Source organism: Pedobacter sp. AC402, from assembly GCF_979252805.1.
Map to the genome: position 1 here is coordinate 173,015 of NZ_CEEDAI010000009.1, position 115,343 is coordinate 288,357.

A 115,343-nucleotide genomic window follows, 5' to 3' on the forward strand; every position below is an offset into this window, starting at 1 on the left:
GTGCATCAATAGCTTACCTGGCCAATTTACAAGGCGATGCCATTGGCTTATACGTGCTTAAAAATTCAGGAATTTTTTCGATGACGCCAAGGCAGGATTATCAACACTTAGCAAGGTTATTTTACCAATTGGAGCAGATTAATCCTGATGGGAAATTTACAAAACCTATTTATTATAAAGAGTTGTTTACAGGGGCGCAAAAGCGCGAACTGCTAATTTTTGTAACCGACCTCTATCAATCTGATGATGAAATTATAAAACTTTTAGATACGCTCAACACGCTCAGGCATGAGATTGTAGTGTTCCATGTTCTATCAAAAAACGAACTTGAACTCGATTTTAAGGGATACAGCACTTTTGAGGATCTTGAAACAGGCGAAACGATCCAGATCGACCAGGCAAAAGCCAGGGTAACTTATAAAAATAAACTAAGTGCTTATTTGGAAGAAACCAGGATTAAGATGCTAGATAGGAGGATTTTTTACAGAACCATTAGTACTGACGAACCGCTGGATCAGGCTTTGAGAGATTTTTTAAAACAAAGAAGTAAACTTAGAATTTAAACTGTGCAATTTTTATATCCAATAGGTTTAATGGCGTTTGCAGGATTAATAATCCCGTTTGTAATACACCTGTGGAATGTAAAACAGGGCAAAACGCTTAAAATTGGTAGCATAGCATTATTGGGTGAAAGCTCGAGGGCAAGTGCCAAAAGTTTCAAACTTAACGATTGGCTGCTCTTTGTACTGCGTTGTATACTTTTAATTTTACTGGCATTTTTACTCGCGCAGCCCTATTTTAAAGAAATTACCTCAATTAGCAATAAAACGGGATGGATTTTGGTCGATAAATCAATATTTCCACAGGTTTTTAAAGCGCACAATACAACAATAGATTCATTATTAAAGAAAGGCTATGAAATTCATGATTTTAACCCTGGTTTTGTACAATTATCAATAAAAGATACTGCAACAAACACCGCAAAGCCTGTAGATACCTTAAGTTACAGCAGTTTATTAATGGCGGCCAATCAAAATATTCCTTCGGGTGCATCTGTTTATCTTTTCGCCAACCGCCGCTTAAACCGTGTTGGAAACGAATTGCCTGCAATTCATTATAAATTAAACTGGATTCCATTTAACCAGGCAGATACCCTGAGCAGCTGGATTACGACATATGCCGAAAAAAAATACGAAGCAAAATCAAATCCATCCAACACCACTTACCAGGCTTTAAATTCGACAGATGAAAGCCCAATAAACATCGCCATACACGAAGCCGCAGGGATTACCGATGGAAAATATCTTATCGCCGCCATACAGGCAATAAGTGGTTTTACCAAACGCAAGCTGATTATTACCCCCCAGGGCGAAAAGGTTGATATTGGTTTTTGGCTTTCTGACGAGGCTGTTGCACCTAGTTTTAAAGCTGCTATTGTTCCAGGTGGGGCATTATTGAAGTATGAAAAGGGCAAAGTAGTTGCCGAACCTTCATTTATGGTTATTGATGGCCGCAATATTAAATTAAGCAGAAGGATAACCTCTGCCAATCAAGCTGAAAAAATATGGACAGATGGCTTCGGAAACGCAATTCTGGCCAAGCAAAAGAGCCAAATGCTAAATATCTACCATTTTTATAGTCGCTTTAATCCCCAATGGAATGATTTAGTTTGGAATGGCGTATTTGTAAAAAGCTTAATGCCGATCGTGATCAGGGATCAAAATCAGCCAGATTTCGGTTTTGAAAACAATATTGCAGATCAACGCAGTTTATCAAACAATCAAAAAGTGGTTAATGAAATTAATAAAATAGAGGCTTCAACAAAAAACACTCAAAATAAACCCCTGAGGAAACTCTTTTGGATAGCCGCTTTATTGATTTTTACCACAGAACGCATTTTATCATTCAGAAAAAAAACAGATTATGTTAAAAACTGAAGGACAAAACTGGATTAGAAACTTAAGGATAAGGTGGATTAGCTTAAACCTGATCAGCACTTTGGTAACTGCATTGGCCATATCATTGGTAATAACAACAATCGGCAGCCATTTGATGCTTCTTCCTTACTGGCTTTTTGCAATTCTGTTTCCTATTATATTATGTACATTACTATTAAATAAACCAGTTTGGAAAACTACCGATCGTGATGTTTCGCGTTATGTAAACCACCAATACCCTGAACTGGAAGAAAGTGCCGATTTACTACTTCAAAACGAAGCCGATTTATCGATGTTGCAGCAACTGCAACGCCATAAAATTGAGAATATAATTCCGAACCTTTCCAAACCGAAAGAACCTTTTAAAAAATTATATATGGGCTTAGCGGTACTTGCCTTAGCCTTAATTATCAGTTTTGGATTTAGCAAAATCCATTTGATTAAAAATATTAATGCGGCCGATCCTGCAATTAAACCCATAATACCTGTAATTGAAGAGCATATTCCACCAGAAATTGCTGACTTTACAGCCACCATTACACCACCTGCTTGCACAGGTAAAGCCGGGCGAAAACAAAAGCAGTTTACCATTTCTGCTGAAACCGGTGCGCAAATAAACTGGAAAATTGAAACCAACATTGGCATCAAAAAGCTGAAGCTTATTTTTAACGATAAAGAAATGGTGCTGCTTAAACCTGCAAACACAGCCCACACGCTATGGAACAATAGTAAAACCATTACTAAATCTGGCTTTTACCAATTGGAGCTTGATGGTAAAAAATCAGATCTGTACCAAATTGAAGTCATTCCTGATTTGCCTGTGAATATTAAAATTACGCAACCAAAACAGCATACCACTATCGATATCGGTCAGCCGCAAAAATTTAATTTAAATGTATCTCTTACCGACGATTATGGTGTTCATGATGCCTTTATATCGGCAACAATGGCCAGTGGTAAGGGCGAAGGTGTCAGTTTTACAGAGAAAAAACTGTCTTTTAACACCAGTTTTGATAACAGGAAAAATCTTTCGCTCCATAAATTGATCGATTTAAAAAGTCTTGGTATGAAACCTGGTGATGAGCTTTATTTCTTTATCAAAGCAATGGATAATCATGGCCAATCGAGCCGCTCTGATGTATATTTTGTATCGATAGTAGATACTACGGAGTTAATGAGTTTAGCTGGCATGACGAATGGTGTTAACCTCGTTCCAGAATATTTTAGGAGTGAAAGGCAGATTATTATTGATACGGAGAAGCTGTTAAAAGAGCAATCGGCTTTGCCTGTAACAACTTTTAAAACCCGAAGCAACGATTTAGGGATAGACCAGAAGTTGCTGAGATTGCGTTACGGACAGTTTTTAGGTGAGGAAAATGAAACTGAGATTGGCGGTGATCACGACGACCATGATGAGCATGCAGCGCATAAAGGTGAAGGCGAGAAATTTGGCGATGTTACTGCAATAATGGATAAATATGCGCACAAGCACGATATTGCAGAAGATGCAACTTTTTTTGAACCAGAAATGAAGGCGCAGTTAAAGGCCGTTTTAACCGAAATGTGGAATGCTGAACTCCGTTTAAGAACTTATAAACCGCAGGAAGCTTTACCCTACGAATATAAAGCATTAAGATTATTGAAAGATCTGCAACAGAAATCGCGGGCTTATATGGCCAAAACCACCGTAAAAACAGCTGCACTGAAACCCGAGAAACGTTTGAGCGGTGAGCTCGACAAAATTATGCAACCGGTGCAAAAACTAACATTTGAGCAGAAAGAAAAAAGGACTGCCAATTTAAAAATAGCACTCGCGCTATTGGAAAGCAGAAAAACAGGAAAAAACTTTGCTGAAAAAGATCGTTACTTGCTGAGCGAAACAGAAAAATATATGATCGGCGCAGCGGCAGATAACCCTAATACCTATTTAAATGCGCTAAGCAGTTTAAGAAAGTTAGCTACAGGCAATAAACTGATCGTTAAAGACATTGATCTTGTTGAAAAAGCCATAGTTAACATGATTAATATTGAGGGTGCAAAACCGCAAACACAGGGGGCCGGAACAGCATCGGCATTGTATCAAAACTATTTTAATAACCTTAATAAAGTTAACAGATAGATATGGAGTTTAAATACATCGCTATTATTGCTGGGTTATTGTTATTGGCTTTTTTGCTTTACAAAGAGTTGCGTAGAACTAATAAAGCAAGAATTATCTGGCGGATTTTAGCAAGTATTATCGCTGTTGGCTGTTTTGTGCTGTTAATTGTGCCCATCAAATATGAATCACACGTGCAGCAAAATGCAGATGAAATTATTTTACTCACTTCAGGTACAAACCCTGATTCGGTGGCAAAACTCAAAGAAAAAAAATACGCGCTTCCTTTTGTAGATGTAAAAAACATTAAGACCACCACCATTAACGACCTTTCTTATTTCTTAAAATCGAATCCTACTATCCACAAACTGAAAATATACGGTTATGGCTTAAATGCAATTGAATTAAAAAACCTTGAAGGATACCAGATTGGGTTTCATCCTTCGGCAAAGCCAACCGGAATAATTGCCGCCAACTGGTTAACAAAGTTAAAAAGCAGCGAAACTTTAATCGTTCAGGGAACTTACCAGAATATGGGTAATGAAACGGTTAAACTTTTACTTAAAGGCTTTGGTAAAGCGGTTGATTCTATCGTTATTGGTGCTAAAACAAATAAATCTTTCTCATTCAAAACCAGCCCAAAGCATATAGGAAAAGCGGTTTATGAGTTAATTGCTTTGCAAAATAAGGATACACTTTCCAAAGAACCTCTTCCGGTGCAAGTGGGCGACCAGGAACCAATGAAGGTTTTAATCCTGGCTTCTTTCCCGGATTTTGAATATAAATTTTTAAAAAACTGGCTGTACGAAAACCATTATCCATTGGCATTCCGAAGTCAGATCAGTAAAAATAAGTATGCTTCAGATTTTCTGAATATGGATAGTTTGAATCTCAATCAGATCAATACTTCATCGTTGAAAAAATTCGACATGCTGATTATTGATGAGGACGAGCTGACGGCATTAAATTCAAACGAAAGGGCTTCGATAGATATAATGGTTAAAAATGGAATGGGATTACTGATCAGGGTGACAAGTACCAAACCATCTACCCCACTTAGTGCATTATTTGCCCGATATGAATCTCCTGTTTTAAAAGGAAAAACACTGAATTTAATGCTTACAGAAGATCTTCTTAAGTTTAATCCTTTGCCCCTTGAGCAAACATTGTTTTTAAAAACCAATCAAAATGACCTGCCGCTTATTACGGATGCTACAGGTAAAACATTGGTGAACAGCAGCATTAAGGGTTACGGCAAAGTACTCATCTCAACTGTTTCATCTACCTACAATTGGTTGCTTTCTGGAAAAAAAACCGATTATGCAACTTACTGGTCTAAACTTTTAGCCAATGCAGCCAGGAAAAAAAATGATAGCCAATCGGTTAACATCATTCCTCAATTCCCTGCTGTTCATCAAAAAACAAGAATCATTGCTGATTTGGCTGCTTCTGAAAAATTGCCCATCTTAAAAATAGACCAGGTTAAGTTAAGCCCACGCCAGAATATGGAATTGCCTTTTCAATGGGATGCGTTTTACTGGCCTCAAAAAACAGGCTGGGTAGATTTACAGGTAAACCAAAATATTGAGCCGCTGTATATTTACCATAAAACCGATTGGCAGGCGCTTAAAAATCAGCAAATGTTAAATGATACTCAACAGTTTATTAAAAATTCTGCCAATGTTAACAATAAATCACAGGTAAATAATGTTGTTATCGAAGAAGAAATATCCATTTGGTGGTTTTTTGCAGGATTTTTAATCTCAGCCGCTTTTTTATGGTACGAATCGAGGATATTGGCAACTTAGTGCAGTAAAGCTTGTTACAGAACTTATTGGTAGGAAAAATAATCCTTCGACTCTGTTGCTATTGACAGGCTTCAGTAAAGCGGTCGTCATTGCTGAGGTACTAAGCAATCTTTCATGTTAGTGAGCCTTGTCATAAAGATTGCTTCGTCGCCTGAAAAAGCCTTCTCGCAATGGCGATAATCATAGGGTATTCATTTCCTTAAAATCATGTCACTTATATTGATTTGGATAAAATAAATTATCCTTTAGGGTGACAATTAAATAAATATTTCATGCATCCCGCTAACAATAGCTCCCTAAAAATTGCAAGCATAAATCTAATCTCCCTCAACGCAGCGGAGAAATTTTTTAATCAAAATTAATACACTAACACCAGAAATCACCCCCCAAGCACACATGACAAAACGATCCTTATACTTCTCCGTATGACAATTAAATAAATATTCCGTGCTTTCTGTGTTTTCCATGGCAAAAGAACCAATAAAACACTTAAAATCGTGGTTCTATCAACCTAAAAACACCTTTTTATAAAAAAACATCCCTTATTCAGCATTGAAACTAAAATGTTATAATCAATTTGCCTTTTTAGGGTCGCAAATGGCTATCTTGAGATCGTAAACCTACTAAACTAAACCAATTGAAAAGAAAAGATTTCCTCTACTTATCCGGAATGGGTATGGGTGCATTACTCCTGCCCGATCTAGCTGCATTCGGAACTCCGATAGACCCGCTACAAGCACTTGATGGAGTGGATGTAAAAATTAAAAAAGAACTGGCTGATGTTGCCCTAAATGCAGCCAAATCTAAAGGCGCAACTTATGCCGATATCCGTATCGGCCGTTATTTAAACCAGTTTGTAGCCACCCGCGAAAAACGAGTTCAAGGCGTAGCCAATACTGAATCTTTTGGTGTCGGCATCCGCGTTTTAGCCAACGGATGCTGGGGCTTTGCCGCAACAAACAACGTAACTAAAGATGCCATTGCCAAAGCAGCAGAGCAGGCAGTAGCCGTTGCAAAAGCCAATGCCAAAATACAAGGCGAACCCGTTCAGCTTGCTCCACAAAAAGGTTATGGCGAGGTAAGCTGGAAAACACCAATTGAAATTAATGCCTTCGAGGTTCCTGTAAAAGAAAAGGTAGACCTGCTTCTAAATGTGAACGATGTGGCCATGCAAAATGGTGCCAACTTTGTAAACTCCGTTATTTTTGCGGTTAACGAACAAAAATACTTTGCTTCTACTGATGGTTCTTATATCGATCAGGATGTTCACCGCATTTATCCAACCTTTAATGTAACCAAAGTTGATCGCGAATCGGGTAAATTTAAAACCCGTAATTCCCTTAGTTCGCCAATGGGTAAAGGTTATGAATACATGCATGCCCGCCCTGAGGATAAAGTTACCGGTATTGTAACCCGGTATAAGGGCAGGTATGATATGCTTGAGGATGTAAAGGAAGCTGCACGTGTAGCCAACGAAAAAGTAAAAGCCAAATCGGTTGAGCCAGGAAAATACGACCTGGTATTAGATCCTTCTCACCTTTGGTTAACCATCCACGAATCTGTTGGGCACCCTACCGAATTAGACCGCGTTTTAGGTTACGAGGCCAATTATGCCGGAACAAGTTTCCTTACGTTAGACAAATGGGAATCGAAAAAATTTAAATTCGGCAGTGATAAAGTGAATATCCTTGCAGATAAAACACAGGTGGGATCATTGGGTGCTGTGGGTTATGATGATGAAGGTGTAAAATGTAAAAACTGGGATTTAATTAAAGATGGCGTATTGGTTAGTTATCAGGCCATCCGCGATCAGGCACATATTATTGGCTTAAAAGAATCAAATGGCTGCTGTTATTCTCAAGGTTGGGATGATGTACAATTTCAACGTATGCCGAATGTATCCTTACAGCCGGGCAAAGAAAAATTAAGCGTGGATGATATGATCAAGAATGTAGAAAAAGGCATTTATATCATCGGTGACGGCAGTTTTTCTATCGATCAGCAACGTTATAATTTCCAGTTTGGCGGACAGATTTTTTACGAAATTAAAGAAGGTAAAATTGTAGGTATGCTTAACGATGTTGCTTACCAGGCCAATACACAAGAATTTTGGAACTCATGTAATGCCATTTGCGATGAAAGCGATTACCGTTTAGGAGGATCGTTCAATGATGGAAAGGGTCAGCCCTCACAAAGCAGTGCCGTTTCACATGGCAGTTCTACAACACGTTTCAATGGAGTTAATGTTATCAATACAGCAAGAAAAATATAATTATGGCCATATTAAGTAAAGAAGAAGCCCAAGCGATATTAAAAAAAGTAATTGGTTTTTCGAAAGCCGATTTCTGTGAAGTAGGTTTAAATGGTTCGGATGGCGGAAATATCCGTTATGCTCGCAATGCAGTTTCTACCGCCGGACAGATTAGTACCATGAGTTTAGGTGTAAGCTCAACCTTTGGTAAAAAAACAGGCTCCGCAACAATAAATGAATTTGACGATGCCTCTTTGCAAAAAGTGGTAAAGCGGGCAGAAGAACTGGCCATGCTGGCTCCCGAAAACCCGGAGTTTATGCCCTTTTAGGTCCGCAAACCTTTGCAGAATCGAATACTTTCAATCCTAAAACTGCAGCCATGACGCCCGATACCAGAGCCGAAATGGTGGGGAAAAGTTTAAGTGTATCAAAAGCAGCAGGTTTGGATGCAGCAGGCTTTTTAGAAAACTCGACCCGTTTTAATGCGATTATGAATTCTAAAGGTTTGTTCGCCTACAATAAAGGAACAGATGTTTCATTTTCGGTAACTGTACGCAACAAACAGGGAACAGGTTCAGGCTATGTTGAGCAAAGCTTTAACGACCTTGATAAAATGGATACACTTGCCCTAAGCAAAATTGCGGCAGGTAAAGCCAATGGTTCAGCTGGTGCAAAAGCAATTGAACCCGGAAAATATACCGTTATTTTAGAGCCTCTTGCAGCCAGCGATATATTAAGCAATATGTTTAGAGGCTTCGATGCCAGAAGTGCAGATGAAGGCAGAAGTTTCATGAGCAAAAAAGGTGGCGGTACGCGTTTAGGTGAGCAGTTATTTTCAGAAAATGTAAACATCTATTCCGATCCGATGAATAGCGAAATCCCTTCTGCAACCTGGAGTGGCGATGGTTTACCGGTAAAAAGAACACAGTGGGTAGAAAAAGGAATTGTTAAAAACCTCTCCTACTCAAGATATTGGGCTGCACAAAAAAATGTTCAACCCGTTCCGTTTAGCCGCAGCGTAATCATTGAAGGCGGCACGCAATCGTTGGAAGATTTAATCAAAAGCACCGAAAAAGGAATCTTGGTTACCCGTTTCTGGTACATCCGTTCGGTAGATCCGCAAACATTATTACTAACAGGGTTAACGCGTGATGGTACTTTTTACATCGAAAATGGCGAGATTAAATTTCCGATCAAGAATTTCAGGTTTAATGAAAGTCCGGTAATTATGCTTAACAATGTAGAAGCTTTGGGTAAACCAGTGAGAACTGGCAGCGGATTGATCCCACCAATGAAAATACGGGATTTTACATTTACCTCATTATCAGATGCGATTTAATTGAATCGTCATCTCAACCGAAGTACAGACATAGGCGATTCGTCATTCCCGCGCAGGCTGAAATCCTAAAGCTTTTGCATTACGATTCCCAATCAAGTTGGGAATGACGACCCACTTAAGAATTTAAAAATATTAAAAATTGAGAAGAAGAGATTTCTTATATATGACAGGTGTTGGCCTTGGTGCCAGCATAATACCCAACATCCCTGCCTTTGGCAAAATCATTTCTGTTGAAGAATCTTTAACACCTGTAGATGTTGCGCTGAAGAAAAAAATGGCCGATGTTGCACTTAATGCCGCTAAAAGCAAAGGTGCCACTTATGCCGATGTACGCATAGGCAGGTACCTGAACCAGGTTGTGGCCACCAAGGAAACCCGGGTAGAAAACATCTCTAATTCCGAATCGTATGGTTTAGGTGTACGTGTAATTGCCAACGGAAGCTGGGGCTTTGCCGCAACCAACAATATGGATGATGCCAGCATTGCAAAAGCTGCGGAAGCAGCCGTAGCCATTGCAAAAGGGAACTCCAAATTAATGGAAGAGCCTGTGCAGTTGGCCCCGCAAAAAGGATATGGAGATGTAAGCTGGAAAACACCCATAGAAATTAATGCTTTTGAAGTACCCATTGCAGATAAAGTTGATCTTCTTTTAAAGGTAAACAGCGAAGCCATGAAGGGTGGTGCAAAATACATCAGCTCCAATCTTTTTATGATTAATGAGCAGAAATATTTTGCCTCAACTGATGGTTCTTATATCGATCAGGATATCCACAGAATCTGGCCAACTTTTACCCTTACAAAAACAGATGCAGCCAGTGGTAAGTTTGAAACCAGAAATGCTTTAAGCGCACCAATGGGGATGGGTTTTGAATACCTGAAACCAAAAGAGGAAGAAAAAATTAAAGGTGGCCCGGTTACCATGTACAAAAAGCGTTACGATATTTTGGAAGATGTACGCGAAGCAGCTGTACATGTGGATGAAAAACTGAAAGCCAAGCCCATTGCCCCAGGTAAATACGACCTCGTTTTAGATCCCTCTCACCTTTTCCTAACCATACACGAGTCTGTTGGTCACCCAACCGAATTAGACCGCGTTTTAGGTTACGAAGCCAATTATGCAGGTACGAGTTTCTTAACGCTGGATAAATGGGAGAGTAAAAAATTCAACTTTGGCAGTAAAGAGGTAAACATTCTTGCCGATAAGCTGGAAACAGGGTCTTTAGGTGCTGTAGGTTATGATGATGAAGGTGTTAAATGTGGCAAATGGGATATTATTAAAGATGGAATTTTAGTAAACTATCAAACTATTCGCGATCAGGCACATATTTTAGGATTAAAAGAATCGCAAGGCTGCTGCTATGCCGATAGTTGGGACAGCATTCAATTTCAAAGAATGCCAAATGTTTCATTGGCACCAGGAAATGCAGCCTTAAGTGCTGCCGATATGGTTAAAAATGTTGAGAAAGGGATTTATATGTTCGGCCGCAATTCATATTCTATTGATCAGCAACGTTATAATTTCCAGTTCAGCGCACAGCTGGCTTATGAAATTAAGGAAGGCAAGATAGTAGGCATGTTTAAAGATGCTGCCTACCAGGCCAATACACAAGAATTCTGGAACTCATGCGTACAACGTTGCGATAAAAATGATTATAGATTGGGTGGAACATTTTCTGATGGGAAAGGCCAGCCAGGGCAGGCAAGTGCAGTATCTCATGGCAGTGCCACCACTCGTTTTAATGGCGTAAATGTGATCAATACCGGAAGGAAATTGGGATAAACTTATCTCTAATGAAGTGCAACACAATGGAGAAATCTATCAAGTAAATATCGTGTCGATTTGCAATCGGGATTCATAAGTAAGGCGATTGTATCGCCATATGTAACTATGATTCTGCATTGAAAATGCAGCACTCATTGATCCTCGTTGCAAACGAGGATCACATACGCAACTATTTTTATTCGCATGGACTAATATTTTCTTGCTTTCACTAACGCGATCGTCATGCTGAATTTATTTCAGTCTCTTTTTGCAAAAATACACCCTGATCCTGAAAGTTTAGGACAGCATGACGATTCTCATAAAACGCTTCTAACGCAGAGATAAACTATAGATTTTTCGACCTAAAATCGGCCCGATTTGCAATTTGGATGCCCGAGAAAGGCGATTGTATCGCAATATGTAACTATAACCCTGCATTGAAAATGCAGCACTCATCGATCCTCGTTGCAAACGAGGATCGCATACGCAACTATTTTTATTCGCATGGACTAATATTTTCTTGCTTTCCCTAACGCGATCGTCATGCTGAATTTATTTCAGTATCTTTTTGCAAAAATATACCTGATCCTGAAAGTTTAGGACAGCATGACGATTCTCCTAAAACGCTTCTAACGGAGAAATTAACTATAGATCTTTCGACCTAAAATCATCCCAATTTGCAATTTGGATGCCCTAGAGAGGCGATTATATCGCCAATATGTAACTATAACCCTGCATTGAAAATGCAGCACTCATCGATCCTCGTTGCAAACGAGGAGTCGCATACGCAACTATTTTTATTCGCATGGACTAATATTTTCTTGCTTTCCCTAACGCGATCGTCATGCTGAATTTATTTCAGTATCTTTTTGCAAAAATATACCCTGATCCTGAAAGTTTAGGACAGCATGACGATTCTCCTAAAACGCTTCGAACGGAGAGATAAATTATTGATTTTTCGACCTAAAATCATCCCAATTTGCAATTTGGATGCCCGATAAAGGCGATTATATCGCCATATGTAACTATAACCCTGCATTGAAAATGCAGCACTCATCGATCCTCGTTGCAAACGAGGATCATGTTTAAAGTAATTAAAATTGCTAATACAACTTGCGGGCAGCTTTATTATACGATAATTTCAACAAGAACAGGGCATAGTCAACATCTTCAACATGCTGAATATAAAAACTTATCCATCCTGACTTTTTAAATACATGATGTTGTTCTACCCTTCCATCAAGCATCAATTCAGCCTTAATTTTTTGTGTAAAAAGAATATCTAGCAGTCCGTTGCTGTGAATATGAGCAAATTCTAACTGTTTGTAATTAAACTGAGAACCACCAAACTTATGTAGACTAACAGAGGTATCTTCCCATGTTAGAACTGTGTTTTCTATACCATCAATCTGATCTAGCCTCTGAGGATTACTAAGCAGGATCCACATTTTTATTAAGCTATCAAATATCAGAGCAAACAAGGGGATAGATTTAACAAAACTTAACCACCTGACTATAAATGAAAACATATTTAATTCTTTTCGCTAAGTACTTTAATATGATCCATTACGCGTAAATGAACATTTCTAGTGATACTTTCTGCCCATAAATCGTAATACCAAATCGGAAACACCTTTAAACTATACCAGCTATTACCAACAAGTGTGGTGGTTCCATCGCCATTATCTTTTAATAAAAACTGCCCCCTTTCAATATCAATATGCCCCATAATTTCAGGATCTTGCGGCTGCCCGATAATATCAAATGTTAAATCTTTATTGATATCAAAAGTTACGATCTTTTCATCAAATACATACCCATTGCTAAAAATACATTTTCTTCCCGCTCCTTTTTATAAGTAGTAACTGTAGTCTGCATTGGGCTAGGCATTCCTGCTTTAAAAAGCCAGTAGCTATTTGCCTGTTTGATTTTTTCGAACGCCACTACATTTTTCCAAATTTTCTCCGGCCTAGCTTTAATAACTATCTCGTCACTTACCATATTTCTATAATGGTGATCAGAAATGGAATCAGCTATAAAAACCAAAAGCAATAAAGAAACAATACTTACATTTAAGGTTTGATTACGCTTCTTAAACATTGCTTTACCAATAAATGCACCTGTAATTACAAAAGCAAAAATAAGTGGGGAAACAATAATTAAACAAATTGTTCCCTCTTTTAAAAAAATGTAACTCAATAAAATAGCAAGTAAGCCATTTAGGATAGAATACCAGATCAATATTCTGCTTTTCAGATTAAGATCTCTCCAAAACCAGGCGCTAATTATACCCATTAAAAGTGGTAAAATTACAAATTCTGAAAATACTAAAATACCATCTTTCTCACTATGGAGCAGATTATTTAACCAGATAATAAATAAGGTTACCACATTTGAGATAAATATTCCCAGCAGCAATTTTGATTGGAGAAACGTTTTCATATTATACTGATATTTGATCAAAAGTATAATATATTTTTAAACTTTCAAAAATTATTGAAAATAAAAATATCAAGTTTATTGAATTGATATAGAAATAAAACTTATGTAAGAAATTAAATTATCTACTAATCCTATAGAATATATAGTAATTAATTATTACTTTTGCTCAATATTCTTTAAAAGCTGGTTAAACGGCTTCTAAAAAAGATCATATAGTCATGTGGCCGAGTGGTTAGGTAAAGGTCTGCAAAACCTAGTACGGCGGTTCGATTCCGTCCATGACGTCTAAACATTAAATTGTTTACATACATACTTATCAAGAAAGACGTAGGGAATGGCCCTTTGATGTCTTAGCAATCTGTTGATTAACAAGGCGCTAATTCCTTTTGCAATTGCAGAAAAGATGAGTTTGAAAGCAGATTAATTTTCTGCGTTCAGCAAATAATCAAAAAGCTATTCCCGACCGAAAACTGGTAATTTAAATTTTATGATATGTCGGTATATTTTGATTATCCATCAATAAGGGATTTTTTTGAGATTCAGAGGGAACAATTCCTGCGAAAAATTAGATGATTATGAACATTGTAGGGCAGAATCGGATCGGCTTTATAATGCACAGCGAAATGAAAATGAGGAAACAATTTCGGCAGAAGATCAACATCAAAAAACACCTAATTCATACTACCGCTCTTCTACATAAAAAAATTAAAATGTACCAAACACCTTTAAGAATATCAAAAACACTATTTACAATTGTTTTAAGCCTTGTAATTTTTTCAACTCAAAGCCATGCACAAGGTAAAGATCCATCCCCTATCAATTTTCCGACACCAAAAAATATAGATCATTTGCTATTTTATATTCAACGTGATCCAAATACGAATACCCTCATTTATGCGCAAAACCTTAAAGAAAATGGCACTATCAATGCTGAAAATCCTATTCAGGTGTATTGGATCAGGTATGGCGAGAAAGGGCAAAAAAAAGACCTGGGGTACATCCAAAGGAAGTTTGCTTATGGCATTGATACAAAAGCATTGGGGAAGGATAAATATGAATTTAGATTTGTATCACACAAAAAACTGCCATTTTATTTACAAAGATATAATGATAAAAGCTACCATGTTTCGGTAACAATAAACAACCGGACAATAAGGGTTACGCGATTATTTGTGAGGATACAAGGTGGCAGTTTCTGGCTCCCAAATGTGAAATATGCAGAAATTGAAGGCACTGAAGAATCAACTGGTAAACCTACAGTGGAGCGGATAAACGTGAAGTAAAATAACGGTCAATAGTTTAGACAACTGTTTTTTACTACAAAACACTGATGTCAACGCCATAGACATTCATTATTACTTAAGCTTCAATGTACTTATATTACTTATAGGATAAAAGAGAGAAATGGTCTGTGGAGACACAGACCATGGATTCAGGTAACAGTAAAATTCATTATTACCTAAGCTTCAATGAACTTATAGGATAAAAGAAAGAAATGATCTGTGGAGACACAGACCATGGATTCATACTCAGCAACCACCTTTTTTAGGAATGCGTTTAAAAATAACCTGATGATCTCGCTCCACATATTCGCAGGATATTATTGGATACGAGTACTTGGGTGCATGTGATATATTGTGGCTTTTAATCATTATTTTGTCGTTAACTTTCAGGCTATGCAATTGTTCAAGTTGTGACTTTTCCGGCTCAAATTGTAAAATATAATCGTCGCTATTAACCCTAACCATCACAGCAAAACCTAACCTTGATCCTGGTGGAAGCGAAAGAGAAGTTACAACAGCTTCCATATTGGTAAAAGCAGTTGTATGCTTCCTTATTTTAGCCGCACTTGTAAACACTCTTTTACCTTCAGGAGAAGCCTCCCATTTTTTGTACTTAATGCCATCGGGTGTAGACTCCCACTTTTTTCTTTCGGCATTCCTTTCAGCAATAGAACGCGGCTTTGAAGACGGCTTCTTAGTCGTATCATTCCCAATTTCAGGATTAGCAAATACTAATCCGCCCACCACAACCAGTGGTAACATCAGCGCATAAATCAATTTTTTCATAATTTTTGTGTTTTACTAAATAATCAATGATTCTATTGGTTATTCAAAATGGATAGATATATTTTATTTTTCCATATGCTATCCTAGTTGATGCAGCAAAACTACCTTGATATTTTTCCTCTTGAGAAATTTGGATTGTAAATAAAAATGTAATCTTTGTAAATAAAAACTTGACGTATGCAATTCAGCCGAAATCTGCTTACCCGAAAACCTAAATACCTGGTTGTATTGATATTGCTTTCATTAATTGCTGTAATTTATGTGGCTTTCAGTGTAAGCGATAAAAATACTTTTGATTTCGCCAGAAGGGAAATTTTGCTTCGTCAAATCGGGCACGAACTGCTTTTACAGTCGGGCGATAGCACATCAAGAGTGCTTCCGATAAAAAAGATTTCTGAAAATGAATATCAAATCAGCTTTGAGAAGGAACTTACTTTTAAAACCGATTCTTTATTGAACACCACAGTGCATGTGTTGGCTAAAGATCCAATGGCAACTGATTATGTTGTAAACGTGGTGAACAGTGCTAACCAAAGTGTAACCTATGGCTTTGCAGTGGCTAAAAACAAACGAGATGATATTGTGGCTTGCAAAGGAAGGAAGCAACCAAAAGCGAGTTACATGATTGATCTTAAATTTAAACCGACAGGTACAATTACGGCAAAGAAACACTTTTTATTGGGCAGCATTCCATTTTTAGCGTTTGTTGGATTTATTTTTCTCAGATACTGTTAAGCCAAACAGCACTTCAGTTCAAGAAAGTATGGATTTGAGTATAATCACTTTAGGTTCAGTTTTATTCGACGCAAAGAAAAGAAAGCTGATTATAAACGAAAAAACGATAGATTTAACCGGAACGGAAACCCGCTTACTTTCAATTTTCGCATCATCACCAAACGAAATGATTGCACGAAACCGGCTGCAGAAAGAGATATGGGAAGATGAAGGCGTTATTGTAGGTCGCAGCCTGGATATGTTTATCTCTAAACTTAGAAAAAAATTGGAAATTGACCCTAATATCAATATCGTTGTTGTTCGTGGAAAAGGATACAGACTTGAAATTAATGCTTAAAAACAAATTGTAACCATTATAAATTTTTATAAAAGGCATTTGATTGAGGTTGCAGCTTTATTTAAGATGTTTTTAGCATAAAACTTTAAAAACGTTATATGTCACCCTGAATTATATCAACATAATATCGATCGCCACCAGGCCACTACTGCTTAAATCAATTTCAAACAGCACTTCATCGCTAACATCAACCTTGGTGTTTAAGCTTTCCAAATTAAAAATAATTTCCTGCTCATTTTCATCTTCAATGAGGCCGTGTCCACGAGCTTCATCTACGCTTAGTATTTTTCCTTTTCGCATTTAAATAATTGTAATTTATTAGGTATTAAATCAATTCACAAACCTCCGGTTGGTAACCACAGGTTTATCTTATCATATCATTCAGGTCATAAGATGCCGTTCTGAAATTTTTAATCTTCAGTACAAGTCCTACACCATCAATCCTTTCATTGGTATATAAATTTCCTTTCGGAAAGACCTGCGATCGCGGCAGGCGTTGTTTGTTTAAAAATGTGCTGAAAGTTTTAAAGTAATCTTTCAGGTTAATGTCTGTATCTATCATCGACCATAAATCTGATATATTTTTCAACGCTAAAGATTTATTTTTCACAGCATAGCTAATTACAGCTTTGGTTACATCTTTTTGTCGCTCAACCCTTGCATGATCGTCGTAACAAGTTCCAGCCACCCTAACGCGGGCATAAGCCAGGGCCTGGTCGCCAGTCATTTTAATAGTTCCGGTGCGGGTAAGCGGCAAAAGCGGCACACCCTTTAAATAGGCCTGTTCTCCTATATAATTATTTACATAATGGTGGATGCCTTTATTTATTGTTAAAGTTATTCCTCCAAAAGAGTCGATCACCCTTGCCGTATTGCTAAAATCGGTAACGATGGAAGAAACCAGTTTTGTTTTAAAATTTGCATTAATGGTAGAAATCAATAACTCCTTCCCTCCTAACCGGTAAGCAGCATTTAATTTCTGGTTGCCATATCCCTTTATATATACATACGTATCACGTAAGATAGAAGTTAACCTTACTTCCTTTTTTTTCACCGTAATAACCATTATTAAATCGGCATTGCCTCTTTTATTCTCTTCCCTTGAATCTGATCCGATCAGTAAAATCTGCTGAGCATAAAGCGAATGTGCAAACAGCATGAGTAATACGGTAATTAAGAATGTGGATTTGATTTTCATAGTTGTAGATAACATTGGTTTATAAATGAATTTTGAGGTTTTTAGTTGCGTGCAAAGCTACCATGAGGCTTTTGCCTCCCATATAGCCTTTTCTCACTAATTGGATCGGCTGCTGACTTATGTAAACGATACAGAGCGGCTTATAATTAACATTTTACAAGCAAATTGTACCGGTTGCGCATCATAAACCACCCAAAAAGGCTATAGATTTGTACCAGTGCTTTAGGTAGTTTTGCAGAAATGGCATTAACCTCAATCATTACCGTAAACTATAATCAGCCCGGAGTTACCCTTGATCTGTTGAACTCAATTCAAAATAATTGTGCTTTGGATGAGATCGAAGTAATCTTGGTTGATAACGCCAGTGATATCGATTATGAAACTCAGTTTAAAGCCAGTTATCCAACACTAAAATACATCCGTTCGGAGGTAAATCTTGGTTTTGCGGGAGGCAACAACCTGGGTATACAACAAGCCACCGGACAGCATATTTTAATGATCAATAATGATACTGAACTCATACCAGGATTTGTTGAGCAGCTTAATGCAGAAATGCTTGCCCACCCTGAAATAGGTATTCTCTCTCCCCTAATACTTTATTACGATGATCCGGATATTATTCAATACGCAGGTTACACACCAATAAACTTAATCACCGGGAGAAATAAAACCATTGGTTTAGGCCAGTTAAATAAAGGCCAGTATGCCAATGCCAATTATGAAACATCGTTTTGCCATGGTGCTGCAATGATGTTAAGGAAAGCAGATATCGATCAGATTGGAATGATGCCTGAGCAATATTTCCTGTATTATGAGGAATTGGATTGGTGTGAAATGTTTAAGCGTGCGGGCAAAAAAATCTGGTTTACGGGTAAAACACATATTCTCCACAAAGAATCGATGAGTGTAGGGAAAGAAAGTACCATTAAAACATACTTTCTTACCCGCAATCGCCTGTTGTTTATGCGGCGCAATAGCAGTATGATCAACGTAATGCTTTTTAGCCTGTATTACCTCTTAATAGCTGTTCCGAAACAATTATTCGGCTATCTTCTTAAAGGAAGAACCGACCTGATACCCTTTGTTTTCAAAGGACTGCTCTGGAATTTATTTCATTCGAAAAACCACCTTACAAGCCAACTGGCCAATAATTTAATAATTGCGCCCACTGTAAGTAGCTCGAAATAGAATGGTATTAAAGGACTATTGAGCAACTATGCTGTTTAGGCTACCTTCGTGCCAATCGGCAATAGGGATATAATAAACCTGCCTACTGCTGTTAACGACTTAATTCAAAGCTGATAAACAATGATTATTTTCCTCTGGACCTGCCTTTTTATTGTAACCTATACTTTTGTTGGTTACGGATTGGTACTTTATGTACTTATAAAAATTAAACGGTCATTTTCTAAACCTAAAAATTTCCTGGCAGATGCCGCACTCCCTTCGGTAACGTTGCTTGTAGCCGCCTGGAATGAGGAAACAATAATTGTAGATAAAATAAAAAATACGCTCCAGCTTGATTATCCAAAGGAGCTGTTACAGATCATTTTCATTACGGATGGATCTACAGATCATACCCCTGATTTGATTAGCCCGTACAAAGAGGTTATTTTAATGCACAATAACGACCGCCACGGCAAAATGGCGGCCATTAAGCGGGCGATGCCAAGTGTAGATGGTGAAATTATTGTATTTTCTGACGCGAATACCTTTTTAAACCGGGAAGCACTGCGTGAACTTGTAAAACATTACCAGGATAAAAAAGTTGGTGCTGTTGCAGGTGAGAAACGGATACTGGTAAACGAGCATGCAGATGCGAGTTCGGCAGGAGAAGGTTTTTACTGGAAATACGAATCAAGACTAAAAAAATGGGATTACGAATTATACTCAAATGTAGGGGCCGCAGGCGAGCTTTTTAGCATCCGTACCTCTTTATATGAACCGATTGAATCGGATACGATTATCGACGATCACATGATTGCGATGAGAATTGCCGAAAAAGGTTACCTGATTGCGTATGAACCTGCAGCATATGCCAGTGAAACTGCATCAGAAAATACAGGTGAAGAACTTAAGCGAAAGATCAGAATTGCCGCTGGTGGAATTCAATCAATCCTCCGGTTAAAAATTGCAGCAAATCCTTTCCGATATCCTGTTTTAACCTTTCAATATCTTTCGCATAGGGTATTAAGGTGGACCATTACACCTTTCTTACTGGTTATGGCCCTTTTAACAAACATTTGGATTGTTTACAACCATGGTGCTCCATTTTATACGGTTTTGCTTACCGCGCAATGTATTTTTTATGTGCTGGCAATCCTTGGATTTTTAATGGAACGCAAAAGTATCAGAATCAAACCCCTATTTATTCCATATTACTTCTGTATGATGAATTATGCAGTGGCAGCAGGGATTGTGAGGTATATTAATAAAAGCCAAAGTGCGGCCTGGGAAAGATCGTTAAGGAAATAGCTTTCAAATATTGTAAAATTTGCAATTTCCCTTCATAGATGGAGGGAAATTCAACAGAAATCAATTAAAAATCTCCCGTATTTGTATTCTTTTGCCTACTTCGCATATCATTATGCGCAATCTCCTTATTCACAATAACAGGTTGTTACAGTGTCTATTTATCATTCTGGTAACCTGATAATCTCAATTCCTAATAGCCCTTTCGCACTATTTCAATCTACATCTATATAAGGTACTTTAGTAAAAAAAATTAAACAGTAATAACACGTCACAAAACTCTTAAAAACAGCAATTTACGTTATTATATATTAAAATGCGGCGCTATCAATCTTAATCTCGTATGCTTAATAATACTTTATCTGCCCTTATCACTGCCCAATGTAATGTATCCCCAAATAACATTGCTCTCGAATATAATGATCATTCGCTTGCCTATGGCGAACTTGATACCAGATCTAATCAGTTAGCTAATTTCCTGATTGAAAAAGGTGTAAAAAAGGATTCGAGAGTTCCTATATTGCTTAACAGATCATTTGAAATGATTATTGCTATTTTGGCGATAATGAAATGTGGTGCAAGCTACGTCCCGATTGATCCATCATATCCTATGGAAAGGATTAGTTATATAATTGATGACATTGACGCAAATTTTCTCATCACTGCATTAAAAACCCCTCCAGGTTTCAATGGTACAACTATACTGCTGGATGGGACCCCATCTCCTGTTGATAAGGTTCCAAAAACACCATTAATAGCAATTACAGATGAGGAAGCAGTAAGTTATATTATTTATACTTCCGGCTCTACAGGCAAACCAAAAGGTGTGGTTGTACAAAATAAGGCGGTGAGCAGCTTCATCATCAATCAAAGCAGCTATTATGGTATAACAGCAGCAGATAGAATTTTGCTATTTTCCAGCATATCATTTGATGCTTCCGTTGAACAAATATTTATAGCCTTAACCACCGGCGCATGTTTGGTTTTGTTGCCCGAAGAGCTATTGGCAGATGTAGAAAGGTTTACAAAATATGTTTCCGATAAGGAAATCACACATCTTGATGTAACTCCGGGTTTTTTAGAAAACCTTAACCCCGAAAAATATACAGCACTGAAAAGAATCGTTGTAGGTGGAGATGTTTGTCCGAAAGCCTTATTTTTAAAATGGCAGTTTAAAGGCGATTTTTATAACGTTTATGGTCCAACCGAAGCAACGGTAACCACTACTGCCTTTAAATGCAATGCTGATCAGATTTCGCTTTCCGAATCTTTACCCATTGGTAAACCTCTGGCCGGAACAACCATTTACATCCTTGATGAAACAAAACAAGAAGTAGCAGCAGGAAAAGTAGGTGAAATTTACATCACTGGCCCACAACTGGCTAAGGGCTATTTAAACAATGATGCACTTACGGCACAAAATTTTATAAGCATAAATTCACTTGGCAACCAACTGTTTTACAAAACCGGTGATATGGGAAGATGGCTGGCAGATGGCAATATTGAATACATAGGTAGAGGTGATGAACAGGTAAAAATAAGAGGTTACAGAATTGAAATCGGCGAAATTGAAAATGCGCTAAATGCAAGTCCGATGATTAGCCAAAGCGTTGTGTTGGTTAAAAGTAACACTGAAAGTGATAAGCAATTGGTTGCATTTGTGGTTTCTGATGCATCCTTCAACAAAACCGATACCGAAGCCTATTTAAGCAATAGATTACCCGAATACATGATACCCAGAATTTGGGTTCCGCTTGAACAAATGCCGCTTACCCTTAGTGGTAAGATTGATAGAAAGCAACTCGTTATTCCAGACTATTCCGATCTGCTGGCTACCCCGTATGTAGCACCACGATCAGCGTTAGAAACAAAAATTGCTGCCGTATGGAAAGAAGTATTAGCAGTAAAACGCATCGGTGTAAATGATAATTTTTTCGATCTTGGCGGCAATTCACTTTTATCGCAGCGTTTAATTATTGCCATGGATGCCCAGGATATTAAAATCCCTGTGGTAAAGCTTTATCAGTATCCAACTGTTTCGGGGCTTGCAAATTACCTTACCAAGGCATTGGAATCCACCCGGTTTAAACGTCATTCGAATGGCAATAAATCAAGGGATATTGCTGTAATTGGCATGGCAGGCAGATTTCCGGGAGCAGAAACTATTGCCGAACTTTGGGATATACTGGCGCAGGGAAGAGAAACAACAACTTTTTTTAGTGATTCAGAACTGGATGTTAATATACCCGAACAGGTAAAACAAGATCCCCTGTATATCAAAGCCCGTGGCATTATTAAAAACCCAAAAATGTTTGATCCGGATTTCTTCGGTATTAACAGAAAACTGGCCGAATTAATGGATCCGCAGCACAGGATATTCCTCGAAATTGCTTTTGAAGTGTTAGAGAAAACAGCGCATCTTCCTGCTAAAGTAAATTACAAAACAGGAGTTTTTGCAGGCTGTGGCCCTAATTTCTATTACGAAACCAATGTATTGGCGCATCCCGATAAAATCGAAACAATGGGTAAGCTTCAGGTTACCACAGTTAACGATAAAGATTATATTGCCTCAAGAACAGCTTATCATTTAAACCTTAAAGGCCCCGCAATTAACATTAACTCGGCCTGCTCAACCTCTTTACTAGCCATCTTAGAAGCGGTAAACAGCCTAAGGGCCATGCAGTGCGATATTGCACTTGCAGGTGGAGCAAGTATAAATGCATCCATCAATAGCGGCCATATTTACCAGGAAGGAAGTATTTTAAGTAAAGATGGCCATTGCCGCCCTTTTGATGATGAATCAACAGGTACAGTTTTTAGTGATGGTGCAGGAGTAGTTTTATTAAAAAGACTCGAAGATGCTGAGGCAGATGGAGACACAATATATGCGGTAATAAAGGGTGTTGGGGTAAGCAATGATGGCTATGAGAAAGCCAGTTTTACTGCTCCAAGCACTGACGGACAGGCAGATGCAGTACTTTCTGCCATTGTAGATGCCGATATTGAAACCACAGAAATAACCTACATTGAAACACATGGTACCGGAACACCAATTGGCGATCCGATTGAATTTGAAGGCCTCCTTCAGGCATTTGGAAACCATGTAAATAATCAATACTGCGCCATAGGCTCGATAAAAAGCAATTTCGGCCACCTTACAGAGGCGGCCGGCGTGGCCAGTTTTATAAAAACCTGTTTATCTATCTATCATAAAAAATTAGTACCCTCAATCGGCTTCAATACTCCAAATAAGAATATTAATTTCGACAATAGCCCATTTTTTGTAAATAACCGCCTGCAAGATTGGAATGATCAAAAGCGAATTGCTGGCGTGAGTTCGTTCGGAGTAGGTGGCACAAATGTGCACGTTATTTTGGAAGGTTATGAAAATAGCATCAATGCCACAACTACCAGCCGTGAGTTTGAACTCATTCCTATTTCGGCAAAATCAGCCGAGAGCTTAATCAGCTACAAATCGCAGTTAAAAAACTTTGCATCACTACATACCGAAACGCTTGCCGAAGACCTTGGTTTTTCCCTGCAAAACTCACGTGGCGTTTTTAACCACCGTGGTTTCGTAGTTGTTGATACTAAAAAAAACCTGGCAGAACAGCTGGCAACCAACAATCAGGATTTATTTTTGAATAAACAGTTGACAAAAAAATCGAACGACCTCGTTTTTATGTTTCCTGGGCAAGGCTCACAATACCATAATATGGGCTTTGGTCTTTATCAACAAGAAGCCACTTACCGCCAGGCTATTGATGAGTGTGCAGAAATTTTAAAAGATTTAATGGATATTGACCTCATAAATCTTTTATTTTCTGCTGATCAAAGTAAAGATGTATTGCAGAACACTCAATATGTTCAGCCGGCAATTTTCGCTACAGAATATGCTATGGCCAAATTATGGATGAGTTTTGGATGTAATCCTGATGTATTTTGTGGCCACAGCGTTGGCGAATATGTAGCCGCACATTTAGCAGGTATTTTTTCGCTTGCAGATGCACTGAAACTGGTTGCCCTGAGGGGGAGAATGATAAGCGAATTGCCCGCAGGCGGAATGTTATCTGCCAGGGTAAAAAATATTGATCTCCTTAGTATTTTACCGGCAGATCTTTCTGTTGCAGCAGAAAACACCAAAAACTTATATGTTATTGCCGGTCCGGTTGAATCACTTTCCAACTTTCAAAAAAAACTTGAAGGTATTGGCATTCCAAGTAAATTTCTTTCATCCAAACATGCGTTTCACTCTTCTATGATGGATCCGGTGATACCAGCTTTCCGTAAGCTTGTATCTACAATTGCCCTTTCTACTCCAAAAACACCTATAATATCAACAGTAACAGGCAGTTTACTTACCGATAAGGATGCGCTAAGTGTAGATTACTGGACAGATCATTTAAGAAAAACGGTAAAGTTCGAGGCCGCTGTAACGCATATTACTTCCACATACGACCCAATATTTCTGGAGGTTGGCCCTGGTGATACCTTAAGTATTTTTACCAAGCAGATCATAATGGAGCAGCCTGTTGCAAGCACAGTAATTGCGGGCATAAAACAAGGTGAGGCAGACACCAAACAGATTATTTATGCTCTTGGAAAACTTTTTTTAGAAGGCCGAGAAATAAACTGGAAGGAATATTATAAAAATCAACAACGGAAGTTTCTCGAACTTCCATCGTATTGTTTCGAAAGAAAAAAATACTGGGTAGAGCCAGCCACAAACCATTTGCCCAATCCGCTAAAAACTAAATTTAACGATATTACTATGGATACTGATCAGAAAGAGACGCAAAAGAAGATGCTTATTACAAAGGTGAAAACGGTACTGGAAAATTCTTCCGGAATTGAGTTTGAAGGAGTAGATATCAGTAAAAACTTTTTGGAGATTGGTTTTGATTCACTATTGCTTACCCAGGTAGCGAGTTCGCTCAAAAAAGAGTTTAATGTGCCAATTACTTTCAGACAGTTAAATGAAGAATGCTCTTCCATACAAACGTTAACCGATTATATAAGTAAATTTATTACGCCAGAACAGCCTATAGCAGAACCTCAACCCAATTTTTCAGTTCAAAGCACTCAACCTCAAACTCAGGATCATACTGCGTTATCACTACTTTCGGCCCAGCTTGAGCTTATTGCCAAACAGATTCAGTTGTTAACCAACCTTCCGCAGCCTGCGCAACCAATTAGCTCAAATATTCCTGTAGCAGCACCCCAGAAAGTAAACAAACCAATAAAAACCGCACTGGGTGAATTATCAAATGAAGAACGAAAAGAAATAAGCAAACCCTTTGGTGCCACTCCAAAAATTGAATTTACCAAAACAGAACTTGATGGAAAGCAACGCCTTTTCTTGACGGAACTTACTCAACGTTACAATTTAAAAACTTCGAAAAGTAAAAACTATACGGTAGAAAGCAGACCTTATATGGCCGATCCACGGGTAGTAAACGGCTTTAAGCCAGCACTTAAAGATTTAATTTACCCGGTAGTTGTAAAAAAATCAGAAGGCAGCAAACTTTGGGATCTGGATGATAACGAATACATTGATGCATTGAATGGATTTGGATCCAACATGCTGGGCTACCAACCTCCATTTATTAAAGAAGCACTCCATAACCAGATTGAAAAAGGTTTTGAGGTGGGTCCGCAGCACGAATTGGCAGCTGAGGTAAGCAAACTGATTTGCGAATTTACCGGATTTGACCGGACAGGTTTATGCAGTACCGGTTCAGAAGCGGTAATGGGCTGTATCCGCCTGGCTAGAACCGTAACTGCCCGCTCAATAATTGTAGCATTTTCTGGCTCTTACCACGGTATTTTTGATGAGGTATTGGTAAGGGGAACGAAAAAGTTAAAATCTTTCCCGGCAGCAGCAGGCATTATGCCCGAAGCCGTAGAAAACATACTCATCCTTGATTATGGAACAGATGAAACACTATCGATAATTAAGCAAAGGGCAAACGAAATTGCGGGGGTTTTGGTAGAACCTGTACAAAGCAGACGGCCGGAATTTGTACCGGTTGCGTTTTTGACCGAACTCCGTAAAATTACCCACAATCATGACATCGCGTTAATTTTTGATGAGGTAATAACAGGATTCAGGATGCATCCAGGTGGCGCACAAGCCCAATTTGGCATAAAAGCCGATCTGGCCGCTTACGGAAAAGTAGTAGGCTCAGGTATTCCGATAGGTGTAATTGCTGGTGAAAGAAAATTTATGGATGCGCTTGATGGTGGCTCATGGAATTATGGCGATAGTTCGATACCTGAAGTAGGCATTACTTATTTCGCCGGTACCTTTGTTCGTCATCCACTTGCACTTGCCGCAGCCAAGGCATCACTTCTTTATATGAAAGAACAAGGACCTGCCTTGCAACAGCGGTTAAATGATAAAGGAAATTTTATCGCTCATGCCCTAACAAAAGAAATTGCGGCAAGGCAGCTGCCAATTAATATCGTTAACTACGGTTCGCTATGGAAAATAAAGTTAGAACAGGATATTCCCTACAGCGAACTGCTTTTTGTACTCATGAGAGAAAAAGGGATTCATATTCTTGATGGCTTTCCTTGCTTTATGACGGAGGCTACCACTTATGATGACATCAATAAAATAATCAGTGTTTTTACCTCCTCCATCGATGGACTTATAGAAGCAGGCTTTTTGCCGGATCACCGGGGTGAAAAAGCGGATGCAATACATCAAAATACGGCCATTGTAATTGACAATAATACTCCTCCAATTGCTGGAGCAAGATTAGGGAAAGATCGTTTTGGTAACCCGGCCTGGTTTTTAGAAGATCCGCAAAACGACAAGAAATTCTTACAGATTCAATTATAAGTTACCTAAGATGATGCCTTTAGAATTAGAAATTGAGCCGTTAACAGTTGATTTTAATCCCTTCGAAGATGAGCGGGCCATAAACAAAGTGATCTCCATAAACAAAGCACAGCAGGAAATTTTTATATCCTGTTTATTGGGTGGAGATGAAGCTAACCTCGCCTACAATGAATCGGTTACAATTAACCTGGCTGGTAATTTCGAAATTGAATACTTTAAAGCAGCTTTTGCCCAAGTGATAAACAGGCATGAAGCCCTGCGAAGCGTAATAAGTGGAGATGGAGAAAAACTCATCATTTACAATGAAATGCCTTTCGAAATTGCGGTGCAAAACCTTTCTCATTTACCCCAAAAAGGCAGAGAACTTGAGTTTAGCACTTTTTTAAAATCGCAGATGGCCATACCTTTCGATTTAAACGAGGGGCCACTTTTCAGGGCATTTGTACATCGCAACGAAGTAAAACAACATCTAATTACCTTAATTTTTCACCATATTATCTGCGACGGATGGTCATTTGGCATTATTCTCGAAGAACTTAGTAAACTATATAGTGCATATGCCAGTGGATCAGCGCATTCCCTTCCTGAACCTTTCCAGATCAGCGATTTTGCAGTTGTAAAAGAAACATACCGCAAAAGCCCCGATTTTAGGAACACAGAAGAATTTTGGTTAAATGAATGCGCCGGAGATTTACCTACAGTAAACCTGACTACAGATTTTTCTAGGGGTACTCAACGAAGTTATCAATCAAACAGAATCGATCAACACTTAAGTGGCAGTGTAATTAAAGACTTAAGAAGCCAGGGTGCCAAAATAGGATGCAGTTTGGTAACCACCATGTTATCTTTATTTGAAATCCTTATTTTCAAAAAAACAGGTCAGGCCAATCTGATTATTGGTTTACCCTCGGCAGAGCAGGCAGTAGGTGAATTTTACGATCTGGTGGGCCATTGCGTTAACATATTACCGGTAAAAAGTTATGTTGATGCCGAAATGCCGCTAAATGATTACCTCAAAGGGCGTAGAGAACACCTGATGAATGTTTATGAACACCAGCAGTATAGTTTTGGTGAACTTTTAGAAAAACTTAAAACCAAGAGAGACCACTCCAGAGTGCCGCTTGTACCCATTGTGTTTAACATCGACATGGGTATGGACAGTGATGTGAGATTTGATGGACTTGAGCACCAGAATTAACTCCAATACAAGATGCTGCGAAACTTTCGAACTTTTTGTTAATGCCACCGATTCACCAGATGGACTTATTTTAGAGTGGAATTACAACGCACAACTCTTTTCTCAGGCCCGTATTGAGGCCATGATGCAGGATTATGAGCTCTTGATCAACAGTATGATCAAAACTCCATCCATTTCGATATATGATGCGATAATGGATGGAAAGCTTAAATCAGTAACAATTGGCAAAGCATTGGCTAACAATCAATCTTTCGTTGAACTTTTTAGCAACAGCGTATCACAGTTTCAAAACCGCCGGGCAGTAAGTTTTGAGCAAAATACACTTACCTTTTTATCGCTCGATAAAAAATCAGATGCATTAGCTTCCGTTTTAAAAAGTAAAGGAATAAGAAAAGGCCATATTGTAGCCATTTCAATCAGCCGTTCCATTGAAATGCTAACCGGAATAATTGCCATTTTAAAAACTGGTGCTTCATACCTCCCGATAGACCCTACATTGCCCGCTGAGCGGATAAATTATATGCTCACCGATTCGGGTGCAACATTTTTATTTTCAAATTTACTGGCTCATGTTCCCGTAAAACTGGAAGTACTCAATCCTGAAGAAATTTTCACCTCACTGGATGCACATGTAAACAACTTGCAAACTCCCACCATCAGCTTAAACGATACCGCTTATTTACTATATACCTCAGGCTCTACCGGACGACCGAAAGGGGTTAAAATAAGTCATGGCAACCTCGCAAATCTTTTACTGAGTACAAAGGAAATGCCTGGCATAAACTATGAAGACCGTTTGCTGGCAACAACAACCATTTCTTTTGATATTGCTGCGCTCGAACTCCTTTTACCGCTTATTACCGGTGCAGAAACAGTAATTGCTAGTGATGCTGCATGTAAAGACGGAAGGTTAATCAACAATATAATTTTAAGCCAAAAAATTTCGATTATTCAAGGTACGCCATCCACCTTGAAGATGATTTTAAATTCTGGTCTTAAAACAAACAGCCTCAAGGTTTTTGCAGGTGGTGAGCAGCTGGATCTTAATCTGGCTAAATCGATTATGGCTACAGGAGCCAGTTTATGGAACATGTATGGCCCTACTGAAACCACCATATATTCGATAGGTAAACAAATATCGGTTAGCGATGAGTTGATTACGATTGGCAAGCCCCTTCATAATACGGTAATTTACATTAACGATGCCGCAGGCCGGCCCGTGCAAATGGGCGATGTAGGAGAAATTTGTATCGGTGGAGATGGTGTTGGTTTAGGATATGTAAATAATAATTCGCTCATGAGCGAGAAATTTATTTTTGCAAACGACGGCTCCAATATCATTCTTTATAAAACGGGCGATCTTGGCATTATGCTCAACAATGGAGAAATACAATGTCTTGGAAGAATAGATCATCAAATCAAAGTGCGTGGGCATAGGGTAGAATCGGGTGAAATTGAGAGCATTATAAACGCTCAACCAGAAATAAGCGATTCATTAATTATTCAGCGCAATGATACCGGGGCAGATGATTGCCTCGTGGCTTACCTCACAATTTGCGAAACCCAACTGGCCAATAAGGAAATTGTTCTCTCTAAAGAAACAGATAACACTGAAAATCAACTCCTTTTGAACAGAAATTACAGCAAGTTATTGAAGAACAGACTTAAAACCCTTTTGCCAGATTATATGGTGCCGGATTTTTTTGTTGCAATGCGTGTTTTCCCACTTTCTGCAAGTGGAAAGGTAGATCGTGATTTATTGCCTAAACCTGAAAGAGCGCAATATCCTGTAAATAAGGATATCACTAAACCGATAAACGCAACCGAACAGCTGCTCATAAACCTTTGGAAAGATGCCCTGGGTGTTGAAAAACTGGGAATTGAAGACGATTTTTTCGAAATGGGCGGCAATTCGCTAATGGCAGTAAGGGTAATGGTGGCTTTGGAAAAAAAGACAGGTATCCGCCTGCCACTAAACGTACTCCTTACCCATTCTACCATAGAAAAACTTGCCACACAGTTTGTTACCACAGATAGTGAGCGTTCCAAAACGATTATTCCGATCAGAACAGGAGGCTCAAAAGCGCCCGTTTATCTAATTCACGGCAGTGGACTTAACGTATTATTATTTAAATCGATAATTCCCGCCCTGGATGATGACCAACCAATTTATGGAGTGCAGGCAATTGGTTTAGACCGTTATGAAGATCTTCCGGATACCCTTGAGGAGATTGCGACGAGATACCTTGACGAAATCCTCGAAATCAATCAAGATGGGCCATATAACATCGTTGGTTATTCATTAGGAGGCTTTATTGCCTTCGAAATGGCCAAACAACTTAAAGAAATGGGTAAAACTGTTAACCTTTTGGGTGTAATTGATACTGATACAGGCCAAAATGCACCAATTGGACAATTAGACAATAATTTTGGTCATTTTGTAAAACGACAGTTCAAAAAAATTCCTTTTATAGCCGATTCTTTTAAAAAGAGACCTGTTAACACGGTTAAATACCAGCTTAATGCTACAAAAAAACGGCTTTTCAAAAACTTTGTAAACCAACACGACAGCGATTGGGGTTTATTCACCGATCGTGAGAAAGAGTTGTATAATCAATACGATCAGGCATTGGAAAAATATTATCTACAACCAAGCGATTTAAAGGTAACCTTGTTTAGAGTAAGTGAAAGGTTATATTTCCTTGATGACCTTACTTATCTTGGATGGGACCGCTTTGCACTTCAAGGCGTTGAGGTTTGCGAAATCCCCGGCGACCATAAAACTTTTATATCCGCCCCACACAACGAGGTATTTGCCAATATTTTACAAACAAACCTCAACAAGCATCAATATGCTAGCTAACATACTGCCCGTTATTTTAAATGTAGATTGGCGAAACCTCGATGATCCTGAAGATATTGACCGGAGGAAAAACAACATTTTCAAGATCAATTTTGAGTTTTATTATCAAAAATTCTGCAACCAGATTAATGAAATACTTTCGCCAGAGGAGATAAAAAGATCCGGGTATTTTTTGAAAGCACAAGATACGCGGCGTTTTATTGCTACAAGGCTCGCCATCAGGAAAATAGTTTCACAATATACTGGCACCGTGCCTCAATCGGTAATTTTTAACCAAACGGCAAACAAAAAGCCATCTACAGCTGGTATCGAATTTAACATCAGTCATAGTGCGCAATACATTATGATTGCCATGAGCGAAAATCCGATCGGGATAGATGTTGAACATATAGACCACCCTGTTGATGTGGGCCAGCTAATCCCCTACTGCTTTTGCACAGCCGAGGAAGAATTTATAATGCTATCGGAAGATCAGAAAGAATCCTTTTTTTCCTTATGGACGAGAAAAGAAGCACTGCTGAAAGCTACAGGAGAAGGACTTATAGATAATCTACTGGAAATTAACTGTTTGGAAAATATACAAACCAGATCATGCAAACCTTACCGCCTGGTAACGATGCGTGCAGCTCCCGACTATATCTTTACCCTTGCTACAAGTGAAGATCTGGAAACCGTTTTTTGGAATTTAAATTAAACACAATCAATCAATGCAAACCGTAAATAAAGTAGATCACATCTCCTATACAGAATTTATAGCAGAACATGTAAATAAAAGAAATCCTGTTGTTTTTAAAAATGCTTCAAAAGTTTGGGGTCAGCATACCTTCGGACCTGATTTTTTTAGTGCACATTTCGGTAATTACAAAAAAGAATTTGAGGGAAAAATGTATACCATCAACGAAATTTTGGAACTCACCCTAAAAAGCACCCCAAAAAACCCTGCACCTTACCCAATTACTTTTGAACTTCCTTACGATATACCAGGCTTTATGGAGCATATTAATCCAATCCATATGAATTATGCTACGCCAAACTGGTTCGATTCGAAGATTTTTCCTTATGGCAGATTTGGTAAAAACATTAACCTTTTTTTTGGTGGCCAGGGCAACCAATATTCGCTGCACAAAGATTTTTATCATACCAACGCCTGGATTACACAGCTTTATGGCGAGAAAAAATTTATTCTTTTTCCTGGTGAGCAGGATGAGTTTTTATACGCAGGCAAAAAAGGATATTCCAATTTTCTTTCCCCTGTAAATATCTTAGATCCGGATCTGCAAAAGTACCCCCTCTATAAAAATGCCAGATCGGTAGAAGTTACACTCCAACCCGGAGAAACCATTTTTGTACCAAATGGGGTATGGCACACAACTGTAGCTCCTGGACAAAATATCTCCCTTATTTTTGATCAGATGAACGCCACAAATTATAGTGCATGGCGTACAGATATGTATAACATCAAAAAGCAAAAAAGCCAAACCGGGGCTATTGTAAATTACGGCTTTGCCCTAGCTGCAGGCATGATCTGCAAATTGAAAGGTTTAGTTAAAACATCATCATAAGCTGTTTTAGCATACATCAAAATCATAATGCTGTAACCAATACAATTGCCAAACTAAAACCCATTGATTATAATGGTATTAAAGGGCTATTGGCTTAAAATTAGGCAAAGTTTACCTTCGCATTGATCAAAAATCAGATCAGAAAAAAAATTATAGCCCTTAAAAAGAAATATGAAAATAGCAGTAATTGGCACTGGTTATGTTGGCTTGGTAACAGGCACTTGTTTGGCAGAAACGGGTAATCACGTAACCTGCGTGGATATCAATACCGATAAAATCGAAAAGATGCAAAGCGGTATATTACCGATATATGAACCAGGGCTGGAATTACTTTTCCACCGCAACATCAGCCAAAACCGACTAATCTTTACAACCGATCTTGCATCTGCCATTAAAGAGGCACAAATTATTTTCATGGCTTTACCAACGCCTCCGGGTGGAGATGGGGCAGCCGATCTTTCTTTTATTTTAGGTGCCGCCAAAGATATTGCTGCGTTAATTACTGATTATAAGGTTATTGTAAACAAATCTACTGTTCCTGTAGGTACTGCAGATAAGGTTAAAGCAATTTTTGAGCAATACAGTACGGTTGAAGTGGATGTAGTTTCTAACCCCGAGTTTTTACGGGAAGGGGTTGCCGTAGAGGATTTTATGAAGCCAGACCGTGTAGTATTGGGAACGACCAGCGAAAAGGCAACAAAAATAATGAGCGATTTATATTCACCATACGTGCGCCAAGGGAATCCTATCCTGTTTATGGATGAAAAATCTTCAGAACTTACTAAATATGCAGCCAATTCATTTTTGGCCACAAAAATTACTTTCATGAACGAAATTGCCAACCTGTGCGAATTGGTTGGAGCAGATGTGGATTCAGTTAGAAGAGGAATTGGTGCCGACGAAAGAATAGGAAAACGCTTTCTTTTTCCTGGCATTGGTTACGGAGGTTCATGCTTTCCGAAAGATGTGCAGGCATTGGTAAAGGCTTCGGATGATTATGCATATGATTTTAAAATATTAAAATCGGTAATCGAGGTTAACGACAGTCAAAAAACAGTACTTGTTGATAAAGTACTTAAATACTATGGTGATGATGTGAACGGAAAACACTTTGCTTTATGGGGACTGGCTTTTAAACCGGAAACCGATGACATTAGAGAAGCACCATCACTATACATTATAAAAGCATTACTTTCTAAAGGTGCTACCATAACAGTTTTTGATCCTGAGGGAAGCGAAAATACCAAAGCCTTTTTTGGAGATAAAATTTCTTATGCCACAAACCAATACCAGGCGATTAAGGGAGCAGATGCGCTTTTAATTGCTACAGAATGGTCGGTATTTCGCAATCCGGATTTCGATCAGATGAGTGTTTTAATGAACGAAAGGGTAATTTTTGATGGCAGGAACTTATTCAATCTTGAAAAAATGATCGATCTGGGCTATTATTACAATAGTATAGGTAGAAAGTTAGTTTCTCAGCGTCAAACCATTCAACAATCTTTACGATAACCACTTAAGAATATTCACCACCCATGATGCAACAATCTGAAAGTATAACCATTGTAACCATTTGCGACAACCAATTTGTTGTTTTGATGGCTGCTATGCTAAGGTCCTTAGAAGAAAATCACCATTCAGGAGAAGCAATTAACCTGTATATTGTATCGGATCACATTAGTGAGAAAAACAGGTTGAAAGTAATTGCCAGCCTGTCGACAGATAAGCTTACCTTAAATTGGATTCCAATAGAAGAAGCTTTACCAAAGCAGTTTAAATTGCCAAGAGATAAGTCATCTTTTCCCGCCAATGTTTATATGCGTCTGTGTATTCCTTATTTTATTCCACAGGAAGCTACGAAAGCAATTTACCTGGATGTTGACATGATTGTGCTGGATGACATTTCCAAATTATGGCATACCGATATAGGCGAATATGACTTGGGTGCGGTACCAGATCTTTCGGGAGTAGTGAGTTCTCCATGGGGAGGAATTAATAATTATAAAGAACTTGGTCTTAATCCAAACAGTAAATACCTTAATGCGGGCATGATGTTGCTCAAACCGCAGCGCTGGCGTGAGCGTAACATTACTGCAAGGGCTTTTGCTTGTGCTGCAGAAAACGCCGAATATCTTAATTTCGCAGAACAGTACACACTTAACGTTATTTTTAATGAAGACTGGTTTGAACTTGACCCTTTATGGAACTGGTTTGCAAAAAACCACACTGCTAGTCCCTATCTCATCCACTTCACAGGCATGAAACCGATATATAAGGGTTACTCCGGTCAGGAACAATATAAAACCCAGTTTTTTCATTACCTGAACCAAACGAAATGGGCAAACTACGGCACTAGAAGTGATGCGATGAGTAATCTGAAAAAGATCTATAACAAAATAGAGAAAAAGCTCGTTCTGGCTTTCAGGTAATTAACTATTACGGAAAATCCTTGCTGGATTCCTTCCCAGCAACAGCTGTAGGATAGATATTTATAATGGTTACTCCTATAAATAAAGATATATACCCAGTTTTTTCATTACCAGAATATAATGAAATGGGCAAAATACTGCATCAAATTGATGCGGTGAGTAATGTCTGAAAAAAGCTATCGTTTAACGGAGAAAAGCTCATTTTAGCTTTCAGGCAATTTACTACCAAAGAGAATTCTTTCCTGATTCAAAATATCCATAACACTGTCGGAAACTTAATATACTATGTTTTTTCTTCAGGTAAATATAAACCCGGTTTTACATTTACCTGAGCCATAAGAAATCAGCAAACTACGGCTACAGATTGATGCGGCGATAATCTCTGAAAAATTTACAATAAGATAGAGAATAACCTTAGTCTGGCTTTAAGGCAATTAACTACTTCGGAGGATCCTTGCTGGATTTCCGGCGGCCACAGCACCTGCCGGAATGGATTTTACCACTACCGAACCCGCGCCAATAGTAACTCCCTTTCCGATAACGATATCACCAATAATCACAGTATTGCAGCCAATGTCTACACCATCACCAATTACTGGTGCTTTAATGATGCCTGATGCACTGAAATCCTGTTTTACCCCGATTGTTGTGCACTGCCGTACTGAACAATTTTCACCGATCACTGTATCGGGGTGAATAACCACACCACTGCCATGCCAAAGCTGGAAGCCACTCCCAACTGATGTTTTCCAGTTAAGTTCTACACACATAAACCATTCGATAAAAACCCTGTAAAACAAGAGATACCAAAAAAAGAGAATCTTGGTAAGTTTACGTTTAACGATAAGCTGCGCGATCCTAAAAAGTACCACGATATATTTACCCTTTGTGGGGTTGGCCAGATTGGCTACCCTATCTTGAAAGATATACTTTCTTATACCCATATTAAAAGATCCCGACCACAGGGCCGGCATTGATATTATTGTGTGTTAATATTAAAAAATTCCTGGCTAGGCCACTAAAATGCATTAACTGATTTTTGCTGGAAACATTCAAAATTAACACCTTAAAACGATGCTTCTATTAGTATTTAAGGGCTATTTATATAGCACCCCGGGATGAGTATTTTTGAACAACATTAAGATATAGCACCAATATAATGTAGGCTGCTAAATAAGCAAGATAAATACTTTCTCATTGAATGAAATTAATTTCTAAATTAAAAAATATACACTTCCTGTCTTTAATGGGTACGGGGGGAATGTCACTGCTCACCTTCCTTTTTACAGCCATTTTGTATCGGTCGTTAAGCATCAAAGAAATCGGTATCTGGTTTTTCTTTCAATCCATGTTATCTTTTCTTGATACCTTCAGGCAGGGTTTCCTATCTACGGCATTTGTAAAGTTTTATGCAGGTACTTCACCTTCGAGAGGTCAGGAAGTTATCGGATCTACCTGGTTTATTGCCACCGCAACAACAATTATTCTCCTACTGCTCAACATTCCCCTTATTTTTATTGCTTATCTGATCAAAGATGAAAGCCTGATCTATTTTGCGAAATTTTATTCCATCAATATACTGGCATCTCTTCCTATGATCGTAACAATGTGCATTGCACAGGGCGATCTGCGTTTTGGTCGTTTAATGTATATCAGGGTTTTTCAGGTTACTTTCCTTATCGTTTGCCTTGGTTTCTTAATATTAACAAAACAGAACAACCTATATAACCTAATGTATATCAATATTATTGCAGTAGCAATAACCAGTACATTATGCATCATTTTAGGCTGGTCTGGTATAGGTTTTCTTGGCAAACGCACTAAAGCCTGTACAAAAGAGATTTTCGATTTCGGAAAATATACCGTTGGCACTTCAATAAGCTCAAGCTTGTTTGGGGTTACCGATACCTTTGTGATCAATTTTATGTTGGGTCCATCGGCACTGGCTGTTTATAATCTGGGCCGAAGGCTAATGGAAGTGGTGGAAATTCCGTTGAGAAGTTTCGTTGCAACCGCTATGCCAGCCTTATCAAGCGCTTTTAATCAGAATAATAAGGCAAAACTCATATCAACCATGAGCAAATATATCGGCATTATCACCATTGGCCTTATCCCTTTTTTACTGGGCACCTATATATTTGCCGGTTATGCCCTTGCCATTATAGGTGGTGGAAAGTATGATGGCACCCAAGCAGGTGAAATTGCAGTAAACATTTTTAGAATTAGCGCAACAATTGCTTTGCTATACCCTGCCGACCGCTTTATGAGCGTTACCCTTGATGCAATACACAGGCCTCAAATCAATTTATACAAGGTAATTGTAATGGTTATCGTTAATGTAATATCAGATTTTGGCGGAATATACCTTTTTGGAAACATATACGGACTTGTTGCCGGCACCTTCTTCCCTACCTTAATAGGCATTATTATCTCTTATTATTACATCAATAAGGGCTACCAGAACTTCTCTATTTTTCACAGTTATATCCTAAGTTTTAGAGAGATTAAAAAATTTATATCCAATGGATTCAAAACTTCCACTACAATTTCAAATTAAAAAAACTGTTAACCCATGAAAACGTTATTTTCAGTACCCAAATGGGTAAACCAATACGAATTTGCTTTTAAAAGCGTTAACGACGTGCCTCCATCTTTTTATCAGGGAATTAACACTAAACTAAGTAAACTGCAAAGTCCTAAGCCTGCAGTAACAATTTTAATCGCAGCCTGGAACGAAGAACTCAATATACTCCGTAACATTTCAAGCCTGGCCAATATGGTTACAGCTTATCCACTGGAGATTATTGTGGTTAACAACAACTCTACTGACAGAACACAGCAAACCCTTGACAACCTTAATATTACCAGCTATTTTCAGGAAATTCAGGGTTGCGGCCCGGCAAGGCAAATGGGAATGGAACGTGCAAACGGCGAATACATTTTGCTTGCAGATGCAGATTGTGTTTATCCTGCCAACTGGGTTAACGATATGATGGAGAAACTTACCATACCTGGTACTGCTTGCGTATACGGCCGTTATTCGTTTTTACCCGAACCAGGTTTTTCGCGTTGGAAACTTTTTCTTCTTGAAAAAATGAAAGATTTAGCTGCAGAACTCAGGCAGGTAAAACGGCCTTATTTAAATGCCTTTGGCATTAGCATGGGTTATGTTAAAGCATTTGGTTTAGAAGCTGGATACGTAATGCACAATATTAGGGGTGAAGATGGCAGATTATGCTTTGACTTGATGAAATTCGGAAAAATTGTGCCGGTACGTACCGACCGTGCCGAAGCATGGACAGCCCCACGTACTTTGCAACGAGATGGTGATTTTGCGGCTGCGCTGCTTTCGAGGATTAAAATACAATTTAGCAACCTTACCAGCCTATTGCGTGCGCACCCTGCGCATGATACGAAGACAAGTAAAAATGAATAATCCCATTATGAAAACATTTAATTTTCCAGAAATATCATTACTGATCACCCATTATAACAGGCCGGATTCCTTGGAAAACCTTTTAGGCAAATTAAAAGAAATTGGCTGTAATTTTGGCGAAATTGTGGTATCTGATGATGGCAGCAGCCAGATCATCCGCAACCGGTTAGCAGAACTTAGTAAGCTTTATGATTTCAGATTAATTGGAACGGAAAAAAACCGTGGCTTGGGCAATAACCTGAACAAAGGTCAGGATGCAGTTTTAAAGCCCTATACCTTATATCTGCAGGAAGATTTTGAGCCTAGTGCTCTTTTTAACGAAAAGCTAAGCTCAGCACTGGCTGCTATGGCCAACGATGCGGAAATGGATATTGTAAGATTTTACGCCTATTCTGCCTATCCTTATCGTAAACCTTTTGATGATGATTTCGATGAAATGTTTATGCCAGCAATGGCCCTTGATTATTCTAAAATTTACTTTTATTCAGACCACCCCCACTTAAGAAGATCCAATTTTTTCGACAAGTTCGGCAGGTATCCAGAAGGCATAAAAGGCGATTTGACGGAATATAAAATGTGTATTTCATTTATCCAGAACAAAGGAAAAGGCTTGTTTTATAAAGATTTTGCAAATTTGCTTTTACAACGCAATTCAGTTAACGAGCCAAGCACTATGCAAAGAGCAAATTGGAAACACAGCCATAATATATTGATTAAGGTAGTGCGCGATAGTTACCGCCAGGTAAAATACAACCTCGATATACTTACCATGAAAAGGTTAAAGTAATTAATCTACAATAACCTTTTTCTTCGATTTATACTGAAATCTCATTTCGATGTGTTTATAGGTAAACCTTGCAGTATAATAAATCACAATACAATTTGGGATAAACAAGTAGGCATACGCTTCTTCAGGCAATTTAAAGAGCCTAATAAAAATCACATTGAACACACTGATAAACAGCGTATGTACCATGTAAATGGAGTAGGAATACTTACCAATTTTTTTGAGTAGATCGATTTTGATGATGGATTTTGAAACCAGTCCTTTTTCGAATGCAAATATCATTATCGATATAAAAAAGACAATTTCGTAAATGAAACCGTAATGTTTTAGTACCTGGCCACAAACAATTACAACGCCAATTAAAATCAGTACCCCAACTTCCAGCACGCTAAATAGCGATTGCCCGAGTTGAGCATATTTCTGATGCAGGTATTGAAAGCAATATAAACAACACGCACCGGCGAAAAACCCTATTAATCCTCTTAAAAAACCATAATCATAGGTATAATCTAGCTTAAATGAGCCTGTAATGGCATACAGTAAAACTGCAGCTAAAATGGCTATTAACAAATAAACTATTGGTTTTGAGATTTTTATCTTCCGTACACTTATAAAATAGCAACTGATAGCAAATAATAAATAACTGATTACCTCGGCACTTATAGACCAGCTTACAATATTCCAACTCACATCGTGTACATGAGGGAGTTTGATTGAGTTGATGAGAAATAAGGAAGAAAAAAATGTGATTGCTGAGTTATCAAGAAAGTTGTTGATTTTGATGTGGTTAACCAAACCGAGTTTAATTCCTTCTATCGCGAGGAAAATTAACATCATTAATAAATGCAGAGGATATAATCTCCTGATTCTTTTGGTTAAAAATAATTTTAATTCTTCAACATCATCAATCTGCTGATAGGAATAGCAAATAACAAATCCACTAAGTACAAAGAAAAAATCTACAAACATATCAGCATTCATTACAAAGCTGTTGTTTAATATTGGGGTAGCAGAAAAAGCGCTCATGTGATAGAGTACAACAAGGGATGCAAATAATCCCCTGAACATATCCAACACTAAAAATCTATGTTTCATCATGATTGATCGAATATTTGATCTAAAACGCCATATTCCGTAAAGGCTGTTTTTATTTTTTTATTGAACATTTGTACAGATTTTTTCATCAATCTGCGAGAGCATTTCCGCATCGATATCGATATCAAACTTGAGTGCAAAAAATTTTTCAGAATTACTGATACTTACAAAAATCTGCTGCTCAGGTATATTTTATAAAACGTATTAGCTTGTACTGAAATTTGATTTAGTGGTTAGATGCCGTACAAAATGAGAATATTTACCATGCTGCAAATACTGAAAGTTGGCTATGGCAATTTTCTTATCCAGGTGGATATAAAAATCAAATTCAGGATGCGCCATGTCTTCAATCATCAAACCCAATTGCATTGGGTTTTTTATATGCCATTATTATATTTGCAACTCTCATGTGCCAACAGGATTAACTTTATTGATATATCCATACATCATCCCAACTGAGTTTTTCCAGGTATGCGACCGGGCAAAAGCTTTCCGCTCATCTATCAAAACCGGATCTTTTTCATTTAAAAGTTTTTCTATACCATTACAATAACCTTTAGCATCATTTGCCAAAAGCACATGATCGCGGAATGGCTCCATCGCATCCGTTTTAGTGGCTATTGTAGGTTTTCCAAATGCAAGATATTCATCAATTTTTCTTGGATAATTGCCAATAGTAAGTGCATTAATCAGCTGAGGATTAATACAGATATCAAATTCATCAATAAAACCAGGCAGTTCAGTTACTGGCCGGGCACCTAAAAAATGAACATTAGGTAACTGGTGTAAAGTACTTTGCTGAAAGCTGGTATCTTCAGGCCCAACCAATACAATATTCCAGTCAGGTTTAGCATTTGCTATATTTGCAATAAGCGAAATATCTAACCGGGCAGCAGTTAAAACGCCAACATAGCCAATTCTTGGGTATGCAATATGCGCCAATTTTTTTTCTTCCTTACCCGGAACAAATTCATCGAAAGCTGTAAAATCACATCCTTGCCCTACATTGTACGAATTGGGGTTATATTTTTGGCAATAACTCGCTAAATAGGCAGAATTTGCGAAACATAAATCACTTTGGGCAATTATTTTGGGTTCCATATAGACCCCGTGTTTTTTATAATAATCTGTAGCGAGCATATTGTCGCGTGAGTAATAAATGCTCAATTTTGGCTTTAGAAGCGTTTTTAGAAAGAAACTTCTAAACATGTCGCTATCATTAAACAGCACATCGTTTTTAAAGGATAAACTATCGGTTACTTTTTTTATGGCCTTAAACAGCCTTTTATTATTAAGCCTGTTGAGGTAGTTGTAAATTTGCCCTGGAGGTAAAAAGTTGATGGATTCTAACAGGCAATCACAATTTAAAACATATAAATTGTCATTAATTTTTTCGAGGCCGTTTTTTTTGCCAGCAATAACATCAAGCTTTTCAATAACCTCCTTATCTTTTCCGTTACGCCATTTTGTAATCCGATCAAGCGATGGGTTAACATATAAAACACGGTTAGCGGCAGAAAATTGTACAGCAATATCTTTGCAATTACTCCCTATTTTGGTATCCCAGCCCTGCTGCCCTACGATGATAATATCTAAGTTTTCCAAATTGCTGTATTTAGGGTTGAATGATGTGTTTAGTTGCTACTGATCGCTTATTTGCAGTTCTGGCATAGATAAGGGAAACTACCTGATAATAAATAAATTTTGGAATACCTGCCAGCGATTTGTAAATGCGGGCATCAGTTGGCTGCCTCAACAAAGCAATTAAAAAGCTGATTAAGAAGCAAAAAATTGCAACAATCCAGTAAACCGCGGCTACACTTCCTGTTAACAAATTGATCATGAGGAAAAAAACCGATAGAATAAGAAAAATAAACAAAGGTGGCCTAAGCAGAATAATACCAAAAAGCATCTGGTTTAAATTCATTCTCTTTATTCCTTTGCCTATTATACTTATGCCATAACCGCAGAAACGGAACCAGGTATTGATCCACCTGGCGCGTTGATTAACAAGTTGAGCAGAATTGACGGTTTTTTCATCGTATACAATTGCATTTTTGGCAAAAGCTATTCTTTTACCCGAAAGTAGAATGCCCGCCTGAACCACCTTATCAAATCCAGCACCATGAAAATCAAGTTTTGCGATAGCCTCGCGGTATAAATCAGCTTTAAATGCCATCCCCGAGCCTGCCAGGGTTGCAGATGAGCCAAGCTTAAAAAGCAACTCCCCATCGTAAAAGTGATAATATAAATCTCTGGCCGCATCCAGGCAAGCGTAAGTGCTGTTTAAGTTTTTAGCTGCCCTAAGCCCTTGTACGGCTTCAAATCCCTGGTCGAAATAGTTGTTCAGTTCATTGATATATTCAGGATGCACCAAATTATCACTATCTATAATGGTAATGATATCATGGGCTCTGGTAAAGTTTTTAATCGCATAATCATGAGATTTAACGTTACTGGCAAGCGTATGTGGAGGCCTTAAAACCAAAACACGGTCTGAATTAAATGTTAATACAGCTGCCGAACAATTATCTGCAACGATATAAATCATGTAATTACTATAATTCAAATCAAGCAAAGATTTCACAACCTGTTGCAAATAATCTGTTTGTTCGTAAGCAGTTACAATAATTGCATAATCGGGTGTTTGCTTTACCAAAGTTTTTTTCATTCGGCTACGCACAAAAACGGAGAGTACAACCATTAACAATGGAAGTACCAGGTTGTAGCCTATCAAAACCTGGATAAGCAGCCAAAAAAGATTAAGGAAGTTATTGATCATGGCGGGTATGTGTTTTTTTAGCATTTCCCAATGCTTTATAAAAAGCATAGGTAAAGCATATCAATCCTGGTACAACAAAAAATTCGAATGGCATATTAAGCAGCTAAATTGTTTAATTCTTTTGGTTCGTCAATCGGTTTATCCATTTGGCGGGCATTATATATGAAAGCCCACGAAAGGTAGATCACAATGGCAGTGGGCATGGTATTAAGCACTTCGTTTCCGTAACTGCAAAACAGTACGCCGCCAAAGCCTGAGGTTAGTGCAACGAGCTTGATCCGTAAATCTTTATCACGGATTGACCAGGTGATACCACAGCATTTCCCCAAAATAAACATCATAATGGAGAACCATACCGTAAGACCTACAACCCCATACATGGCCCATATTTTCACAAATAAGCTATCTGGCGGGAAGGTAGAAAGATACGTACCACCATTATATAACATGCCGTTATAGCCCAAACTGCCTAGTCCACCACCAAAAGGGCGGCTTTCCATATAACTTTTTAAATTATTTTGATTGATCAGCCTAACATTTAGAGAGGCATCTTCGGGATTTAGTGCCGTGCGTAATCTGTATATCTGATAATTATTATCACCAAGGTGTGTAAACATTAAAATACATAACAATGAAACTACTGTAGCGAAACCAAGAAATATTGCTTTTAGGTTTTTACTCAGTACAATTGCCATTACACCACCCACCAACAGCGCAAAAAGTGCTCCGCGAGTACCCGAAATAAGCATGCCATAAATACAAAAAGCCGAGCTGGCCAATAGTGCCAGGCGTTTCCATAATTTCATTTTACCAAAAGATAAAATCAATGCGATTAAGCCTATATGAGCCTGCGACGCCCCAAACTGACCTGCATCGGTATAAAATGAAAAAACCCGTAACCTTCCCCAAAGCAGGTGAGTACCAGCATTTGCTTGTAAAAACGCATTTTCTCCTGGCGATAAACCGATAAATAGTTGCTTAATGCCATTTAAAGTTGCCAGTACCGAAAGCGAAATAATAATGATTAAAAAAAGATTCAGGTCTTTTCGTTCTTTAAAAATAACAAGTCCTAGCCAGGTCATTATAAAAGGATAAAGTGCTATACTGCGTAATTCTGCAAGCCAACCCAATAAGCTTCCTTCAGGGTTAAATGCTTCAAGTAAACTCAACACAAACCATATCAGCAGCGAATAGAAAAGATCGTTATTGCTACTTTTGGCATCAAAGCCCGGCTTACAAACAAGGGTTGCAATAATGGTGAGCACCAGAAAACCCTCAACAAAAACTCCAAAAGGCAGCCCTGTTATTTCATGGGAAAGTATTCCAAAAGTGAAACAATAAACCAGAAGAACTATAAATATGCTTCTTTGCATTAAATATTATAGATTAGTTTATCGGATGATCATAAAAAACCCAACCGGCAAAACCTTGCTGCTGTTTAATGTATTCAATATGTTTCCGTTGATCATCAGAAATGGTGTTGCCAGATCTGAAAACCATTACACTCATATCTACAAACAGCAGCCATTCTTTTGTTAGATTAAGATCTTGAAGGCTACTGATATCGATCACAATATTATCGAACTCTTTTCTAAGCTCCTCAAAAGCACTGCGCAGGTTTTTAAGACTTTGCGTTTCTAAAAGCGACTTTTTAACAGCATTTTTTGTCATTACCGTAATCAGATCTTCTGTTTGCAGTTTACGTTTAACGATAAAATTCTGGAAACTTTGGCTCGATTCTATCTTTTTTTGCTCAGTATTTTCAAGTGGAAGTTCTTCAGCAATAAGTAAGGTTTTTCTGCCTACCATTGCAAAAGAATACGCCAGGTTATAGGCTAGCTGAGTTTTTCCTTCCTTAGGCAACAAACTTGAAATGCCGAGCACCTGTTCTTTGTTCTGATCCATTTTTTTCAGCAACTCAAACCTCAGTGATCTGATTTCATTTTTATAATTATCATGCGTAACGCCACTGTTATCATTCCAGATAAAACTTGGATTGCGCTCGCCCGTGGTAATTTTACTGAAACTCCCGATCACTTCAGATCCGGTTGCAAGTTTAAGCCTATCTACATCTTTTATTTTCTGATCAAATACAAGTACGAGCAGCAAAACACCAAAGCATAAACCAAAACCAACAAAGCCTGATCCTATTACATATAACACCTTTTTAGAGCGCAATGCTTTACCAGGCAAACCTGCCTGTTCAATTTTAAGGTGCATCCCTAAACTTTTGCTCGTTTTACTTTGATTAGATTGATCGAGCGCAGCCATATATTCTTTTGTGGCTAAATCAGCATCGCGTTGATAGTTCTGAATATCAGCATCATAAGGCACCATACTGGCGTATCTTCCTCTTAAGGTAGATAGCTCATGATCAACCGTTTGCATACTGCTTTTAGCTTGTTGAAGCTTAATTTCCAAATCGAGTTTCTGCTGTACCAGTGCCTGTTTCGAAGTACGCGGATCCAAAACGTCGTCATCCGAATTCATATTGCTTCTGGCTGCAAGTAACCTGTTTAAAGAATCGATCTTTCTTTGACCCGAAACTTTAAATCCGCCATCTATGTAGGCATTATTTGCCAATTCCAACTGCCTTTTTAAATTTACTATAGCTTTATTATCGCTAGAACTGCTTCCGTTTACAAAAGCATCTCCACCTCTTAATTTGCTTATTATTGTACGTATTGCGGCCTGATTGGATGCAATGGTACGAAGCATTTCTGCACGCTGACTTTCGTATTTGGATATTTCATTGTAAACCGTTGCCGATTGCTCATTTAGGTTTAATACCCCTTTTGTTTTTTTGAATGATGATAAAGAAGAATTCTTATTGTTCATATCCAGTTCTTTTACCTTAAGTAATGAATCCAAAACGGCTGCTGCATTGTTCTGGTTGGTAGAAACATCAGAGCTGTAGATATTGATACATTCCTGGCTCAAGCTGTTTACTACAAATGCCGAAAGATTGGGATCTTCAGAGGTAAAGCCAACTGTAATAAGATCACTGTTGCCTGCATGAGCAATTTCAAGCTTGTTTCTTAATGCATCTTCTCCATAGCCCATATTTTCAGCCAGGTCATAAATTGCATATGCTCTATCATTATCCTGCAAAGTAAGCAGCGATTTTGTAGCAAGTTTTACTTTTAACAAGCTGAGAATTTTAGCCCTCGAAGCTGCATCGATCGATTTTAAATACTTTGAGTGATCTCTAAAAGCATGTTTGGCATCGCTCAAATCATGAATCATCAGGTTATAGCTAAGGATGCTTAACATCCTTTTCATGCCAAATTTTTCAATAATGTTAGAAAATTGCTGATTAATTGCAAAAAAATCTACAGACTGACTGCTTATTGCTTTTTTAGATGGATCTAGTAATCCGGTAGATATCTGTGTTTCGGAATAATACTGTTTCGGAATTCGCTTAACTAAAAAGTACGCAACTATCCCCACAATCAGCGGAGATAAAATGAGTACCCATTTATAGCGCTTAATGAGTTTTAAAAATATTTTGATATCCATTACGATTTTTTTATTTATTTAACCTCTGATAATGGCTGTCCGATCACCTCTTCCAGTAAATCTTTTGCTTTCAAATAATCAGATTCGGCTTGCACCTGTAACGAAATGGCAGTTGTTTGTGCAATACGCATTTGGTTGTATACATCAAGTGTTACCTGGCCTTTTTCAAATTTGTACCTCGAACTTTCAGCCACACCTTTACTGTCTTGAGCACTTTGAGTATAAACCTTTAGCAGGCTGGTTTGCAGTAAAAGATCATAATATCTCTTCTTCACTTCAACAATTAACCCGTTGTCGAAATCAAGTTCCTGGTATTTGGCAATCATATAGTTTGCCTTTGCCTTTTTTACATTATAGGGTTTTTGCAAAAATGTTCCAAGGTTGAAATTAATTCCAAGTTGAAAACCATTCACATTATAAGGATTAACCGGATCTACAACTGTTTTGCCCTGCGGACGGTAAATATAAGAGGCACCAAAAAGATCTAAATAAGACATTTTTGCTACATTGATATCCTGTTTAAGGCTTTCAGTTGTGGCCTGTTGCACTTTTCGCTTTGCATAATTCTTTTTTGCAAGTTCGATGTATTTTGTAAGCTCGGTGTTATCAACTGCACCGATTACTGCTTGCTGGGCTTGAGATTGTAAGCCGATAACACTACAGGCTATAATAAGTAAGAATGAAATTTTCATGGAAATAAATTGTATAATTTTATAGAACGTTTGTTACACATCTTCTTTTTGAATCAGTGCGGGTAATGTTTTTAGAATAATTTTAAAATCGAGAAAAATAGAATAGTGGTTGGCGTAATAATTATCCAGTTCTTTACGCTCACTCTCAGACATATCCTTTTTTCCCCGCCGGCTTATCTGCCAAAGGCCTGTTAACCCTGCAGGGCCGTTAAATCTCGTCGACCATTTATTTGTGGTAAGCTGCTCGGCCTCGTAAAGTGGCAAAGGCCTGTTTCCTACTAACGACATGTCTCCGATGAATACATTAATCAATTGAGGAAGTTCATCAACACTGGTTTTTCTCAGTATTTTCCCTATTTTAGTAATCCTTGGATCGTTAGAAAATTTAACAAATGCTGATTTTCCCTTTGGGTTGCCCTCGTTGGCATATTGGTTAAGGTTGGCAAGCTGGCCAATCATCTGATCTGCATCACTTCGCATGGATCTGAATTTATAAAAATCAAAAATCCTGTATCCTGCGCCAACCCTCTTGCTTTTATATACAATAGCACCTTTGGATTCGAGCCTGATCATAATCGCAATGATGATAAACAAAGGCATTAATAATAGTAGTGCTATGCCCGAAGCAACAATATCGAAAACCCGCTTGCTTAGCGGTATCTGATAGCGCTCTTGCATATCTGCAGAAATTTCGAGTACGTTAGGTTTTATGGCTTTAAATTTTACCAAAAAAGCAATTCTGGCAATAAAATCATCCTGCGGAAATGGATGCAGGTAATAATCGTTGGCCCTAACCTGTAGTGCTTTTTTGCGCCAATCTGCATTTTCTGTTGTACCAATCAATACAACAATTAAATGACTGAGGATAGGATGTTGCCTGATGTAAGAAACCTGATTAAACCAATCGGGGTTTTCATCCACTTCAATCATTACCAAATCCGGCAGACTTAAAAAAGTTTGCTGTTGGATATAAGATTGAAAATCATCAATAAAAATAAGTTCTTTTGTGCAGCCGCCCAGGCTCTCAAAAATCGTGTCTCTCAACAATTTACCAAAATACACCGACCGTACATTGGCCACAGCACTATCTTTGTTCGGAGTATTCATTATGCGATTAGCCTGCTGATCTGAGTCTTCAAAATCGTTGGATCGAAAGGTTTTTCCATATAACTATCGATTCTAAAAGCCATGCTTTTAACTTTTTCTTCGAGGTTTTCCTCTCCTGAAAGTACCATTATTGGTGTGTTACGGTAAAAACCACTACATTTAAGGTTCTGAATAAAAGCGTTCCCGTCAAAATATGGCATTCTTAAACTAGAAATGATCAGATCAGGGTCGTTACCCTCTTCCAACCAGCTCAGTGCGTCAATACCACTGGTTTTAATGGTTAGCCTATATTCTGGTGCCAAAATGAAGTTCAATAACTTTCCGAGGTTTAATCCTCCATCTACAAGAAGAATTTGTTTCTTGGTAAAGCTTTTGATGTTGTTCTTTAAAATAAGATTTTTCATTGAGTTTTTTCTATTGCTGACGTTAATATTCTTCAGTATAATTAGCAGGATTTATAGGTTTCATAGATCGACGTAAAGGTCATATATCCACCAGCCTTAATCAATAGCCCGATAGGGCTAATCCCCCTATATGGGGTACTAAAAGCACTAAAGCATTATTTTTCATCAAAAATTTATGGATAAATAAGAAGTATTAAATAGGGATGGTATCATTATGTATTTTCAACTGAAATAATATATTTCTTCTTTAACACAGTGGCGGTATTACCTACCATTACGCTATTATCTTCAACATCTTTGGTAATTACCGAGCCGGCACCTATTATTACATTGTTGCCTATTTTTACATCACCAAGTATTACCACATTAATTCCTATATCCACATTATTACCAATTCTGGGTGCTTTACTGTAGCTTCCATTTTCTTTTATTTTCGAACTGATGTTGGTAAGCTGCCTGATATTACAGTTTTCACCGATTATGGTATTGCTGCCAATCACCGTTCCGAAGCCATATTGAATTTTAAGGCCCTTACCAATAATAGCACTTGAATTGATACCAACATTCATTAACCAGCCGATAGCAAACTTGTAAAGCAGTAAATACCAGAAAAAAATAAACCGTAAAATTTTGTACCGATATATTATTGAAGATATTCTGTAGAAGAGCATGATCATACGAGACTTAAAATTTCCTTTATTGTTCTTCCAATCTTGAAAGATATAAAGTGATTGTTTCTGTCCCTCAGAAATCATTATTAATCGTATTTATATTCATATAAATTAAGGCTCATTCAAAGTTAAATCCACACGCCAAATCGTGTTTAGATCCTAAGCCTTAGCTCTTACAAAGCTATCTGGTTACATCCCCTGTGCTCAATAGCCCTTAAGTATCAATAAAAAAAACAGCAATAAACATTGTAAGAATACTCAATACTGGCTAGTTAGATATTTGGCTGAGATATCCTGTTGTAGTTGAAAAAATGAATAGTCAGAATCAGTTATTGGGCTAGGTAATTTGATGTGAAAAAGGCTTTTCTAACGAAATACTTAAGTCTTCGGCTCCGCTCAAACTAATAAGCAAAAACTCAAACTTTATAAATTTCAACTCAGATAATCGTACGGTATTAAGTAAACAAACCTAAGGGACCGGAGTGAGCATCCCGATTTTTCATCGGGATAAAGCGGATGGCAGGACTACCGAAACCGAAAAGTTAGCAGATGTAGCAACTCCAGTACCCAAAGCGAAAAAAGAAATATAATATTAAATGAATCTACTTGAATAGTAGAAACCTTGAAGGAAGCAGTTTAAAAAAAAATGGACGATAGTTTATTGCTATCATCCATTTAAAAAATCTATTTAAATTTCTATTTATTTTGCCTGTACAAAAATCGGGGTTTCTGTTACTAAAATCTGTAAAGTGCCATTTTTGGTTGCTACTGTTTTAGCATCCATTTGATCTTTACCGATAGCGAAACTATAAACAATGGCTTCTTTACTCGATCCAAGATCAAGATCATAAGTTTTCGTTCTTCCTACCTGATCAGGTATGGTTAGTACAAAAGTTTTTTTACCGTTAAGCATGTATACATCAACCAATGGATCTTTACTAATTGTTGATGAATAATGATATTCACCTATCAATTTATTTGCCTGGAGTACATAATCGGCAGAAGGCCTGCGTGAGAAATCTGGATTGATAAAGCCCGATGAACTATATTGCGTCCAACTGTTCACATCAACATTATCGAGCATGTAAAACATACATTTCGAAATGCCTGATCTTGCATATAAAAGTGCAGTACGCATGTTCCAATCTGCCTGGCTAACCATCGAACTTTTGCTGCCAATTTTTATTGCTCTTTGTGGCGTATGTTCGCCAACATCATAACCAGTTTCGGTTACCCATACCGGGATGCCACCGTTTACTGATTTTGCAAACTCTTTAAAAAGCGATGCTACCCTACCTAAATCTGAAAGTTCGGGTGCCAAACCTACTGTAGCATTTCCGTTATTTTTAAAAGCATCATTGGCATATTGATGGTAATTAATAACATCAAAGCATAAATCTATCTGGCCGTTAGACCTGGTTCCCCTGTTGTTTTTACACCATTGCACCATTTTGCGCACAAACTCAGGGTCTGGATCAGCAATACCGCCCATTACAACAATCATATTCGGATCGGCATTTTTTACACCTATTCCTTTACCAAGCGTGCCTTTATGCCCATCGTAAAAAGCAGAAAGATTGGCTGCATATTCTTCTGCAGATTGCTGTGCAAGCGGACCTTTCCACCATTTATCGCGCTCATTATCGCATTCAATATAAGTGATAAGCCCCAAACCAGCTTTTGGCACATTTTGTGGATCATCTCTCCATCTTACCGTTGGATCGGCCAGAAGTAAACTTTTATCAACATTTTTGTTCGAACCATAACGGGCTGCAAGCTGAAAACCCACACGTGCCTGTTTAATATAGCTAGCAGGTTCAGACCGGTTTAAACCATAAGGCGCAGGAACGTTTTCAGCATCACGCTTACCAACAGGATAAGTGGCTAAAAGCCAATCCGGACAACCTTTTAAATCTATAAGAACATCTTTACCAGCATCCTTCATGCGTTGATAAATCTGATCATAATCCCAATCCCCATAGTGTGATGGGCTGTAAGTAAACGATCCATCCTTATTTTCTATCCGCTGCCAATCTAAATAGTGTCTTATTCCTGAAAAGGATTTAATAATCTGAAACCTCGCTTCATCCACTTGCCCATGGTTTGCATCTGTGGTATAATCCCACTCGAAGGCATTTACGCCAAGGAAAGCTTTAAAAGGTTCGGCACTTAATGGAGGGGTTACTCCAACAGTTTCGGGAGGAACAACATTTTCCGGAGCGGCCAAAATGGCCTTTTTACAATTTGAAAACGTAATAGCAATAATAAAAGTAATAGCAACACCTACTTTAGCAAAATAACGTTTCTTCATGACGATCGGATTTGGCTACAATATAGCAATTTTCTCCACTCAATGAATATAAACGAATGTTTTGTACCAATAAATTAATATTGCTGTAACAATGGATGCTAAATTACAGTCAACCCGAAGTGCAAAGAATAAAAATGGTTTGTCTGCTGTCTAACAGAAATATAAATTCGGTAAACTTATCTTTAATATTTTTGGTTATCTGAGTAACCCTACCGGTAGACTGATATTCATCAGTAATTTCATCACCAACCTTAATCTTATCAAGTCTGGAAATTGGAGTGCTATACGCTAATTTAATCATATGGAAAATAAACTTTAAAATTGGTTACTGCCTATTAAGGCTAATTAAAATCGATTAGATCAATAAGGATGACCTCACAATAATAGGGATTGACAACAACACAACAACAGGGTGTACTTTTAAAGGTTTTCATATAATTTCATTCTGTTTACATACAATGCGCTAAACGAAATCGGAACTATAAAATCGCCAGTCTGAGTTCATACGAATATTAGAATGGCTTGGTTTTTTGGTTATGTTGAAACGAGCGTACTAGGGAATACGCATACAATGGTTAATAATGCTTTAGTTATAACTGTAATCTTTAAATTTATTCAGTGCTTCTATCTTATTTTGTACGTGAAGCCTTTTATAGATGTTTTTACAATGATTTTTCACAGTATTCGGACTTATAAAAAGCATTTCTGAAATTTCTTTATATAATAAACCTTTACTTAAAAGTGATAAAACCTCAAGCTCACGTTCGCTTAAGCCTCAATCGAGACTTTTCTGCTTGGTAGGCTTGCTTCCCTGGATAAGGCTAATCACTTTTCTGGCAATGTAAGGGAGCTCATTGGCGAACCTCCGTTGTAAAGCTCAATCAGTGCATCGTGAATTTCTGTCGAAGTAGAACCTTTAATGATGTATCCGGATGCTCCAGCTTGTAAAGCACTGAAAATCTTTTCATCATTCTGGAAACCCGTGCACATTAAAAAAAGTGTTTTATTTAAGCCTTCTTTACTCTGCATCACAAGATCAATACCCGACATGTTGGACAACTTGATATCTACTATAGCGATATCCGGAGATTCGTTCGGCAATTTTTCTAATGCTTCTTCCGCCGAGGAATAAACACCTTTTTAATTCAAAAGACTTGTTTTCGAGGATGGAACTTGCCAAAATGTTCCTGTAAAGACTGTGATCCTCAATAATTGACACCGAAATCATAATAATGCGTTATTTTTAGGTAATATTGTTATATGCCTTACCCCTTTTTTATTTTATCTTCACAGTTTTTTCGGTAAACCACTCTAAAACATGTTGATGCTAGTGTGGCTTAAGAAATTTATTAAGAAGGGATGACAACCTTTTTATTCATTTTACTGAACGGTACAAACCTATAAAAAAGAAAAGTTTTATCTATGCCCTTTGATATCACATAGTTACAACGTATGATTTGTACTTATTTAACCTATGGCAAATACATATAAAGGGCGAAATAGTAATACACATTAACGCAAAAATAGGTAAATTTAGTAGTATAAATAATACAAAAAGTTACCATAATGAACAAATAGGCACATCCATCTAATAAAGACCAACAAATATGCAGCTCAATTTTCATCAAAAACCTTTCGATTTTTTACACATTTTATTAGCCGTTCTCATTCTGTTCACATTGTTCATTCTGCTTAAATATTATAGAACTTCAGTAAAATTTAAAAGAAAGTATAAAAACCAGGCTTTACTGATCAAGGCAGAACGCGACAGAATCAGTGGAGAAATACATGATGATATCGGATCGGGACTTACTGCAATAAAGTTATACGCCGAACATATAGCCCGGATAATGCCTGAGGTTACCGAACTTAAAAACCTGGAAGGCATGATAAGTGAAATAACGGTGCGAATCAGAGAAATTATCTGGAGCTCGATGCTGAAAGCGACCATCTGGAAAGCTTGATCTATTTCATTGATGAACAGGTTAGAAAAATTTTCGAACATACCGATATTGTGTTCAGCTCCGAACTTCCTGAAATTATTCCGGCTGTTGAATTGGAAAGTCAGAGTAGACGCGATTGTTATCTCATTGCTAAAGAAATTGGACATAATGTGCTTAAACACTCCAAAGCTACAGAGGTAAAACTTCTGATCGAGGTTGAAAAAGATCAGCTTATATTTTCTATAAAAGATAACGGCATAGGTTTCGATCCGGCTGAGCATAAATCTGCAGGAGTAGGCATGGAAAATATCAGGATAAGAGCCAAAAGGCTAAAAGCAGGTTTAATTATCGAAAATTATAGAGGAACAAGGGTAAGAATTAACATCCCAATGAAACACAACCTGCCTTACTAACATTTAATGTGAATAAATAATAAGGTGTATTATAAAGTGGCTATTGGTTTAAGTAATATAAATCTATAACTTAGGTAAATCATTTAAAACACCACCTCTCATCCGAAAGGTGGTGTAGAAAAAAAATCGTCCCGTGATTTATGAAGAATACAAAAGTAGCACTACAACAGGCAGTGTCAAATAGCCCTTTATAGTCATTAAGCTTACTATAATTGGCTATACTTTTGATTCTTTATTGATAAACATCCCCTGCAGTGTTTACTGTGTACCTTATAAATCACGCATTTACATTATGTAAGTGCAGCAATTTATCTTAAATAATAGTGTTAGTGAATTTGGGCTAAACGCAATTAGCCATTATTTACTTTAGAAATGCTATAGTCAAGATTGGATGGGATAATACTTCTATTGATTACCCTAACCACTTCCCAAAAATAATTGCCATTTAAGTCACGTCCGCCCATAATGCGGACTTCATACGCTACCCCCAGGTAGCTTGTTGATACTTCCAGAAAGTCATTCTTAATATCCAAAGGTTTAAGGGCAGGCCTTAGGCGCTTTAAGATATCTTTTTTGAAACTGTCGAATTCAGAATTGTTAAACATAGGTTCGTAAGAGATAGTTGATTAAAGCATATGCTTTTTCAACTTTTGTGCCACATCGTTTTTTTGAAGGCTAAGAACTAGGTAAATAGTTATTTTATTGACATATGTCATCTTTCTGGCCGATAAACCCACATACAATAATTTAATTTTGACCAGTTCCCGACAATTTTTAATCCTTGAAACCCAAAATATTGTATAATTTAAACTACTAAACGCAGAATCCTTGAGAATTTGATAGATAAAACTTGAGGTTAGAAATGTTGTAGAAAATAGTTGTTACAATAAATTAAGGTTAAAAAATGTTTAAAACCACAAAAAATATCAGCTTCTTCTCCACTTTTAGCAGAAAATTTAGCAAAACACAACTATTTAAGGCTTTCCATCAAGCAGGCCTTTTACCAACATTTTCCATTGCGGGTATGACAGACCTAATTTAGCACCCAACCCTACAATAAGATTCCTGCCCCTATCGATTAAGTTTCCTTCATTTGTATTGGCTACCTCATTTCTACCGTGTTCTTCTGCCCAAACTGTTATTCTATCGCGCCGGATGATGAAAGTAGATGTAGCCTGATCTTTAAGAAAGTGAGCAACCTGCTGATCTTTGCTAAAAGGGTTTGAACAGGGCCGCACACACATTGCGATCATTTCACAATCGCCATCATTTTCTATATTTATTTCTTCCACACGCACCCAATCAAATCCACCACCAGCTATGGATCCTGGTCCGGGTATATCAATGCAGATAAAATCTCCTTTCTGAGCAGGCCGCGATACTTGGTTGCCATCAGAATCATATATTTTAAAGTCAGACAAACCCGAAATCCTTCCCCATTCATTAACAGCTAAAAGTTTTTTAGCGGCAAGGGAAAAAAATTCCTGTGCCTGGCTTAAACTACTCAGTTTTCGCTCCTCTACCACATCCATCTGTGTACCCACCACTTGTTGTGGCACCAAGTTGTTACCCGATTTTTCCATGGATTTTTTATTTTAATTTATCTATTTGTCTGTCTTTCAACGGCATTACAAGCTAAATTTTCAAAAACATTTACTTCCTAATCACGCCCGCCAGTAAGCCTGTGTGTAAGCTAATTTTCTTCTGAGGTGTTTATCTATCAAGGCTTTAAATTATGATTTTAATGCTGACTGCCTCATTGCTTTCTTCTCTATTAAAACAATGGCCATTTCTACTTGGTTTAGAAAAGTTAACAATGGATTACAACATTATTGGATTTGATACCGGGTCAGATATGGCTGTTTTTAACACATCATCGGGTTTAATGGTCAACAAAATCAATGGATCTACTTCAAGCACATCAGCAATTCCAAAAAGATGATCAATGGTGAGCCTTATGGCACCGAGTTCGAGCTTACTATAGCCATTCTGAGATATTTTTATTTTACTGGCCACGTATTCCTGGCTGTATTCCCTATACTGCCGTAACGTTCTAATATTCGCAGTAACATTTTTGGTTTTCACTTTTAACGTTTTTTCCATAGGTATTGACGATTTTTTCATTTAAAACATTATAAATGAGTACCCGGTTTAAACTTTTGTGTGTTGAAGTGATTTTAAGAAAATCAAAAAAATAAAATCTTTTTCAGTTTTGGCTATGTTGAATTAATAACTAATAAGGAAATTATGGATAGTCAAAAACATTTCGCGCTGATTACCGGCGCTACAAGCGGCATCGGCTTTGAGCTTGCCAAACTTTTTGCAAAGGATAACTTCAACCTAATTATTGTTGCCCGTGACCAGCAAAAACTCGAATCGACGACGGCAGTACTGGAACAGCAAGGTATTGAGGTAATTGCGATAAGTAAAGACCTGTTTCTACCAGGCGCAGCGGAAGAACTTTATGAACATATACAGGCATTGGGCTACCAGGTTGATGTATTGGTAAATGATGCAGGACAAGGCGTTTACGGCAAATTTATAGAAAATGACCTTAAACGTGAATTGGATATTATTCAACTGAACATTGCATCTTTGGTTACGTTGACAAAGCTTTTTGTGAAGGATATGGTAGCAAATGGAACAGGAAAAATTCTGAATCTTGCGTCAATTGCAAGTAAAGCTCCAGGGCCATACCAGGCGGTATATCATGGCACAAAAGCATTTGTGCATTCATTTAGTGAGGCCATCCGCAATGAATTGAAAGATACAGGTGTAAGCGTAACATCCCTTTTGCCAGGAGCTACTGATACAGATTTTTTCAGAAAAGCGGATATGCTGAATGCAAAAATTGTACAGGAAGGAGAACTTGCCGATCCACAAAAAGTTGCACAAGATGGCTACGATGCTTTATTGGCTGGCCAGGATATGGTGGTATCTGGTTTTAAAAATAAAGTACAAATTGCCCTTGGTAATGTTACGCCCGATAGTATACAAGCTACGCAAATGGAAAAAATGCAGGAACCTGTAGAACCTAAAAAAGATTAGCACAAGGAATTATAATACTAAATTAATTTTGTGAAATAAACTTCCATTCTGTTCAGGGGTGGAAGTTTATTGAAACATTTACCTGAGGAAATTAGGATAAAAAATCTCCTACAAATCGATTAAGTGTATTCAGGTTATCAATTGCACTCCCCATGGTATTGTTAAAATACACATAAACGGTTTTGTTTTCTGCAATCCATTCATTGATATATCCTGCATATTCCCAAAGCAAATCATCCTGGTAACTTCCCCTGTAATTACCACCCGGACCATGAAACCTTACATACCTGAAATCACTCTGTAAGGCATCAAATATGCCAGTTTCGTTTCCCTTATCATGAATAACCAGGCCGAAACCATGTTCTTGCAGATGATCTAAAACTTGCTGTATGTAAAGGGATTGATGGCGAAACTCGAATGCTATATTCCACCGCTTTTGGTCATTACAATCACTCAGCACGTCCATTAAACGCATTAACTGACCGAGTTGCGCAATCCTTACACTTGGTGGAAACTGTACCAAAATGGAGCCCTTTTTATCTCCAACATTAGAAATCACTTCCATAAACCTGTAAACATCGGATGGATCGAAGCCAAGTTGCGGATTATGGGTAATTCCTTTAAAAAGCTTAAACGTAAACCTGAAATCTTCCGGAACATCCTGCGCCCATTTTTTTATCGTTGAGGCCATTGGAATTTTATAAAAAGAACTATTGATTTCGATGCTGTTCATCAACGAAGCATAATAGCAAAGTCTTGATTTTTCTTTAAATTCTTCCGGGTAAAAAGCTTTATTGGGCACCGGGAGCAAAAGTCCGCTGGTACCAGTATAAAAGCTCTTGGTAAATTGGTTTGTCATAAGGATTATTAATCAATTGCTTTTGCAATTTTATCAATCTGTAAAAAGCTAATTAGCCATCAGCATCGCTACCTTCTGGAGTATTGGATTGCTCTTCATCTTTCTCTTTTGTACTTTCCCCAAACTCACCATTTTCATCATAAGCTTTATCAGCATCGCTACCCTCTAACTGCGAATCTGGAACTGGAAGAACCTTGTCTTCATCAGTTGTGTGTTTGTCTTTTTGTGTATCCATAATTTTAAAATAAAACCTTTTATATATAGGTTAACATTATAAATTGTCGAATTGTTCGGATAAACAGAAGCTACTACAGCTTCGAAAAATGCTGATAGCTATGTCTCCAATTAAGCATCTTAAGAAATAAAGCTAACCGGTTTGAGAAAGATCATCTGATAAACTTCTAAAAAAAACAAACCATCTAATTCCTGCTCTGGTTATATAAATACCTATAATAGATATCATTATGAACATGGAAAACAAAATTACAAGAAGAAAGGCTATTGGCGGCCTTAGCCTTGGGCTGGCGGGTATGGCCATATCGCCGAATTTAAGCGCCGCGACTTTAACTGAAGATAATACTTGGCCTGCTGCAGCACTGGAAGACCCGACAACAAAGTACCCTCGCCCGCCTTTTAACCACCAAAACCAACCATGGCCGGCATTGGCAAGCAAAATGGAGCCAAGACCAGATCATGGAGAAAACAGTTACAAAGGCTCGGGCAGGCTGATGGGTAGAAAAGCACTGATTACCGGTGGCGACTCAGGTATGGGTAGAGCAGCTGCAATTGCATATGCCAGGGAAGGTGCAGATGTTGCAATTGGTTACCTTCCGCAGGAAGAGCCTGATGCTAAAGAAGTTATAGAACTGATAAAAAAGCGGGACGTAAGGCTGTGGCTATCCCTGGGGATATCAGAAATGAAGATTTTTGCAAAAAAATGGTTGATACCGCTGTGGCGCAACTTGGTGGCCTTGATATATTGATCAGCAACGCAGCCAGGCAACAAAGTACTCCATCTCTTGCTGATTTAACGAGTGAACAGTTCGACTGGACGATTAAAACCAATATATATGCGCCATTCTGGATTATTAAAGCCGCATTACCGCATTTAAAACCTGGTTCATCTATCATTGGCACCACCTCTGTGCAGGCAACCGACCCCTCTCCTGACCTTTATGATTACGCGCAAACCAAAGCCGCCACCACAAATTTCGTAAAATCGCTGGCAAAACAGCTTGGTCCAAAAGGCATTAGGGTAAATGGTGTTGCTCCGGGCCCAATATGGACACCATTACAAATGGGTGGAGGTTCTACACCCGAAAAATTGAAAGAATTTGGTAAAGAAACACCACTGGGAAGGCCAGGCCAACCAGCAGAACTGGCATCTATTTATGTGCAAGCCTCCCTGCCGCAAATGACGCAAGTTTTTCTACCGGACAGATTTATGGCGCTGCTGGAGGAAGCGGACAACCTTAATTTCAAAAAAATATGGGAACAATACAAAACCTGATCGAAAAGAATGATGACTTAACTGTGCTTCAAATGTCGGTTAGCGGGTGTATTTGTTTTTATACTCGCATTTTTGCTCATCAGGATTTCAGGCCGGGAGATCTTTCGGCATGAAAGGCCCTGTTGATAACATTATTGCAATTTTACTAGGCGCAATTTTAAGCCGCGCCAGCTTGCGGGTGCTTCCGCACTTATACCAGTAATGGTAACCTGTTTTGTTGTGGTGCTCCTCGACCGGATCTGGGGTTGGCTGATCAGCAGCTATCCACCAGAATTGGAAAAATTTACCGAAGGCAAAAAAATCCTCCTTTATCACCAGGGAAAGTTTAAACGAAATTAAAATGAAACGTGCATTGATTTGCCGTTCTGATGTTATGCAAGAAGTTAGGAGCCTTCTGCACCAGGAAGATTTAAAACATGTTGACAGTATTTTTATGGAAAGAGATGGAAAAATCTCCATTATATTAAAATCTGAAAGCTGAACGAATCCCCTACACTATACTTTAAAACCTCAATTATCCATCTCTTTCCTGAAGACCATCTTATCTGTTTGCATTTTTGTTGGCCTGAAACAATGTTTAAATAGATGCATATACCGCATTAAATTAGCGATCCGTATGATTCTTCTCAGGTGATATGCGGTTTATACGTGAGCCACTGAAATAACCAAAACCACAATGCCAAATGGTATATGCTTTGAGGAAAGTTATTTACATCCTTAAACACTTTACCTATGACACAGTACGAATTTTCAAACAGCATCAATCTTCATGCAGGCGCCTTGCGTTCGCATGCATTAAAGTTTACCAATGATATTGATGACGCAAATGATCTGCTACAGGATACTTTGGTAAAGGCCACACGATTTGCCTCAAAATTTGACCAGGGAACCAATATCAAGGGCTGGCTTTTTCGTAATTATGCGCAACACGTTTATCAACAGTTACCGCAAACAGCAACGCCACAGGGAACGCGTTTTACAAGTGGAAGAAATCTCATCAGAGCAGCTTTGCACAAGCGCAACCACAAACCATGCAGAAAACAAATTTGCTTTGGAAGACATTAAAAATGCACTAAAAAAGCTCCCCACAACCTATTCGGTTCCCTTTATTAAATATTTTGAAGGCTATAAATACCAGAATACGGCGGTTGTGGTAACGGCCGACCAGCCATACCGAAGCAAGCTGAAAAACATTTGTTGCCAATGGCAGGGCAGCCAAAACGCCAATTTGTAGGCTATTAGCACCCAGTAACAGTGCCATTGAAACTAAAAATGTACCACTTGAAAAAACCGTCATCGCTTCTGCGGCCAAACCATCCCAAATCACTATTTTTAGTCCTTTGTTAACATCTTGTTCGCTCAGCGATTCTTTCGGTTTTAGCAACATAATAAATGGTTTAATCTTTAAAATGCCTTAAAAACAGCATTCTGGATCAACGAATGATAAAAAAGCTTATCTTTTTCCCTATTTTATCAGAATAAAATGAATTGAAACTCCATTTTATCACCTGTTTTTTAATTTCAAATGCATTTATCCTTGCAAAAAGATAAAATTTTGCCTTGGAGCCAGGATAAATTATTGTTTTAACTACAATTACATAAAGGTAATTTCAGGCAAATCATTAAACATGAGGATTCAAGCCTATTTTAAAAACGCATAATTGCTACAGGTAGTTTTATACTGTGTAGGTGCTTAAGTAAAAATTGGATTGAAGATTAGATTAATCGTACTTTCCACCGTAAAAAAACAGGTATTTATACTTATTCATTAAAGGGAAAATACCTTTAATACCATACAAATACCTTTTTTATGTTTTTCGCTCGTAATTGATTTTGCTTATGCATAAATTTATTCCTGTCTACAAAGTAACCGGAGAATAAGGTATTGTCAAAAATAATGAGGGGTCTAGAGGTAAGTGTTTTGCCTTGCGTTTTCCTCAAATGATGACTAAAAGCAGTTCCAATCGGCTATTTAAATACTTTACGCTCTAAAACATGCGGACAATAGCTTTATTTATACCATCCAAACAAAAAACTTATGTCAAAGATTCTTGTACTTGATGACGATCAGAGGCAATGCAGAAGCCATCCAAGCGGTTCTGGAAGACCAGTATTTTGAAGTACTAAGTATTGTTGATAGTGATGAACTAGAAAATTCGATAACAAGCTTTAAGCCAGACCTTATTGTAATGGACATTTTATTGAACAATGGCGACGGAAGAGAGCTCTGCAATTTAATAAAACATAAAAACGAAACGCAGAAAATCCCTATCCTGCTGATAACAGCGATGCTTGAAGCACAGGCAAAAAAAATTCCTAGTTTGGCCGACGGGATTATATTTAAACCATTTGATTATGCCAAACTTCACAGTAAGGTTCGTCACCTCATTGCCTGATAACCACACCAGAAATAAATCCGTTTACAGTTTATATAAAATTTAATTAATAAGTTGAGCTTCAGGGATGTTGTAGGGGTATAATCCAAAACTTCCCGGCTGATGATCATTTTAATAACCATTTTACCACACCCAATGGGTAAAACTATTTAAGGTTTTAATTTAAATGAAAAACATTGGCAGCGGTACTAAATAAATAAAACAGATGAGAAAAGGACAGGTCCTTGCCTACAATAAAACAGCTGGCGTTGGCTTAATTAATGATACCAACGATGAGCGAATTAAATTTTACGCTGATGGTTCTTCCCAAATTCCCTTAAGGGGTGATGAGGTTTCGTTTAAGATTGATCTCCGTAAAGGTTCATCCTGTTGCTATTGAAGTAGCTGTAATCGGCTCTTATGGAACATATAATCACATTAATATTGAATCAGCAGCAGCCACTAAATCGATTTAAATAATGGATTCAAAAATTACAAAAAGGAATTATAACGTTCAGAAAACAAGTACATTTACTGTTTAATTTGAGTATAAAACCACTTTAAATTAATGCTCTGATCTGTTAATTTTACAATATCAATTAAATCAACGGGACGATTTAGATTAAAACAGCCCTCCAGAAACGGAGGGCTTTTTATTTGTTTAAATTGCAGAAATGCGTTTTATAAATTGATTTTAATTGTGATCTTATTGCGCCCTCGGAGCCGTTTGTGCAGTGGGTTGACTGACATCTTTTGTTTGCGTATCTGGCCTTACAATGAGCCTAAGGGTTGGATCGTTAGTTAAAAAACTCCACAGCCAGTTGAAGGCAAGTTTTGCTTTGTTCCTGAACCCGGCAATAGGAATGATATGGATAAACAGCCACACCAGCCAGGCGAAAAATCCGCTAAAAAATCCTTTAGGAAGATCTACCACAGCCTTAAATTTGGCAATAATGGCCATAGAGCCTTTGTCGTTGTATTTAAAGGCATCCCATTTTTCATTTGTTTGCTTATTGAGGTTTTTACCGAGGAGGTTTCCCTGCTGAATGGCCACTTGAGCAAGTTGGGGATGGCCATTGGGAAAAGCCTGATCAGTGGTTTGGAAGCACTGATCGCCTATTGCATATACATCCTGAAGTTGATTTACCTTATTAAATTCATCAACAAGAATTCTTCTACCCTTGCCTAGCGATGTTTCCGGCACTCCATCAGCTTTCCTTGCAACCACACCAGATGCCCAGATCAGCGTTGAAGAAAAAATCTCCATTCCATCAGAAAGTGAAACCTTTTCGCCATCATAGTTTTGAACAAGCTTGCCGAGTAAAATTTCTACACCGAGCTTTCTTAACACCGAAATTGCTTCTTCCTGGCTTTTTTTGCTCATGGGTGCCAAAAGGGTGGGCAGCCCATCTACCAGGAAAATTTTTCCTGGCCAAACATCGGCTTCCGGGTAATCTTTACTGATCACATTTCGGCCCATTTCGGCAAGCATTCCTGCAAGTTCTACACCTGTGGGGCCACCGCCTGCAATAACAATATTGGAATACCTCACCCGATCTGCATGAGCTGTTGCCCGCACAGATTTTTCGAGTTGGAGCAAAACATGGTTTCTCAGTTCCAATGCATCATCAATAGTTTTCATTGGAAGCGCATACTTTTTAACCTGCTGATTACCAAAAAAGTTGGTTTCGGTACCCATAGCCAACACCAAAATGTCGTAATCCAATGTGCCGTTATCCGTAACTACCTTTTTTACAACCGGATCAATTCGCTGAAATTCTCCCATAAAAAAACGGATATTCTTGCCGTGGAACATCTTTCTGAAAGGATAACTGATATTTGATGATTCGATAAAGGCAGTACCTACCTGATATAAAAGCGGAGGAAAAAAATGGTAGTTGTTCCTATCAACCAGTATAATTTGATGCTCCGCATTTTTAGATAAGCGTTTGGCCAGATTCAGCCCGGCAAAACCGCCACCTATAATTACAATTCTTTTCATATTCATTTTTACTTAATAAGCAGGCTTAATTCTTGAAGAAATACAAGCCAAATCAATTTTCTTTCTCCCTTTTGTGATTTTTTTGCTTGCCGTTTTTAACAAAACATGCAATCACTCTATTCTATACTGGAATAAAGCTTTTTTTTATGTGCTTTGTTTCCAGCTAGCTTTTTTTATTAAAAAATCACTTTTTAAGCCACAATTGGCCATAAGCCGCAATTTTAATTTTTCCATTTTTTATGCTTTTTTGATTTCCAACAAGCACCTTTTCGGCTCCTGTGATGGGAATTTCTACTTCAGCCGCTTTATTCCCAAAATTATGCACCGTGATAATTTTACCGGATGGTGTTTGATACTCAATAGCCAGAATCGCATCGTTTTTAAGCTTGAGTATATGCCAATCTGTAGTGCCAATTTCGGGTAGGGATTTCCGTATGGCGATCAGCTTTTTGATAAAATTGAGCAAAGATTGATGATCTTTTAATTCAGCAGCAACATTCACTTTCTGATAGGCATAATCGCCCATTGAAATTACAGGTCTGAATGTTTTTTTAGCGGTACTAAACCCTGCGTTTTTTGTGCTGTCCCACTGCATTGGGGTACGTACCGATAATCTTTCGGCTAATGTAAGGTCATCTCCCATTCCAATTTCCTCTCCTGAGCGGATAACTGGCATGCCCGGCAATGAATACAGTATGCTGTAGGCCATTTTAATCTGTTCCATGTGATGTAACATTGGTGCCAAACGCCGCCTGATGCCCCGGTTGTAAAGCTGCATGTTTAACTCAGGACCGAATTTTTCGTAAACTTTGTTGCGTTGGGATTTGCTGAGTCTGCCAAGATCGATCTCATCATGGTTACGCAGAAAATAAGCCCATTGTGAGGGTAGCGGCTTTTGCCTGGTATCGTTTAAGGCATCTATCAAAGTTTCAGTTTTTCCTTCTGCCATGGAATAAAAAAGGTATTGATTGACATAAAAATTAAACATCATTTGTAACCGATTGCCCTTTTCACCGAAATAATCCAGATTTTCTTTTGGTGCAACATTCGCCTCTCCCAGCAATAAAGTTTGCTGATCAATAGATTTGGCACCGCTAACGATGGAATCCAATACGCCAAACATCTTTGCCGGATTTGCCGCACCAGACTCAGGTACATCAATAATAAAAGGAACTGCATCAAGCCTGAAACCCTTAATCCCTTTTGCCGACCAGTAACGGAACACTTTAACGGCTTCCTGTTGCACCTCTTTGTTCTGGTAGTTTAAGTCGGGCTGAAAATCATAAAAACGGTGAAAATAATAACGGTGCGCAATTTCGTCATAAGACCATGTTTCGCTTTGAAATCCTTCAAACACCATTCCTTTATCGAAATCTTTTGGTTTCTTTTTCGACCATACATATCGGTTACGGTATTTGCCACTACTATCAGCCCGTGCCATTTGATACCAGGGATGTTCGATGGAGGTGTGGTTGAGTACCATATCCATAATTATTTTGATATTGTGTTTTTTCGATGCGGAAATGAAAGCCTCGAAATCGGCCATGGTTCCCAATCTTGGATCAATGCCATAATAATCGCTCACATCATACCCATCATCTTTATCCGGCGTAGGTTGAAACGGTGAAAGCCAGATTACATCTACTCCCAATGTATCCAAATAGGGCAGTTTCTGAGTAAGCCCTTTAAAATCGCCGATCCCGTCACCGTCACTATCTTTAAAAATATCTACATCAAGGTTATATACAATACTATTGCGGTACCAAGCGTTGGGTACAGATGCAGAAGAATTTTTACCTTCCTGCTTGCAGGCTGCGATAGCAAAAAGGCAAACAAAGAGTGTTACAATGTACTTTAACCCCATCCTATGATGATTTTTAGTTACCATAATTGAATGTGTTAATTTTTTTGATTGCCTTTATTTCTTTTGCTTTTGTACGGAATCCGCCCTATGGTATCCTTTTTTGCAGGAATATTTTTCAAACTATCGCGCTTTGGCCATTTGGTAGCTTTTTTATTGTATTTATCCGAAGCTGGAACAGTTTTTTTAATCAATGTATCATTTGTACTGCGCTGTCGCGTTCCGGTTGGAACCTGGCAAAAACCTGAAGTGCAAAAACCTATTAGAACGATAAAAAAACAAATAAATTTAGCCATAACTGAAATTTTAATCCCCTATTTTACAGGGTTTACAACGAATATGTTTATTTAAAAAACCGATCTCCCGCAGCAATAGTTTTATGCAACTCCAATTATTAAGAGCATAACGATCGGTAATCTGCCGTATTCAGAGTTCCATATTCTGTGCTAAAGCTCATTGCAATACGGCATTATCACTAGCATAACAGCACTAAAGCCTGGGTAGTTTGGATGTAGAATACCGTTTAGTGCTACATTAAGTACGTGAATTTGTTTTATAAGGGAGCAAAATATACCTGAAAATAAAAATTACAAAACCGAGCTGCATTTCTGCCAGTTCCCTATTAAAAAAAGATCATGGAAAAACAGAGAAGTAGTGCGCAAAGGGATAAGATCTCCATAGCAGAACACATTGATGACAAACGCCAACGGTTGCATGTACCACCTGGCCAAACGACTTTCGTAGAACGGAGCCGAACTGGATTAATAGATGGGAAAATTGTTAACCTAAAATGGAAAGCGCCATCAAACGGAATAGCAGGCCTGTTATAGGCTGAATATTAATGTCATTTCGATGGAAGTTTACCGGTTATATTAGGTTGTTTATCGAAAAATCTTTAACCTTTCTGCAACATCGTTTAAAGATTTCTGATCTCCAATTTAAATCGGATTTTGCTTCAGTCGGGATGACAATTTTCTCTTGTATTTAGCTTTTAAGAGCAGTCTGTTATAATAATGATATTTACACACCAATTTATTATTCTCACAATCAAAAATATGAAACGCCACGCCATCCTTTACATTTTAGTATGCACCCTATTAATGGTTTCTTGCAACAGCTATGAAAAAGATAAGCAAATCAAGGCCGATCTTACCATAAAAGCCAAGGAAGATGTAAATTTCGCTGGTGTAAACTTTACTGTTAAAAACCGGGATGTAAAAATATGGGGTAACTGCCCCACTTATAAATCTAAAATGGCCATTCTTCAAAAGCTGGGTACTATCCATGTAATTAAACATATTGATGATCAACTGGCAATCGGACCACTTTATCTTGGTCAGGATCATGACCTGAAATTACTGGCAGATAGTTTATTGGCAAAGCACCCGGAATCATGGGCGGTTATAACAGATCAAAACGTAATTTTAAAGGGAAATGTAAAGGAAAAACAGCTTCCGAAGTTGTTGGAAGCGATTCATCAGCAAATTCCTGAACGTGCACTGATCAATCAGACAACGGTGAACTGAGCCGTTAAATGTATAAATTATGCTTTACGGCAAGTGATAAATATGGCATACATGCCTGAATAATGCTTGAATAGTTAAATTTTTAATTGAGCTCAATGCTTCCTTGCTTTTCTATATCATTTTTGCGCTCTTCTTGTTTTTTCATCGCCTGGTAAGCAATTGTTGCAAATATTGCAAATACGATATGGGCAGGAATACGCTGTAAATAAAAACGCTTGTAATTCATTAATGGACTTAAAGGATGCGCGGCAAATGTTGCTTTCCAGATGGCGATTCCGATCAGGCCGCTTGCCGCACCTAAAGTGAGTCCGCAGGTTGCGGTAGGTTTCAATTTTTTAGACTCCCAAAGCTTTACATAAACAGCTGAAAATGCAGCTCCCATTGCATAATGTGCTGCCCAGGCAGAAAGCGATCTTGCTTTTTTCTGGGATACAAGGGCCATGCGCCTGGTAATTCAACCTCTTAAACGTTCAGGCTCTCTTATTAAAATCCTGGCCTATTAACGACATTAGCGCACTTGAGGCAATGTCATCATCGTTGTTCCGGCAACACTACAAACTACTGTTTTAACAAAAGGATTTATCATATCTGCTAATGCTTATGTTCTACAAAATTTATTTCTTAACGCAGGTTTACATCATCAATGAGCAGTTATTCCATTTCCTGTTCGGCAAGCCCTTCAAGGAACGATCCCGATTTATATTCGAAATCTGCACGCTCACCTGATTCATTAATTACATAACTGGTGAAATCATGGGCTATAATACGCTCATTTTCTAACGACTTTTTAGCTAAAGAAGCATATTCCTGTGCATTCAGACCACTTTTAATTACATAATGTGGTTGCGCCTGTTTCGCTCCGAACAGTTTCGATTACTCCCGCTTCAAATTTTTCTGCTTCTTCTGCGGTTAATGGCTTGCTTGTTTCGTTAAATTCTGTCATTTCTCTTATTCATTAAGTATTTAATATTTTAATAACAGGTGCTACAAAGAATTTGTTCGTTTATAAAATGGATAATGAATGGAAAATAAGGACTTAAATTAACGCACAACCAAAAAAAACCGGGAGACGCCCGCTCATTAAAATACAATATATTGTACCGCTAAGCTGGCACTTTTCTTGGCACCTCACGATCCCAGAACCGGTGCATTGCAATCATTCGCGGAAATAAATCTGAAAGTGTAGAAAGGTTATCTGTTACAATTATACCTTCTCTCAACACCGTATCTTCTGAATATTCTGCAGGCAGTTTTTTGTAGAAATAACCTGCTTCGAGCACTTGTATGGCTGAGCTATCGGCAGCAATTGCCTTACAATGTTTAAATGCTTCATTTAAAAAATGAACAGCATTTGCTTCCGCTTCTAATGTGGCAGAACTGTTAACACCGCCCGGAAGATAAACTGCATCATACAATACTGATGCGGCTGTAAGGAAACTTTCATCAACCTGAATCAACTGATCTTCGGCAGAAATAATGTCGCCAAGTTTTGGAGCAATAATGTGTACAACAGCCCCTTTAGCAACAAGGCCATCTTTAATTTTGCTTAGCGATTTTCCATCTACACCATCAGCAGCCAGAATAGCTATTTTACGGGTAACGATAGAATCTTTAATGGTATCTGCCATGCTCAAAGCCTCCGATTTTGCAATACTTCCTTCTTTCTGTTCAGGCGTATAATCACCTGGCAAAGCATCAGCCGGAACACTTCCATTCAGTTCTTCGAGTGGAATTTCTGGTACATGCAGCCCTAGCGCATAGGCAATTGCTGCGGCTAAAGCCTTATCAACATGCGCCAATAAGCCTAGCATACGTTCGCGGATGGGTACCATTTTTACCTTGCCTAGCTCAAAGCTAAAGGCATCGATTAAGTGGTTTTTTTCTGCTTCAGACTGGCTGTTTAAAAACAATCTTGCCTGCGAAAAATGGTCGAAAAAGCTCCTGCTTCTCGCCCTTATTTTTTTGGCATCTATACGTTCGTTATAAGAAACAAAGCCTCCTTCTGATGCCTTTACCTGGGCGGGATCATTTGCGGCAATACCATTCGGGCCATAACTGGTTTTACCCCTGTTGATGGTTTGGCGCATATAACCATCACGTTGGTTATTATGAACAGGTACTACGGGGCGGTTAATCGGAATTTCATGAAAATTCGGTCCACCTAACCTGATTAGCTGGGTATCGGTATAAGAAAACAACCTGCCTTGTAAAAGCGGATCATTGGTAAAATCGATACCTTGCACTACATGCCCAACATGAAATGCCACTTGTTCGGTTTCTGCAAAAAAGTTGTCAGGATTTCGGTTCAGTGTCATTTTCCCGATGCGCTGCACTGGTACAAGTTCTTCGGGGATAATTTTGGTGGGGTCCAAAAGGTCAAAATCATATTTAAACTCATCCTCTTCTGGTACAATCTGCACACCAAGTTCCCATTCTGGAAAAGCGCCAGCTTCAATGGCATCCCATAAATCGCGACGGTGAAAATCGGGATCTTTTCCAGAAATATTCTGCGCCTCATCCCAAGCTACAGAATGCACACCAAGCAATGGTTTCCAGTGAAATTTAACAAAACTGGCTACCCCATCGGCATTAACAAACCTAAAGGTATGCACGCCAAATCCTTCCATCATTCGGTAACTGCGCGGAATTGCCCTATCACTCATCAACCACATAATCATGTGCGATGATTCTGGCATCAGCGAAATAAAATCCCAGAAAAGTATCATGTGCAGATGCTGCCTGCGGAATTTCATTATCCGGCTCGGGTTTTACCGCATGTACCAAATCAGGAAATTTCATCGCATCCTGGATAAAAAACACAGGCATATTGTTGCCTACAAGGTCAAAATTACCTTCCTGGGTGTAAAATTTTACTGCAAATCCCCTAACATCACGCGCTAGATCTGTTGATCCACGTGAACCTGCTACGGTAGAAAACCTTACAAATACAGGCGTTTCTGCACCTGGATCGCAAAGAAATGCTGCCTTGGTTAAAGATGACATATCTTCATATACTTTGAATACGCCATGGGCTGCCGATCCACGGGCATGCACAATGCGTTCAGGTATCCGTTCATGATCGAAGTGGGTGATTTTTTCGCGAAGGATAAAATCTTCTAACAATGTTGCTCCACGATCTCCGGCTTTAAGCGAGTTTTGATCGTCATTTATTTTAACACCATGGTTGGTCGTCATTTTTTGTGCAGTACCATCTGCAACAAATTCTTCCAACTTATTGGTTTTGTCGTTAACTGCCTGAGCGGGCTTACCGCTAGCTGGCGTTGTCTTTTTTGCCATTATTTATGTTATAATTCGTCTGCTGCTTTATAATTAACTTCATTTCCGGCAATATCAGAGAGTTTACTGTCGGCAAGTTTCTCTTCAGAAAGGGTTTGTTCAAGCACATCTGCTATTTCCTGAAGCCCAAGCGTTGTGGCTAACTGATAAAGCCCGTTGTAAGCAGCAATTTCATAGTGTTCTACCTTTTGCGATGCCAATATAATACCTGCATCTCTTGTGGCACTTCCGGGCTGGGTTTCTTCAATTACACCCTCTCCTTCTTTGGTTAATCCCTCCATAGCATCACACTTTTTAGCTACGGCTTTTTCGCCAAGTAGCGTAAATATTTGCTCTATCCGTGCTACATGTCCTTTTGTTTCGCTCAGGTGAGATTCTATAGCAGATATGAGTGCTGAAGAAGTTGAAGCAGAAATCATTTTTGGAAGTGATTTAACAAGGTGGTTCTCGGCCCAGTAAAGGTTGCGGATACCATCAATAAAAAAGTTCTTTGAGTGGGGAAGATTCCCCCGTTTACCGTTTTGGTACTCAGCTTAGGTGAGCTACCGCTGTCTTGTTTTTTCATGTATGTTTTGTTAGGTAAAATTTTAAATGCCCCGGATCAAGGGATTTTCATCCGTTTCTTCGTTCTTGTTACCTGCTTCTCCGGACAATGCATTGTTTTCTGATGCCATCGGCTCACTGTTTATACTTGCTTTTCCGGCAATGCCACGGTAATCCGCGTTTTCCGGTAGCTCGGTTTCTTTAGGTAAACTGGTCTGGGAAGTGGTTTCCTGTTGATTGTTTTCCATAGTTGTGATGATTATTCTGTTAATAATTGCAGATGGCTTTTAAAAAGAACCTTCACAAAAACAAAAGGTTTTATAAATTTTTACGTTTTTCCCACAGAATTTCTTCGGTTATGCCTGCTTAATTACCAATAAGGCCCTACAACCATAAGTTTTAACACTTCGTAAAAACCACTACAGAAAAAAGAATGTTTAAGTAATGAACCTAACAGGGGAAACATCAATAAAATATGATCAGCGAAACACTTATACAGGTGGGCAAAATGCTCATTACTAAAAAGCTTTCTCTGGCCTTTGCAGAAAGCGCAACGGCAGGCCGTTTAACTGCCGATTTTTCATTAATAGACAATGCAGGCAATTTTCTTAAAGGAGGAATAGCTTGTTACGATGCCAGTTTGAAAGAAGCTTTATTAAATGTAGACCATGCCCTTATCGAAAAATTTACCCCTGAATCTATGGAGGTAACAAAGGCTATTGCCGAAGGGCTTGAAGAGCTTATCCCGGCAGATATCCACATCGGCGTTACAGGACTTACCTGCCCGGGCGGAAGTGAAACCACCGAAAAACCAGTAGGAACCATGTTTGTTTATGCCCACAGCAATGGCAAACATATTTTTTCCGAACGGATGAACTTTCACGGAAATCAAACAGAAATTGTTGCAGGTACAGTAGAAAGAAATGCTCAGTTGCTGCATAACTACCTTAACACCATATAAATCAACATAAAATGACCAACGATAAAAGGTTCCCTAAAAAAACCTGGCTTTATAGAAACGGACTCTCTGTATTTTTCATTACCATTTTTATCATCACACTTGCTGCACAGGCATTTACGGGCTGGAAAGAACATAATAATGAATTAAATGACGAGAAAGCTGCATCAATATCGCTTAGCACCTACCTGTGCAGCGGGCACTTTATTTCGGCCACCTTCGAAAATTTTGAAAGTGAGTTTTTGCAAATGGCTTTATATGTAGCCCTTACAATTTCGCTGAGACAGATTGGCTCGGCAGAATCTAAAAAACTAGACGAACCTGAAGAGGTAGACCGCGAACCAAAAGCTTCGCCTGAGGCTCCGTGGGCAGTAAGAAAAGGTGGGTGGATACTCAAAGTTTATTCGCATTCGCTTTCCATTGTGTTTGGGATTTTATTTTTGATCAGTTGGGCACTCCACTTTTATGGCAGCTGGCAGGATAACAACATCTCACTGCAGCTTAAAGAAAAATCAACGATAAGCATGATTGAATACCTAGGCGAACCGAATTTCTGGTTTGAAACTTTCCAGAATTGGCAAAGCGAATTTTTATCGGTGGCTTCAATCGTTATATTAACAATATTCCTCAGACAGAAAGGATCTCCGGAATCTAAACCGGTAGATGCCCCGGATATGGAAACCGGAAAATAAACGGAAAAGTGTTAGGAATAACTGTTAAAAAAGGTATTCTATTTTGCCAGCCTAAAAAAAATCAAACCAAACGGTTCGGTTCACAGTTCTAATATTACTTATTGAACTATAAAATTAGCAATTTAAAAACTTTTAGGTTAACAACTAAACTTGCAACTTATTGATATACAACCTAATTAAACTCATTCATAAATAATTTTAAACCAAATGGAAAATATCGAACAGCTGATTATACCTGGTTCTCAGAAAAAGGAGAAACAGAGGTTATAAGAGAGCTTATTAAGCGCGGAGTAAACCTAAACTTTCGTGATGAAAAAAGGTTTTCACACCACTTATTATTGCCTGTTACAATAATCAGCTTGAAACGGCCAAATTGTTACTGGAAAACGGAGCCGACATTAATAGTGGCGATGCCGGAGGAAACACTGCCTTGATGGGCGCAAGTTTTAAAGGTTATCTTCCTATTGTAGCCTACCTGATTTCGCAAGGGGCTGCGCTTAACCTTCAGCATGGAAACGGGGGTACTGCCTTAATGTTTGCAGCCATGTTTGGTAGAAACGACGTGCTCGAATTATTACTTGCAAGCGGAGCTGATGCCGATATAAGAGACGTTAGAGGGCAAACTGCTGCTGATTTGGCAAGCATGCAGGGAAATGAGGAAGCACTAAAACTGTTGGACAAGGAAAAAATCGATCAGCAGGCAGGTGATTAATGTGAAATAAGAGCAATAAATAATGCACACCTAAATACTTAAAGCCATATGAAAAACAATAAAAAAAATGGACGGGATGGGAACAATATCAGCCTTTGGCAAGCGAGCGAAAAGATCGAAAATTCCCAGCAAGAAAATAGCACCGACATTTATGATGCACTGATTATTGGCGGAGGCATTACAGGGCTAACTACAGCCTATAACCTCCAGCGCGAGGGAAAAAAATGCCTGCTTGTTGATGCCCATAATTTAGGTTATGGTACAACCGGAGGGACCACTGCCCACTTAAATACATTTTTTGATGCCACCTACCCGGAAATTGACAGCGATTTTGGAAAAGATGCGTCTAAGCTGATTGCAGCAGCTGGTAAAAAAATGATCGCATACATCAAAAATAATATTGATGAACTTCATATTGATGCCGATTTTGAATACAAGGATGGTTATCTTTTCTCTCAAAATGATGAGGAAACGGAACAACTTCAACAAATTCTCAGCTCATCTCAAGAGGCTGGCGTAGCGGTAACCGAATCTGAAAAAAACGGTGTTCCCATCGAATTTCAATATTCTATCTGCTTTAAGGAGCAGGCACAGTTTCACCCGTTAAAATACATTTACGGACTAGCAAAAGGTTTTAAACAGCTCGGCGGAGAAATATTGGAAGGAGTTAAGATTAAAGAAACAACATTTAAAGAAGGTATCCACACGGCAGCTTTTACAGGGGGAGAAATTAAGGCAAAAAACCTGGTATGGGCAACCCATATTCCGCCAGGAATCAATATTCTTTCGCTTCGCAATGCACCTTATCGTAGCTACGTGCTGGCGGCAACATTAAGTGATGATGCCTACCCAGAATGTCTTTCGTACGATATGAAAGAACCATATCATTATTTCAGGAGCCATGAAATAGATGGTCAGAAATATTTGATTATAGGTGGTGCCGATCACAAAACCGGTCATGATGATCCGGAAAAGGCTTTTGAAGATCTTGAAAACTATGCCAGCCAACATTTTAAAATAGCCGAAATAAATTTCCGTTGGTCATCACAATATTATGTTCCTGTGGATGGATTACCTTATATCGGCCAAATGCCTGGAGGAGATGATAGGACATACCTTGCTACAGGTTTTAATGGTAACGGAATGATTTTCGGGAGCCTTTCGGGAGCACTGATTACCGATCTGATTTTGGACAAAGAAAATGAATTTACCAAACTGCTTTCACCATCAAGGCTGAAACCTATTTCCGGTTTTAGTGAATTTGTTAAAGAAAACGCCGATGTTGCCTATCATTTTGTGGCCGACCGTTTTGGTAATCAGGTATTGGATTCATTAAATAACCTGGCAAATGGCGAAGGAAAAATTGCATCGTTTGATGGCGAAAAACTGGCCATTTACAAAAGTGAAGAAGGAAAAGTTACCGCGCTTGATCCGGTATGTACCCATGCAGGATGTATAGTGAACTGGAATGCGAGCGAAAAAAGTTGGGATTGCCCTTGCCATGGCGGAAGGTTTGATACTGATGGTTGCGTGCTCACAGGCCCTCCCCGTGAATCGTTAAAAAAAAGTTGAAATTTCGGGAAATAAAATTGCGAATGAAGCATAATAGCTTCATTTAAAGCGTATTAAAGGAGGCTGTATCATTAAACAATTTTTATTGAGACTATGTAGTGCTGATACTGTAGAAATACCTTATTAGGTGCTTAATCGAGCAAATTCTAACAAAAAGCGTAGTCATCTCGACTGGAACGCAGTGGAATGGAGAGATATATCCCATTAGATTTAGCGATCCTTGTAAGATTGCTTCGTCGGCTGAAAAAGCCTTCTCACAATGACGATAAACTGAGGAAATTCATTTCTGGAAAATCTTTTCATTAGTATCCCCGCATACTCTAGGAGGACGAAGCACTACAAAATTATTCCGTGTTAATCTGTGTTTCCGTGGCAAAAACCACTTATCAGTTTTATTAATTGATTTTTATTTGGTTGATGATCAATTTTCCGCGTTTATAACCTGAAAGAGAGTCCTACAAAGTAGCTTTTCCTGGCATCGTGCTGGATGCCATAATTAAATCCACCATCGATAAGGAAATCTTTTGATAACTCATATTGCAATGCAGCATTAAGAAAGTTTTTTAGGTGCTCATCTTTAAATTCGTAGGTATAATAAGTTTCAATAATGCCATCAAGCTTTTTGGTAAGCGGGTGCGAAACGGTAAGCGTTTGTAATAGCTCATTGTGATGGCCATTTCCTTCCTCATCCTGTAAACGGTCTGCTTCAACCTGAAAACCCAATTTCCAGTCGTTTCCTAATTTAATACTCATCGGGATAATAATACCACCTTCGTATTGGCTCTCCTGATCTGCATGTGAAGTTGGAAACTTGAGATATGGAAGCAGAGCAATGGCAAATTTTCCTTTATCATTGCCCAAAATATTTTGTTTTAACCTAAAGGTGATATCGCCAAAGCCACTGCTCCGCTCAACACTCCCTTCAGAATCAAAATCTTTTTTTACTACATAACTCTCAAATGTAAATTGAATAGCTGTGGAATGGGTGAGCCCAAGCTTAATATTGGCCTGGTTAAAAAGATATTCATCACTCCTGCCATCATCTTTATTTTCCCGCTGAAAGCGCATTAGATCAGTTTCGAACTGAAAATGCCCGGCATCAACAGTTTGCGGACTTTCGGTTACATCTGGCCTGTCGGTTTCCATTTCGCGCAAACTATCTTTAGGAACTGGCTTAAATAGATGATAAAAGGGTTTTTGCTGTCCGAAAGCTTCAATACTGAAAATACTTAGCAGAGCGAGAATTAAAATACTGTTTTTCATTTTTAACATTTACGTATAAACAAGAGTTAAATGAGAAAGTTTAGGCTTTAGCTGAATCCTGGAGGTTTTTAAATTTTAAGCCAATTTGCACTACCTCCGCTTTTTCAAAAGCTGCTCTAAAGGCTTTATCATTAGGAAAAGTAAGTTTATCGAGATGCCTGCACTCGTAATCGACATTAAATTCGCCTATTTCGAAAGGCCACGGAGAAATTACCAGGCAATCATTTTCCATAAAAAGCTCATATGTTTTGCCAGTCGGACCTTGGCCAATTTCTACTTTTCGGCCTTCTGGTGGAATAATTTCTTGACAGATAATTAAAGAAAGTGCATCACAAAACTCCAATAATTCATAAGCACGGTTTACTTCTGCTTCGCTTACTTTGGCAGATTTAAGCCAGTATTTTTCCTTTTTTTGCAGATACGAAAGAAATTTTTTCGCCTTTGGTTCATTTCCATGTGTAAATGCAATATGCCTGGAAACCAACAGGGCAATAAAACTGCCTTTCATTTCTGCACGGTTAATGAGTTGGGTAGAGAGGTGTTCGTCAAAATTATTCATTTTAAAATCAACCGGACCACCGTTCGCATTTACCAGCGGGCCGCATTCCAACTCATTAAATACATCATCATGTTCTGCGGTTGCAATCAGAATATCCACCCAACGCACCAGCTGATCAGAAAGTTTCCACCGGGCACAGATCTGTGCAGCCAAAAGTCCATGAGAACGCTGCGCAATTATCTGCCAGCCGTTTGCTTTATAATTTACAATCATTAAATATTTTTCTTTCCAAATTTACCTGCAATGGATATCCTTAAAACCGGGATAATTGAGGTATTGTTTAAGCAGGGAGGTAATTTTGAAAAAGAATTTACGATCAACTCAAATCAATGGGATAATAAGCAGCATTATTACGCTACAATATCATTTAAAGCCGGAAGAATATGCGTTCCAAAATCACTTATAAATTTCGATTGTTCGCGGTTTACGTTATGAAGGGTAATTCCGTTGAATCCTATTTTAACAAAATCCGTTAACCAATCAATGTGCTGCGAAATCTTATTCGATATCAGCACATGTTTGTGCATCTCCTCAGGGGATACCATTTTCGCCGCTTCATCAAAATGCGCTGTTGTTGGCAAATCACCGAGCAAGCCTGCAGAAAATATATTTGTTCGCCATTGCTCATGGGCTCCCTCAATTGCTTTCTGTTCATTTTCTGCATAAGATAGCTGAACTTTCAGATAAACTGGTTTTCCTTGGCCACCGCCGCTTCTAAATACATTTATCAATTCCTGCAATTCATCAGGCGGGCGGTGGGTGGTAATTAACCCATCTGCCCAGGCACCGGCCCAATACGCGGTTTCTTTACTCACCGCAGCGCAAATAAGCTGTGGTTTTTGGCCCGGCAAGGTATAAAGCTTAGCATTTTCGGTTACTACTAGCCCATTATGGTTAACTGTTTCTCCTTCCAGCAACCTGGTTACAATATCATAACACTCACGCAGGCGTTGGTTACGTACAGTTTTTTCTGGCCATTTTTCTCCTGTTATAGATTCATTAAGGGCCTCACCGCTTCCGAGAGCTGCCATAAACCTGCCGGGAAACATTTCATTCAAAGTGGCAATTGCCTGTGCAACAATAGCCGGATGATAACGCTGCCCAGGACAGCAAACTATACTATAAGGAAGGGAGGTAAGTGCCATTGCAGCCCCAAGCCACGCAAAACTGAAGCCACTTTGCCCCTGCCTGCTGCTCCACGGATGAAAATGATCTGAACTGGAAATACCACCAAAACCAGCTGATTCTGCGGCAACGGCATACTTTAAAAGTTCACTTGGGGCAAACTGTTCATGAGAAGCATGATAAGAAAATATTGTTTTCATTTGGTTTAAGGGAGATGAGGTTTGAGCGAAAATGGGAGCATCTAAACCTGAAGGGAATAAAAAAAGACTGTATCATAATTAATCCCCTAAAGATTATGTCATTTAGCCTAAAGAAACACCGTAATGGTTATTTATATTAGTGATTCACAAACTTAGCATGACAAATTACAATTATGATACAGCCTTTTTAAATGTGTTTTTTAAGCTGAAACGCCTGTATTTGCTTCACTCAGCGCTATTTCTGTTAACAAACTATCGGTATCTTTTTCTTCAGCAAGTGTGGCAGCAAGTAATTCTTCGGCTTCCGAATGCTCCATCAGCTTTGCAAAGGTTACCAAGGTACCATAACTCGCAATTTCATAATGTTCAACTTTTTGGGCAGCTGTAATTAATGCAGCATCAAGCACTTGAGGATCATCACTAAAGCTTTCGATAATTTCGTCTGCCTCTTCAAGCAGCCCCTGCATTGCTTTGCATTTTTTAGCACGCGCATTAATGCCTAATGATTCAAAAACCTGTTTCAATCGGTCAATCTGTCCTTCGGTTTGACTGTAATGGGTTTGGAAAGCATCTTTTAACTTTTCACTTCCGGCAGCATCGGTAAGTTTTTTAAGGCCTTTAAGCAATTGCTTTTCCGCACCAAGTATATCCTTTAATTCATCTACGAATAATTCATGCAGATGCGCATTTGGCATCTGTACATCATTTTTTTTATTTGCCATATTTTTATAGTTTAATGTTCATTATAAAAACATTGCTCGTTAAAAAAAGGTTTAAAAAATTTGAATACTTTACCATTAAGCCCTGCCGGTCCTTTCTGCCATTTTTAGAAGATTTTGTGCTATTTCTTCCCAAGGCAATTGCTGCTCCAGTTTCCACTCCCAATTTCCCTCTGCCGTTCCGGGAAGGTTAATCCTGCTGTTTCCACCTAAGCCAAGCACATCCTGCAATGGAACAATTACGGTATCTACAGCAGCTGAATAAGCGAGATTTAACATGGCAGTACCGATATTTGAATCATCTACCTGAAAACCAAAATATTCAGAAATCCTTAATCTGGTATCATTGTCTGTTTCAGCATCGTACCACCCCTTTACTGTATTGTTATCGTGGGTACCGGTGTAAACAAATGAATTTGTATTGCCAAAATTATGCGGAATATTTGGAGAAGAAGGCAAGTCGGCCCCGAAGGCAAACTGCAATACTTTCATTCCCGGAAGTCCGAAATTATCTCTGAGTTTATTCACATCATCGGTTATTTCGCCAAGGTCTTCAGCAATAAGTGGTAGCTCTTTTAAGCTCTTTTTAAGGATTGAAAACAATTTTTCGCCCGGTCCGGGTTTCCATACCCCGTTAATAGCCGATTCATCGGCAGCATTTACTTCCCAATAAGCAGAAAATGCCCTGAAATGGTCTAATCGAATGATGTCGAATCTTTCCAGATTCTTTTTTATGCGGTTTACCCACCAACTGTAATCATTTTTCTCCATGCTGGCAAAATTGAACGTTGGCATGCCCCATAACTGGCCGCTGGCGTTGAAATAATCGGGAGGAACACCTGCAATGGTGATCATTTTTTTATCTGCATCAAGGTTAAAATTTTCTGGTTCAGACCATACTTCTACCGATCCGTAATCAGGATAAAATGGCAGATCGCCGATAAGCTTTACCGATTTTTTATTGGCATAGGCTTTAAGTTTATGCCATTGCCTAAAAAACATAAACTGCTCCCATTTTATCTGCCGAAGTGCTTCAGCTGATTCTTCTGTAAATGCCAATAGCTTAGCGTTATCCTTAAACTTAAACTCCGCAGGCCATTTGTACCAGTTTTGCTCTTTAAAGTGTGCGCCCAATACAACAAACAAAGCATAATCATCAAGCCAATCCTTTTCATTTGAACAAAAGGCATCAAAAGCTTTCAAAAGGTCATCATGGGTAGAGCGGGTAAAATTTTCGAATGCTTTTTTTAATAAAGCACTTTTCTTTTTTTGTGTTTCCTGATAATTTATCCGGTCGGCATTTGCTTGTAAAGCATTTTCTAAATCGGATTCATCTACAAGCCCATCGTTGTATAATTCCTCCGGACTGATCAAAAGTACATTTCCGGCCATTGCAGAAGGCGAAGAATACGGAGAATGGCCTTTATCGGGCATTACCGGGTTAAGCGGGAGTACCTGCCAGTACTGATGCCTGCTCTGGTGTAAAAAATCGATAAATTTATAAGCCTCCGAGCCAAAATCGCCTATACCAAACGCACTTGGAAGGGAGTTTACAGGTAATAATATCCCTGCAGTTCGCTTATTTTGCTTTGGAATAAGTTTAATCACTGCTACAGGAAAGGCCTTGAAAAGTGTGCCTACATCAATTCCTTTTTTAAGAAAATCTTTATGCCCCTCTTTTTTATTCAACAGATCCGACCATGCCAACGGCGCACCATCCGGTAGTAATATTTGTGTATCCTGCCAGTCAATATTTCTAACGTCTACCTTCTGTTCTCTGCATAAGTGGGCTGCACCTAACGGTATGGCGATTATTATATAGCTATCCTCAAATTTCCTTGCAAAGGCGAAAACATTTGCTGCATAGCTACCTATGGTTTTCAATGGAATATAAGTACCTTCTTCAAATAGGCCGTTTTCAGCTTTTCTAAGTCCTAATAAATTTTTAGTGAGCCAAAGCTTAATTTTACCTGAAAAGCGTTCTTCCCAAAGTACTTTTGATGTGGCATTTGATAAATCATCCAGGTATACTGTTCTAAGATCGTAATCTACTGGCCGGCGGTTATCCGGATCTACCAGACTTAAATCCCACAGCTCGCTCCCCTGGTAAACATCGGGAACTCCGGGGCAGGTAAATTTAAGCACCAACTGCGCCAAACTGTTAACCACAGCAAAATCACCAATATGTTGAAGAAAACCGATTATTTTTTCTCTAAAAGGATATTTTTTATCAGCTAAAGCGAGCGCAAAACGGCTCAGTTGCTCTTCATATGCAAGGTCAGGCTCGGCCCAGTCTGAACGCTTTTTCGCTTCGCGGAGTGCTTTCTGAATAAATTGCTCAAGGCGGTTTTCTATATCATCAGCATCCGTATTTGGGAAAGGAAGTGCACCAACCAGGGTTTGGAACACCATGTAAATATCGTTAGGGTGCAAGGATTTAAAATCTGGGATATCTTTACTGAGCGTTTCTACTGAAACCTGTAATTTTGCAACGAGGACGTCCCATTCATCGTAAAGATCGGTTAATACGTTCAATCTCGCCCGTATATCCTCCCCTTTTTTGGTATCGTGGGTCGAACTTCCGTTCATGGCCAAAGGCCAATTGTTAAAACGATCGAGCATATATTGGTGAAATTGCCCTGTTGTTATTCCAAATGAATCAGGAGCATCGCCAACCTCACTATGGCCAATAAAACGGTTGTAGGTAAACATTGCTGTATCTTCTACACCTTTAGCCATTAAAGGCCCTGTAAATTGCATCAACCGCTGGTAAAACGCAGCTACTTTTACATTATAATCATCATTTCCCTTGAGTGGTTCCTCTAAAAGTGCATTGTAAAGCAATTTTGCTGATTTCTCTAAGGTTTCATCTTTTAATATTGGTTCAAAAATTTGCACCAGGTTTTCCCGGCTTTCTCCGGTTAAAGGAAAAACATAATTATAATACCTGTAAACCGGCATGCCAATCATTAATTCCCCGATGGTGTTCCGAAGCTCATCTTTTTCAGTTTCCTTAATTTCGATAAGGTTTAACGATAGGAATAAGGCAAGCAAATTGTTGAGTTCTCCCTGCATGTGCCCGAAAAGGATATCTTTTTTCTTTTCGCGGATCAGCGCATTTGGGTCGAGTTTTTTACCTGTTATCTCCCGATAAGTTTTTTCGAAAGGTTTTACAGCCGCTTTGTTTGTAAACAGATTGTTTACCTGGGCAAGAAAATCGTAGCCTGTGGTTCCCTGTACCTCCCAATTTTGAGGCAGCTCTTCACCCTGTTCTAAAATTTTCTCTACCACAATATACAGATCGTTTCCAGCTGCTTCCCTGAGGTTGTCGATGTACTTTTGTGGATCATAAAGTCCATCAATATGGTCAATTCTAAGTCCTTGAAATATACCTTTATCAACCAAAGAAAAAATGTATTGGTGATAAGCTTTAAAAACACTTATGTTTTGAATGTTTAAGCAAATCAATCCGTTAACGGTAAAAAACCTCCTATAATTGATCTTGCTGTCTGTTTCATTCCATGCGCAAAGCCGGTAATGCTGCTGTTCCGCAATTTGTAAAATCTCCTGTTTGTTTGCATTCAATTCTTTCAGATTTGCCTTTTCCAATTTGGCTGTACTTGCTGCATTAAGCGGCCATTCCATGCCGCTGGTATTTATAAAATATTTCTCATTTTGTTTTGAAATACTTACTGCACCATCTTCAATTGACTGATCAAGACTTGTACCCAAAAAAGGCACCATTACTTTACCATCTTCAAGTGTAAAATCAATATCAAAGTAAGGGGCATATTCAGATTCGGACCCATTTTCGAGTACATCCATAAGCCATTTATTGGATGGATGAAATGCCATGTGGTTGGGTACGATATCCTGCAGCCAGCTAATGCCTGCTGCTTTGAGTTTTTCCGCTATTGCAATCAATTGTGCTTCTGTTCCTATTTCGGGATTTAAACGCAAGGGGTTTACCACATCATAACCATGTGTACTCCCGGGAACGGCTTCAAAAATTGGCGATGCGTATATTGTATCTACCCCCAAAGCAACCAGGTAAGGAATAATTTTATCGAAGGCGGCCAGGTTAAAATCTTTATGGAACTGGATGCGATATGTTGATTTTGGTTTAAACATGTTTTTGTGTAATTATAACAATAGATTCGGGTGATGAAATAAATTTACCTTCTGTGATGTTTTCTGACGAAGTTATGCCTGGGCCACCCCATTCAACAGCAGAAGAATCGAGGATGAGTGACCATTTATCTAAACTTCCTCCAATTGGTAAATCTTGCTTTTGCTGGGAAAAATTAAGGATACAAAGTATTTTATTTTCATCTTCTCCTCTGGTTAGCAATATGCAATTTTGCTCCTGAAAAGCCTGTGCATGGGTAGCACCCCGATCAAGAACTGAAAGTGCAGGATGTGTTTTACTAAGGGTGATGAGTTTTTTGTAATAGTTAAGCATGGTGTTATGCTGCAGTTTTTCAATTTTCGCCCAATCGGCTTTTGATTGTAAAAAAGTTTCTTCTGATTGGGGATCAGGCGTTTCATCACCATTGTGGAAATATGCAAACTCTGCCTTACGTCCTTTCATTACCGCTTCTGCAAGTTCTGCGCCCTCATGGCTTGTAAAAAATAAAAAAGGGTTTGTTTCGGCCCATTCTTCTCCCATAAATAAAAGCGGTATAAACGGACTGCAGAATACTGCACCTGCCATTAATTTAAGCATTTCGAAGCTCACCAGTGTGGCCGACCGCTCCCCGAGCATTCGGTTGCCCACCTGATCATGATTTTGCGAAAACACAACGAATTGCGCACCAGCGTTCCCTGTTGCAGGTGCTCCGAACTTTTTATCTCTGTGGGCAGAATATTGACCATCATAAACATAGGCATCATTGTACGATTTAGCCAGGCTGCCCACTCCGTCAAAATCTGAATAATAGCCATTTTTTTCCTGCCCTGCAGATACACGAAGTGCGTGGTGAAATTCATCAATCCATTGGGCATCCATTCCGTAACCGCACTGGTGGGTAGGATTGATAAAACGGTTATCGTTCAAATCAAGCTCAACAATAAGCCGGTGATCTTTCCCTGTTGCTCTTGAAAGGTCTAAAACCTTGTTTTTTATCTCTTTTAAAATATGTTCAGGTCCAAAATCACGCAGGGCATGTACCGCATCAAGGCGGAGTGCATCGATATGAAAATCACGGAACCACATCAATGCATTTTCGATAAAATAATTGCGTACGCCATCGCAACCGGCATCATCAAAATTAATTGCCTTTCCCCATGGGGTAGCATATTTATCAGTAAAATAAGGGCCAAACTGATCAAGATGGTTGCCTTCAGGCCCGATATGGTTGTAAACAACATCCAGTATTACGGCCAATCCCTTTTCATGGCATGTATTTACCAATTGCTGCAGGGCAAGCGGCCCACCATAAGAATGCTGTACAGCAAAAGGATATACCCCATCATAACCCCAGTTTCGGTTGCCTGGGAACTGGGCGAGCGGCATAATTTCGATAGCGGTTATGCCCAGTTCGATTAAATAATCAAGCTTGGTTTCGATCGATTTCAGATCGCCCTGAGGTGTAAAAGTTCCGGTATGGAGTTCGTAAATGATAAAATCTTTTAAGCTGATTCCTTTCCAAGCAGCATCGGTCCATTTAAATGCCTTTAAATCAAAGGCTTTTGAATTTCCTCCAACTCCATTTGCCTGGTAAAGTGAAGCCGGATCAGCCAACTTTAAAGTTTCTTGCTGATCATTTTCATTTTTTTGCAAAAGCTGAAACAAATATCCATCGCCCGGCTTTAGCTGATCGGTTTCGAGATGCCAATACCCACGGCCGGTTTGTTCCATTGCCAACACACGATTATCAGAAGATAAAACAATCCCTACCTGAGAAGCGGAAGGTGCCCAAAGCTGAATTTCGGCCGTTTCGCCGCCATTAAAATTTACCCCTATATTTCTCTTTAGTATATCGTTTTCCATGTATAAATTTTGTTATTACGCCAAAAACACCAGCATTTTTAATTCAGAATTAGCCTGTCCAAAAAAAAGCAACCTGGTATTGGCTGCCAAGTTGCTTTAAGGCAAAGAAAATATCACCGTATAAAAACCGGATGAATCTTTTAAGGTTAACCCAGTTTTTTCAATAGGATCTGGCCTCTTTCCGTGTGTTCTGTAATTGTAGCCAAAGCAAGGCTGGCTACATGTTTAACATGTACATCAAGTACTTTGTTTCAGCAATTCTGATACTGCCTGGTGAAGTTTTTGATGTGTATCTACCTGCCCTAGCATAAATGCCTGATCGAAGGCCTTACCGCTTGCAGCCTGAAGCTTAGCCAGCAGTGCTTTTTGTTCTGCACCGGGAGGAGGAACAACCGTACCCATATCTTTTAAAATTTTACCAATTGTTTCCTGTTCAGCAGTTTCGAATTTGGCAAACATTTTCACTTCCGGATTTACTGCCTTTGTTGCAGCCAATAAACTAGTTTGAAGTGACGCATTGCCCAATAGGGCAATTTTCGATTGAATTGCCGCTGTTGACCCCTGTGCTGATAAGGTAAAAGGCTTAAAAAATGTTCCTGCAAAAGTAGCACTGGCTCCAGCAAATACTGCCGCGCCGACGGAGGTTGTTAGAAACTTCCGACGTGAATGGTTTGTAATGTTTTTCATAGTTTTTTTCTTATAAAACATTAAAAATATTTTAAAGGTTTGGCGATTATATTTTTTTTGGATGGTTCGGGCTTTGGTTAGGCTGGCTAATAGAAAAGATTTTTCCAGCTCGCATTTACCTTCAAGGGCATGTTTTAGGTTAACGCACTCTTTTTTTTGCTTTCAAAAGCATTTTCATGAATATTTCTAAATAAAATTAGCTTTTCGGCAATTCAATTGAGGTAATTCAAGCATATGCTTTGTGCTGATATAATACAGATAAAGTAGCTGTTGGATGTGAAATACTATAATGGAAAAAACACGGAATATCAAAGGAAAAAAACACGATCTATAGGCCTAATCGATTGAAATCCACATTTTGTTTAAAGAAAAAGTTTAAAATTCAGAACAATATTGCCCGCTGAGAGTTATTGAATATTTAAAATATCCCCAGGATGGAACAAATTATTACTAACAATACAAATTCTTCCCTTAATGAACTGCGCTTTAGCGCGCTGATTAATGCGACAGCGAATGTACTGTTTCGCGCTACTCCCGACTGGAAAATTATAGCGGAATTTAATCACCATCAGGAAGCAAAAAATGAGGGATGGAACTACCTGGTTTCTGAATGGATAGAAAAATATGTTTTTGAAGATGACAGAATGTTTGTTGCCAATGCAATTAACAAGACGCTCGAAAGCCAAAGTAAATATGAACTTGAATATAGAATTATACGCGCTGATGGTTCCATTGGATGGGTTTTAGCACGTGCGGTGCCGGTATTGAATGATAAAGGCGAACTTATTGAATGGTTTGGATCTACCACCGATACAACTTATTCGCGGCAGAACAGGGATGATTTAAAGGCAGCCTACGAATTTTCAGACAAACAGAAAAGGGTTTATGAAGCCATTACAAGGAACACGCCAGATTTGATGTATGTATTCGATTTAGATTACCGTTTTACTTATGCAAATGAAGCTTTGCTGGAAATGTGGGGAAAATCGTGGAACGAGGCCATAGGAAAAGGACTGATTGAAAATGGATATGAAGCCTGGCACGCTGAAATGCATGAAAGGGAAATTGATACTGTAAAAACCACCGGGAAACCAGTTCGTGGGGAAGTTAGCTTTCCGCATGCTGTAATGGGGAGAAGAACATATGACTATATATTTACACCAATTTTTAATGATGAGGGAGTGGTTGAAGCTGTGGCTGGTACAACCCGCGATATTTCAGAGATAAGAGAGCAGGATCAGCGCAAAAATGATTTCATCGGTATTGTTAGTCACGAACTTAAAACACCTCTTACCTCGCTTCTGGCGTATCAGCAGTTGCTATCTACACAGGTTTTAAAATTTAGCGATCAGGCCATATCAAAGGCTGTAGATCAGTCGATTAAGCAAATCAGAAAAATGACGACGCTTATTACCGGCTTCTTAAGTCTTTCAAGGCTCGAATCGGGAAAGCTCATTATTGAAAAAAACCATTTTCAGCTGGAGAAACTTTTTGAAGAAATTAGAGAGGAAGTGACCATACTTCACCCCAATCATAACTTTACCTTTTGCCAGGACGAAAATTATAAAATAAATGCAGATTACCTCAAAATTTATCAGGTTATAATGAACCTGATCAGTAATGCGGTAAAATATTCAGCATTGGGTACCGAAATTAAAATCCTAACCAAAATTACCGATGATGGGTTAATGATTGAGGTTGTAGATGAGGGCGTTGGAATTTTCAAAGAAGAAATACCCAAGCTTTTTAACCGTTTTTACCGTGCAAGCTCAAATAATTTAATTTCAGGCTTTGGGATAGGTCTTTTTCTTTGCAAGCAGATCGTTACCGGCCATGGCGGAAAAATTTGGGTAGAAAGTGAACTGGATAAAGGGAGTACTTTTAAGTTTACCATTCCGAACATAAAGTAAAACTTAGCCTTTGATTATATTCTATAAAAACTGCAGCAAATTATCAGGCTTTATTTCAGCATGGAATTTTTTGCGTAATCTTTATATGAGTTTCAAAAGCTTCTTTTCTCCCCCCTACAATTTACTGCTTACTTCGTAAAAAGACTTTAAAAAGTCCAGCGCATCATTACCTTCCTGAGTATCTTCTTTGGAGAGAAAATCATCCTTAAGTTGAAAAAAGCCAGATAATTTTTCATGTTCTTCAGGATTTATGGTTTTAAAGCCCATGGTCCAATCCGGAAAATTGCGTTCTTTTTGAAATGACTCTCTCAATAAAAGTATATCCTGATGCCTATGATCGGTTTTATCATTTCAAAAAGTATTTTCACATCGCTTTCATTACCCTCTAACACCTGCATAAAACGGCCTTCATATTCCGAAAAATACCGGCCCTCCATATATAATAGCATCCCTGTAAGGCCATTTGCCTGGTTATACACCCTCGATACGTTGAGTAAACTGGTAAGGCCATCATCCGTCATTAACGCCCTGGCTTTGCTGAAGTAGATTAAATAAAATAACAAGTTGAATAAATTAAGTAAAAAACAAATCAAAATTATGAATTTATTCTCATCAGCCAATTTTGAATAGATAGATTGGGCCTTGCGAAAAGCATTCTGATTTTTAAAACCTTCTATTTAAAAAAATTGTTTTTTTAGTATTCAACATTCAACGGCGGCATATCGACCGCCGCTAAAAATCTATAATAGATGAGGAAATATAAAATAGGCATAATTGGATATGGAGGCTTTGGTAAATTCCTTCATTACTGGTGGGAAAAACTCCCTAATGTGGAAGTAGTTGCAATTGCAGATCCACACAAAAATTTTCCATCAGATGAAAATTATGTGGTTTATCGCGACTGGAGAGAATTGATCCAGGATGAAAATGTAGATATTGTAAGTATTGTTACCCCACCTGGCTTACATACCGAAATGGCTTGCGAAGCCATGAAAGCAGGCAAACATGTGCTCTTATAAAAACCTGTAGCAATAAGTGAAGAAGGCGGGCTCGAAATTATCGAAACGCAAAAGCAAACCGGTATGGTTATCACAATAGATCATATGATCAGGTATAATCCAATTATTCAGAATTTAATTAAATTAGGGCAAGCGGGTACTTTTGGCAAATTAAGGCATGTTGTGGTATATAATTATGCGCAAGATGAGGCTTTACCAGCCGAGCACTGGTTCTGGAATAAAGAAATGTCTGGCGGGATTTTAATCGAACATGGGGTACACTTTTTCGATATCGTAAATGCTTTGGGCAACCAACATTATACTGAGGTTTACGGTTGTTCTGACAGTAGAAATGAAAACCAGCGCGACCGCGTGGCGGCAATGGTATTGTACAATGAAGGTTTAATTGCGAATTATTACCATGCTTTCTCCGGCCCCGGTTTATTTGAACAAACAACCATACACCTCGCTTACGATCTTGCCCGAATAGAAATTGAAGGATGGATGCCCATGAAAGGCACTGTAAAAGCATTGGTAAACAGCGAGAATAAAGAACAGCTGGACAATTTACCAGGTTGGAAGGTTACCGAAGCAGGTGGATTAAATACTTTAAGAGATGTTTCGCGGCCTGAAGGTTGGGGCAGTGAAGATGTACAACCAGAAAGTCAAGCCATAGTGTGCAGCGGAATAACTTACCAGGTAGATGAAATGCGCTCGGGCACTTTCGAAATTCCGCAAACCAAGGGAGAGGTTTATGGAAAATGTGTGCAGTCTATTATATTGGATATTATTCAAAAAATAGAAAACAAAGATCATAAACTCACCATAACGATAGAAGATGCTTTTGAAAGTTTAAAAACAGCTGTTCTCGCATCTAAATAGCTGAATACATTAAAGTATCTGTTAAATATAGTACATTAAAAATGACGAAATTGGGCAACACTTTTATTGGCACATCTGGTTGGAAATACCGCCATTGGGAAGGTACTTTTTATCCTCACGATTTAAAAAAGAAAGACCAGTTTAATTATTTTACTGAATATTTTTCTACTGTAGAGTTAAACAATTCATTTTACAGGCAGCCGAGTGCCGATAATTTTAAGCAATGGAACTTGTTAAGCCCCGATAACTTTGTTTATGCGGTTAAGGCCAACAGGTATTTTACCCATTTAAAAAAACTCAATGTCAATGAAAATGAAATTCTCGATTTCTTAGAGGCCTGTAGGGCCTTGAAAAATAAACTTGGCCCCATCCTATTTCAATTGCCGCCCAAATGGAATTTAAATTTGCAAAGATTGGAACAGTTTTTAAAAATGCTTCCAAATCACTACCGTTATACTTTCGAATTCAGAAATCACAGCTGGTATCATGATGATGTTTTTGCCCTGTTAAACAAGTACAATTGTGCTTTTTGTATTTATGAACTGGAAGGACATCAATCTCCAGTAATCACTACAGCAGATTTTGTTTACATCAGATTGCATGGGCCCAAAGGAAAATACCAGGGGAGTTATAGCGAAAAAAGTTTAACGGATTGGAGTGAAATGATCCTTTCATGGACCAGGGAAAATAAAGATGTTTACCTATACTTTGATAATGATGAGGCTGCTTACGCTGCATTTAATGCCATCGAAATAAAAAAAATAATCGAAGCACGTAGCTAACATTAAGCTGGATATTTTATAAATCAACTAAGCTGACGCAAAAATGCACAGCCAATTGATTCAATACAAAACTAATTGTGCCGGTTAAACCGAATAGGTGGCATTTCCTTTATTTCGGGCAGGTACTTGCCATTTCTTTTTTTACCCTTGGGTGCAGTCAATTCAAACGAACTCGAACTGGCCACCCGGGTAGCCAGTTGGGTTGCATTGCTGTTTTCAATTCTTTTTCTTTTGTTTTTCATGTTATTAATTTTAATGATGGTAAATTTCAACAGCAAAAAGCAATGCAAGTTCCTGGTGAATGCTTAACTGCCTTTCTGCGCAAAATTGTTTAAAATCTCAACTTCCTTGTTTACCGCAGAAAGATTTTGGTTTACAAAATCTTTAACCCTTTGCTGCCGCGCATGCTTGGCGTTTTCATAGGTATCTACATTGTTTTTGAGCAAAACAGACATCCGGTTAACCCATAACTTATTAAAGGAAGCTTCAGGAAGTTTTGACAACAGATGAAGCGAATCGATCTGCTCTGCATTCAATTTCTGATCGAGCAAAACCTTATTTTCATTGCAAAATTTTTCGAGTGTCTTTTTTTGAAACCGGATGCGTTCTCTTGCGCCCTTAGCATAGGTTTTAATCTTCTGATTGCCCTTTGAAGAAAGTGCAACAGTAAGCAAACTATCCTGAAGCGTGAAGTTTTTACCTGCAGCCTTAAGGTAATCTGCGGCTTCCTCCTCCATAGTTGTTTCAAAGGTTTCTACCTCGCCTACCCTGTTAACCGTGGGCGTATCGTTACTTAAACTATCTTTTTCTAATGATGAACGTTTATCTGCCACATTGCAACCATAAACCCCCAATAGGGCAATCAAAATTATGCTACTTTTCTTCAATGGTATCTTATTCATATCGCTTTATTTTATGGTAAAAACAAAAGCAAATCGGGTATTGTTGGCTGCTCCATAGCGCCAAATGAAAAACACGTACATCGCTCCAGATAGCAAGTACTTGCCACCATCAAATGTGAAAAATCACACCCTGATAATCCCCGGTAAGTTAAATTAAATTAGGTTTTACATTTTGAGTAGGCTTTCAAACTGAGCATTGAATATTTCAAAAACCGAATCTTCAGCACACATGTTTTATAGATAAGAATAAAACATGATTGACCTAACTATAGAAATACGCGATATAATTGCCATGTTGGTTTCGGTAATATGTGGTGGCATTATCGGTTTTGAAAGAGAATATAGAAACGAAATCTGCCGGCTTCCGAACAATTATACTGATCAGCCTAGGATCAACGATTTTTACAATTGTATCCTGGCATGGAAGCGGCACCGACGACCGCATTTCGGCCAATATTATTACTGGCATCGGTTTTATAGGTGCAGGGGTAATTTTTAAAGACCGTATATCGGTAAGAGGACTAACCACGGCTGCTGTAATCTGGACATCGGCCGCAATCGGCATGACAGCTGGTGTTGGCTACCATGCGCTTGCATTTGTGCTAACCATTTGTACACTTTGCGTTTTGGTTATGGTAAGTTATGTAGAAAAAATCATCGCAGATGTGCAAAAGGAAAGAATGGTAACGATTACTTTCATTAACAACTCGTTTTCCAATGTGCTGCTGCTCGAAAAACGGTTAAATAACACAGGCGCACAGATTGAGCGGTTGGAAGTATCAAAAGAAGAAGGACGGATAAATGTAGTTTACCTGATTAGAGGCAAAAAGGCCTCCGTAAATGAGCTTAACAGGCAGTTGGCAATGGCAGAGGAAGTTGCGAGTTTTTCTTAAATAACGTGTGTATTGGATAAACCTTAAAATAAATATCGAATGGAACAGAGTAAAGACAATAGAATCATTCCAATGACATCGTTTTCCAGTGGAAACGGAGAAACTGTAGCTGATGATGTGTATTATTTCACCAACCAGATCGTTAATGTTGTAATGCTAGGCCATCCTGGTGGAGATTGGATTTTAATAGACTGTGGCATGCCAAAGTGTGGGGATGAGATTATAACTGCTGCCGAAGAACGCTATGGCAAAGATAAACCACCAAAAGCTATTTTTTTAACCCATGGCCATTTTGATCATGTTGGCGGCATTGTTAAAATCCTCGAAAAATGGAAAGTGCCCGTTTATGCTCATCCTTTAGAAATGCCATTTATTACAGGCAAACAAGAATATCCTGAACCCGATAGTTCTGTTGAGGGAGGGCTGCTCGCCAAACTATCTTCCATTTACCCTCACGAACCAATTGATATTACCGGACATGTATCTCCTTACCGCGAAGATGGAAGTTTACCTGATGCACCAAACTGGCGTTGGCTTCACGCACCAGGCCATTCGCCTGGTCAGGTTGTTTTTTCCGCGAAGCAGATAAAATTTTAATTGCTGCTGATGCATTTGTTACCGTTAAGCAGGATTCGTTTTATAAGGTTTTAATTCAGAAACGTGAAGTACAGGGACCACCCAGGTATTTAACCACCGATTGGCAGGCTGCCTGGGATACGGTTAAAAAATTGAGGGATCTCCGTCCTGCTATTGTTGTTTCAGGTCACGGCCAGTATATGAAAGGCGCAGAACTTAGGTTAGGCCTTAAAAATCTTGTCGAGAATTTTAGCACAGTGGCAATACCGAGTCATGGCCGTTTTGTATAAATCGATCCAAAATGTTTCTTTTTAACCTTAATACTTCACATTACTTAAAGTGAAGTACTTAACTAAATGTGATAAATACGTTTTGTAAGGCTTTATAAAACCCGCAGCCAATAAATATGGGTTTCTTGAGGGATAATGTTAAGCGCAGATCAGCCTCAGGGGTAAAAGCCATGAAAATAAAATATAATAAAGCATGAAAAGAATATCAAGAAAAACGCATGGAATAATTGATTACCTATGGGCCGCAGTGATAATATCTGCCCCGTTTATTTTAGGTTTCATTAACGTTATGCCAGCCGCAATGTGTTTTTTTATTGCAGCGCTCATTGTGATTCTCCAATCTCTTTTCACCAACTATGAACTTGGCATGTGGAAAAAGCTGCCAATGGCATTTCATCTTGATATGGATGTTGTTTTAGGATTTACCTTAGCAATTTCACCCTGGCTTTTTGGCTTTTATCAGCAAATTTTTTGGCCGCATGTAGTTATGGGTGCCTTTTCGATAGTGGCCGGATTAACCACAAACAGCAACTCCCTGATTAAAGATATTTGATACCGCCAAAAACATGAGCCAGCAATAAGAAGAGCCAGTTGTTTTTCAATTATAAAAATTAGTTTTTATTATATATCTATATGAAACCAATTTCCATCTGGGCAGCAAATGCCCAAACAGAGCTTAAATCGTTAGCCCCAGTTGCCGAAATTTCTAAATCGCTTCAGCTTAATGCTTATTTATCAAGCGATACACTTTGGCTGGTAAAAGAAAGGCCAGATGGAAACCGGATAGCTTTCCGCACGGCTTTCTCACCCTCCGGAAAATTAGAAATTAAGAAAATTCACCATGATGAAGGTGAAACTACGGTGAGCCTTGCCTGCTCAACAATAGTTTTCCAGGTAACCATTCAGCACGAAGCAGGAAATGAATTTTTCCACTATACTGTTATGGCAACACCAAAGGCACCCCTATTTATTCCATACTGGCCAAGAGATATTATCAGTTTCGATGATAAAGGTAAGATCAAACAACAGGGAACAATTCATACCCAGCAGAGGGGAACCCGATCCGGAATACTTTTTTTTAACGATGGCACTTCTGGCTCTGTATTTTATTTTCAAAACCTAACCGCTATTAACGATTACTGCGAAACGGCAAAATGCAGTGCAGGTGGTTCTGTAGGGGGAGAATGGCCAGAAATTGGCTTCGCTTTACCTGCAACAACTGCGCCTTTGGAAAAAGGTAAAAGCTACTGCTTTAGTGACGGTTTTGTAAGCCTATCCGATCAACTCCCTGCTTCGCCCGCCGAAATTGCAATATTATATCTTGATCAGTTAGCCGAAACCTACATCAAAATTCCAAGGCCTGAGCGCTTTTACCACGACTGGCTTGACACTGTGGAAAAAGGCCTTGAAGATTTGACTTACCACAAAGGCTGTTGGACATTTGCCGGAGGCCATAGCTACCTTAACGCTTATGTTGCTGATTATAAAACGCCGCCCGAGGTAATGGTTCAACTTGCGGTATTGCTCCCGATGCTCGATTACCTGGATTGGAAAGGGGAAAGTAAGCACCAACTGGTAACTGAATTAAGGACCGGGCTTGAGGCATTTTACCAAAAAGATATGGGAACAATTGTGAGGTGGCTCCCATCGGCCGAAAAAAACCTCGATCATTCTGAAGAACAGAAAAAGCCGCGGGTAATGGACGCCTGGTATTTGCACCATCCATTAATGAACTTAGCCCGCTTAAGCACCCGTGGAGATGAAAATGCAAAAAAAATGCTGCTCAATTCCATTGATTATGCAGTTAAGGTGGCCCATAAATTTAATTACCAGTGGCCGGTATTTTATCAGATGGATACCCTTGATATTATAAAAGCAGAAACTGCCGAAGGAGCTGGAGGTGAAAAAGACGTGCCGGGTACATTTGCAGATTTAATGCTGAGAATGTGGAAAATAACCGGAGATAAGAAGTTTTTTGAAGAAGCAAAAAAATCAGCAGCTAAATTAAAAGGACTGAGCTTCGAACTGTTTTATCAGGCCAATAACACTGCATTTTCTGCCGGAGCCATGCTCAGGTTATATAAGAAACTCAAGATAAAACTTTCCTTGAGCTGAGTTACATATGTTTAGCAGCAATTTTTGATAATGTACAACTTTGGGAATGTGATTATGGGAACGCTAAACATTTTCCAACTTTTTTTGGGGTTTTCCCATTGAGAGATGCTCCTTATACCGCGGCTTACGAAGAACAGGAGGTGTATTCTGCCCTGCATGATTACCTCAAAGAAGCAGAAGGCATAGAAATCCTTCCATCGGTAAGGTTGTTAATTGCAGAGTTCATCAGGCACATGATGGGCCGTGTAGCGCATTATTATCCTACTATGCTGAAAGAAGAAGCGGTGGCTAAAGAAAGTAAAACAGGTGAAATTGACCGCAGGTTATGGATTGCCCTTGAAGACCTGCACGATGGCTGGGAGCAATCTGGAGAGGTAGGACAGGAAGTATATGGGGCAGGGATAGCATTTGGCGTAATCCCAAATCAGTATTTTAAAGTTAAAAATGAATCTTTTATTATTTTCTGTGATTATCCAGTAGCCAACTTTAAATGTAAAGCAAATGCAGCTACTTTAACCACTGGTGGAGACGAAAGGCTAAATTGCAGGATGATTATTTTATTCCAGGGGGGAGATAGACCTAAAAATTTAGAGGTAAAATCTGTAGAGAGAAAAGAAAAATACAAACCTGTAAAAAATAACCCTGATTTAATTGAATATAACATCGCAGGGAATCAAAAAGTGAGCATTACCTGGTAGGTTAAGCAATGTTGATGCACGAAATATGTTTTCTTAAATGGTAGCGTAGTCGAAAGATTTTCACCACGAATTTACACTGAGAGCAGCTTTTGCCACGGAAACACAGAAAGCACGGAATAATTTTTTAGTGCTTCGTCATCCTCGCGTATGCGGGGATCCTAATGCTATGAATAGTAAAATTTCAAACCAAGTTGATAAGTGATGTGCAATTATGGCTTGTTATCGTATAAAAATCAATAGGAGTGACAAGATTTTAAGAAAATGAATATCCTAACGGTATCGTCATTGCGAGAAGGCTTTTTCAGCCGACGAAGCAATCTTACAACGATAGCTATTAGCCTGTATTTTAGGATTGCTTCGTACCTCACAATGGCGACCCCTTTACTGAAGCCCTGTCAATGGTAACCTTAGTTGAAGACCCCTTGTTTAATTTACCATATAAGACATTTAAGGCCATATAAGCTCTTTGGTAAAATGATCTTTCGACTCCGTTACGATTAACATGCTCGAAAATATTTTATACCGTTAGTGCTACAAATACTGCCCCGGTTTCTTTTTTGTTCTGAGCGGTTTCGAAAGCTTCATTAATCTGATCCAGTGAAAAGGAGTGGGTAATCATTTTTTTCGCATTAATTTTACCTTTGGCCAAAAGATCAAGGCAAACCGCCATTTCCGGATAGATATCCCAAAAGCCATAACTTGCACTTGGAATAATGGTAATACCTGATTTTTGCAGCTGCTGCCAATCCATTTCTATGCTGGTGTTACCAGCTTCAAAACCACCCACAATGATTACCTTACCCCCTATGCGGGTGAATGAAACGGCCTGAGGTAGGGTAGTCGGCATTGAAGGCCCTCCGGCACATTCAAATGTAATATCTGCTCCCCTCCCATTTGTAAACGCCTTCAGTCGCTCTAGTCCATCTTCATTTTCTGTATTTACCACTTCATCCGCACCAAGTTCTTTAGCAAGTTGAAGTGCACTGGGTACAATATCGAAAAGAATTACATCTGCACCCGATGCTTTTGCAAGCTGAAGTTGTGCCAGTCCTATCGGCCCACCACCAATAACCGCCACCTTATCGTTAATATGCAAACCGCTTAACTGTTGTGCGTGTAAACTAACCGAGAAAGTATCAAGAAGGGTAGCTTCCTCATCGCTTACATGATCGGGCAGTAGATGAAACTTCGTTGCCGGCCCAATAAGGTATTCGGCAAAAGCCCTGGAAATGGTTTCCATCCTCACTTTATATAAATTTGGACACAGGTTATATTGTTGAATGCGGCACCAATCGCAATCGCCATCACCCAAAAGGGTTTCAACTACTACTCTATCACCCGGTTTTACATTTTTTACGGCAGGGCCCACCTCCACTACTTCGGCGGCAAGCTCATGCCCCATAATTTTACATTCCAGGTCGGGTTCGTGTTTTTTCCAATGCCGAAGATCTGTTCCACATATACCAGAAACTTTAATCCGTGCCAGCACCCAGTCTGGCGCAGGTATTTCTACCCGGTCTACTTCCTGAACCTGAAAGGTTCCATCCGGCTTTTTTAACGCCGCTTTCATTTTATTGCTCATGCTGTCAAATTATAATTGAATATTCATTAGCTAATTGCTTATTAAGTAAATACCCTAAATAATCTGCATCGTTGGACGGATCTTCAGATTAACCACATCAGATGCTGGCGGTTGCGCAATACAGAAAGCAATGGCCCATGCAATATCTTCTGCGCGGAGCATTTCTTGATTTTTTATCTGTTCTTGCTTTTCCTCCTGGCTGGCCTCCTGCATATCGGTATCAACTGCACCAGGTTCTATAAGAGAAATTTTTATGCCGAGTGGGTTCACTTCTTTACGCAGCGACTCTGAAAACCCCTGTATTGAGGCCTTAGTGGCAACATAAACGGAGCTACTTTCTTCCCTTACATCAGCACTCATGGAGCCGATATTAATAATCTGGCCGGAGCCCTGTTCCTTAAACCTTACAATTGCCTCTTTGCTACAGGCCATGTAAGCCAATAAATTGGTATCGAGGATATATTGCCAGTCTTCGTAGCCTCCCTCGAGTATACTTCCATAGCCCAGGGCAGCATTGTTAATCAATATATCCAGTTTGCCAAGCTGTTCATCTGCTTCTTTAAAAAGTTGCGCTACACCATCCTCGCTTGAGAGATCAACCGCAATACCAAAACTGTTTAGCCTGTTTCTTGCCGAAATTGCCTGGAGCGTTTCGTCTATTTGCTCCTGATGACGGCCACAAATGATGCACTGGGCACCCAACGAGCCAAGTAAAATTGCTGCCGCTCTCCCAATGCCTGTGCTGCCACCGGTGATCATAATTTTTTTGCCTAAAAAGGCACTGCTGAAATACGAATTAAAATCTTCCATAGCTTTTATTTAATTGTTTAATTTCTGCTGATTGATCAGCTATATTAATAACCTGCCCTCAGGATGGTTTGTTGAGGTAGAAACTACGTGTTTGCTTGTAGCGAAATACCGTAATTATAATAATCACCTAAACTTAATACAGCTATTTTTGATGAAAAGCTACTGCTACCCGTTGAAATACGGGGACCTTTATGCTGTAAGTACGCATTTTCTTCTTCAATAAAACTGAACCTCAGCAAGCAATGTTGAGCATTTAACTAGCTCAATTAAAAGGTATAACTCATACCTGATTTAAATTAAACATGAAAAAAGAAGAGATACATTGGGGTGACTGGCACCGGATTTTTATAGGTACAGCACCCATAGAATTTTTACTGGAAGTTTTAATCAGAACAATTATTATTTATTTGTTTCTATTGATTACGCTCAGGCTAATGGGCAAAAGAATGGGCGGTCAGTTAACCATTTCCGAGCTGGCCGTAATGCTTACGCTCGGTGCAATTGTATCTGTGCCTATGCAAATACCCGATAAGGGCCTGCTACAGGGAATCCTGGTGCTTTTTTGTGCTTTTGCCTTTCAAAGAGGCATTACCTACCTGGCTTCGAAAAACCATAAAATTGAGCTCATTACCCAGGGAAGCGAATCGTTATTGGTTAAGGATGGGGTAATGCTTGCTGCTAAACTCGATAGCATGAAAATATCCCGCGAGCAATTGCGTGCAGTACTAAGAAATCAAAATATATACAACCTGGGCGAAGTACAAAGGCTTTACCTGGAAGCTTGTGGTATTTTCTCTGTTTTTAAATATGATGAGGCAAAACCTGGCTTAAGCCTGCTCCCCCCTGCTGATGACAATGCGGCACAAGAATTTAATGTAATTAAAGAATCCAGCATTTGCCAGGAATGTGGAAATCCTGCCTCTGAATCAGATACAGAAAAAAAATGTAAAAATTGCCACGCCGTTAATTGGGGCCAGGCTGTAATTGCGAAATAATTATGAAAGAATACGAAATTAAACTGTCTGATATTCAACGCATCCTCCTTGGTGAAGTTCCTTTTCATTTTTTTATTGAGGTAATTCTCCGTACAGCTTTTATTTACCTAATCCTCATGGTATCAATGCGGCTGATGGGCAAACGGATGTCATCTCAACTCAGCCGTAATGAGATGGCCGCAGTAGCCTCACTTGCAGCAGCTGTGGGGGTGCCGTTAATGAATCCTGACAGAGGCCTGCTCCCAGCGGTGGTAATCGCTATGGTAATTATCACGCTCCAGATCTTAATTGCCAAAATTGCCACAAAGAATAAAAAGTTCGAATCATTAACGCAGGATAAATACAATATACTGGTTAAAGATGGTGTGCTTAATTACAAGGCTATGGTGCTTACGCGTATTACCAGGGATAGGGTACTTTCGCAACTTCGATCAGGAGGAATTAGCCACCTTGGCATGGTTAAGCGTTTGTACTTTGAAGCTGGAGGATCTTTTAGCTTACTTAAAAAAACGGAGCCTGTGCCGGGGCTATCTTCTATTCCGGAATGGGACAGGGAAATGTCTGATAAAATACATCGGCAAAGCACACAGCAGGTGTGTAAATTTTGCGGTAACTACCATACAGGGCCTGTAAGCAAAAAATGTGAAAACTGTGGAAAAAACTCCTGGGTATATGCGGTAAGTAACGTCAATAATCCTGCAAACAAATAACATGTGGGATACTGCGCTAACCCGAAAAACAATTTTTAACCATAATGATATAGCTAATGAAGGATGCTAATAAGCGGGCCCTCAGTTACGAGGAGAAACGAAAGTCGGTACAGACTTGCCCTATCGTTTGGACACATGTTTGGTTTGGGTATTTATGCGTTTTGCCAAGGGGTGCAAATAAAACAAAGGTTTTGCCTAAAGGCACCTCAAATCCCAATGGCCACATTATTAAATGAATAAAACCACACTAACATTCGTTCCTAACAAGTGCTTTAATAGCGTTAATATATTATCGTTTTAAACGATAGGTGATGCAATGCTTATTAAAAAACGGGCAATAGCTTAAACCATCAAGTTATTAATAATGATTCTTAGCTGCCCACGGCAGGAAGGTTTCAAAGTAACTTTGATTAGTCGCTGCCCACGGCAGGAAGGTTTCAAAGTAACTTTGATTGGTCGCTGCCCACGGCAGGAAGGTTTCATAGTAACTATGATTGTTCGCTGCCCATGGCAGGAAGGTTTCAAAGTAAATGATGCTTGCGCTCGTTTTAAACGCCTGCATCAATAGCTTTACGATGCTATCATTATAAACCAATCACATTTCACAACACATACTTCTACGAATAAATACGGAAGCAAATTCAGGGATTTATCAGCTTCTTTCGGGTATTTCACCCCTAAACCAGCACATTAAAAAAATGGTTTTCATTAGAAACAAAAGATAAAAAATTATGAAAACACTAAAAACATTAATGATGGTAGCACTTACCATATTGAGCTTACAAGGCTGTAAAAAGGACGACGACGAAAATTACACGATGGACAACCAGTCGTTTGTAACCCAGGCTTCGAGCAGTAACAGTTTTGAGATACAGGCAGGTGCAATAGCCACTCAAAAAGGACAAAATGCTGCGGTAAAACATTATGGCGAGCACATGACAACAGATCATACCGCCGTAGGAAATGAAATGAAATCGCTAGCCGCAGGAAAAGGATGGAATGTACCAAATGCTTTGCAACCTAAAGAACAGGCAAATCTTGATAAACTGAACAGCATAGATCCATCATTATTTGATAGCGAGTTTATGAAAATTATGGTTGCTTCCCATCAAGATGCGATTGCACTTTTCTCTAATGCAGCAGGCGATATGGGCGTTTATGATGCAGACCTTAGGGCATTTGCCGCTGCCAAACTGCCTTCACTGCAAACCCACCTGCAAGAAGCCGTGAATTTACAGGCCCAAATAAAATAGCCTTACAACTTAACAAAATACATTAACCACATTAGCAAAGGCAAAATGACTGACAACGAAAAAGCAAAACATGGGCTCGAAGATGAACCTTTAGGCAATGAAGATCAGCAAGCGGAAAACGGGTCACAATCTTTTGAAGATAAGCGACCTGCTGATCCTGATATCCCAAAAGGAGATAGCATCGATACAGATACCAGCCGTAACCCTACCGATTGGGAAAAAGAGCCGGATGAATAAAAACAATGCAGACTGCAAAAATCAGCAGATAGAAGGCGCAGATCGGCATGTAATAAACAATTTAAAAATCCAACCATGTTTAACATGGAGCAATTACAACCTGGATTTATCATCCACATAATATGGCAAACACCAAGCGATAAAAACCTCATTTAACACAAAACCAGGTTTTATCGGTGATTATAAATAATCAGTTATACCATGAAAGATAACAGCAAAAATAATAACCTGAAGAAACAAGGGGAAGTAAACAGCTATCTTTCACTTGAGCAAGAGATTATTAAAACACTTGAGAAAAAAATTAAAAAGATTGAAAGCGGAGAAGAACAACCGTACAACAATGTTAGCAAAGGAAAAACATCAGGCGGATTTGATAAGTGGTCGGTTTCATGGCCATAGTAAAACCCAGTCCCATGGTCTGTATCCCACAAACAATTAATTAATTCAAAATATGGTCTCCAATACCATGGTCCGTATCCTCACAGATGATATTTCCAGTCCCATGGTCTGTGTCCTCACAGACCATTCATTAATTCAAAATGTAATTGTGGAAAACACAGACCATGGCATAATGGGTGAAAAGTTTGTTATTCCATGCAGAAACATCCCTCACCTTTAAATAAGCAGATTTGAATAATCATTGTCTTATTTAGCAAGCAATCTCAATAATTTCAAACCTGTTGCTAAAAACCAATGTTCTAATTAAGTAACACAATACTTTTTCTCAATTAACCCCTTAAAATGGTGTAGTAACCAACAGAAAATTATCATTTACTTAAATTAAATTTTAAAATTATGTTAGCAATGAACTACCGCGGCCCTTACCGGGTACGTACCGTTCGAGCGGCCAATGCCTGAAATCCTTCATCCGGAAGATGCGATTGTACGGGTTACAAGGACTTGCATCTGTGGCTCAGATCTTCATCTTTACCATGGCATGGTACCCGATACACGCATAGGCTCTACTTTTGGGCACGAATTTACCGGTATAATAGAAGAAGTTGGCCCTTTAGTAACCAATGTCAAAGTTGGCGATCAGGTATTGGTACCTTTTAATATTGCCTGCGGAAAATGTAATTTCTGCAAGCAGGGCCTTTACGGAAACTGCCACGAATCCAATACCATGGCCACCGCTGTGGGGGGTATTTTTGGTTACTCGCACACTGCCGGTGGCTTTGATGGCGGGCAGGCAGAATATGTAAGGGTGCCCTATGCAAATGTTGGCCCAACTGTAATTCCTCCTGATATGGACCCTGATGATGCAGTGTTGTTAACAGATGTGGTTCCAACAGGTTACCAGGCAGCAGAAATGGGCGGCATAAAAGAAGGCGATACAGTTGTGGTTTTCGGCGCAGGCCCAATAGGCATTATGGCTGCAAGGTGCGCATGGTTTTTTGGTCCTTCAAGAGTAATCATTATCGACCATGTAGACTACCGCCTCGATTTTGCAAAAAATTATGCAAAGTGCGAAGCTTACAACTTTAAATCAATGGCCGATCCTGTTGTTTTCCTTAAAAAAATTACTGATTGGTATGGAGCTGATGTATGTATTGATTGTGTAGGCTGCGAAGCAGAAGGAAATACGCTACAAACCTTTACTGGTAAAGTAACTTTAATGCAAGCCGGAACAGCAACTGCGCTGCAATGGGCAATAAACTCAGTTAAAAAAGGAGGAATTGTATCTGTAGTTGGCGTTTATGGCCCACCATTTAATTATGTTCCAATTGGCAACATCCTTAATAAAGGAATTACGCTGAGGGCAAACCAGGCATCGGTTAAAAGGCTTTTGCCACGCTTGATCGATCATGTTCAATCTGGAAGGCTTAACCCTAAAGGCCTGATTACCCATAGAGTGCCGCTCGAAGAAATTTCGGAAGCTTACCGGATTTTCTCATCCAAGTTAGATGAATGTATTAAAACTGTACTTATCCCATCAACTAAACCTTAATGTTATGAACAATCAAAATCAAGATTACAAAAATATTCCGGGATGGGGAATGGATATCGATCCAGATAACGAACCCACCTATCCCATTAAAAACTACACCGGAGACGACCATAACCGGAGCAATTACGAAAAATCAGCGCAGCAGCCTATAACCGTTGAGCTGTTAAAATCTACTGAGCGGCCTCAGCCCAGCGTAGTATTCGGAACCTCCGCACCGCCATCAGGACTAAGCGGAGCAATACGCAGGTATGCTTTTAAGCACAGTGAAGACAGGTACCGCCACTGGATACCCTTAATTTTAGCCGATCGTGTAAACGCCTGGGAAGGGATTATTGATGACTTTAAAAAAGGTACAATTCCTAATATTATTAAAGAGAGGGGCTGGAAATCAGAATTCAGGCATAACCCTGTAGGTATGATCGGCAAGGTAGCACTTGCCCTCACCGTAGGTACACTGGTAATAAATCATTTTTGCAAAAGAAAATAAAAAAAGAACCTGCCTTGGTATTAAGTACCAGGGCAGGTTCAATTTATTCACAGTTATCAATTTACTTTGTTTTACAATTGCTTCAATTGCAATAAAGGCATTATATATTACTCCCCATCACGCGGGCCTGGGTAAGCACCAGGATCAGTACCGTGCTGCTCTTCCTCATCTATGTCTTCAGCCGAACGGTTGTTTTGCAATTCTTTTATGGCATCATCTTGTCCTGCCCCTTTTATTATATCTTCTGAAGGTGGCCTTACAGGTGTAAGTGATTCGTTTTCTGATGCCTGTTTTAAATCATTACTATTTTCCATAATCTTATTTATTTATTGGGCTGCATACCTGGTTTGCAACCAATTGAAACCTTGGTTAATTCTTATGCGGAGGGCTCTCCATTATTGTACTATCTTCAGTTGTTCCCTTCATGCTTTTTGCACTACCATCAGCTCCAAAAGAATCAAGCCTGCTGCTATCCTGAGCAGTAGAATCAGCACCTGTTGATTTGCTGTTCTTTTCTGTCTGATCAGAGTGGCAGCCCGCACTGGCCATCAATGCAGCCGTTACTAAAGCAAAAATATATTTTCTCATAAACTTTAAATTAAAACAAAATGAATCTTTTAATACCTCTCGATTAAATTTTGAGCCGGGATACATTACATCACAATAACGTCAGCAAGGCAATATTTGCTTTGCTGACGTAATGTTGCCCGACTCAAATCAGCCGGTTTTGGTAACCTTCAGGCCTGGTTAACCCAACCCGGGATTTCCTGTGCCTTCATCGATGTCGAGTTCACTCGCATCAGATTCCTCATCTTCCAGCGTGTTATCAGTACCTTCTGTATTTTCTAAATCATCTGATGATTCATCTGGAGATTGTTCGTTACCAGATTGTGCCCCAAGCGTACCGCTTTCCTGGGTATCATCATTGCCAATGTCCTGTACGGCATTCTGTTCTGTGCCACCGTCTTGTCCAATTTCTATTTCTTCCGGGGTTGATTGATTTTCCTGTACCATTTTCTTATCATTTAAGGTCAAAATTTACGCCAGTGCTTTGGTAAAAAGGGGATAACGCCAGTTGCTGTAACTGTACACAACCCGCAACCCATCACTTCTATTGTTGTGCCTGCTGTGTGCCTGCACTTCCATGCTTGGTAGTATCAGTAGTTGTGGTATCAGTGCTTGTGCTTGTAGTGGTGCTATCCTGCATAGGATCGGTAGCACTCATAGAGCTCATTGAAGTATCATTAGCACTAGAATCGCTGCCTGATGAGCGTTTTTCTGAATTGCAGGCCATTAATACTGAAATTAATGCAGCTGCCACGAATAATATTTGCTTTTTCATATCTGATAAATTGTTTTAATAAAAATCCTTTACCCAATCAAAAAGTTTTGTTTTAAAGGGCAATGCTGCCAAAACAGGGGTTAACCGCAGGCTTGCCGGGGTATTTATCCCCATTAAATCAGGTAAAAGAAACATCAGGTACATGCTAATACCCCTCCCATTAAACAATTGCCTAAAATTTGGCGGTATAGTAAACTTACAACATCAAAAAAGATTGACTTACATTGATTTATTTAAGATTACTACCATTATGAGCGGTGATTTACAACATTTAATAAAGAATAAACACGGTTAATAAGTTGCTGCAAAACGATGGCTAAAGCATAAGTGTTTTTAGTAGAAAAGGCTTTATTATTTTGTATTTAAGATGCCAACAAAATGTTTTCCCCAGGTTTAATGAACACCTTACCGGTAACATTTCGCATAAATACCAGTTAAAAATGCCACCCAAGGCTGCTGATACAACCGGATCTATTTACAAACCCATGGATGAAGGGCGCGGAGTGGATGATGGTGTAAATGAGCGTTTAAAAGAAAACAAGAAATTAAGAAAGCACAAAGATTAAACACACTGTATTTGTTTAAGCTTATTTGCTCAAAATAGATTTCCTCACTTATTTAACATTCAAGGCAGATTTATTCTGCCCTGAATATTAATATACTATTTTCTTCTACAGGTACAGTTTCTTCAGCTGCGTACCTCGGCTTTAATGTTTTGGTATCCCCTGTCGAAATTACCAGCTCCCAACTCTTGCTAAACCGGCTTTCAGGAAGCTTAAATTCTGAAGTAGCAAAACCTGCATTAAAAATAAGGAGGAAATGATAATCAGAAACCTCGTTCCCATGTTCATCCGTTCCCTGAATTCCTTCGCCATGCAGAAAAATGCCCAGGCACTTCTGGTGTTCATCATTCCATTTCTGCTCATCCATAAATTTGCCATTACCGGCAAACCAGGCTACATCTAAAAGCCCGTCAGAATCTATCCGGTCGCCAACAATCCATTCCCTCCTTCTCAGGCTCGGATGCTGAAGCCTTAATGCGATTAACTTGCGGGTAAAGGCTACCAGCTCAGCATCCATATTAGCCCAGTTTAACCACGAAATTTCATTGTCCTGGCAATAGGCATTGTTATTTCCTTTCTGCGTTTTGCCCATTTCATCTCCGGCAGTAATCATTGGTACGCCCTGAGAGAGTAAAAGTGTAGCCAAAAAATTCCGCTTCTGTTTATCCCGGAGGTAATTGATCTGCACATCGGCTGTAACACCTTCTGCCCCACAATTCCACGAATGGTTATGCTGTTCGCCATCCTGGTTATCTTCGCCATTGGCCTCGTTATGCTTTTCATTATAACTCACCAGGTCATTCAGTGTAAAGCCATCGTGTGCAGTAATAAAATTTATACTGGCCGTTGGCCTTCGATACTCCTGCATGTATAAATCAGGGCTACCCATAAAGCGCTCGGCAAACGCACCAACCATGCCCTCGTCTCCTTTCCAAAACCTGCGCATGGTATCGCGGTATTTTCCGTTCCATTCGGCCCAGCCCGGCGGAAATTTACCTACCTGGTATCCCCCTTCACCAACATCCCAGGGCTCAGCAATCAGTTTTACCTGCGAAATAACAGGGTCTTGGTGGATGATATCAAAAAAAGCTCCCAGCCTGTCCACCTCATGCAGCCCCCTGGCCAGTGTTGATGCCAAATCGAACCGGAAACCATCTACATGCATTTCCTTTACCCAGTAGCGAAGGCTATCCATAATAAACCTCAACACCGAAGGCATCCTGGTATTAAGCGTGTTTCCAGTACCCGTATAATCGGTATAATAGCGTTTATTGTCTTGCTCCAACCGGTAATAACTCTCATTGTCAATCCCTTTAAAAGAAAGTGTTGGCCCTAGCTCGTTTCCTTCGGCAGTATGGTTATAAACTACATCCAATAGTACTTCAAGCCCGTTTCTATGCAGTTCTTTTACCATATCCCTAAATTCATTTACCTGCCCCCCCCGGCCATCTGATGAGCTGTATTTTTCGTGGGGAGCAAAAAACCCGATGGTATTGTATCCCCAGTAGTTACTCAGGCCACGGTCTTGCAAATGCCCGTCGGATATAAACTCATGTACCGGCATCAGCTCAACTGCGGTAATACCTAGCGATTTTAAATATTTTATGCTTTCCGGATGTGCAATGCCAGCAAAAGTACCACGCAGCTCTTCGGGGATTAATGGATTGAGCTCACTAAAGCCCTTAACATGCAACTCATAAATAACCGTTTGATGGTAAGAAATGTCGGGAGGAGTATCATCTTCCCAATCATAAGCCAGGTTTACCACTACCGATCGGGGTACATAGGCTGCACTATCAAGGTCAGAAAAACCAAGGTCCTTATCTTCTCCATCAATATCATATCCAAATACCGCTTTGTTCCAGGTTAAGCCGCAGCAAATGGCCTTGGCATATGGATCGATCAGCAACTTATTCGGGTTAAACCGTTTTCCTTCGGCAGGGAGGTAAGGTCCGTGCACGCGGTAGCCATAAAGCTGGCCGGGCAAAACCTCATTTACAAAGCAATGAAAAACATGGTGGTCGCGGTCTACAAGCTCTATCCTTCCCGTTTCGTTGCCATCATTATCATATAAACAAAGTTCAACCTTTTCTGCACTCTCGGCAAAAAGCGAAAAATTAGTACCCTTGCCCGTCCAGGTAGCACCCAGAGGAAATGGTTTTCCAGGTTTGATTGAATATTTATTTTCCATAAGCCAATATCTTTAGCTTAAACACCTTACTTTTCGGCCCGGTTTTGCCGCATTTGCCTTTTTATTAAAAACCGTAACTGTGTCGGGTATTTATACTGGAATATAAAAATGCTTGCTCTTATGCTAAACGGAACCGATAGACAGAAAAAATAAACCATTTAGATTTTGAAAGTGTTGCTGAGATATAACCAATAGCTTAAGCATAATGCCATTTATGTTTAAGCTGATAATAAGGGATATAAAAACAGTAGTTGATATGAAAATTTGGGAGAGCATAATTATAGAGTCTATCAGGGGCGAGCGGGTTCTGGTGCTGCTTTGCCAAAGCTTATCAGAGCAAGAACGTCTCCATCAGTACCTTATGATCGACGCTTTTGAATTTAAAAAGAAAATTGCCGAAAGCAAACCCGAAATAGATTTCCTTTCTACAGGCCAGCTGGATGATAATGGGGATATTAAATGGAGAGATGATTTGATCGACTTACCCAAATGGTACGATTTAAACTGAGGGAAATTTAAATACCATAAGAAAAGCGTGTTTATTTATGCTCAACATGTACTGCTTGTTACTTGTATCTCCGAAAGTAGTTAAAATGTTATTATATTGATGTTTGATTTTGTGGTCGATTTGTGGTCTGTGTCCCCACGGAGGACTTTACTAACTCAAGTTTTGTGGTCTGTGGGGACACAGACCACGGAGTGCTTTACATAGGGACACAGATTACGGTGCGATTTTATACTTCAACCTTGTGGTGTGTAGGGTCACAGACCATGGAGTGATTTGCATAGGGACACAGATTACGGAGAGATTTAATACTTCAACCTTGTGGTCTGTGGAGACACAGACCATGGGGTGCTTTTACATGGGGACACAGACCACGGAGTGGGAGCAATTCACTACTATGCACTTACAGCTAATTTACCCAAGCAAGCTGCCCAAAACCAAACTTTAGCCTTTCTTAAATGTTAAATATTAAAACTAATTAATGGAGTTATGACAGAAGAACAAAAAACCGAAGCGATAAAATTAGTAAAACAAGGCCTTGAAACCATCCAGGCCCGTGAGTATAGAGAAATTGCCGAGATTCCTACAGAAGGCAAACAAAACTTCGAAGTAAAGTACAGCTTTGTTAACGAAGGCGTAGAAGGCATTTTTAATATTACCGGGGATGGAACTGAAGGAGCAGGTGCAGTCACTTTAATGAGCGAGTTTACAGATGATCCGCTTAATTCAATTTCTGATTTAACCAAAGAGCAGGTGAACACTGATTTAAGAAGTGCACAGGAGTTTGTGAATAAAAATTTAAACATGGCATAACCAGCAACCGTGGATAAGCCGAGCTACCTGAACTTCGACATTGCAAAATACGCGTGGAAGCCGGATATAGATTACAGCAAACACCCCGAAATGTATCGGATTGGCAAGGGCGAACAGGGCGTTTTAATCTGTGAGCCCTATAAATCGGAAATCGGGCAGTTTTGGCGATTTAAAACACCCGAAATTGCGCTAAAAAGTAGTGAAAAGATTTATGCACTTTTTATAAAATACCTCAAAGCAAATGATTTTGTGGGTGCAGATATGGCCCGCAAATACCTCCAAATGGGTTATACCCGGGCACGGCGGTATGCAAATTATAAAGGAGGTAAGAAGTACGATAAAGATAACGGCTATATAGCGCTTGATCGTGGTACCGGAGATGAAAATAAAGCTATATCGGCCTCCATATTTTGGGAAAAATGGAAACAGGCAGAGGCAAATGAAAAATATGCCAGTCAGAAAAAACATTGGAAAAAAGAAATAGGTTAACTATCGGTTAACCTATTTTAAACAGTTCAATTATTTGTAAATCACTCCAGAATGTAATGCCTTTATATGATTTATTTAGCAATGAGCTATCCCAATTCAAGTAATTCAATAGTTCTTATCAAATAAGATTTGCTGCATAAACTAAGGCAAACTTTCTTCATCATCACTATCTTCTTTACTCACCGAATTGGGCATGTTACCTGCAGTTCCGCTGTTTCCTTTTTCCCAATCGGCCCTTGCTTCTTCCGAGCCGAAATCTCCTTCGCCTACTTCTCTGCTTAAAAATCCGGCCTCACTTTTAACCCGGTTCTTTTCATGATTTTCATTACTTCTAAATCTTGGTACCTGGTTATCGGGCATGTTAGTGCGTTCTGCGCTGTTTTCAGCATTCTTATCGCCCAGGTTGTTATTTTTTTCTTCAGTTCCCATTATGGTGATCCTTTAAAATTGTACAAATTAAATAGTGTTAAACCTTTAGATAATGGAACAGCCATTAATCAGTTAAGTATTTCCGCCGGCATTGCCTGCAAGGTCTCCGCCAACATCTTCCTCATCGTCTGTTTCACCTGTTAGGCCACGTTGTACTTCGTTATCATCAACTTCCTTTTCCTCATTCGGACTTATTTGCGACTGACCGTTGCTGTCTTCAGCATCTGTGTCTCTTGGTTCAATGTTATCGTTCATAATCGTTTTTCTTAATAAAACACGTAAAAAGGCGATAAGGTTTAAACATTTAAACCAATATTAAATAATAGCGCATTAAACAGATGTGTATTGCCAACAACCAGATCTTTTTATGCGGTTAAGTATTTCTTTTCAGCTTTGGCGAACCATTGCTTGCTTAAACTTGTTATCTCTTTGTATTAAAAATCTTAAAAACATGAAAGATCCAAAAGAACAGGAAGAAGAAAATGTAGATCAGCAAACTGATAATACACAAGATTCGAATTGGGATGAACACCAGCGCGTTGATGAAGAAGGTAATGAACTTGATCCTGAAGACATAAAATAAGCAACTTATGAAAAAGATATTAATGGTGATGACCTCTCATCGCGACATGCAAAATACTGATGATAAAACCGGAGTTTGGCTTGGCGAATTTACCGATCCATATTACGAATTTATCGATGCAGGCTACCAGGTAGATCTGTTTAGCCCTAAAGGTGGCCGGCCACCGGTAGACCCTATGAGTGAACTGACAGAAAACATAACCGGATCCAACCGCAGATACCAGGATGATGAAAATGCAAAAAATGCATTTTCGCACACCAGCACCTTAAATCAGATCAGGGTTGAGGATTATGACGCCTTGTTTTATCCTGGTGGCCATGGCCCCCTTTGGGATCTGGCTGTTGATAACAATAGCGGAATCCTGATTCATGACTTTTTAGATGCTGGCAAACCGGTAGCAGCAGTATGCCATGGCCCGGCTGCATTGCTTGGTGCCGAAAACATTCGCCCTGGTTTTTTAAAAGGAAAAAGAATTTCGGCTTTTAGCAATACCGAAGAAACGCTGGTTGGCCGTGGCAATCATGTTCCTTATCTGTTGCAAACAAAACTGGAAACTTTAGGGGCAGAAATTAAAAATAGTTTAGTGCCCTTCCTTTCTCATGTAGAAATTGATGGCTTGTTGATTACCGGGCAGAATCCATTATCTGCAGGGCCTGTTGCTAAGGCACTTATAGAAAAGCTTGCCGAAGTACCGCAAAATCAATCCGCACAAGCACCAGAAACAGTGCTGCCAGAAAGTAGTACCGAAAATTAATTACACCTATAAAAAATCAATAGCAATGGAAAACACGAATGGCAATGCTGGCGAAAAGGAAAATAAGGAAAATATGGGTTTCCCCGAAAACGAGGACGATAAGCGAGAAGTAGGTGAAAAACCCTATGAATCATTACCCTCTGACGGGCCTGTGAGTAAAAGCCGGACACTGGATTCAAAAAATTTGGCTGATACACATACAGCGGAAAATGAGGGCAGTTAGAGACTATCAAAACAGATAATTAATTTTAGGTCGGATAAAATAGACCGCTCCAGGACATATGAAAACTGAAGAGCAGCAGGTAAGGGTAATTATTGAAACACCAAAAGGCAGCAAGCAAAAATTTGATTACGAACCCGAACAGAACATTTACGTACTCAATAAAGTAATGCCTGCCGGAATGGTGTTTCCTTTTGATTTTGGTTTTATCCCAGGCACATTAGGAGAAGATGGCGACCCTTTGGATGTGCTGGTTATTTCTACTTTAGGAACTTTTACGGGCTGCGCGCTAGATTGCAGAATTGTTGGCGCAATTAAAGCTGACCAACGCGAAAAAGATGGCCGCAAAACGGAAAACGACCGGATTATAGCGGTTCCAATTATAGATCAAAATATGGCCAAAATTGAAACCATCCATGATTTGGAGCAAGATTTAATTACACAAATTGGCCAGTTTTTCATCAACTATAACGAATTGGCGGGTAAATCATTTAAAATTAAAGGTTTAACAAGCCCTGCTGCTACCTGGAAACTCATTAGTGACGGGGAAAAGAAAAATAACAGACAGGATACGCTCGTTCAGTTATTTATACCCATAACTGAGAGCAGCATTTTTAACCGTACGTTGCAAAAGCTTCAAAAAAGTTTGACAGAAAAATTTGGAGGACTAAGCCTTTACACCCGCCAACCCATAAAAGGGATCTGGCTGGATGGTAACCAAACCGAATACGATAAGCTAATTGTAATTGAAGTAATGACGGCTCATTTTAATGCCCCCTACTGGAAAGAAATAAAATCGAACCTGGAGAAAACACTTCATCAAAAAGAAATCATCATCAGGCATTATAAAGTAAGCACCTTAAAAGATAGCTAACCCTGACATTCCTATTCAACATCATCGGTAAAATGCTTTTAACTTCTAGTGATGTAAAGATAAGCCCGGTGCCGACCCTCTGAGGGGTGGTTGAGGGTGCAAAAGGTCCGAAGCCGGGGCTAAAAGGCTCGAAGCCGACACTCTGAAGGGTGGTTGAGTGTGCAAAAGGCCCGAAGCCGAGGCTATAAGGCTCGGTGCCGACCCTCGGAGGGGTGGTTAAGGGTGCAAAAGGCTCGAAACCGAGGCTAAAAGGCCCGAAACCGACCCTCAGAGAGGTGGTTGAGGGTGCAAAAGGCTCGAAATCGAGGCTAAAAGGCCCGGTGCCGACACTCGGAGGGGTGGTTAAGGGTGCAAAAGGCCCGAAACCGAGGCTAAAAGGCCACATCGTCCTCGTTTGTAACGAGGATGTACGAGAAAAGCGATTGTATCGCTCTTAAAGGAGTTATTTTCGCATTGCAAATGCGTACCTCTAAAATCCTCGTTACAAACGAGGACTATTTAGCTATCGTCATTGAGAGAAGGCTTTTTCAGCCGACGAAGCAATCTTTATGGCAGAACCGATGTAAGAGTAAAGCGATTTTATCGCGTTTAAAGGAATTATTTTCGCATTGCAAATGCGTACCTCTAAAATCCTCGTTACAAACGAGGACTATTTAGCTATTTAATGTATCGTCATTGCGGGAAGGCTTTTTCAGCCGACGAAGCAATCTTTATAGCAAGAACCGATGTAATAGTAAAGCGATTTTATCGCTCTGCGCTTGCCAATTAAAAATCCCCTACAAAATGGTGAGCCTATTTTAAATCACTTTAATAATATCAGGCCATCGGGTGGTATAACCTTTAGAAAGGTATTCGTGCTTTAACCGCCACTTTTTCTCAAACCCTTCAGTCGCCATTCTAAGCGTTCCCCTGCCATAAGCGAGGTTAAGTTTATCGAGTACGGCAGAAACCTTATCCTTTTTACCACTGTCATGCGCCGCAAAAACATTCAGTTGTAATTCGCTCTCTGGCACAAGTCCGGTGGCAATTACACCAGCTTTTCTATACTTTACACCATCCTTAAAAAGCCGTTGTGCTACCTTAACAGCAATGCTTACCAAATCGGTGGTATTGTTACTCGCCAGCAACAGTTTATGCGTATAACTGGGAAAATGCTGTGGATGGTCTTCCCTGTTTTTATTGGTGTATAAAAAAACCTGTAAATAAAGGCAGCGCAGCTGTTCCCTACGTAATTTCTCGGCCAGTCTGCTGGCATATAAGGTTACAGCCTCAGCTAAAATATCGGGCTGTTCAATGTAATTTCTAAAAGATCGGCTAACGGTAATCCCTTTGGTATTTTCCCTTACCGCATCCAGAGGGATGGCCGGCCTACCCCACAACTCATTCCACATCCGCTGGCCCATAACGGTTAAATGCTGCTTAAACCACATTTCGGGCATTTCCCTGAGTTCGCCTGCGGTGGTAATGCCAAGTTCCTGAAATTTCTTATAATACTGACGGCCTACTCCCCATAAATCACTTACAGGAAAATCTTTTACCGCAGCACTTATTTTCTCATCAGTATCCAACACCATTACCCCACCACTCTTTTTAGAAAGTTTGTTGGCCAGCTTTGCCAGCGTTTTAGTTGGTGCTACGCCAATAGAAACAGGTATACCGGTATTCTGCACTACCGAATTACGTACCATAGGCACATAAGTTTCAAGGTTGCCAATTCCACCAAGCCAACCAAAAGCCTCATCAATGCTGTACACATCAAGCCGTGGAAACCACCTGGCCAGGTTATGCATCACCCGTTCGCTCATGTCGCCATAAAGAACATAATTGCTGGAGAAAACATGGATAGAAAACTTTTTAATCAGGTCTCTCACCAAAAATTCAGGATCACCCATTTTAATGCCACAGGCTTTAGCTTCCTCACTCCTGGCAATTACGCAACCGTCATTATTGCTCAGTACAACAACGGGCTTGCCATTAAGCTCCGGGCGGAAAAGCCGCTCGGCCGAGGCATAAAAATTATTGCAATCACAAAGTGCAAACATCCTTGTACCTCCCCGTTCTTAAAGCCTTTGGCAATACATTTCTGCATACCGAACTCACCACACCCCAAATCTGCAACACCTCTATCTCCGTTTCCCTTACAATATCCGAATCGTTTTTAAGAAAAAAACCCTGCTTATCTTTCAACAACAGGCGGCAGTTAAAAAAACCTGCTACAAAGGCAATCACAAATGCACCTTCAATGGGTTTTAAAGATCGGTCGATCACTAAAATATCTCCATCACATATTCCATAACCGGCCATGGTATTGCCCTGCATCTGAAAATAAAAGGTAGCATGAGGATCGATCACTATTTTTTCGGTAATATCAAGCCTACCCTCCAAATAATCTGCAGCTGGCGATTGAAACCCCGAAATCTTCTGCTCTGCTCTTTTCTCAAACGTCCTGATCATAACCAATTAACTCTTATTAAGGACAAAATTATACTAAAATTTTTAGCATTT

General features: G+C 39.1%; 116 protein-coding genes, 1 tRNA gene, 4 pseudogenes and 1 riboswitch (1 of these 122 cut by a window edge). Of the genes and pseudogenes, 64 read left to right on the plus strand and 57 right to left on the minus strand.

The window, feature by feature from the left end:
- The 8 genes from AC0IWE_RS11120 to AC0IWE_RS11155 form a co-directional block, all read left to right on the plus strand.
- On the plus strand, nt 1–563 hold the 3' portion of the coding sequence (locus tag AC0IWE_RS11120; protein WP_471793111.1) for a DUF58 domain-containing protein. Its footprint begins 325 nt before the window's first position; 563 of the gene's 888 nt are visible here — the last part of the coding sequence; the start codon falls outside the window, past its left edge; the stop codon is at nt 561–563.
- A 3-nt stretch (nt 564–566) separates the two neighbouring features.
- Complete coding sequence (locus AC0IWE_RS11125) at nt 567–1,937, plus strand: BatA domain-containing protein (protein ID WP_471793112.1); 1,371 nt, start codon at nt 567–569, stop codon at nt 1,935–1,937.
- Entirely contained in the window at nt 1,924–4,056 is a 2,133-nt protein-coding gene (locus tag AC0IWE_RS11130) for a hypothetical protein (protein ID WP_471793113.1), read from the plus strand. Before AC0IWE_RS11125 ends, AC0IWE_RS11130 begins: the two co-directional genes overlap by 14 nt.
- Nucleotides 4,057–4,058: 2 nt before the next feature.
- Nucleotides 4,059–5,843 (plus strand): hypothetical protein, encoded by a 1,785-nt coding sequence (locus tag AC0IWE_RS11135; protein WP_471793114.1) that lies wholly within the window; start codon nt 4,059–4,061, stop codon nt 5,841–5,843.
- A gap of 637 nt (nt 5,844–6,480) precedes the next feature.
- Nucleotides 6,481–8,115: a TldD/PmbA family protein gene (locus tag AC0IWE_RS11140; protein ID WP_471793115.1), complete on the plus strand. Its 1,635-nt coding sequence runs from the start codon at nt 6,481–6,483 to the stop codon at nt 8,113–8,115.
- Between the two features lie 2 nt (nt 8,116–8,117).
- On the plus strand, nt 8,118–8,423 hold the full coding sequence (locus tag AC0IWE_RS11145; RefSeq protein ID WP_471793116.1) for a PmbA/TldA family metallopeptidase: 306 nt from the start codon (nt 8,118–8,120) through the stop codon (nt 8,421–8,423).
- Between the two features lie 50 nt (nt 8,424–8,473).
- Nucleotides 8,474–9,433: a TldD/PmbA family protein gene (locus AC0IWE_RS11150; protein WP_471793117.1), complete on the plus strand. Its 960-nt coding sequence runs from the start codon at nt 8,474–8,476 to the stop codon at nt 9,431–9,433.
- A gap of 139 nt (nt 9,434–9,572) precedes the next feature.
- Nucleotides 9,573–11,213: a TldD/PmbA family protein gene (locus AC0IWE_RS11155; protein ID WP_471793118.1), complete on the plus strand. Its 1,641-nt coding sequence runs from the start codon at nt 9,573–9,575 to the stop codon at nt 11,211–11,213.
- 1,085 nt (nt 11,214–12,298) lie between these two features.
- Here AC0IWE_RS11155 and AC0IWE_RS11160 read toward each other — a convergent pair.
- The 3 genes from AC0IWE_RS11160 to AC0IWE_RS11170 form a co-directional block, all read right to left on the minus strand.
- Nucleotides 12,299–12,724 (minus strand): luciferase domain-containing protein, encoded by a 426-nt coding sequence (locus AC0IWE_RS11160; protein ID WP_471793119.1) that lies wholly within the window; start codon nt 12,722–12,724, stop codon nt 12,299–12,301.
- Between the two features lie 2 nt (nt 12,725–12,726).
- Nucleotides 12,727–12,924 (minus strand): hypothetical protein, encoded by a 198-nt coding sequence (locus AC0IWE_RS11165; protein ID WP_471793120.1) that lies wholly within the window; start codon nt 12,922–12,924, stop codon nt 12,727–12,729.
- Between the two features lie 62 nt (nt 12,925–12,986).
- Nucleotides 12,987–13,637 (minus strand): hypothetical protein, encoded by a 651-nt coding sequence (locus AC0IWE_RS11170; protein WP_471793121.1) that lies wholly within the window; start codon nt 13,635–13,637, stop codon nt 12,987–12,989.
- 214 nt (nt 13,638–13,851) lie between these two features.
- On the opposite strand from AC0IWE_RS11170, the gene AC0IWE_RS11175 reads away from it, so the two are divergent.
- Both AC0IWE_RS11175 and AC0IWE_RS11180 read left to right on the plus strand, forming a co-directional pair.
- A tRNA-Cys gene (locus AC0IWE_RS11175) sits at nt 13,852–13,922 on the plus strand.
- 25 nt (nt 13,923–13,947) lie between these two features.
- Nucleotides 13,948–14,047: riboswitch (SAM riboswitch) on the plus strand.
- Nucleotides 14,048–14,347: 300 nt separating this feature from the next.
- Entirely contained in the window at nt 14,348–14,920 is a 573-nt protein-coding gene (locus tag AC0IWE_RS11180; RefSeq protein ID WP_471793122.1) for a DUF4833 domain-containing protein, read from the plus strand.
- A 246-nt stretch (nt 14,921–15,166) separates the two neighbouring features.
- Here AC0IWE_RS11180 and AC0IWE_RS11185 read toward each other — a convergent pair whose 3' ends face one another.
- Nucleotides 15,167–15,706, minus strand: a complete 540-nt coding sequence (locus AC0IWE_RS11185) for a hypothetical protein (RefSeq protein WP_471793123.1) — start codon at nt 15,704–15,706, stop codon at nt 15,167–15,169.
- Between the two features lie 177 nt (nt 15,707–15,883).
- On the opposite strand from AC0IWE_RS11185, the gene AC0IWE_RS11190 reads away from it, so the two are divergent.
- Nucleotides 15,884–16,441 (plus strand): hypothetical protein, encoded by a 558-nt coding sequence (locus tag AC0IWE_RS11190; RefSeq protein WP_471793124.1) that lies wholly within the window; start codon nt 15,884–15,886, stop codon nt 16,439–16,441.
- Between the two features lie 28 nt (nt 16,442–16,469).
- Nucleotides 16,470–16,778, plus strand: coding sequence for a winged helix-turn-helix domain-containing protein (locus AC0IWE_RS11195; RefSeq protein WP_471793125.1), 309 nt, complete (start codon nt 16,470–16,472; stop codon nt 16,776–16,778).
- 111 nt (nt 16,779–16,889) lie between these two features.
- On the opposite strand, the gene AC0IWE_RS11200 is transcribed toward AC0IWE_RS11195, so the two are convergent.
- Nucleotides 16,890–17,078, minus strand: a complete 189-nt coding sequence (locus AC0IWE_RS11200) for a hypothetical protein (RefSeq protein ID WP_055903536.1) — start codon at nt 17,076–17,078, stop codon at nt 16,890–16,892.
- Nucleotides 17,079–17,142: 64 nt separating this feature from the next.
- The gene (locus tag AC0IWE_RS11205; RefSeq protein WP_471793126.1) at nt 17,143–17,976 is read right to left on the minus strand and encodes an LCP family protein; all 834 of its coding nucleotides are present in this window, start codon (nt 17,974–17,976) and stop codon (nt 17,143–17,145) included.
- Nucleotides 17,977–18,216: 240 nt separating this feature from the next.
- On the opposite strand from AC0IWE_RS11205, the gene AC0IWE_RS11210 reads away from it, so the two are divergent.
- The 9 genes from AC0IWE_RS11210 to AC0IWE_RS11250 all read left to right on the plus strand — a co-directional run bounded on the left by AC0IWE_RS11210 (nt 18,217) and on the right by AC0IWE_RS11250 (nt 35,347).
- Nucleotides 18,217–19,164, plus strand: coding sequence for a glycosyltransferase family 2 protein (locus AC0IWE_RS11210; RefSeq protein WP_471793127.1), 948 nt, complete (start codon nt 18,217–18,219; stop codon nt 19,162–19,164).
- Between the two features lie 120 nt (nt 19,165–19,284).
- On the plus strand, nt 19,285–20,451 hold the full coding sequence (locus AC0IWE_RS11215; protein ID WP_055903527.1) for a glycosyltransferase family 2 protein: 1,167 nt from the start codon (nt 19,285–19,287) through the stop codon (nt 20,449–20,451).
- A gap of 340 nt (nt 20,452–20,791) precedes the next feature.
- The gene (locus AC0IWE_RS11220; RefSeq protein ID WP_471793128.1) at nt 20,792–27,295 is read left to right on the plus strand and encodes an amino acid adenylation domain-containing protein; all 6,504 of its coding nucleotides are present in this window, start codon (nt 20,792–20,794) and stop codon (nt 27,293–27,295) included.
- A gap of 10 nt (nt 27,296–27,305) precedes the next feature.
- The gene (locus tag AC0IWE_RS11225; RefSeq protein ID WP_471793129.1) at nt 27,306–28,493 is read left to right on the plus strand and encodes a condensation domain-containing protein; all 1,188 of its coding nucleotides are present in this window, start codon (nt 27,306–27,308) and stop codon (nt 28,491–28,493) included.
- A complete protein-coding gene (locus tag AC0IWE_RS11230) occupies nt 28,477–31,356 on the plus strand; it encodes a non-ribosomal peptide synthetase (RefSeq protein WP_471793130.1) in 2,880 nt (959 codons plus the stop codon). Before AC0IWE_RS11225 ends, AC0IWE_RS11230 begins: the two co-directional genes overlap by 17 nt.
- A complete protein-coding gene (locus AC0IWE_RS11235) occupies nt 31,346–32,050 on the plus strand; it encodes a 4'-phosphopantetheinyl transferase family protein (protein WP_471793131.1) in 705 nt (234 codons plus the stop codon). Before AC0IWE_RS11230 ends, AC0IWE_RS11235 begins: the two co-directional genes overlap by 11 nt.
- Before the next feature lie 13 nt (nt 32,051–32,063).
- Nucleotides 32,064–32,918: a cupin-like domain-containing protein gene (locus tag AC0IWE_RS11240; RefSeq protein WP_471793132.1), complete on the plus strand. Its 855-nt coding sequence runs from the start codon at nt 32,064–32,066 to the stop codon at nt 32,916–32,918.
- A gap of 171 nt (nt 32,919–33,089) precedes the next feature.
- Nucleotides 33,090–34,430 (plus strand): UDP-glucose dehydrogenase family protein, encoded by a 1,341-nt coding sequence (locus AC0IWE_RS11245; protein WP_471793133.1) that lies wholly within the window; start codon nt 33,090–33,092, stop codon nt 34,428–34,430.
- 23 nt (nt 34,431–34,453) lie between these two features.
- On the plus strand, nt 34,454–35,347 hold the full coding sequence (locus tag AC0IWE_RS11250; RefSeq protein WP_463493504.1) for a glycosyltransferase family 8 protein: 894 nt from the start codon (nt 34,454–34,456) through the stop codon (nt 35,345–35,347).
- Nucleotides 35,348–35,781: 434 nt separating this feature from the next.
- Here the strand turns inward: AC0IWE_RS11250 and AC0IWE_RS11255 are convergent, their stop codons facing one another.
- Nucleotides 35,782–36,321 carry a serine acetyltransferase gene (locus AC0IWE_RS11255; RefSeq protein ID WP_471793134.1) on the minus strand — a complete coding sequence of 180 codons (540 nt, stop codon included), beginning with the start codon at nt 36,319–36,321 and terminating at the stop codon, nt 35,782–35,784.
- A gap of 227 nt (nt 36,322–36,548) precedes the next feature.
- Between AC0IWE_RS11255 and AC0IWE_RS11260 the strand changes: the two genes are divergently transcribed.
- From AC0IWE_RS11260 to AC0IWE_RS11270, 3 genes are read left to right on the plus strand one after another with little or no spacing between them, the layout of a single operon-like run.
- Nucleotides 36,549–37,904 (plus strand): lipopolysaccharide biosynthesis protein, encoded by a 1,356-nt coding sequence (locus tag AC0IWE_RS11260; protein WP_471793135.1) that lies wholly within the window; start codon nt 36,549–36,551, stop codon nt 37,902–37,904.
- 15 nt (nt 37,905–37,919) lie between these two features.
- Nucleotides 37,920–38,783 (plus strand): glycosyltransferase family 2 protein, encoded by an 864-nt coding sequence (locus tag AC0IWE_RS11265; RefSeq protein ID WP_471793136.1) that lies wholly within the window; start codon nt 37,920–37,922, stop codon nt 38,781–38,783.
- 7 nt (nt 38,784–38,790) lie between these two features.
- Nucleotides 38,791–39,570: a glycosyltransferase gene (locus tag AC0IWE_RS11270; protein ID WP_471793137.1), complete on the plus strand. Its 780-nt coding sequence runs from the start codon at nt 38,791–38,793 to the stop codon at nt 39,568–39,570.
- Here the strand turns inward: AC0IWE_RS11270 and AC0IWE_RS11275 are convergent, their stop codons facing one another.
- From AC0IWE_RS11275 to AC0IWE_RS11340, 14 genes and pseudogenes are all read right to left on the minus strand, one after another.
- Nucleotides 39,571–40,668: an acyltransferase family protein gene (locus tag AC0IWE_RS11275; protein ID WP_471793138.1), complete on the minus strand. Its 1,098-nt coding sequence runs from the start codon at nt 40,666–40,668 to the stop codon at nt 39,571–39,573. It abuts the gene before it with no gap.
- Between the two features lie 201 nt (nt 40,669–40,869).
- Nucleotides 40,870–41,034 (minus strand): hypothetical protein, encoded by a 165-nt coding sequence (locus AC0IWE_RS11280; RefSeq protein ID WP_471793139.1) that lies wholly within the window; start codon nt 41,032–41,034, stop codon nt 40,870–40,872.
- Nucleotides 41,035–41,070: 36 nt separating this feature from the next.
- Nucleotides 41,071–42,270 (minus strand): glycosyltransferase, encoded by a 1,200-nt coding sequence (locus AC0IWE_RS11285; RefSeq protein ID WP_471793140.1) that lies wholly within the window; start codon nt 42,268–42,270, stop codon nt 41,071–41,073.
- Between the two features lie 10 nt (nt 42,271–42,280).
- Nucleotides 42,281–43,471 carry a glycosyltransferase gene (locus AC0IWE_RS11290; protein WP_471793141.1) on the minus strand — a complete coding sequence of 397 codons (1,191 nt, stop codon included), beginning with the start codon at nt 43,469–43,471 and terminating at the stop codon, nt 42,281–42,283.
- Between the two features lie 71 nt (nt 43,472–43,542).
- Complete coding sequence (locus AC0IWE_RS11295) at nt 43,543–44,820, minus strand: O-antigen ligase family protein (protein ID WP_471793142.1); 1,278 nt, start codon at nt 44,818–44,820, stop codon at nt 43,543–43,545.
- A 13-nt stretch (nt 44,821–44,833) separates the two neighbouring features.
- Complete coding sequence (locus AC0IWE_RS11300; RefSeq protein WP_471793143.1) at nt 44,834–46,966, minus strand: exopolysaccharide transport family protein; 2,133 nt, start codon at nt 46,964–46,966, stop codon at nt 44,834–44,836.
- Between the two features lie 14 nt (nt 46,967–46,980).
- Complete coding sequence (locus AC0IWE_RS11305) at nt 46,981–47,658, minus strand: TolC family protein (protein ID WP_471793144.1); 678 nt, start codon at nt 47,656–47,658, stop codon at nt 46,981–46,983.
- Nucleotides 47,659–47,691: 33 nt separating this feature from the next.
- Entirely contained in the window at nt 47,692–48,765 is a 1,074-nt protein-coding gene (locus AC0IWE_RS11310) for a sugar transferase (protein WP_055903482.1), read from the minus strand.
- Complete coding sequence (locus tag AC0IWE_RS11315; protein ID WP_463493480.1) at nt 48,765–49,169, minus strand: response regulator; 405 nt, start codon at nt 49,167–49,169, stop codon at nt 48,765–48,767. The genes AC0IWE_RS11310 and AC0IWE_RS11315 overlap by 1 nt, the downstream gene beginning before the upstream one ends.
- A 212-nt stretch (nt 49,170–49,381) precedes the next feature.
- Complete coding sequence (locus tag AC0IWE_RS11320; protein ID WP_463493478.1) at nt 49,382–49,738, minus strand: serine O-acetyltransferase; 357 nt, start codon at nt 49,736–49,738, stop codon at nt 49,382–49,384.
- An 802-nt stretch (nt 49,739–50,540) separates the two neighbouring features.
- Nucleotides 50,541–52,151 (minus strand): hypothetical protein, encoded by a 1,611-nt coding sequence (locus tag AC0IWE_RS11325; protein ID WP_471793145.1) that lies wholly within the window; start codon nt 52,149–52,151, stop codon nt 50,541–50,543.
- Between the two features lie 109 nt (nt 52,152–52,260).
- The gene (locus AC0IWE_RS11330; RefSeq protein ID WP_055903471.1) at nt 52,261–52,452 is read right to left on the minus strand and encodes a hypothetical protein; all 192 of its coding nucleotides are present in this window, start codon (nt 52,450–52,452) and stop codon (nt 52,261–52,263) included.
- Between the two features lie 285 nt (nt 52,453–52,737).
- Nucleotides 52,738–52,911 (minus strand): annotated as a pseudogene (locus tag AC0IWE_RS11335) (response regulator transcription factor); the annotation flags it as partial.
- Nucleotides 52,912–52,976: 65 nt separating this feature from the next.
- A pseudogene (locus AC0IWE_RS11340) lies at nt 52,977–53,270 on the minus strand (response regulator); the annotation flags it as partial.
- 488 nt (nt 53,271–53,758) lie between these two features.
- On the opposite strand from AC0IWE_RS11340, the gene AC0IWE_RS11345 reads away from it, so the two are divergent.
- Nucleotides 53,759–54,115 (plus strand): histidine kinase, encoded by a 357-nt coding sequence (locus tag AC0IWE_RS11345; protein WP_471793146.1) that lies wholly within the window; start codon nt 53,759–53,761, stop codon nt 54,113–54,115.
- On the plus strand, nt 54,112–54,507 hold the full coding sequence (locus AC0IWE_RS11350) for a sensor histidine kinase (protein ID WP_471793147.1): 396 nt from the start codon (nt 54,112–54,114) through the stop codon (nt 54,505–54,507). Before AC0IWE_RS11345 ends, AC0IWE_RS11350 begins: the two co-directional genes overlap by 4 nt.
- Nucleotides 54,508–54,857: 350 nt before the next feature.
- Here the strand turns inward: AC0IWE_RS11350 and AC0IWE_RS11355 are convergent, their stop codons facing one another.
- From AC0IWE_RS11355 to AC0IWE_RS11365, 3 genes are all read right to left on the minus strand, one after another.
- Entirely contained in the window at nt 54,858–55,112 is a 255-nt protein-coding gene (locus AC0IWE_RS11355) for a hypothetical protein (RefSeq protein ID WP_055903459.1), read from the minus strand.
- 369 nt (nt 55,113–55,481) lie between these two features.
- Nucleotides 55,482–56,090, minus strand: a complete 609-nt coding sequence (locus tag AC0IWE_RS11360; RefSeq protein ID WP_471793148.1) for a hypothetical protein — start codon at nt 56,088–56,090, stop codon at nt 55,482–55,484.
- A 238-nt stretch (nt 56,091–56,328) separates the two neighbouring features.
- Nucleotides 56,329–56,610, minus strand: a complete 282-nt coding sequence (locus AC0IWE_RS11365; protein ID WP_055903453.1) for a helix-turn-helix domain-containing protein — start codon at nt 56,608–56,610, stop codon at nt 56,329–56,331.
- Between the two features lie 144 nt (nt 56,611–56,754).
- Here AC0IWE_RS11365 and AC0IWE_RS11370 point away from each other — a divergent pair, with 144 nt between their 5' ends.
- Complete coding sequence (locus tag AC0IWE_RS11370) at nt 56,755–57,555, plus strand: SDR family NAD(P)-dependent oxidoreductase (protein WP_471793149.1); 801 nt, start codon at nt 56,755–56,757, stop codon at nt 57,553–57,555.
- 91 nt (nt 57,556–57,646) lie between these two features.
- On the opposite strand, the gene AC0IWE_RS11375 is transcribed toward AC0IWE_RS11370, so the two are convergent.
- Together AC0IWE_RS11375 and AC0IWE_RS11380 are read right to left on the minus strand one after the other, a co-directional pair.
- Nucleotides 57,647–58,414 carry a DUF72 domain-containing protein gene (locus AC0IWE_RS11375; protein WP_471793150.1) on the minus strand — a complete coding sequence of 256 codons (768 nt, stop codon included), beginning with the start codon at nt 58,412–58,414 and terminating at the stop codon, nt 57,647–57,649.
- 52 nt (nt 58,415–58,466) lie between these two features.
- Nucleotides 58,467–58,649, minus strand: a complete 183-nt coding sequence (locus AC0IWE_RS11380) for a hypothetical protein (RefSeq protein ID WP_471793151.1) — start codon at nt 58,647–58,649, stop codon at nt 58,467–58,469.
- 235 nt (nt 58,650–58,884) lie between these two features.
- Here AC0IWE_RS11380 and AC0IWE_RS11385 point away from each other — a divergent pair, with 235 nt between their 5' ends.
- From AC0IWE_RS11385 to AC0IWE_RS11405, 5 genes are all read left to right on the plus strand, one after another.
- Nucleotides 58,885–59,397, plus strand: coding sequence for a hypothetical protein (locus AC0IWE_RS11385; protein WP_471793152.1), 513 nt, complete (start codon nt 58,885–58,887; stop codon nt 59,395–59,397).
- Entirely contained in the window at nt 59,307–59,924 is a 618-nt protein-coding gene (locus AC0IWE_RS11390; protein WP_471793153.1) for an SDR family oxidoreductase, read from the plus strand. The genes AC0IWE_RS11385 and AC0IWE_RS11390 overlap by 91 nt, the downstream gene beginning before the upstream one ends.
- 201 nt (nt 59,925–60,125) lie before the next feature.
- Nucleotides 60,126–60,263, plus strand: coding sequence for a hypothetical protein (locus AC0IWE_RS11395; protein ID WP_471793154.1), 138 nt, complete (start codon nt 60,126–60,128; stop codon nt 60,261–60,263).
- A gap of 1 nt (nt 60,264) precedes the next feature.
- Nucleotides 60,265–60,405 carry a hypothetical protein gene (locus AC0IWE_RS11400; protein ID WP_471793155.1) on the plus strand — a complete coding sequence of 47 codons (141 nt, stop codon included), beginning with the start codon at nt 60,265–60,267 and terminating at the stop codon, nt 60,403–60,405.
- A 251-nt stretch (nt 60,406–60,656) separates the two neighbouring features.
- Nucleotides 60,657–60,989, plus strand: a complete 333-nt coding sequence (locus AC0IWE_RS11405) for an RNA polymerase sigma factor (protein WP_471793156.1) — start codon at nt 60,657–60,659, stop codon at nt 60,987–60,989.
- Between the two features lie 7 nt (nt 60,990–60,996).
- Here the strand turns inward: AC0IWE_RS11405 and AC0IWE_RS11410 are convergent, their stop codons facing one another.
- On the minus strand, nt 60,997–61,311 hold the full coding sequence (locus AC0IWE_RS11410) for a hypothetical protein (protein WP_471793157.1): 315 nt from the start codon (nt 61,309–61,311) through the stop codon (nt 60,997–60,999).
- Between the two features lie 673 nt (nt 61,312–61,984).
- On the opposite strand from AC0IWE_RS11410, the gene AC0IWE_RS11415 reads away from it, so the two are divergent.
- Together AC0IWE_RS11415 and AC0IWE_RS11420 are read left to right on the plus strand one after the other, a co-directional pair.
- Nucleotides 61,985–62,320, plus strand: coding sequence for a response regulator (locus AC0IWE_RS11415; RefSeq protein ID WP_471793158.1), 336 nt, complete (start codon nt 61,985–61,987; stop codon nt 62,318–62,320).
- Between the two features lie 205 nt (nt 62,321–62,525).
- Complete coding sequence (locus AC0IWE_RS11420) at nt 62,526–62,699, plus strand: hypothetical protein (RefSeq protein WP_471793159.1); 174 nt, start codon at nt 62,526–62,528, stop codon at nt 62,697–62,699.
- 306 nt (nt 62,700–63,005) lie between these two features.
- Here the strand turns inward: AC0IWE_RS11420 and AC0IWE_RS11425 are convergent, their stop codons facing one another.
- The 3 genes from AC0IWE_RS11425 to AC0IWE_RS11435 all read right to left on the minus strand — a co-directional run bounded on the left by AC0IWE_RS11425 (nt 63,006) and on the right by AC0IWE_RS11435 (nt 66,458).
- Entirely contained in the window at nt 63,006–64,301 is a 1,296-nt protein-coding gene (locus tag AC0IWE_RS11425; RefSeq protein ID WP_471793160.1) for an NAD(P)/FAD-dependent oxidoreductase, read from the minus strand.
- 184 nt (nt 64,302–64,485) lie between these two features.
- Nucleotides 64,486–66,165, minus strand: a complete 1,680-nt coding sequence (locus AC0IWE_RS11430) for an alpha-amylase family protein (RefSeq protein WP_471793161.1) — start codon at nt 66,163–66,165, stop codon at nt 64,486–64,488.
- A gap of 35 nt (nt 66,166–66,200) precedes the next feature.
- Nucleotides 66,201–66,458: a hypothetical protein gene (locus AC0IWE_RS11435; RefSeq protein ID WP_471793162.1), complete on the minus strand. Its 258-nt coding sequence runs from the start codon at nt 66,456–66,458 to the stop codon at nt 66,201–66,203.
- Between the two features lie 339 nt (nt 66,459–66,797).
- Between AC0IWE_RS11435 and AC0IWE_RS11440 the strand changes: the two genes are divergently transcribed.
- Both AC0IWE_RS11440 and AC0IWE_RS11445 read left to right on the plus strand, forming a co-directional pair.
- Nucleotides 66,798–66,992, plus strand: coding sequence for a hypothetical protein (locus tag AC0IWE_RS11440; RefSeq protein WP_471793163.1), 195 nt, complete (start codon nt 66,798–66,800; stop codon nt 66,990–66,992).
- 225 nt (nt 66,993–67,217) lie between these two features.
- Nucleotides 67,218–67,688: a BON domain-containing protein gene (locus tag AC0IWE_RS11445; protein WP_471793164.1), complete on the plus strand. Its 471-nt coding sequence runs from the start codon at nt 67,218–67,220 to the stop codon at nt 67,686–67,688.
- An 82-nt stretch (nt 67,689–67,770) separates the two neighbouring features.
- On the opposite strand, the gene AC0IWE_RS11450 is transcribed toward AC0IWE_RS11445, so the two are convergent.
- From AC0IWE_RS11450 to AC0IWE_RS11465, 4 genes and pseudogenes are all read right to left on the minus strand, one after another.
- Nucleotides 67,771–68,130, minus strand: a complete 360-nt coding sequence (locus AC0IWE_RS11450; RefSeq protein WP_471793165.1) for a hypothetical protein — start codon at nt 68,128–68,130, stop codon at nt 67,771–67,773.
- Between the two features lie 661 nt (nt 68,131–68,791).
- Nucleotides 68,792–70,985, minus strand: a pseudogene (locus tag AC0IWE_RS11455) (catalase).
- Nucleotides 70,986–70,993: 8 nt separating this feature from the next.
- A complete protein-coding gene (locus AC0IWE_RS11460) occupies nt 70,994–71,464 on the minus strand; it encodes a YciE/YciF ferroxidase family protein (RefSeq protein WP_471794031.1) in 471 nt (156 codons plus the stop codon).
- Between the two features lie 108 nt (nt 71,465–71,572).
- Nucleotides 71,573–71,776 (minus strand): hypothetical protein, encoded by a 204-nt coding sequence (locus tag AC0IWE_RS11465; protein WP_471793166.1) that lies wholly within the window; start codon nt 71,774–71,776, stop codon nt 71,573–71,575.
- Between the two features lie 227 nt (nt 71,777–72,003).
- On the opposite strand from AC0IWE_RS11465, the gene AC0IWE_RS11470 reads away from it, so the two are divergent.
- The 4 genes from AC0IWE_RS11470 to AC0IWE_RS11485 all read left to right on the plus strand — a co-directional run bounded on the left by AC0IWE_RS11470 (nt 72,004) and on the right by AC0IWE_RS11485 (nt 75,462).
- Nucleotides 72,004–72,489 carry a CinA family protein gene (locus tag AC0IWE_RS11470; protein ID WP_471793167.1) on the plus strand — a complete coding sequence of 162 codons (486 nt, stop codon included), beginning with the start codon at nt 72,004–72,006 and terminating at the stop codon, nt 72,487–72,489.
- Nucleotides 72,490–72,500: 11 nt separating this feature from the next.
- A complete protein-coding gene (locus AC0IWE_RS11475; protein ID WP_471793168.1) occupies nt 72,501–73,178 on the plus strand; it encodes a DUF6766 family protein in 678 nt (225 codons plus the stop codon).
- 373 nt (nt 73,179–73,551) lie between these two features.
- Nucleotides 73,552–73,890 (plus strand): ankyrin repeat domain-containing protein, encoded by a 339-nt coding sequence (locus AC0IWE_RS11480; RefSeq protein ID WP_471793169.1) that lies wholly within the window; start codon nt 73,552–73,554, stop codon nt 73,888–73,890.
- 48 nt (nt 73,891–73,938) lie between these two features.
- On the plus strand, nt 73,939–75,462 hold the full coding sequence (locus tag AC0IWE_RS11485; RefSeq protein WP_471793170.1) for an FAD-dependent oxidoreductase: 1,524 nt from the start codon (nt 73,939–73,941) through the stop codon (nt 75,460–75,462).
- Nucleotides 75,463–75,897: 435 nt separating this feature from the next.
- On the opposite strand, the gene AC0IWE_RS11490 is transcribed toward AC0IWE_RS11485, so the two are convergent.
- The 7 genes from AC0IWE_RS11490 to AC0IWE_RS11520 all read right to left on the minus strand — a co-directional run bounded on the left by AC0IWE_RS11490 (nt 75,898) and on the right by AC0IWE_RS11520 (nt 86,007).
- Nucleotides 75,898–76,725, minus strand: coding sequence for a transporter (locus AC0IWE_RS11490; protein WP_471793171.1), 828 nt, complete (start codon nt 76,723–76,725; stop codon nt 75,898–75,900).
- Nucleotides 76,726–76,765: 40 nt separating this feature from the next.
- On the minus strand, nt 76,766–77,497 hold the full coding sequence (locus AC0IWE_RS11495) for a DUF3891 family protein (RefSeq protein ID WP_471793172.1): 732 nt from the start codon (nt 77,495–77,497) through the stop codon (nt 76,766–76,768).
- 137 nt (nt 77,498–77,634) lie between these two features.
- Entirely contained in the window at nt 77,635–78,609 is a 975-nt protein-coding gene (locus AC0IWE_RS11500) for a TIGR03885 family FMN-dependent LLM class oxidoreductase (RefSeq protein ID WP_471793173.1), read from the minus strand.
- 200 nt (nt 78,610–78,809) lie between these two features.
- On the minus strand, nt 78,810–79,331 hold the full coding sequence (locus AC0IWE_RS11505; protein WP_463493376.1) for a YciE/YciF ferroxidase family protein: 522 nt from the start codon (nt 79,329–79,331) through the stop codon (nt 78,810–78,812).
- A gap of 75 nt (nt 79,332–79,406) precedes the next feature.
- Nucleotides 79,407–83,459, minus strand: a complete 4,053-nt coding sequence (treY, locus tag AC0IWE_RS11510) for a malto-oligosyltrehalose synthase (RefSeq protein ID WP_471793174.1) — start codon at nt 83,457–83,459, stop codon at nt 79,407–79,409.
- On the minus strand, nt 83,452–85,320 hold the full coding sequence (gene treZ, locus AC0IWE_RS11515) for a malto-oligosyltrehalose trehalohydrolase (RefSeq protein WP_471793175.1): 1,869 nt from the start codon (nt 85,318–85,320) through the stop codon (nt 83,452–83,454). Before treZ ends, treY begins: the two co-directional genes overlap by 8 nt.
- Nucleotides 85,321–85,557: 237 nt before the next feature.
- On the minus strand, nt 85,558–86,007 hold the full coding sequence (locus AC0IWE_RS11520; protein ID WP_471793176.1) for a DUF4142 domain-containing protein: 450 nt from the start codon (nt 86,005–86,007) through the stop codon (nt 85,558–85,560).
- A 434-nt stretch (nt 86,008–86,441) separates the two neighbouring features.
- Here AC0IWE_RS11520 and AC0IWE_RS11525 point away from each other — a divergent pair, with 434 nt between their 5' ends.
- Nucleotides 86,442–87,917: a sensor histidine kinase gene (locus AC0IWE_RS11525; RefSeq protein ID WP_471793177.1), complete on the plus strand. Its 1,476-nt coding sequence runs from the start codon at nt 86,442–86,444 to the stop codon at nt 87,915–87,917.
- 114 nt (nt 87,918–88,031) lie between these two features.
- On the opposite strand, the gene AC0IWE_RS11530 is transcribed toward AC0IWE_RS11525, so the two are convergent.
- Together AC0IWE_RS11530 and AC0IWE_RS11535 are read right to left on the minus strand one after the other, a co-directional pair.
- Nucleotides 88,032–88,229 (minus strand): hypothetical protein, encoded by a 198-nt coding sequence (locus AC0IWE_RS11530; protein ID WP_471793178.1) that lies wholly within the window; start codon nt 88,227–88,229, stop codon nt 88,032–88,034.
- Nucleotides 88,226–88,480 (minus strand): BLUF domain-containing protein, encoded by a 255-nt coding sequence (locus AC0IWE_RS11535; RefSeq protein WP_471793179.1) that lies wholly within the window; start codon nt 88,478–88,480, stop codon nt 88,226–88,228. Before AC0IWE_RS11535 ends, AC0IWE_RS11530 begins: the two co-directional genes overlap by 4 nt.
- A gap of 186 nt (nt 88,481–88,666) precedes the next feature.
- Between AC0IWE_RS11535 and AC0IWE_RS11540 the strand changes: the two genes are divergently transcribed.
- The 3 genes from AC0IWE_RS11540 to AC0IWE_RS11550 all read left to right on the plus strand — a co-directional run bounded on the left by AC0IWE_RS11540 (nt 88,667) and on the right by AC0IWE_RS11550 (nt 90,579).
- Nucleotides 88,667–88,936, plus strand: coding sequence for a Gfo/Idh/MocA family protein (locus AC0IWE_RS11540; RefSeq protein WP_471793180.1), 270 nt, complete (start codon nt 88,667–88,669; stop codon nt 88,934–88,936).
- A gap of 63 nt (nt 88,937–88,999) precedes the next feature.
- Entirely contained in the window at nt 89,000–89,797 is a 798-nt protein-coding gene (locus tag AC0IWE_RS11545; protein WP_471793181.1) for a Gfo/Idh/MocA family protein, read from the plus strand.
- A 41-nt stretch (nt 89,798–89,838) separates the two neighbouring features.
- Complete coding sequence (locus AC0IWE_RS11550) at nt 89,839–90,579, plus strand: DUF72 domain-containing protein (RefSeq protein WP_471793182.1); 741 nt, start codon at nt 89,839–89,841, stop codon at nt 90,577–90,579.
- A gap of 71 nt (nt 90,580–90,650) precedes the next feature.
- Here AC0IWE_RS11550 and AC0IWE_RS11555 read toward each other — a convergent pair whose 3' ends face one another.
- Both AC0IWE_RS11555 and AC0IWE_RS11560 read right to left on the minus strand, forming a co-directional pair.
- The gene (locus AC0IWE_RS11555) at nt 90,651–90,821 is read right to left on the minus strand and encodes a hypothetical protein (protein WP_471793183.1); all 171 of its coding nucleotides are present in this window, start codon (nt 90,819–90,821) and stop codon (nt 90,651–90,653) included.
- 63 nt (nt 90,822–90,884) lie between these two features.
- Complete coding sequence (locus tag AC0IWE_RS11560; protein ID WP_471793184.1) at nt 90,885–91,481, minus strand: DUF4142 domain-containing protein; 597 nt, start codon at nt 91,479–91,481, stop codon at nt 90,885–90,887.
- Nucleotides 91,482–91,810: 329 nt separating this feature from the next.
- On the opposite strand from AC0IWE_RS11560, the gene AC0IWE_RS11565 reads away from it, so the two are divergent.
- The 5 genes and pseudogenes from AC0IWE_RS11565 to AC0IWE_RS11585 all read left to right on the plus strand — a co-directional run bounded on the left by AC0IWE_RS11565 (nt 91,811) and on the right by AC0IWE_RS11585 (nt 96,053).
- Nucleotides 91,811–92,374 carry an MgtC/SapB family protein gene (locus AC0IWE_RS11565; RefSeq protein WP_471793185.1) on the plus strand — a complete coding sequence of 188 codons (564 nt, stop codon included), beginning with the start codon at nt 91,811–91,813 and terminating at the stop codon, nt 92,372–92,374.
- Nucleotides 92,375–92,572: 198 nt separating this feature from the next.
- Nucleotides 92,573–93,240: pseudogene (locus AC0IWE_RS11570) on the plus strand (MBL fold metallo-hydrolase).
- 193 nt (nt 93,241–93,433) lie between these two features.
- On the plus strand, nt 93,434–93,793 hold the full coding sequence (locus AC0IWE_RS11575; protein ID WP_055903338.1) for an SPW repeat domain-containing protein: 360 nt from the start codon (nt 93,434–93,436) through the stop codon (nt 93,791–93,793).
- Between the two features lie 80 nt (nt 93,794–93,873).
- Complete coding sequence (locus tag AC0IWE_RS11580; RefSeq protein ID WP_471793186.1) at nt 93,874–95,355, plus strand: hypothetical protein; 1,482 nt, start codon at nt 93,874–93,876, stop codon at nt 95,353–95,355.
- A 98-nt stretch (nt 95,356–95,453) separates the two neighbouring features.
- A complete protein-coding gene (locus AC0IWE_RS11585; RefSeq protein ID WP_471793187.1) occupies nt 95,454–96,053 on the plus strand; it encodes a hypothetical protein in 600 nt (199 codons plus the stop codon).
- A gap of 517 nt (nt 96,054–96,570) precedes the next feature.
- On the opposite strand, the gene AC0IWE_RS11590 is transcribed toward AC0IWE_RS11585, so the two are convergent.
- Nucleotides 96,571–97,635 carry a zinc-dependent alcohol dehydrogenase gene (locus AC0IWE_RS11590; protein ID WP_471793188.1) on the minus strand — a complete coding sequence of 355 codons (1,065 nt, stop codon included), beginning with the start codon at nt 97,633–97,635 and terminating at the stop codon, nt 96,571–96,573.
- Between the two features lie 54 nt (nt 97,636–97,689).
- Nucleotides 97,690–98,445 carry an SDR family oxidoreductase gene (locus tag AC0IWE_RS11595; RefSeq protein WP_471793189.1) on the minus strand — a complete coding sequence of 252 codons (756 nt, stop codon included), beginning with the start codon at nt 98,443–98,445 and terminating at the stop codon, nt 97,690–97,692.
- A 302-nt stretch (nt 98,446–98,747) separates the two neighbouring features.
- Between AC0IWE_RS11595 and AC0IWE_RS11600 the strand changes: the two genes are divergently transcribed.
- Complete coding sequence (locus AC0IWE_RS11600; protein ID WP_471793190.1) at nt 98,748–99,440, plus strand: DUF421 domain-containing protein; 693 nt, start codon at nt 98,748–98,750, stop codon at nt 99,438–99,440.
- A 2-nt stretch (nt 99,441–99,442) separates the two neighbouring features.
- Nucleotides 99,443–100,150, plus strand: a complete 708-nt coding sequence (locus AC0IWE_RS11605; RefSeq protein ID WP_471793191.1) for a DUF421 domain-containing protein — start codon at nt 99,443–99,445, stop codon at nt 100,148–100,150.
- Nucleotides 100,151–100,508: 358 nt separating this feature from the next.
- Here AC0IWE_RS11605 and AC0IWE_RS11610 read toward each other — a convergent pair whose 3' ends face one another.
- Entirely contained in the window at nt 100,509–100,712 is a 204-nt protein-coding gene (locus AC0IWE_RS11610) for a hypothetical protein (protein ID WP_471793192.1), read from the minus strand.
- Nucleotides 100,713–100,881: 169 nt separating this feature from the next.
- Here AC0IWE_RS11610 and AC0IWE_RS11615 point away from each other — a divergent pair, with 169 nt between their 5' ends.
- From AC0IWE_RS11615 to AC0IWE_RS11635, 5 genes are all read left to right on the plus strand, one after another.
- A complete protein-coding gene (locus tag AC0IWE_RS11615; protein WP_471793193.1) occupies nt 100,882–101,403 on the plus strand; it encodes a DUF4142 domain-containing protein in 522 nt (173 codons plus the stop codon).
- Nucleotides 101,404–101,448: 45 nt separating this feature from the next.
- The gene (locus AC0IWE_RS11620; RefSeq protein ID WP_471793194.1) at nt 101,449–101,640 is read left to right on the plus strand and encodes a hypothetical protein; all 192 of its coding nucleotides are present in this window, start codon (nt 101,449–101,451) and stop codon (nt 101,638–101,640) included.
- Between the two features lie 201 nt (nt 101,641–101,841).
- A complete protein-coding gene (locus tag AC0IWE_RS11625) occupies nt 101,842–102,039 on the plus strand; it encodes a hypothetical protein (RefSeq protein ID WP_471793195.1) in 198 nt (65 codons plus the stop codon).
- A 451-nt stretch (nt 102,040–102,490) separates the two neighbouring features.
- Complete coding sequence (locus tag AC0IWE_RS11630) at nt 102,491–103,588, plus strand: zinc-dependent alcohol dehydrogenase (RefSeq protein WP_471793196.1); 1,098 nt, start codon at nt 102,491–102,493, stop codon at nt 103,586–103,588.
- Between the two features lie 4 nt (nt 103,589–103,592).
- A complete protein-coding gene (locus tag AC0IWE_RS11635; RefSeq protein WP_463493328.1) occupies nt 103,593–104,075 on the plus strand; it encodes a hypothetical protein in 483 nt (160 codons plus the stop codon).
- Between the two features lie 107 nt (nt 104,076–104,182).
- Here AC0IWE_RS11635 and AC0IWE_RS11640 read toward each other — a convergent pair whose 3' ends face one another.
- The 4 genes from AC0IWE_RS11640 to AC0IWE_RS11655 all read right to left on the minus strand — a co-directional run bounded on the left by AC0IWE_RS11640 (nt 104,183) and on the right by AC0IWE_RS11655 (nt 105,417).
- Entirely contained in the window at nt 104,183–104,389 is a 207-nt protein-coding gene (locus tag AC0IWE_RS11640; protein WP_471793197.1) for a hypothetical protein, read from the minus strand.
- Between the two features lie 55 nt (nt 104,390–104,444).
- Nucleotides 104,445–104,663 (minus strand): hypothetical protein, encoded by a 219-nt coding sequence (locus AC0IWE_RS11645; RefSeq protein WP_471793198.1) that lies wholly within the window; start codon nt 104,661–104,663, stop codon nt 104,445–104,447.
- A 159-nt stretch (nt 104,664–104,822) separates the two neighbouring features.
- A complete protein-coding gene (locus tag AC0IWE_RS11650) occupies nt 104,823–105,089 on the minus strand; it encodes a hypothetical protein (RefSeq protein WP_471793199.1) in 267 nt (88 codons plus the stop codon).
- 97 nt (nt 105,090–105,186) lie between these two features.
- On the minus strand, nt 105,187–105,417 hold the full coding sequence (locus AC0IWE_RS11655; protein WP_055903307.1) for a hypothetical protein: 231 nt from the start codon (nt 105,415–105,417) through the stop codon (nt 105,187–105,189).
- Nucleotides 105,418–105,773: 356 nt separating this feature from the next.
- Here AC0IWE_RS11655 and AC0IWE_RS11660 point away from each other — a divergent pair, with 356 nt between their 5' ends.
- Entirely contained in the window at nt 105,774–105,983 is a 210-nt protein-coding gene (locus AC0IWE_RS11660; RefSeq protein ID WP_471793200.1) for a hypothetical protein, read from the plus strand.
- A 70-nt stretch (nt 105,984–106,053) separates the two neighbouring features.
- On the opposite strand, the gene glgX is transcribed toward AC0IWE_RS11660, so the two are convergent.
- Complete coding sequence (glgX, locus tag AC0IWE_RS11665; protein WP_471793201.1) at nt 106,054–108,171, minus strand: glycogen debranching protein GlgX; 2,118 nt, start codon at nt 108,169–108,171, stop codon at nt 106,054–106,056.
- Between the two features lie 256 nt (nt 108,172–108,427).
- Here glgX and AC0IWE_RS11670 point away from each other — a divergent pair, with 256 nt between their 5' ends.
- From AC0IWE_RS11670 to AC0IWE_RS11680, 3 genes are all read left to right on the plus strand, one after another.
- Nucleotides 108,428–108,679, plus strand: coding sequence for a hypothetical protein (locus AC0IWE_RS11670; RefSeq protein ID WP_471793202.1), 252 nt, complete (start codon nt 108,428–108,430; stop codon nt 108,677–108,679).
- Nucleotides 108,680–109,165: 486 nt separating this feature from the next.
- Complete coding sequence (locus tag AC0IWE_RS11675; RefSeq protein ID WP_471793203.1) at nt 109,166–109,489, plus strand: hypothetical protein; 324 nt, start codon at nt 109,166–109,168, stop codon at nt 109,487–109,489.
- Nucleotides 109,490–109,498: 9 nt separating this feature from the next.
- Nucleotides 109,499–109,978, plus strand: coding sequence for a DUF4385 domain-containing protein (locus AC0IWE_RS11680; protein WP_471793204.1), 480 nt, complete (start codon nt 109,499–109,501; stop codon nt 109,976–109,978).
- 141 nt (nt 109,979–110,119) lie between these two features.
- On the opposite strand, the gene AC0IWE_RS11685 is transcribed toward AC0IWE_RS11680, so the two are convergent.
- Together AC0IWE_RS11685 and AC0IWE_RS11690 are read right to left on the minus strand one after the other, a co-directional pair.
- Entirely contained in the window at nt 110,120–110,407 is a 288-nt protein-coding gene (locus tag AC0IWE_RS11685; RefSeq protein WP_463493312.1) for a hypothetical protein, read from the minus strand.
- A gap of 72 nt (nt 110,408–110,479) precedes the next feature.
- Complete coding sequence (locus AC0IWE_RS11690; RefSeq protein ID WP_055904749.1) at nt 110,480–110,662, minus strand: hypothetical protein; 183 nt, start codon at nt 110,660–110,662, stop codon at nt 110,480–110,482.
- A 196-nt stretch (nt 110,663–110,858) separates the two neighbouring features.
- Here AC0IWE_RS11690 and AC0IWE_RS11695 point away from each other — a divergent pair, with 196 nt between their 5' ends.
- Genes AC0IWE_RS11695 through AC0IWE_RS11710 form a run of 4 tightly spaced genes read left to right on the plus strand, consistent with a single transcriptional unit; the run spans nt 110,859 to nt 112,838 of the window.
- Complete coding sequence (locus AC0IWE_RS11695) at nt 110,859–110,990, plus strand: hypothetical protein (RefSeq protein ID WP_471793205.1); 132 nt, start codon at nt 110,859–110,861, stop codon at nt 110,988–110,990.
- Between the two features lie 7 nt (nt 110,991–110,997).
- Entirely contained in the window at nt 110,998–111,744 is a 747-nt protein-coding gene (locus AC0IWE_RS11700; protein WP_471793206.1) for a type 1 glutamine amidotransferase domain-containing protein, read from the plus strand.
- 25 nt (nt 111,745–111,769) lie between these two features.
- Complete coding sequence (locus AC0IWE_RS11705) at nt 111,770–111,967, plus strand: hypothetical protein (protein ID WP_471793207.1); 198 nt, start codon at nt 111,770–111,772, stop codon at nt 111,965–111,967.
- A gap of 58 nt (nt 111,968–112,025) precedes the next feature.
- Nucleotides 112,026–112,838, plus strand: coding sequence for an inorganic diphosphatase (locus AC0IWE_RS11710; protein ID WP_471793208.1), 813 nt, complete (start codon nt 112,026–112,028; stop codon nt 112,836–112,838).
- A 797-nt stretch (nt 112,839–113,635) separates the two neighbouring features.
- On the opposite strand, the gene AC0IWE_RS11715 is transcribed toward AC0IWE_RS11710, so the two are convergent.
- The gene (locus tag AC0IWE_RS11715) at nt 113,636–114,880 is read right to left on the minus strand and encodes a Y-family DNA polymerase (RefSeq protein ID WP_471793209.1); all 1,245 of its coding nucleotides are present in this window, start codon (nt 114,878–114,880) and stop codon (nt 113,636–113,638) included.
- On the minus strand, nt 114,864–115,292 hold the full coding sequence (locus AC0IWE_RS11720) for a LexA family protein (protein ID WP_471793210.1): 429 nt from the start codon (nt 115,290–115,292) through the stop codon (nt 114,864–114,866). Before AC0IWE_RS11720 ends, AC0IWE_RS11715 begins: the two co-directional genes overlap by 17 nt.
- Nucleotides 115,293–115,343: the final 51 nt, after the last annotated feature.

Coding starts and splice junctions, on each gene's coding strand:
- AC0IWE_RS11465 (WP_471793166.1), bottom strand. CDS start 71,776: ATGGAAAACAATCAACAGGAAACCACTTCCCAGACCAGTTTACCTAAA.
- AC0IWE_RS11195 (WP_471793125.1), top strand. CDS start 16,470: ATGGATTTGAGTATAATCACTTTAGGTTCAGTTTTATTCGACGCAAAG.
- AC0IWE_RS11135 (WP_471793114.1), top strand. CDS start 4,059: ATGGAGTTTAAATACATCGCTATTATTGCTGGGTTATTGTTATTGGCT.
- AC0IWE_RS11625 (WP_471793195.1), top strand. CDS start 101,842: ATGAAAGATAACAGCAAAAATAATAACCTGAAGAAACAAGGGGAAGTA.
- AC0IWE_RS11580 (WP_471793186.1), top strand. CDS start 93,874: ATGAAACCAATTTCCATCTGGGCAGCAAATGCCCAAACAGAGCTTAAA.
- AC0IWE_RS11130 (WP_471793113.1), top strand. CDS start 1,924: ATGTTAAAAACTGAAGGACAAAACTGGATTAGAAACTTAAGGATAAGG.
- AC0IWE_RS11275 (WP_471793138.1), bottom strand. CDS start 40,668: ATGATGAAACATAGATTTTTAGTGTTGGATATGTTCAGGGGATTATTT.
- AC0IWE_RS11145 (WP_471793116.1), top strand. CDS start 8,118: ATGGCCATATTAAGTAAAGAAGAAGCCCAAGCGATATTAAAAAAAGTA.
- AC0IWE_RS11250 (WP_463493504.1), top strand. CDS start 34,454: ATGATGCAACAATCTGAAAGTATAACCATTGTAACCATTTGCGACAAC.
- AC0IWE_RS11370 (WP_471793149.1), top strand. CDS start 56,755: ATGGATAGTCAAAAACATTTCGCGCTGATTACCGGCGCTACAAGCGGC.
- AC0IWE_RS11705 (WP_471793207.1), top strand. CDS start 111,770: ATGGAAAACACGAATGGCAATGCTGGCGAAAAGGAAAATAAGGAAAAT.
- AC0IWE_RS11430 (WP_471793161.1), bottom strand. CDS start 66,165: ATGGGGTTAAAGTACATTGTAACACTCTTTGTTTGCCTTTTTGCTATC.
- AC0IWE_RS11330 (WP_055903471.1), bottom strand. CDS start 52,452: ATGATTAAATTAGCGTATAGCACTCCAATTTCCAGACTTGATAAGATT.
- AC0IWE_RS11215 (WP_055903527.1), top strand. CDS start 19,285: ATGATTATTTTCCTCTGGACCTGCCTTTTTATTGTAACCTATACTTTT.
- AC0IWE_RS11685 (WP_463493312.1), bottom strand. CDS start 110,407: ATGGGAACTGAAGAAAAAAATAACAACCTGGGCGATAAGAATGCTGAA.
- AC0IWE_RS11695 (WP_471793205.1), top strand. CDS start 110,859: ATGAAAGATCCAAAAGAACAGGAAGAAGAAAATGTAGATCAGCAAACT.
- AC0IWE_RS11670 (WP_471793202.1), top strand. CDS start 108,428: ATGAAAATTTGGGAGAGCATAATTATAGAGTCTATCAGGGGCGAGCGG.
- AC0IWE_RS11485 (WP_471793170.1), top strand. CDS start 73,939: ATGAAAAACAATAAAAAAAATGGACGGGATGGGAACAATATCAGCCTT.
- AC0IWE_RS11260 (WP_471793135.1), top strand. CDS start 36,549: ATGAAATTAATTTCTAAATTAAAAAATATACACTTCCTGTCTTTAATG.
- AC0IWE_RS11185 (WP_471793123.1), bottom strand. CDS start 15,706: ATGAAAAAATTGATTTATGCGCTGATGTTACCACTGGTTGTGGTGGGC.
- AC0IWE_RS11415 (WP_471793158.1), top strand. CDS start 61,985: ATGACGATCAGAGGCAATGCAGAAGCCATCCAAGCGGTTCTGGAAGAC.
- AC0IWE_RS11165 (WP_471793120.1), bottom strand. CDS start 12,924: ATGGGGCATATTGATATTGAAAGGGGGCAGTTTTTATTAAAAGATAAT.
- AC0IWE_RS11690 (WP_055904749.1), bottom strand. CDS start 110,662: ATGAACGATAACATTGAACCAAGAGACACAGATGCTGAAGACAGCAAC.
- AC0IWE_RS11220 (WP_471793128.1), top strand. CDS start 20,792: ATGCTTAATAATACTTTATCTGCCCTTATCACTGCCCAATGTAATGTA.
- AC0IWE_RS11700 (WP_471793206.1), top strand. CDS start 110,998: ATGAAAAAGATATTAATGGTGATGACCTCTCATCGCGACATGCAAAAT.
- AC0IWE_RS11590 (WP_471793188.1), bottom strand. CDS start 97,635: ATGAGCAATAAAATGAAAGCGGCGTTAAAAAAGCCGGATGGAACCTTT.
- AC0IWE_RS11620 (WP_471793194.1), top strand. CDS start 101,449: ATGACTGACAACGAAAAAGCAAAACATGGGCTCGAAGATGAACCTTTA.
- AC0IWE_RS11395 (WP_471793154.1), top strand. CDS start 60,126: ATGGTAACCTGTTTTGTTGTGGTGCTCCTCGACCGGATCTGGGGTTGG.
- AC0IWE_RS11420 (WP_471793159.1), top strand. CDS start 62,526: ATGAGAAAAGGACAGGTCCTTGCCTACAATAAAACAGCTGGCGTTGGC.
- AC0IWE_RS11245 (WP_471793133.1), top strand. CDS start 33,090: ATGAAAATAGCAGTAATTGGCACTGGTTATGTTGGCTTGGTAACAGGC.
- AC0IWE_RS11550 (WP_471793182.1), top strand. CDS start 89,839: ATGACGAAATTGGGCAACACTTTTATTGGCACATCTGGTTGGAAATAC.
- AC0IWE_RS11435 (WP_471793162.1), bottom strand. CDS start 66,458: ATGGCTAAATTTATTTGTTTTTTTATCGTTCTAATAGGTTTTTGCACT.
- AC0IWE_RS11525 (WP_471793177.1), top strand. CDS start 86,442: ATGGAACAAATTATTACTAACAATACAAATTCTTCCCTTAATGAACTG.
- AC0IWE_RS11170 (WP_471793121.1), bottom strand. CDS start 13,637: ATGAAAACGTTTCTCCAATCAAAATTGCTGCTGGGAATATTTATCTCA.
- AC0IWE_RS11160 (WP_471793119.1), bottom strand. CDS start 12,724: ATGTTTTCATTTATAGTCAGGTGGTTAAGTTTTGTTAAATCTATCCCC.
- AC0IWE_RS11295 (WP_471793142.1), bottom strand. CDS start 44,820: ATGCAAAGAAGCATATTTATAGTTCTTCTGGTTTATTGTTTCACTTTT.
- AC0IWE_RS11540 (WP_471793180.1), top strand. CDS start 88,667: ATGAGGAAATATAAAATAGGCATAATTGGATATGGAGGCTTTGGTAAA.
- AC0IWE_RS11425 (WP_471793160.1), bottom strand. CDS start 64,301: ATGAAAAGAATTGTAATTATAGGTGGCGGTTTTGCCGGGCTGAATCTG.
- AC0IWE_RS11505 (WP_463493376.1), bottom strand. CDS start 79,331: ATGGCAAATAAAAAAAATGATGTACAGATGCCAAATGCGCATCTGCAT.
- AC0IWE_RS11325 (WP_471793145.1), bottom strand. CDS start 52,151: ATGAAGAAACGTTATTTTGCTAAAGTAGGTGTTGCTATTACTTTTATT.
- AC0IWE_RS11475 (WP_471793168.1), top strand. CDS start 72,501: ATGACCAACGATAAAAGGTTCCCTAAAAAAACCTGGCTTTATAGAAAC.
- AC0IWE_RS11655 (WP_055903307.1), bottom strand. CDS start 105,417: ATGAAAAAGCAAATATTATTCGTGGCAGCTGCATTAATTTCAGTATTA.
- AC0IWE_RS11440 (WP_471793163.1), top strand. CDS start 66,798: ATGGAAAAACAGAGAAGTAGTGCGCAAAGGGATAAGATCTCCATAGCA.
- AC0IWE_RS11610 (WP_471793192.1), bottom strand. CDS start 100,712: ATGCAGGCGTTTAAAACGAGCGCAAGCATCATTTACTTTGAAACCTTC.
- AC0IWE_RS11635 (WP_463493328.1), top strand. CDS start 103,593: ATGAACAATCAAAATCAAGATTACAAAAATATTCCGGGATGGGGAATG.
- AC0IWE_RS11710 (WP_471793208.1), top strand. CDS start 112,026: ATGAAAACTGAAGAGCAGCAGGTAAGGGTAATTATTGAAACACCAAAA.
- AC0IWE_RS11385 (WP_471793152.1), top strand. CDS start 58,885: ATGGAAAACAAAATTACAAGAAGAAAGGCTATTGGCGGCCTTAGCCTT.
- AC0IWE_RS11380 (WP_471793151.1), bottom strand. CDS start 58,649: ATGGATACACAAAAAGACAAACACACAACTGATGAAGACAAGGTTCTT.
- AC0IWE_RS11365 (WP_055903453.1), bottom strand. CDS start 56,610: ATGGAAAAAACGTTAAAAGTGAAAACCAAAAATGTTACTGCGAATATT.
- AC0IWE_RS11560 (WP_471793184.1), bottom strand. CDS start 91,481: ATGAATAAGATACCATTGAAGAAAAGTAGCATAATTTTGATTGCCCTA.
- AC0IWE_RS11445 (WP_471793164.1), top strand. CDS start 67,218: ATGAAACGCCACGCCATCCTTTACATTTTAGTATGCACCCTATTAATG.
- AC0IWE_RS11290 (WP_471793141.1), bottom strand. CDS start 43,471: ATGCTAAAAAAACACATACCCGCCATGATCAATAACTTCCTTAATCTT.
- AC0IWE_RS11375 (WP_471793150.1), bottom strand. CDS start 58,414: ATGACAAACCAATTTACCAAGAGCTTTTATACTGGTACCAGCGGACTT.
- treZ (WP_471793175.1), bottom strand. CDS start 85,320: ATGGAAAACGATATACTAAAGAGAAATATAGGGGTAAATTTTAATGGC.
- AC0IWE_RS11715 (WP_471793209.1), bottom strand. CDS start 114,880: ATGTTTGCACTTTGTGATTGCAATAATTTTTATGCCTCGGCCGAGCGG.
- AC0IWE_RS11595 (WP_471793189.1), bottom strand. CDS start 98,445: ATGGAAGATTTTAATTCGTATTTCAGCAGTGCCTTTTTAGGCAAAAAA.
- AC0IWE_RS11495 (WP_471793172.1), bottom strand. CDS start 77,497: ATGATTGTAAATTATAAAGCAAACGGCTGGCAGATAATTGCGCAGCGT.
- AC0IWE_RS11180 (WP_471793122.1), top strand. CDS start 14,348: ATGTACCAAACACCTTTAAGAATATCAAAAACACTATTTACAATTGTT.
- AC0IWE_RS11150 (WP_471793117.1), top strand. CDS start 8,474: ATGACGCCCGATACCAGAGCCGAAATGGTGGGGAAAAGTTTAAGTGTA.
- AC0IWE_RS11630 (WP_471793196.1), top strand. CDS start 102,491: ATGCCTGAAATCCTTCATCCGGAAGATGCGATTGTACGGGTTACAAGG.
- AC0IWE_RS11645 (WP_471793198.1), bottom strand. CDS start 104,663: ATGAGAAAATATATTTTTGCTTTAGTAACGGCTGCATTGATGGCCAGT.
- AC0IWE_RS11500 (WP_471793173.1), bottom strand. CDS start 78,609: ATGAAAACAATATTTTCTTATCATGCTTCTCATGAACAGTTTGCCCCA.
- AC0IWE_RS11650 (WP_471793199.1), bottom strand. CDS start 105,089: ATGGTACAGGAAAATCAATCAACCCCGGAAGAAATAGAAATTGGACAA.
- AC0IWE_RS11575 (WP_055903338.1), top strand. CDS start 93,434: ATGAAAAGAATATCAAGAAAAACGCATGGAATAATTGATTACCTATGG.
- AC0IWE_RS11675 (WP_471793203.1), top strand. CDS start 109,166: ATGACAGAAGAACAAAAAACCGAAGCGATAAAATTAGTAAAACAAGGC.
- AC0IWE_RS11520 (WP_471793176.1), bottom strand. CDS start 86,007: ATGAAAAACATTACAAACCATTCACGTCGGAAGTTTCTAACAACCTCC.
- AC0IWE_RS11225 (WP_471793129.1), top strand. CDS start 27,306: ATGATGCCTTTAGAATTAGAAATTGAGCCGTTAACAGTTGATTTTAAT.
- AC0IWE_RS11315 (WP_463493480.1), bottom strand. CDS start 49,169: ATGAAAAATCTTATTTTAAAGAACAACATCAAAAGCTTTACCAAGAAA.
- AC0IWE_RS11470 (WP_471793167.1), top strand. CDS start 72,004: ATGATCAGCGAAACACTTATACAGGTGGGCAAAATGCTCATTACTAAA.
- AC0IWE_RS11305 (WP_471793144.1), bottom strand. CDS start 47,658: ATGAAAATTTCATTCTTACTTATTATAGCCTGTAGTGTTATCGGCTTA.
- AC0IWE_RS11410 (WP_471793157.1), bottom strand. CDS start 61,311: ATGTTGCTAAAACCGAAAGAATCGCTGAGCGAACAAGATGTTAACAAA.
- AC0IWE_RS11355 (WP_055903459.1), bottom strand. CDS start 55,112: ATGTTTAACAATTCTGAATTCGACAGTTTCAAAAAAGATATCTTAAAG.
- AC0IWE_RS11280 (WP_471793139.1), bottom strand. CDS start 41,034: ATGCAATTGGGTTTGATGATTGAAGACATGGCGCATCCTGAATTTGAT.
- AC0IWE_RS11270 (WP_471793137.1), top strand. CDS start 38,791: ATGAAAACATTTAATTTTCCAGAAATATCATTACTGATCACCCATTAT.
- AC0IWE_RS11400 (WP_471793155.1), top strand. CDS start 60,265: ATGAAACGTGCATTGATTTGCCGTTCTGATGTTATGCAAGAAGTTAGG.
- AC0IWE_RS11450 (WP_471793165.1), bottom strand. CDS start 68,130: ATGGCCCTTGTATCCCAGAAAAAAGCAAGATCGCTTTCTGCCTGGGCA.
- AC0IWE_RS11210 (WP_471793127.1), top strand. CDS start 18,217: ATGGCATTAACCTCAATCATTACCGTAAACTATAATCAGCCCGGAGTT.
- AC0IWE_RS11490 (WP_471793171.1), bottom strand. CDS start 76,725: ATGAAAAACAGTATTTTAATTCTCGCTCTGCTAAGTATTTTCAGTATT.
- AC0IWE_RS11265 (WP_471793136.1), top strand. CDS start 37,920: ATGAAAACGTTATTTTCAGTACCCAAATGGGTAAACCAATACGAATTT.
- AC0IWE_RS11605 (WP_471793191.1), top strand. CDS start 99,443: ATGAAAGAATACGAAATTAAACTGTCTGATATTCAACGCATCCTCCTT.
- AC0IWE_RS11640 (WP_471793197.1), bottom strand. CDS start 104,389: ATGGAAAATAGTAATGATTTAAAACAGGCATCAGAAAACGAATCACTT.
- AC0IWE_RS11320 (WP_463493478.1), bottom strand. CDS start 49,738: ATGAATGTTGGTATCAATTCAAGTGCTATTATTGGTAAGGGCCTTAAA.
- AC0IWE_RS11190 (WP_471793124.1), top strand. CDS start 15,884: ATGCAATTCAGCCGAAATCTGCTTACCCGAAAACCTAAATACCTGGTT.
- AC0IWE_RS11615 (WP_471793193.1), top strand. CDS start 100,882: ATGAAAACACTAAAAACATTAATGATGGTAGCACTTACCATATTGAGC.
- AC0IWE_RS11405 (WP_471793156.1), top strand. CDS start 60,657: ATGACACAGTACGAATTTTCAAACAGCATCAATCTTCATGCAGGCGCC.
- AC0IWE_RS11600 (WP_471793190.1), top strand. CDS start 98,748: ATGAAAAAAGAAGAGATACATTGGGGTGACTGGCACCGGATTTTTATA.
- AC0IWE_RS11300 (WP_471793143.1), bottom strand. CDS start 46,966: ATGGATATCAAAATATTTTTAAAACTCATTAAGCGCTATAAATGGGTA.
- AC0IWE_RS11205 (WP_471793126.1), bottom strand. CDS start 17,976: ATGAAAATCAAATCCACATTCTTAATTACCGTATTACTCATGCTGTTT.
- AC0IWE_RS11720 (WP_471793210.1), bottom strand. CDS start 115,292: ATGATCAGGACGTTTGAGAAAAGAGCAGAGCAGAAGATTTCGGGGTTT.
- AC0IWE_RS11545 (WP_471793181.1), top strand. CDS start 89,000: ATGGTTATCACAATAGATCATATGATCAGGTATAATCCAATTATTCAG.
- AC0IWE_RS11240 (WP_471793132.1), top strand. CDS start 32,064: ATGCAAACCGTAAATAAAGTAGATCACATCTCCTATACAGAATTTATA.
- AC0IWE_RS11360 (WP_471793148.1), bottom strand. CDS start 56,090: ATGGAAAAATCGGGTAACAACTTGGTGCCACAACAAGTGGTGGGTACA.
- AC0IWE_RS11345 (WP_471793146.1), top strand. CDS start 53,759: ATGCAGCTCAATTTTCATCAAAAACCTTTCGATTTTTTACACATTTTA.
- AC0IWE_RS11255 (WP_471793134.1), bottom strand. CDS start 36,321: ATGCCGGCCCTGTGGTCGGGATCTTTTAATATGGGTATAAGAAAGTAT.
- AC0IWE_RS11200 (WP_055903536.1), bottom strand. CDS start 17,078: ATGCGAAAAGGAAAAATACTAAGCGTAGATGAAGCTCGTGGACACGGC.
- AC0IWE_RS11310 (WP_055903482.1), bottom strand. CDS start 48,765: ATGAATACTCCGAACAAAGATAGTGCTGTGGCCAATGTACGGTCGGTG.
- glgX (WP_471793201.1), bottom strand. CDS start 108,171: ATGGAAAATAAATATTCAATCAAACCTGGAAAACCATTTCCTCTGGGT.
- treY (WP_471793174.1), bottom strand. CDS start 83,459: ATGTTTAAACCAAAATCAACATATCGCATCCAGTTCCATAAAGATTTT.
- AC0IWE_RS11555 (WP_471793183.1), bottom strand. CDS start 90,821: ATGAAAAACAAAAGAAAAAGAATTGAAAACAGCAATGCAACCCAACTG.
- AC0IWE_RS11235 (WP_471793131.1), top strand. CDS start 31,346: ATGCTAGCTAACATACTGCCCGTTATTTTAAATGTAGATTGGCGAAAC.